The organism is Nocardia sp. NPDC052112 (assembly GCF_040680135.1).
Taxonomy (GTDB): domain Bacteria; phylum Actinomycetota; class Actinomycetes; order Mycobacteriales; family Mycobacteriaceae; genus Nocardia.
The window spans coordinates 56,713-172,055 of the sequence record NZ_JBFAWD010000016.1 but is presented as its reverse complement, the minus strand read 5'-3'; the positions used below and the strand labels follow the sequence as shown (position 1 = coordinate 172,055).

Here is a 115,343-nt window from a genome sequence, read left to right as displayed (position 1 = left end):
GAACCGCGATCTTCCGGTGGCGGCCATTCTGGGCGGCGCGTCGTTGGACGACGTCGTGCGCCTGATGGCCGACAGCAACGTCTAGGCGAGGGATTCTGATGTCGAACAACGAGGCAGCGAGCGTGCTGGACCGCCGGAAGGCGCTGCTGCGCCAGCGTTTGGCCGAAAGCGGTCTGACCGCACCGGCTACCGCGGCCGCACCGGCGCGCAGATCGGAACCCGGTGCACGTCATCCACTTTCGGCCGGGCAGCGGCGCATGTGGTTTCTGCAGACCCGGGATCCGGAGGACACCACCCTCAATATCTGTGTGGCCTATCGGCTGACCGGTGCGCTCGACGAGGTCCGGCTGCGCGATGCGATCGCGGTCGTCGTCGACCAGCACGACATCCTGCGCACCACCTACGGGCTCGACGAGCACGGTGAGCCGTACCAGATCGTGCGCGCCGAGCTCGAACTGTCGTGGCAGGCACACGATCTGACCGACCTACCGGAAGCCGGGCGGTCGCGCCGGCTGGAAGTGCTGGCGCGCCGGGAATTCGGCCGCCCGTTCGATCTCGCGACCGAATCGCCGCTGCGCGTCAGCCTGGTGCGCACCGACGCCGACGAATTCGCCCTGCTGTTGGCCGCACATCACATCAGCTGGGACGACGACTCGTGGGCCGTCTTCTTCACCGAGCTCAATGCCGCCTACCGCGCCGAGCCGGTCCGGACCGACCGTGCGCAATTCGTCGATATCGCGGTCTTCGGCGACAGCACCGCCGACAATGACAGCGCCGATATCGACTACTGGCGCGCGACCCTGCGTCCGCTGCCCGAATCCCTGGAACTCCCCGGACCGGCCCCGGTCGGTACGGTGGCGGCCAAGCAATCCGATCGGTGCACCTTGCCGCTGCCCGCGGAGCTCGTCGGCCGGGTGGCGGCCTTCGCGCGTGCGCACGGCGCCACCCCGTTCATGGTGTGGCTGGCCGCCTACGACGCGGTGATCCACCGCTACACCGCGGCAACGGATTTCCTGGTATCGGTCCCGGTGACCGTGCGCCGCGATGCCGCCGCCGAATCGTTGATCGGCTACTTCGGCAATACGCTGCTGCTGCGCGCCACCATCGGTGCGCAGGACACCTTCGCCCGCTTCACCGAAACCATTCGCGACACCTGTGTCGGTGCCTTCGCGCATCAGCATGTCGGTATCGATCGCGTGGTGCGCGAGGCGAATCCGGATCGGGTCGGCGGCCGAGACGGATTGGAGCAGCTGGTCCGACTCGGCTTCGGGGTGCGCAGCAGCGCACAGGGGTTCGACCTCGCGGGTGTCGAGGCGACGCTGCTGGATCTCGGCAGCGCGGTGGCGCAGGTTCCGCTGGGGCTGACCGTCGTCACCGAGGCCGACGGCGCCTATCTGGAGGCCGAGTACCGGATCGCCGATCTGGACCGCGCCCTGGTGGCACAGCTGCTCGGCCATTACGTGCAGCTATTGGACAGCGCGCTCGCGAATCCCGATCGCAGGCTGGGTGATATCGATATGCTCGGCGCGGCCGATCGCGCCGCGATCCTCGCGCTGTCGCACGGCCCGATTGTCGAGGCCGAGCCGACCACCATGGTCGGGCTTTTCGAAAATCAGGTCGGGGTAACGCCCGACGCGCTCGCCATTGTCGCCCCAGCCGAACGCGGGACGGCCGATACCGAGCTCAGCTACGCCGAATTGAATCGTCGCGCCAATCGCCTGGCGCACTGGCTGATCGGTCAGGGACTCGGTACCGAGGACATTGTCGGGCTGCGGCTGTCGAATTCGGTGGAGTTCGTGGTCGCGGTGCTGGGTGTGCTCAAATCCGGTGCGGCCTATCTGCCCATCGATCCCGCCTACCCGGACGATCGCATCGGCTACCTGGTCGAGGACGCCGCACCACGGCTGGTGCTCGGGCGGGTCGAACTGGACGCCGCCGAATCCGCGGCGGTCGAACTTCCCGACACCGATCCCGGCGATACGGACCGTGTGCGGCCGCTGCTGCCCGGACATCTCGCGTATGTCATCTACACCTCCGGGTCCACCGGAAAGCCCAAGGGCGTACCGGTATCCCATGCCGCGATCGCCGAACATCTCGCGGGCTTCGTCGCCGAGTGGAGTATGACCGCTGAAGATCGGCTGCTGCAGTCCTCTTCGGTGAGCTTCGACGCCTCCCTGCTCGATATCTTCGTGACACTCACCCTCGGTGCCCGGCTGGTCATCCCGAAACCCGACGCCTTCCGCGATATTCCGTATGTCGCCGAGTTGATCACCCGCTGCGGGATCACCGTGCTGCATATGGTGCCGTCGATGCTGAGCACCTTCCTGCTGCTGCCGGAGGTGAGTGAATGGCGTGCGCTGCGGCATGTTCCGGTGGGCGGTGAGGCGCTGCCCGGTGAGGTGGCCGACAAGTTCGCCGGCGTTTTCGATGCCGAACTGCGCAATCACTACGGTCCGACCGAGGCCGTGGTGTGTGCCACGCATATGAATGTGGAAGGGCCGCAGGGCACCCGGATCGTGCCGATCGGTATGCCGAATCAGAACGTCACGGTGTACCTGCTCGACGAAGCGCTGCAGCTGGTGCCATCGGGTGTGGTCGGTGAGATCTATCTGGGTGGTGCGCAATTGGCGCGCGGCTACCTGAATCGGCGCGGATTGACCGCGGAGCGGTTCGTCGCCGATCCGTTCGAGCCGGGCGCTCGGCTGTATCGGACCGGAGATCTCGCACGGCGCAATGCCAATGGCGAGATCGAATTCGTCGGCCGGGCCGACGAGCAGGTCAAGGTGCGCGGCTTCCGAATCGAACTCGGCGAGGTCGAGGCGGCCATCGCGTCCTGTCCTGGCGTCGGACACTGCGTCGTCATCGCGGTCGAGGACGCCGCCGTCGGTGCGATGCTTGCCGCGTATGTGGTCGCGGCCAACGGCCTTTCGGAGTCGACGCTCGATATCGACGAGGTGCGCGGGCACGCCGCCGCCGCGCTGCCGGAGTACATGGTGCCGAGCGCCTTCGCGGTGATCGACGAGATCCCGTTGACCGTGCACGGCAAACTCGACCGGCGCGCACTGCCTGCGCCGGAACGCGCCGCCACCCACCGCTACCGGGAGCCGGGCACCGCCACCGAAATCCGGCTCGCCGGACTGTTCGCGCAGATCTTCGGCCGCGAGCAGATCGGCGCGGACGATTCGTTCTTCGAACTCGGCGGGCACTCGCTGCTGGCCACCCGTCTGGTCGTGCGGATTCGCACCGAATTCGGCGTCGAGATCGATGTGCGCGCACCGTTCGATACCCCGACTGTCGCCGGACTCGCCGCCCTCATCGAGGCGACACCGGCGCGGGCCACGGCCGCCGTGCCCGCATTGCGGAAACATGAACGGCCCGAGCATATTCCGCTGTCCTACTCGCAGCTGGCACTGTGGTTCCAGCGCAAGATGGAGGGGCCGAGTGCGATCGGCAATATTCCATTCGCGGTGCGGGTGGACGGTCCGCTGGATCTCGATGCGCTGACTGCCGCGCTCACCGATGTCGTTGCCCGGCACGAGGTGCTGCGCACCGTCTTCCCCGAGAACGGCGGCGTGCCGTATCAATCGGTGCTGCCCGCCGGGCCGATCGAGGTGCCGGTGACGGAACTGGACGATCCGGATCGGCTGCGCGCCGAACTGGCGGCGGCCGGTGGCCACTGCTTCGCGGTCGATACCGAACTGCTGATTCGGCCGCGGATCTTCGTGCTGGACCACAAGTCCCACGTGTTGTCGCTGCTCGTGCACCATCTGGTGGCCGATCACTGGTCGTTCCGGACGATTCTGGACGATCTCGCCACCGCCTACCGTGCCCGCACCGTGGGTGCCGTGCCGGACTGGACGCCCTTGGACGTGCAGTACGCCGACTATGCGCTGTGGCAGCGCGAGGTGGCCGACTCGCTCGGCGCGCAGGTGGATTACTGGCGCGACGCCCTCGCCGGTATGCCGGACGAGATCAATGTCGCCCTGGACCGTCCACGTCCCGCCGTTCTCGGCAAGAACGGACATGTGGTGCCGTTCACGGTGCCCGCCGCATTGCGCGACAAGCTGAAGGCGCTCGCGGAGGCGAGCGGAGGCAGCGAATTCATGGTCTATCAGGCCGCGGTCGCGACGCTGCTGCACAAACTCGGTGCGGGTGTGGATATTCCGCTCGGCACCCCGATCGCGGGCCGGGTCGATCCGGCGGCCGCCGAGTTGGTCGGCCTGCTGGCCAACATGGTGGTGCTGCGCAATAACCTGTCCGGCAATCCGACGCTGCGGACCGTGCTGGAGCGCTCCCGCGATACCGCACTCGGCGCGTACAGCAATCAGGACATTCCGATGGAACGCCTGGTCGACGCGCTGAACCCGGCTCGCTCCCGGTCCAGGAACCCGCTGTTCCAGGCCATGATGCACTTCCGCGAGGAGAACTGGGACGCTGCTGGTCAGGGTTTGGACGCGGACACCACCCTGACGGTATTGCCGGTGGATTTCGACACCTCGCTGCTGGACCTCAGCATCAATTTCTTCGCGGGCTCCGACGGCGGCTTCGATGCCAGCGTCATCGTCAATACCGATCTCTACCAGCCCGCGACCGGAGAGTTGTTCGCGCAGCGCATGCTTCGCGTACTGACCGCCTTCGCCGAAACCCCCGACAGCACCGTCGGTGCACTCGATGTCATGCCCGTCGCCGAGCGGCAGCGGGTACTCGGCGAATGGGCCACCGGTGTGGAGTTGTCCCGGATGCCCGGGATCGCCGAGCTGATCCGACGTGGCCGCGGTGTTCCGGTCGATCGGATCGCCCTGTGCTGCGGCACCGAGACGTTCACCTATGGCGAGCTGTTCGAACAACTCGATCGCGGGGGCGCGGCAGGTGCTCCCGAGGTGGTGCGACGGCTGGCGGCACTGGACGCGGAAGCGAATGCCGTCGAGGTTTCGCTCGCCGATGGGCGGACCGTCGTGCTCGATCGGGACGCTGTCGCGGCCGCCGTAGCCGATCGACGGGCCATTGCCGCCGATCGACGCGGCGAATCACTGGATCGGGCAACGGGTTCGGCGGATGTGCGACTCGTCGCCGCGCCGTGGTCGGGATCCGAGATCGAGGTCGAGTTGCTGGCCGCGCTGGCCGATGGGGCGACACTGATCCTGACCACCGAACAGCAACGCGAGGATCCGGTCGCACTCGTCGAACTGATCGGTGCGCATTCGGTCACCCACGTGGTCGCCGCGCCCGTCACGCTGTCGCGGTTCGTGCAGACCGGCATCTCCATGCTGCCGTCGGTGCGCAGCTGGGAGGTCATCGGAACCGACTGGCCCGCAGCACTTCCCGATCTGCTACCGGCGCTCGCGGCCGGTTCGGTCGCCACCTTCGACCTCCGGATTCCGGAGTACGCGGGTGCGGTGGCGCGCGGGGCGGTCGATGGCAGCGGCCGTGCGCGTCCCATTCCGGGTGCGCGGGTGTTGGTGCTGGATGAAGCCCTGCGACCGCTCGCACCCGGCGTCGAGGGCGACGTGTATGTCGGCGGCGCCGGACTGGCCGGTGGGTACGTCGAGGATTCGGCGGACGCGTTCGTCGACGATCCGTACCTGCCGGGCGCCCGGTTGTTCCGCACCGACCAGCGGGCTCGCTGGGATACCGCCGGGCGACTCGCATTCGCGACGGTGTCTCGAGCCATCCGCGAAACCGCAACGGGCACCGCGTCGTCCGGTGCCGAGCACACCGAGACCGAACAGCAGCTCATCGCCATCCTCGAGGAACTGCTGGAAATCGAGGATGTCACCGCCGATGACAACTTCTTCGCACTCGGCGGCGACAGCGTGATCTCCATCCAATGGTCGGCTCGCGCCAATCAACTCGGCCTTCCACTGTCCCCTCAGCTGGTCTTCGAGCACCTCACCATCGCCGAACTCGCGGCCGCGGTGGACGAGGCCGTGGCCGCGGGGGTAACCACGACCATCGGCGAAACCTTCGGTACCGGTGTCGCTGTCGATGCGGACAGCGATGGCGCGCAAGCTGATACGGAACAGCCAGCAGAGCCCGACCAGCACCGACATGCCGCGATGAGTGTGTCCGGCCTCAGCTCGGACGCCTTGGCCGTATTGGGTGCCGCGTGGAAGCAGTCGCAATGAGGGGCGGTTTCTTCCGAGTGGCGGGCCGGATGAGCGGCGATGCGATGACCATCGGTCGAAAGGCGTTGCGATGACTATCGACCGGAGTGTCCCGGCCGAAATCGAGGATGTGCTGGCGTTGAGCCCGCTGCAGGAGGGGCTGTTCTCGTTGGCGCGGTTGGCCGCCGACGGGGTCGATCTGTACACGATGCAGTTCGTCATCGATATCGGCGGTCCGATCGACGTGCCGATGCTGCGCCGCAGCGCCGAGGCGATCCTGGAGCGGCATGCCAATCTGCGGGCCGCGTTCTGGGATAAGGATCTACCCAAGCCGGTGCAGATCGTGCCGACCTGGGTGGATCTGCCCTGGTTCGAAATCTCGGCGCTGCCCGCGGAATTCGATGTCATCGCCGAGGCCGACCGGCAGCAGCGGTTCGATCTCGGTCGCGGTCCGGCCCTGCGCATTACGCTGGTCACCCTGCCCGACGCGCGGCACGGGGGGATGGCAGCCGACGGAGCTTGCGGAGTCGGCGGGGTGGGTCGGCACAGGGGGATGGCAGCCGACGGAGCTCGCGGAGTCGGCGGGGTGGGTCGGCACAGGGGGATGGCAGCCGACGGAGCTCGCGGAGTCGGTAAACACAGGATGATCGTGACCGCGCATCACATCCTGATGGACGGCTGGGCGGTCGCGGTGTTCTTCCGCGAGCTGATCTCGGTGTACGAGGCCGGGGGACAGACGGATTCGCTGCCACCGGCCCGGCCGTACCGTGATTACATCGGCTGGCTCGCCGCGCAGGATGCCGCTGCCATTACGCGCAGTTGGACCGAATACCTCGCGCCGCTGAGCGGTCCGCTCATGCTGGCCGGCGGTACGGCCACCGAGGTAGGCGCGGCGATCCCACGCCGCAGCCGATTCAGTTTGGACAACGCCGAAACCGCGCGGTTGGTGCAATGGGCACGGACGAACGGTCTGACGATGAGCACGGTGGTTCAATTCGCTTGGGCCGTCGTACTCGGCAGGCTCACCGACCGACGCGATGTCGTGTTCGGTACCACCATTTCCGGCCGCCCGGATGCGCTGCCCGGCGTCGAGACGATGATCGGGCTGTTCATAAATACGGTGCCCGCGCGCGTCCTCATCGACCGGACCCGCACCATCGCCGAGCAGTGTGCGCAACTGCAGCGCGAATCGGCGGCCATGCGGGATGCGGGATATGTGAGCCTGTCGACCATTCAGCGCGCGGTCGGGTACGGTGCGCTCTTCGATGTGCTGTTCGTCTTCGAGAACGCGCCCATCGGCGCGGCCACCGATCCGATCGTCACCGCGAGCGGCACCCGATTCCTGCCGGTGGCCATGGAAAGTCTGGTGCACTACCCGCTTTCGGTGGTGTCCTATCTGAACGACGACACGCTCGTCGTCATGCTGGAGGCGATTGCCGAAGCACTGCCGCACTTTCCGGTCGGTGATATCGGCCAGCGAATCCTGTCGGTGCTGCGTCAACTGCCCGATCATGGCGACTCGCGTCCGGATGCGTTGGACCTGCTGCTGGCCGATGAGCAGGTTGTCGTTGCGAGGCAGGCCGACGCCTCCGCGAAGGGCACGGCCTATGAGCTCTTCCTGAACCAGGTCGCCCGCACTCCGGACGCGATCGCACTGAGCACCGGTGCACAGTGCTACACCTACCGTGAATTGCGCACAGCCGCAGGACAACTGGCGAGTGAGCTGATCGTCAACGGTATCGGTCCGGAAGCCGTTGTCGCCCTTGCGCTGCCGCGATCGGCCCGGTCGATCATCGCCATCCTCGCCGTGCTGGAAGCAGGCGGAGCCTATGTGCCGGTGGATATCTCGGCACCCGCCGCCCGCATCGATGCCATCCTGCGCCAAGCGGATCCGAAACTGGTGCTGACAGTGGCGAATTCCGCACATCTGCTGGGCGACATAACACGCCCGGTCTTCGTACTCGACGATCCCGCCGTAGCGGAGGGAATCGCACACCAGGTTGTCGCGCCCTATCGCCCGGTCCACTCCCAGACCGCCGCCTACCTCATCTTCACCTCCGGCTCGACCGGCGAACCCAAGGGGGTCATCGGCACCCACGCCGCTCTGACCAGCTACTTCGTCGATCACCGCGACCGGGTGTATGCCCCGGCGGTGGCCAGGCTCGGCCGCCGACTGCGCATCGCCCATGCCTGGTCGCTGAGCTTCGACGCCTCCTGGCAGCCCATGATCGGTCTATTCGACGGTCACGCCGTGCACCTGTTCGACGAGACCGAAATGCGCGATGCGCAGGGCCTCGTCGACGGCATCGTCCGCCACGAGATCGATATGATCGACACCTCGCCGTCCATGTTCACCCAGCTCTGCGCCGCCGGTCTGGTGGACGGTGAGCGGCTGACCGTGCTCGCACTCGGCGGCGAGGCCATCGGCGCGCCCATGTGGGAGCGGCTGCGCGGGCTGCCGGGCACCGCGGTGTACAACTGCTACGGCCCGACCGAGACCACGGTCGAGGCGGTGGTCGCGACGGTGAATACCGGTCGCAACGAGCCGGGCCATGCCCGGCCCACCATCGGTGGACCGGTGGATCGCATGTCCGCCTACGTCCTCGACGCGATGCTGGGGCCGGTGCCGCGTGGCGTCGTGGGTGAGCTGTACCTGTCCGGCGCCCAGGTGACGCGCGGCTACGTCGGCAAGGCCGCCATTACCGCGGATCGTTTTGTCGCCGACGCCTTCCGGCCCGGCGCGCGCATGTATCGCACAGGTGATCTGGTGCGGCAGTTGCCGAACGGCGATCTCGCCTATCTCGGTCGTGCCGACGACCAGGTCAAAATTCGCGGCTACCGGATCGAAATCGGCGATATCGAAACGGCTCTGCTGCAACTGCCGCAGGTGCGTGCGGGTGCGGTCCTGGTCGTGCAACGGTCGAGCGGTCCGAGCCTGGTCGCCTTCGCGGTCAGCGCACAAGCCGATACGGGCGCCTTGCGTGCCGGACTTGCGGAGCGCCTGCCTGCGTATATGGTTCCGGCGCGGGTTATTTCGCTGCCCGAGCTACCGGTCACGCCCAATGGCAAACTCGATGTTAGTGCCCTGCACGTCCTGGGTTCGGCAGCCCTGCGGGGTTCCGGCCAGCGCACCCTGCCCAACACCGAGACCGAGCGGACGCTGTGCCGCGCACTCGCCGAGGCGCTGGGCGGGATGACACCGGGCATCGATGACGACTTCATCGAGCTCGGCATGGACAGCATTGTCGCCATATCCCTGGTGAACGCGGTCCGACGAGCCGGACTTTCGGTCAGCCCGGCCATGGTCATGACCACCCCGACCGTCCGCGATCTGGCCGCCGCCATCGATTCCCGTGCGGCACCACAGGAGCACGCCCCGGCCGAGATCGGCGCGGTACTCCCGACGCCGATCATGTCCTGGATGTACGAGTACGGCAACTTCCGCAGACTCGCACTCTCGACGCTGATAGCGCTGCCCGCCGAGATGGATCGGGCACGGCTGGAAGCGGTGCTGCAGGCCCTCATCGACGGTCACGACATGCTGCGCGGCCGACTGTCGACGACCGGCGACGGGCACAGCTTCGAAACCAGAGCTCCGGGTAGCGTGCGCGCCGCCGACGTCCTACACGAAGTCCGGGTAGCCGATGACTTCGACGCCGTACTCGAGCAGCAGGCGCGAGCGGCGATCGATCGCATCGACCCGAAGACGGGCACCTTGATCCAGGCCGTCCGCTTCGCGGGTCCCGATGTGCTGCTGCTGTCGATCCACCACCTGGCGGTGGACCCCGTCTCCTGGCACATCATCCTTGCCGATCTGGCCGACGCATGGGCCCAACTGACCGAAGGGCAAAACCCCACTGTCGCAGCGGAATTCACCGGGTATCGCAGCTGGGCACAGCTACTGGATCAACGCCGGACCGCACCGGAAGTGCTCGCCCAACGCGACTTCTGGACAGCGCAACTGACCGGTCCCGATCCGGAACTCGGACTGCGCCACCCGGATCCGACCCGCGACACCTGGTCCTCCTACCGCCTCACGCCCTCGTTCACATCGACCGTCACCACCGGCCGCATCCTCGACGGCCTCGGCACCGACTTCGACATGCGCGAATTGCTGCTCACCGCACTGACAATCGCGCTGACGACCTGGCGAGCCGAACGCGACCAGGACGGCTCCACCGGCGCACTGGTCGCCCTCGAGGGCCACGGCCGCGAAGATGACACCGTCGGCGATGCCGATACCTCGCGCACCGTCGGCTGGTTCACGACGGTGTATCCAGTGCGGGTCGGCGCGGGCTCCGCACTCGATGTCATCCGAGCCGAATCCGATCCGGCCGAAGCGGCAAGCCTGCTGAAGACGGTCGCGGCTCAGTTGGACAGCGTTCCCAATAAGGGTTTGGACTACGGCCTGGTCCGTTACGGCAACACCGAGCCGCAGGCCGATCCCCAAGTGATGCTCGACTATCTGGGCCGTATGGACCTCACCGCGGGCACCTCGGGTCCATGGACCCCGATCTCCGATCTCGTCCTGCACCAGCGGCTTCCGGTCGCCCCCGAACCGGATATGCCGCTGCGCTACGCACTCGACCTCGTCGTCGCCGTCTACCCCGGCGCCGACGGACCTCAGCTGGCCACCCTGTTCCGCTGGAGCGAAGCACTTTTCGACAGCACCGAGATCGACCGATTCGCCACCAGCTGGCAGCGCTGCATCACCGCAGTGGCCGCCGCCATACCAAGCGCAACTCCGGGAGAACGATGAACGCGATCGAAAACGCCATCGTGGTCGAGGACGTCCGCAAGTCCTTCGGCGACGTCCACGCCGTGCGCGGCCTGACCTTCTCGGCACCCGCCGGAAGTGTGCTCGGCGTACTCGGCCCGAACGGCGCGGGCAAGACCACCACGGTCTCCATTCTGTCCACGCTCACCAAGCCCGACGCGGGCCGTGCCCTGGTCGCGGGGCACGATGTCGTGCGCGAGGCCGCGGCCGTGCGGGCATCCATCATGCTCACCGGCCAATACGCGGCGCTCGACGAGGTGCTGACCGGCCGGGAGAACCTCGTCCTGTTCGGCCGCCTGATGGGTCTGCGGCCGAAGCAGGCCAAAATCCGCGCCACCGAACTGCTCGAACAGTTCGATCTCACCGAGGCGGCCGATCGCCGCGTCGGCGGCTACTCCGGCGGTATGCGCAGACGCATCGATATCGCCTGCGGCCTGGTGCGCCCGCCCAAGGTCGTCTTCCTCGACGAACCAACCACCGGCTTGGATCCGGTGAGCAGACAGGGCGTCTGGTCGCTGGTGCGTTCACTCAAGGACCGGGGGGTGACGATCCTGCTCACCACGCAGTACCTCGAGGAGGCGGATGCATTGAGCGACAACATCATCGTCATCGATAAGGGCCGCGTGATCGCCGAGGGCTCCGCGGACGAACTCAAGGCCCGATCGGGTTCGAGCTACTGCGAGGTCGTTCCGGTCGATGCGGGTGACGTGCCCGCCGTGGTCACCGCGTTGGACGGCCTCGGCACGGTGACCGTCGCCGAATCCGCGGACCGGGTCGCGCTTCCGGCTCCCGATGGTGCCGCCACACTGGCCGAAGCGCTGCGCCGAATTACCGATGCCGATATCGAACTCATCGATATCGCTCTGCGCAGACCGTCACTCGACGAGGTCTTCATCAAGCTCACCACCGACGGATCCGGCCTGGTGACCACCGCATGACCGAATCAGCCACGGCGACAACGATTCCTGCCGGCATGCAATGGACCGCGCTGAGTGGCCGCACCGTGCGCGCGGCGGTCCGCGAGGGTGATCTGCCCTTCGGCTTCGTCGCGCCGATGATCTTCTTCATCTGTTTCTATGTCCCGCTGCGCAAGTCGATGGAGCAGACCGGAGCCGACTACGCCCAGTATCTGCTGCCGGTCATCGTGCTGCAGGGCATGTTCTTCACCGCCATGTCGGCGGGCGATCGCGCGGCCCGAGACACCTTCAGCGGCATGGGAACCCGCATGCGATCCATGCCGGTCAAATCCTGGGTTCCGCTGGCCGCCCGGATGTCGGCCAATTTGGTCCGCGCGCTGGCTGGACTCGCCGGAGCGTTGGTGATCGGCACGGCCTTCGGGTTCCGATTCCACAGTGGGGCAGCGGCCCTCGCCTTCATCGCACTGTCGCTGGTTTTCGCGGTGGCACTGGTGATCGGCGCCGACACTCTCGGCGTCGCCACCGGAAAGCCGGAAATCGGCGCATCGGCCCTGCTGGCACCGCAACTGCTGCTCATCATGATGTCCACGGGTTTCGTTCCGGCCGAGGGCTTTCCGGGCTGGATCCAGCCCTTCGTCCGCAATCAGCCGGTATCCCAGGTCGCGGCTGCCCTGCGCGCTCTCGCCGATGGGGAATTCACCTCGGCGGTCGCCGTGGCGGTGGTCTGGATTCTCGGTCTGATCGCGGCATTCACCGCGATCTCGGTCTTGGTGGAAAGGCGGCGGCCGTGAGAACACTGATCGACCAGAGCTTGGTCGAAACGGGCCGACTGCTGCGGCGCTGGCCGCGCGAGCAGGAGGTGCTGACCTCCACCCTGATCCTGCCGGTGCTGCTGTTGTTGATGTACCAACTGGTGCTCCACAAATTCCTCAGCGCATCCTCGGGTGTGGACGCCATCTACGGTTTCGTCCCGATGATCGCGGTCACCGGCGCGATGTACGGCGCCATGGGCACCGGCCTTTCGCTCTACGCGGAGCGGGAAAGCGGTCTGCTGCGGCGCATCTGGGTGCTGCCGGTGCACCGCGCGGCCGGACTGATCGGCAGACTCGTCGCCGAATGCGGACGCACACTGATCGCGACGATCATCGTGGTCGCGCTCGGTGTCGCGCTCGGCTTGCGCTTCGAACAGGGCTGGCCGGGGGTGCTCGGCGCGCTTGCCGTTCCGGTGCTGCTGATTCCCGGCTTCGCCACCATGGTGATCACGGTCGGGGTCAGCAAGGCGGGCGACAAGGTCGTGCAGTTGTTTTCGGCACTCGTACTGCTCGGGATGTTCTTCAATTCCGGATTCGTGCCGGTGCAGAACTACCCGGGCTGGCTGCAGCCGGTGGTGCGGGTCCAGCCGATGAGCTGTGCCATCGAGGCAATGCGTGGCTGCACGATCGGTGGTCCGGTCGCCACCCCGCTGCTGCAGACCATCGCCTGGTCCGTTGGACTCGCCCTGGTCTTCGGCGCCTTCGCGGTGCGCGGCTACCGCAAGGCCGCGGAGGGCTGAGAAGTCTACCGAGTGGACCTCGGTTTGATAGTTACATCAGCTAACTATATAGTTTCCTGAGGTAACAATAAGCAAGGGGCTGCCGTGACGATTCCATCCGCCGATCTCGATCTGGGTGATGTTCAGACCATTCGCCGTCGCCTGCGCTACGACCGGGATCACCCGCACTACAAGTGGATCGTCCTGACCAACACCACCCTCGGTGTGCTGCTCAGCGCGGTCAACGCGTCGATCGTGCTGATCTCGCTGCCCGCGATCTTCCGGGGTATCGGACTGAACCCGCTGGAAGCGGGCAATGTCGGCTATCTGCTGTGGATGCTGATGGGCTATCTGCTCGTCACCGCGGTACTCGTGGTGATGTTCGGGCGGCTCGGCGATATCTTCGGCCGCGTCAAGATCTACAACCTGGGATTCGCGGTCTTCGCGGTGACTTCCATCGCGCTGTCCTTCGATCCGTGCCACGGTGGTTCGGGTGCGATGTGGATCATCGTCTGGCGGGTCCTGCAGGGCATCGGCGGCGCCATGCTGACGGCCAATTCGACCGCCATCCTGACCGACGCCTTCCCGGCCAAACAGCGTGGTACCGCCCTCGGCATCAATATGGTCGCCGCGGTCGCGGGCTCCTTCTTCGGCCTGATCATCGGTGGCGTGCTATCCGAATGGGATTGGCGTGCGGTGTTCTGGGTCAGCGTGCCGATCGCCGTGATCGGCTCGATCTGGTCCTACCGCTCGCTACACGAGGTGGGCACGCGCACCAAGGGCAAGGTCGACTGGGTGGGCACCATCACCTTCGGCCTCGGTCTGACCGCACTGCTCACCGGCATCACGTACGGCATTCAGCCCTACGGCGGCCATCCCACCGGCTGGTCCAATCCCTGGGTGCTCGGCGCGGTACTCGGCGGCATCGCCCTGCTCGCGGTGTTCTGCGTGGTGGAGACCAAGGTCGCCGAGCCGATGTTCCATCTGTCGCTGTTCCGCAACCGCGCTTTCGGCCTCGGCAATTTCGCCAATCTGATGGTCTCGATCGGCCGCGGCGGCCTGCAGTTCATGCTGATCATCTGGTTGCAGGGCATCTGGCTGCCGCTGCACGGCTACGACTACGAATCGACGCCGCTGTGGGCCGGTATCTACCTGTTGCCGTTGACCGTGGGATTCCTTGCCGCCGGACCGGTTTCGGGCTGGCTGTCCGACCGCTACGGTTCGCGGCGGTTCACCACCGGTGGCGCGACGCTGGCCGGGCTCACCTTCCTGCTGTTGCTGGTCATCCCGGTCGACTTCAACTACTGGGTGTTCGCCGCGATCGTGCTGCTCAACGGCATCGGCTGTGGCCTGTTCTTCTCGCCGAACACCGCTGCCATCATGTCGAGTGTGCCCGCGTCTCAGCGTGGTGCGGCCTCGGGTATGCGCGGCACCCTGTTCAACGGCGGCAATGCGCTGTCGATGGGGATCTTCTTCTCGCTCATGGTCGTCGGTCTGGCTGCCAGCTTGCCCTCGGCGCTCGACAGCGGTCTGCGGGCCCAGGGTGTGTCCGCGGGCGCGGCGTCGCAGCTTGCCGATCTGCCGCCTGTGGCGAGTATGTTCGCCGCGTTCCTCGGTTACAACCCGATCCAGGAATTGCTCGGCCCCAGTGGTGAATTGGCCAAGCCGGGTGTCAATGCGGATACCCTCACCGGTCAGGAGTTCTTCCCGCATCTGCTCACCGGACCGTTCCATTCGGGTCTGATCGTGGTGTTCGTCTGTGCCGCCCTGATGATGTTCCTGGCGGCCGCGGCTTCGTACTTCGCGGGTGATAAGTACGTCGAGGAGGAACTGGCCGAACTCGCCGAGGCCGACGAACTCGTCGCCGCACGCTGAACCACGGCTGGTGCGTGCGACGCTCGGACTCTACTGTCTGCGGCCGTTTCGCGCGTATCCGAGTCGACCGTTGTCAGGCGCCCGGTTCCTCGACCGCGTCGCTCGGCCGTATCTCGCGTCTTCTCCGCCGTTCTGGGTGTGCCGCCCTACCGAGCGACCACCCCGTCGATCTCGGCTTGCATGCGCGGTTGGCCCGACTGCTGGCGTAGCTCGGTAGCGATGCGCGCCAGCGTATCCAGATCCGCCCGGCTTGCCTCCCGAAGGATCGACTCGACTTCGGCGAGTTGCTGTGAGTTGAGCTTGCTACGCCATGGGAGCCGCTTCATCTCCTCGTTCATGATGTGGCCGCCGACCGGGATGCGCGGTGCAAGCACCCGGCAGCTTCCAGCGTGCTGAGCGCTGCCTGTCGCTGCTTGCATTGGACGGAATCGTTGTGCAAGTGGATCTGCAATAACCGGTGCGCCTGCTCGGCCGTGAGCGAGCGAGGCTCGAATCCGCAGTGGTCGTAGTACGGGTAGTCGTTCGGATCGTCCGAGCCGTTCTCGAAGCGGACGGTCACCCGGACGGTGTCGTAATCGACGTTCATGGCTTCACTCCCGCAGTATTCGGTGCCTCGAAACCAGATGGAATCGCGAACTCCGCGTGCGGGTTCACGCTGAGCCTGTACATCACCCTGTCGCCGGTGAATTCTGTACGTCCGTGCAACCAGCGATGGTTGTGCAGCACATAACCCTGCCCAGGTTCCAACTCGAACTGGATCGTGCGGCGCTCCACGGCATCGGTCAGCGCGGCCAACCATCGCACGATGTCAGGCGAGAACTTCGCTAACTCGTCACTGCGATACCGAATCCGAATCCGTCGGTCCGGCGTGTGCTCGAATATCGAGCTCAGATACCCCGATGCACCGCCGAACAGTACCGTTCTCGGCTGCGAAAGTACCTGTGCAGCTTCGGGATTGGTGAGGATCAGATCGGCGTACACGCGTTGACCGTCGATGGCGATGCACTCGCCGCCCTTGCCCTTGCGGCCGCACACCACTATTAGCAGCGCGGGTGGGTCCGGTGTGCCCGATCGGTCCGTGTGCGGCGGTAGCGGACCATTCCCGAAGCCCTCGAATCCGATACGGCCCGCGAGCCCACCGCGATGCCTCAGCGTGGTCACGCCGTCCGGCTCGCTGTCCCGGTGCGGGACAGTGCGGCCGAGAGACGCCCCCAGGGCGACCAGCTGCGCCCGTTTCATAATTCCGTCGAACCGGGCAAACCCATCCGCAACTAGCTTTGCGGCTACCCCTGCTGCCCACTCCTGCGGTAAGTCCACGAACATGCAACCAACGGTGCGTCTGGCGGTGCGGGTCCGTCCACTGACAGACTGTCACTGTGCAACCGGCCGCCCCGTGCTCATGCCGGTGCTAGCGTCCTGGACATGACGGCCTCCGGTTACGTACCGCACATGTACTCGATATCGATCAAAGGCGTTGTCGTTCGTGACGGTCAGGTGCTCCTGCTGAAGAACGAGCGCGAAGAGTGGGAATTGCCGGGCGGCAGAATCGAACCCACTGAGACCCCCGAGGAATGTGTAGCGCGCGAGATTACGGAGGAAACACAGTGGCCGGTAACCACCGGTCCGATCCTCGACTCGTGGGTCTATTACATCAACGAGGTTGAGCGTCACGTGTTCATCGTGACCTACGGGTGCTACCCGGACACCGACGCCGAGCCGGTGCTGTCACATGAGCACGAGGAAGTCGGATTGTTCCGGGAGAACGAGATCGCCGTTTTGAACATGCCCGATGGCTATAAGCGGTCCATCATGACGTGGTTCGCGCAACTCCGGGCAGCCGAGAGCGTGTAGGAGGACACCGTGGACGGGGGCAGGTGTCAGGCATGCGGCGTCACCATCGGCCGCTACGCGACCGAGCCCGTGTGCCCCACCTGCGCGGCGAATACCCGGCCGAGTCCGCCACCGATCCGCGCTGCGCCGATCGTCTCCGCCATCTGGTTGTGGGCCGCCCCGGAAGCTGCCACCGCGATAGCGACCCGCGATCTACCGATGATTCTCCGCACCTACCGCCGGATAAACGGGCTAAATCAAATCGCACTGGGCGAGCTGCTCGGCTACGACAAGTCCTATGTGTCGATGATCGAAACCGGGCGGCGAGCAATAAGCGATGTCGCATCACGCCGTCATATCGCCGCCCGATTGGGCCTGCCTCCTCATGTCCTCGGCATCACCGGAGTAGATGACGCCGAGTATCGCGCCATGCTCCAATTCGGCGACAGCACAGTCCGACTCGCAGAGATAGCGCGCCAGTCCGGCCATGCCGTCGAAGCCGTCAATGAACTTTGGCCACTGGTAGCCCGATTGGAAGCGAGGGCAGCCGAGGGCCACATGGAGCGAGATAGCTTGATCTTGCTCGCGCAAGCTCGGGTGGCACTCGGCGTCTCGCTCGGGACAGTGCTACCCGAGGAACGCCTGTCGTCGGCCGCCCGATGGACCGGGCAGGCGGTCAAGATAGCCGCACATCTCGACGCCCCTGCGTTCTACGCGCACACGCTCCGAATGCATGGCAACGAGCTTCGCAAGGCTGGCCATGTCGCCGCGGGTGTTGCGCGGCTGGAACAGTCGTTGTCGCTGGCCACCAATCCGGCCGACCAAGGCAGTGCGCTCGCGTTTCTCTGCCGCGCGACAGGCGAGCTCGGTCACGGCGAACAATTCGATATCGCGCTACAGCGATACCGACATCTGCTGGAGCGAAATGCGCACAGTGGCTTACTGTTCCAGCCATTCACGCTGCGTGAAATCGAGATTCGAGGATTACTCGGAACGGGCCGACCAGCCGATGCCGGCCGACTCGCAAAGGTCGCTGTCGGGACCCCTTCCGCGCCACAGTGGAGGATTATCGAGCGCGTGACCTCGGGCGAAGTATTCGCCGCGATCCGTGAGCGCGACACTGCAACGAACGCGTTCAGAACCGCCATCGAATCTGCCGAACACCACCGACTACCGCACCAGATTCAGCGGACCATCAGGGCCACCGTCAAGACAGGTATGCATGAGCTGACGGCCGAGGCACGCGGAGCCCTGCAACGCATCCGTTCCCTGCTGGCACCCCGCCGCAACCTGTAAGTGGGGATCTTCTTCTCGCTCATGGTCGTCGGTCTGGCTGCCAGCTTGCCCTCGGCGCTCGACAGCGGTCTGCGGGCCCAGGGTGTGTCCGCGGGCGCGGCGTCGCAGCTTGCCGATCTGCCGCCGGTGGCGAGTATGTTCGCCGCGTTCCTCGGTTACAACCCGATCCAGGAATTGCTCGGCCCCAGTGGTGAATTGGCCAAGCCGGGTGTCAATGCGGATACCCTCACCGGTCAGGAGTTCTTCCCGCATCTGCTCACCGGACCGTTCCATTCGGGTCTGATCGTGGTGTTCGTCTGTGCCGCCCTGATGATGTTCCTCGCGGCCGCGGCTTCGTACTTCGCGGGTGATAAGTACGTCGAGGAGGAACTGGCCGAACTCGCCGAGGCCGACGAACTCGTCGCCGCGCGCTGAACCACGGCTGGTGCGTGCGACGCTCGGACTCTACTGTCTGGGCCATGAACTCGCTGCCGGTCGTGCCGATGGTGGTGATCCTCGGATTCGTCGCCGCGATCACCATCGGCCGATGGTTTCTGGTCGCCGAAACCCTCGGTGACCGGCTCGTCAATCGCGCGCTGGCCTGGGATCTGGTCGGTCTGGTCTTGTTCGTATGCGTCGGCCGACTGGGTGCCGCCGATCTCGCGTTCGATCTGTTCACGATCTTCGGTGCGTTCGCGGTGGCGAATGTCTTCGGGTTCGCGCGTTCGCTCGACGGCGGCGACCCGCGGACCGCGGTGCGACGGCAGCGCATCTACGACGGAATGGCCGTGGCGGCCGGATGTGTTGTGCTGGTGGGCATTATGGCCGCGCGCACGGATTGGGGGCCGACCGTCTGGTCGCTGACCACGGTGCCGACCGCTTGGTCGGGCCTGCACATAACGCGGGCCTGCCTGCGGGAATTGCGTACCGCCGGGATCGCCGCGAAGGAACGGCTCACCTACGGCGCACTGCTGTTCGTCGGTGGTTATGCCGCGGTATCGACGATGGTCTCGCTGGTGCGCACGGCCAACGGCACCCGACCCGATGAGCCGGGCCTGCCATGGGTGATCGGAGCATACGCGACGTTGGTGCTGCTCACGGCCCTGATCGCGATCCCGCTGTGGTATGCGGTGCTGGCTCGGACGGAGTTGGACCGGGCCGGGCGCTGCTGTCGCCGCCTGCGTCCGCTGTGGCTGGCGCTCACCGATGCCGTACCCGAGGTGGTGCTGGCGCGGCCGAGCGGTGGTTCCGCGTCGCGGCTCTATCGGATGACGGTCGAAATCCGGGATGCCCTGGTGCGATTGCGGCCGTACGTGCCGGATGTCGAGGCGCACACCGATATCCGCGAATACGCGCGCGGTATCGCGCGGGCCGTGCAGGCCAAAGCCGCCGGCGAAGCGCCCGCGATGGCCTCCGGTCGGGCCACCCCGGTCGACCCACGCGACCGGACCGATGAGCTCAGGTACCTGCTGGCCCTGGCCGTGGAATGGCCGAAGGCCCGCGCGCTGGTGCGCGCGGGCTCGAATCTCCGTCGCGCTGAACCTATTTCGCCGCGTTGGCGAAGGCGGGCTCCAGCTTGTTCAGCAGATAGGGCACCGACAGCGCGGTCGGCTGGTTGACGGCGCTGATCTCCTGCACCGTGAGGAAGACCACCGCACCCTTCCGCACCGCGGGCAGATCGGTGTATCCGGGAAGCTGGCGATACTTGTCGTCCATACCGGGGGAGTAGCCCGCGAGCAGCAGATCGGCGGTGAGCTCATCGACCCGCTCGGGCGACAGCGCGAGCCGGCCCTGATTCGACGGCTGATCGGTGAGGTTCTTCGGGATGCTCAGTCCGAGCTGGGTGAAGATCTTGCTCGATCCGTCGTTCGGATCGGTCAGCACCATCAGCTGGGCCGGGCTGGCCAACCAGGTGCTCGCGAAAGTCTTGCCCCGCAGACCCGGATTGGCCCGGCCGATGGACTCCACCTTCTTGTCCACATCGGTGATCACGCGGGTCGCGTCATCTTCCTTGTGCAGCACCTTGCCGAGTGTGGTCACCAGGTCCTGCCAGGGTTGGATCGACGCGGAGGTGAGTGCGGGCAGCGTCGGGGCGACCTTGGACAACTCGTCATAGGTCTTCTGGTCGGCCAGGAATCCGTCCACCAGAATCAGATCCGGCTCGAGCGCCGCGACCTGCTCGGCGATATTGCCGGTGGTATTCAAGGATTTCGCCGATTCGAGCGACTTCGGCTCCCACGCCGGGGTGCTCTTGGATATCGAGGCGACATTGTCGACGTAGCCGACCGGGGTCATGCCGAGCGCCAGTGTCGAATCCAGCCACTGATTCCCCAGCGTGACAATCTTTTTCGGGGTGCCCTGGACGGTTGTCGTGCCGCGCGCGTGGGTGATGGTGACGGGCGCGCCTCCGTCGGATCCCGCATCATCGCTGGACGATCCACAGGCGGTAATACCCAGGGTCAGCGCACCGGCCAGCACGGCAACCGCCGCTCGCTGCCAGCCGTGAGACATCCGAACAGACTGCATCGTCACCCTCTCCTTCATCGAGGAATTCCCCGACCCGGCTCCCTTCGAGCCGCAACAGCATAGGTCAGCCTAACCTACATTGATGCGAGCGCCACCTCCGCTTGCTGCTTGCTGTCATGTCATCTGTTGTGAACCTATTGAACGTACCGCTATATAGCGGTACGTTAAATGACGTCAATAAATGATCCTCTCGTCCGGGAGGCATCGACGTCGAACCCGTGAGCACGCGGGTCTTCGCACGACTGACGCATACCGAATTGAGGTTAGTTCCGATGAATCACAAGAGTTCCGCCGGACGCGTCCGGCCCATGGTTGCCCGCATCGCCATCACCTCCGCGCTGGCCCTGGCCCCGATCGCGGCGGTAGCAAGCCCGGCGCTCGCCGAAACGACCGACACCCAGGGCCCGGCCATCGTGCTGGTGGATCAGGCCGACGACATCCACGGCCACGGCGGCTGGGGCCGTGGTGGCTGGGGCCACCGCGGCGGCTGGGGCGGCCATGGTGGCTGGGGTCACCGCGGCGGACCCGGTTACGGCGGCTGGTTCGGCTCCCCGGGCTGGCCGGGCTATTTCCCCATGCCCGGAACCGGCAGCGCCTTCTGACCCCAGCCGCTCGGCGGCGCAAGCCATTCCCCTCGAAGCGCTTCCCGTATGAATAAGCCCGGCACAGCAGCCGGGCTTATTCACATCCATCCGACGACCCGCACCGGCAGGTAGGTCGACGGTCGATCAGCTGCCGCAGACATGGGCTCTCGATATGGCGAATGGGTAGGCTTCCGTCATGACGATCGAGCCGTCCGGCCATCTGCCGCACGAGATGACCGAGGAGCAATACCGACTCCTGCCCGAGGACACAGCGCGTGAGATCGAGGTTGTCCACGGGCATGTGATCGTCTGTGAGTCGCCGGTACCAGAGCACAATCGGGTGGCACGCAGGCTGGCCGGTGCCATGGAGCAACTGCCGAGCACCGAGCCGTGCATTCGGGTCGAGACCGATATCGACGTAGTGCTCTGGCGAGTGCCTAAATTCACGTTCCGGCGGCCGGATGTCACGGTCTATCGGTGCCTTCCGGAGCGCGGTGCGAAACCCGAGGCCGGTGATGCCCTGATCGTCATCGAGGTTTCCTCGCCGTCCACCGCCGCCGAGGATCTGCTCGACAAGAAGGTGCAGTACGCCCGCGCAGGCATCCCGCTCTATCTGGTCGTAGCTCTCGATATCAAATACGACATCGAAGAGGTCCGTGAGTTCCGACTCGACGCGCACGCCGCCGAATACCGCCTACACCGGTTGCACCGCGACGGATTCGTGCGGCTCGAGCACGTCGTGCTGGGCGAGATCAGCTTCGCTGACCTGGTTCGGTAACGAAAGCAGCCCGGCGTGGGCCGGGCTGCTGCTGGGCGGGGTTCAGAGGGTGATGCGCTGGTTTTCGGGGAGGAAGAGTTTGTCGCCGTCCCGGAGGCCGAAGGTGTTGTAGAACTGGGCGATATTGCGGACGATCTGGTTGCAGCGGAATTCGTTGGGGGCGTGCACGTCCTGGAGCAGGCTGATGGTGGATTCCTCGGTCTGCTTTTCGCGCCAGCTGCGGGCGTAGGAGAAGAACATCTGCTGGAAGTCGGGGTCGATGCCCTCGCGTTTCGCGGCGATGCGGTAGGCCTCGACGGCGATCTGCAGGCCGCGCAGGTCGGCGAGGTTTTCGCCGACGGTGAGTGCGCCGTCGACGTGGTATTCGGGATCGAGGCCCTCGGGGACCAGCACATCGAATTGTTCGATCAGCTGCTTGGTCTTCGCCTCGAATGCGGTCAGGTCCTCGGGTGTCCACCAGTCGCTGCGATTACCGCTGGCGTCGTATTTGCGGCCCTGATCGTCGAAGCCGTGGCCGATTTCGTGGCCGATGGTCGCGCCGACCGCGCCGTAATTGACCGCGGTGGTCGCGTCCTTGTCGAAGAACGGCGGCTGCAGATACGCGGCGGGGAAGGTGATCTGGTTGTTGGTCGATGAGTAGTAGGCATTGACGGTCTGCGGCGACATGCCCCACTCGGACTTGTCGACCGGAGTGCCGAGCCGGTTGAACGCCTTCTTGGACTCGAAAGCGTTGACGGCGCGCAGGGATTCGATCAGCTTGCCCCGGGTGATCGTCAGCGCGGAGTAGTCGTCCCACTTATCCGGATATCCGATCCTGGCCTCGATCTTGTCCAGCTTGACGATCGAGGCATCCCTGGTCGGCTTGGACATCCAGGTCGAATTGGTGAAGTTCTCCCGATAGGCGGCCATGAGGTCGGCCACCATCTCCTTGGCCCGATCCTTGGCGGACGGCGGAAAGTGCTTCTCGACATACAGTTTGCCGAGCTGGTCACCGAGATTGTCGTTGACGACGCCGACACCGGACTTCCAGGTCTCCGGCCGCTCCTCGAGCCCGCTGAGCACCTTTCCGACGAATTCGAACCGCGCGTCGCGGATCGCCTTGGGCAGGAACCGGGCGTACTCCGCGACCACGTTGGCCCGCAGATACTCCCGCCACAGCGCGATATCGGTATCGGCCCACAGCTGCGCGGCCGCGGTCACGAATGACGGCTGCGCGACCACGATCTTGTCGAACAGCGAGCGCGGCCGGTCGGTATTGCCCGCCATCCACGAATCCCAATCGAATTGTGGTCCGAGCGCGACCAGATCGTGCCAGCTCATCACGTTGTAGGTGGCATCGGTATCGCGATTGCGCACGCTGTCCCAATGCGCCGCCGCGATCTTGGTCTCCAGATCGAGCATGCGCTGCGCGATACCCGCCGGATCGGCGAACCCGGCGCCCGCGGACATTTTCTCGAGGTAGGTCTTGTACCCGCCGAGCTGTTTGGCGTATTCCGGCTTGCGGTAGTACTGCTCGCTCAGCCCGATACCCGACTGGCTGATGGTGGGGATGTAGGCATTGGAGTCCTTGCGATCGATACCGATCCCGATAGCGATCAGTCCGGCGATCGGCAGTTGCGCCATCACCTCGGCCAGATCCGGTTTGGTCGCCGCGCCATCGATCTTGGCGAAGAGGTCGGTCAGCGGTGTCAGGCCGAGCGTTTCGAAGGCGGCCTCGTCCAGCCGCGCGTCGTAGAGATCGCGAATCTGCTGTGCCTCCGAACCCGGCTTCGGATCCTCCAGGCCCTCGATGATCTCGCGCAGCTGATCCAGCGTCCGGTCGCTCGCATCGCTGATCGCGCCGACCGCGGCCTTATCCGGCGGCAGTTGGTACTCGCGCAGCCACTTGCCGTTGACGTGCCGGTACAGATCGTCCTGCGGCCGGATCGCCTCGTCCGCGCCGCCCATATCGACCCCGGTGAGCTGCACCGAGCGCGCATCCTTCGAGCAGGAGACCAGGGCGAGGGCCGCGGGCACCACCCCGAGCGCGATCAGGAAGGCACGACGGTCCAGCTGACCGGGACGACCGGTTGATGTCACGAGGGAATCCTCTCCCGATGCGGTCCCGCCGCATCCTCGTCAGGCGCGATAGTGCTGGTCCGAGGCTACCTGTCGCCGGCGTTGCCGGCCCGCCGGATCAGAGCGAGACGCGCTGGTCCTGGGGCAGGAACAGCTTGTCGCCCGGTTCGACGGCGAAGGTGGTGTAGAACTCGTCGATATTGCGGACCACCTGATTGCAACGAAACTCGTTGGGCGCATGCGGATCCATGGCCAGTCGTAATTCCAGGTGCTCCTCGGTCGATTTGTCCCGCCAGATCCGGGCCCAGGACAGGAACATCGTGCGGTGGTCCGGATTGTCCTTGCCGTCGCGTTTGTCGGCTATGCCGAGGGCGGCCAGCGCGATGCCGAGACCACGCAGATCCGCGAGATTCTCCCCGACGGTGAGTGCGCCGTCGACGTGCTTGCTCGGATCCAGACCCGTCGGGACCAGTGCGTTGTATTGCTCGATGAGTTGTTTGGTCTTGACTTCGAATGCGGCTCGGTCCTCGGGCGTCCACCAGTCGCGCAGATTGCCGTCACCGTCGAAGCGCGAACCCTGATCGTCGAATCCATGTCCGATCTCGTGACCGATGATCGCCCCGATCGCGCCGTAATTGACCGCGACCGCGGCATCGGAGTCGAAGAACGGCGGCTGCAGAATGGCGGCCGGAAACGAGATCGAATTGGCCGCCGGGTCGTACATGGCGTTCACCATCTGCGGTGGCATAGCCCATTCGGATTTGTCGACCGGGTTGCCGAGCCGTGCGAGACGGCGCTCGGTCTCGAAAAGTTCGGCGGCACGGACGGATTCGATCAACTTGCCGCGGGTGATCATCAACGCCGAGTAATCGATCCACTTGTCCGGATAGCCGATCTTCGTGACGATCTTGTCGAGTTTGGCGATGGCGGCCTGTCTGGTCGGCGGCGACATCCAGGTCGAATCGGTGAAGTCGGCTCGATAGGCAGACATGAGATCGGCGACCATCGCCAAGGCGCGCTCTTTGGCCGCGGGTGGAAAATGTTTGTCCACATAGAGTTTCCCGAGCTGCTGGCTCAGATTCGCATTGACGGTGGCGATGCCGTCCTTCCACAGCTCCGGACGTTCCCGCTGACCTTGCAGCACCTTGCCGACGAAATCGAATTCGGCATCGGCAATGGCCCTGGGCAGCAGCGATGCGAAATGTTTGACTACCGCCAGGCGTAGATATTCCCGCCAAGCCGCGATATCGACCTCCGCCCACAGCTTTCCGGCCGCCGTCACGAACGACGGCTGGCCGACCACCACGCGGTCGAACAGCGCGTGCGATCGGTCGGTAGTGCCCGCCAGCCACGGCTCCCAGTCGAATTGCGGTGCGAGCGAGGTCAATTGGGTCCAGCTCATCGGGTTGTAGGTGGCATCGGGATTGCGCAGCCGGACGTCGTCCCAATAGGCGGCACCGATCCTGGTCTCCAGTTCGAATACTCGCTGGGCGGTGCCCGCCGGGTCGGGAAATCCCGCGCCCGCGGCGACGCGTTGCAGATAGGTCTGATACGCGGCACGCTGCTCGGCGTATTCGGGCTTGCGGTAATACTGCTCGCCCATATTCGGGTCGATACCGGACTGGGAGATATTCGCGACGTACTCGGCCGAGTTCTTCTGATCGACAGCGACGGACAAACCGATGAGCCCGCCGATCGGCAGCCCGCCCATCACCCTGGCCAGATCCGGTTTGGTCGCCGCGCCCTCGATCGCCGCGAACAGATCCGTCAAGGGGTTCATGCCGAGCCGCTCGATTTCGGCCAGATCGACCCGGGCGTCGTAGAGATCGCGGATCTGTTGTTCGGCGGTCCCGGCCTTCGGCTCGTGGATGCCATCGATGATCTCCCGCAGCTGCTGTTCCACCCGTTCGCCGACCTCGTCGAAGGTGCTGTAGGACGGCTTGTCCGGCGGCAGCTGGAAATCGCGCAGCCAGCCGCCGTTCACGTATCGGAACAAATCGTCCTGCGGCCGGATCGCCGGGTCCTCGCCCCGCATATCGACGCCGGTGAGCTGCACCGACTGTTCCCGACTACAGGAGACCAGCGCTGTGGTGGCCGGAATCAGCCCCAGTGCGATCAGGAAGGCGCGACGACCGAGCCGGGCAGAACGCGCAGACGAACTCAAGGAAACCCCCTATATCAGCGATGATGTGGAATGTGCGCAGTTCATCGGGTGATCTTGCTCGTCCCGAGGGTAGTGACGGGACAGCCCGCGAGCACTGATCCACGCGGGTTTCACAGCGGAAGTTCAGCCTGTGCCGGCGGGGCCCCGATTTGGGACCGACCTGGGCATTCGCCTACACTGAGCCGGTTGCCTGCGGGAGCTGTGCCCGCAATCCGGCCACGAACCCCCAGTGGTTGATCCATCCGATCGAGAAAACCGCTGGTAGGCGCGCGTTCGGGTGGTGACACGACCATGCCCGTCGGGTCGGCAATCCGGCGTGCGTATACATCCAGGTCAAGGAGGCTGAAGTGATTCAGCAGGAGTCGCGACTGCGCGTCGCCGACAACACGGGTGCGAAGGAAATCCTCTGCATCCGCGTTCTCGGTGGTTCGTCGCGTCGCTATGCCGGCATCGGCGACATCATCGTCGCCACCGTCAAGGACGCTGTCCCCGGCGGCAACGTCAAGAAGGGCGAGGTCGTCAAGGCCGTCGTCGTGCGCACCGTCAAGGAGCGTCGTCGCCCGGACGGTTCGTACATCAAGTTCGACGAGAACGCGGCCGTGCTGATCAAGGCGGACAACGACCCGCGTGGCACTCGCATCTTCGGCCCGGTCGGCCGCGAGCTGCGCGAGAAGAAGTTCATGAAGATCGTTTCCCTGGCCCCGGAGGTGCTCTGACATGAAGGTGCACAAGGGCGATACCGTGCTCGTCATCTCGGGTAAGGACAAGGGTGCCAAGGGCAAGGTCATCCAGGCCTACCCGAAGGAGAACCGGGTCCTGGTCGAGGGCGTGAACCGGATCAAGAAGCACGTTGCCAACTCCACCAACCAGCGTGGTGCCTCCTCGGGCGGCATCGTGACCCAGGAAGCTCCGATCCACGTGTCCAACGTGATGGTCGTCGACTCCGACGGCAAGCCGACCCGCGTCGGCTACCGGACGGACGAGGAGAGCGGCAAGCGGGTCCGGATCTCCCGTAAGAACGGGAAGGACATCTGACATGACCACCTCTGAGAAGATTCAGCCCCGCCTGAAGGCGCGCTACCGCGCCGAGATCAAGGACGCGCTGAACAGCGAGTTCGACTACGCCAACGTGATGCAGATTCCGGGCGTGGTCAAGGTCGTCGTGAATATGGGTGTCGGTGACGCCGCGCGCGACGCCAAGCTCATCAACGGCGCGGTCCGGGATCTGGAACTGATCACCGGTCAGAAGCCCGAGATCCGCAAGGCCACCAAGTCGATCGCGCAGTTCAAGCTGCGTGAGGGCATGCCGATCGGCGCGAAGGTGACGCTGCGCGGCGACCGCATGTGGGAGTTCCTGGACCGCCTGGTCTCCATCGCGCTGCCCCGTATCCGCGACTTCCGCGGCCTGTCGCCGAAGCAGTTCGACGGCAACGGCAACTACACGTTCGGCCTGAGCGAGCAGTCGATGTTCCACGAGATCGATGTGGACTCCATCGACCGCCCGCGCGGTATGGACATCACCGTGGTCACCACCGCGACCAACAACGAAGAAGGCCGTGCCCTGCTCAAGCACCTCGGCTTCCCGTTCAAGGAGAACTGAGCACATGGCTAAGAAAGCACTGGTCAACAAGGCCAACAGCAAGCCGAAGTTCGCCGTTCGCGCCTACACCCGCTGCCAGCGCTGCGGTCGGCCGCACGCGGTCTACCGCAAGTTCGGCCTGTGCCGCGTGTGCCTGCGCGAAATGGCGCACCGCGGCGAGTTGCCGGGTGTGCACAAGAGCTCTTGGTGAGCTTGCGCTCTCTTTGAGCGCACCAATCGAATAGCGAACGAGGGCACGGACTCCGACGAGTCCGTGCCCTTTGCTGATCGAATTTCCTTGCGTCCGATCAGAATTCGAGTTCGGACCAGGGGATGTGGATGGGGAATGGGAAGTTCGTGGTGATCGCGTCGGAGTCCTTCGGCGCCCACGAACCGGTCAGCAGGTAGTTGGCGGGGTGGAGCGGGTGTACACCGGCGGGGAGTTCACCGTGGGTGGTTTCCAACACGTAGGCGTGCACCACCGAGATCGCGCTCTTCTCACGTTCCAGGGTGACTTCCCAATACGACGGGATGCCAGCTCGCGCATAGCGAGCTTTCTTGGCTTCCATATCGGTCTGTGTGTTGGACGGAGACAGCACCTCCCCGGCAAGGAGAACGTCCCTGGCTCGGATGTCCTGGTAGGGCGCATCGAGGCACTGGTAGGCGAGGAAATCGGGTGTGACGAAGTCGGACTTGCCGGTCTCACCGAAGAACACGTTGGTTTCGAAGTCCACGCGCCAGCACTCCTGTGGCTGCTGCGTCATCCCCGCCCGCGCGCATCGCTTGAGCGCGCTGGTCAATGCAAACGTGAATGCCTGGTGCTCGGCCGGTCCGCGCCGAAGCCACACGACCCGTCCCTCCCATAGTTCGATTTGCCCAGCGATCCCCTCAGGCAACTGCTCGAGCTCCTCCCATGTCATGTACTCAGGGAGGTCGGGTCGTTCGACGCGCGGAACCGACATGGCCCAATCCTAATATCGCCCGACAACCACTCGGGGCTGTCGCATACCTTCGCTTTCGAGACGCGGCGTTTCGGGTGGCGAGTCGGTCTGCGAGGTGTGCGGAAGGTTTGCGTGACGAGGCGGACCTTTTCAGTGGGGTTGGGGCATGGCGGTGGCGATTTCGCGGCGGGAGCGGAGGTCCAGTTTCGCGAGGATATTCGAGACGTGGGATTGAATTGTGCGGCGGGACAAGAACATTTGGGCTGCGATGTCGGTGTTGGACAAGCCGTCGGCGACCTGGGTGGCGACTTTGCGTTCGGTGTCGGTGAGGGCGGCCCAGCCGGTTTTGGGGCGGTTGCGGGGGCCGCGGACGCCACGGCGGATTCCGTAGGGACGCACGCGTGCCACCGCGCGGGCGGAATCCCAGGAGGCGCCGAGGCCGGAATACAGTTCGACCGCGGCGTCCAATGCAGTGCGGGACTCGGGGATTCGGCCCGCCGCGGCGAGTAGGACGGCGGCGTTTTCGTGCGCCTGGGCCTCGAACAGCGGGCGGCCGGATTGTCGGAAGGCGTGTGCTGCCGCCAGGAGGCCGTCGGGATCGGCGTCGGCGAGGCCGCGGCACAGTTGGGCCGTCCCGGTTCGCGATGCGGTCGGCTGCCGGCTCAGGAGAAGGTCCGCGCTGGCAACCACCGACCGGGCCGCGTGCGCGTCGCCGATATCCGCGGCCAGGCGCGCGATGTCCGGGAAGATGTAATGCAATGTGGCCGAGGCCAATCCGTCGGCAAGTCGGTTGTGCGTGTCGACGAGTAGTTCCAGTGCCTGGTCGGGGCGCCCGCGCGCCTCGGCGGTCAGCGCCTTGACCCATGGCTGGAAATGCGCGTAGCCGATATTGCCCGGTCGATCGTCCGGCGCGGGCAGGCCGTCCGGATCCGGCAGGAAGGTGCCGCGGCGAATTCCGATGAGCGCCGCGACGGTGTGCGCGACGGTCGCATACCCGAGCACATCGGGGGTCTGCATGCTCGCCGCACATTCGGCCAGCGCATCGTCCCAGCGCCCGCCCACCAGATACATCCGCGCCTTGGCGACCAGGTTCGAGGACAGATAGACGCCGCGGAACCGGCGGTTGCGCCCGATGGCCGTCCGCAGAACCTCCTCGGCGTCGTCGAGCCGGTCGAGTTCGATCAAGCAGTGGGCGTAGAGCGCGTACGGATCGAATTGGTCGGATCCGGTCCCGTCTTCGAAGAGGGCCGGGATCCGAGCGCTCAGGTCCAGCGCTTCGTCGAGATGGCCCCGGGTATAGCGCACCGCGCCGACCGCCGTGAGCCCGTATCCGGTGGCCAGCGGATTCCCGATGCTCTCACCGAGCGACACGGCCAGGTGACCGGCCTGCTCGGCCGCCGCGAACCGCTCGAGGAAGAAATTGCCGAGTCCGGACATGCCCAGAAATCGGGCGGCGTTCTCCGCGTCGAGCTCCCTGGTGGACAGCACCTCCTCGGCCACCGCGACCGCATCGGCCAATCGGGCCCCGGCCTGATAGATCTGGGCGAGCAGCCAGCGCAATTCGAGGCCGTCCTCCGACTGGGTGAGCAGCGCCTCACGTACCACCGATTCCGCTTCGGCGGTGTGCCCATCCCAGAGCAGAGCGTGAATTCTCAGTCGGATCAGAATCGAACGCGTTGCCGCATCCAGATCCGGATCGGTGGCGACCTGGCTCAACAACTGTTTCGCCAGTTCGGGCGCGCGAACGATCAGCTTGTCGGCGACACCGATCAGCCAGTCGAGGCTGGTCCTGTCCAATTCGCGATCGGCGACCGACAGGTAATAGGCAACCCGTTCGATCGGCGCATCGGTCGACTGCAGTGCCTGTCCGGCTCGCAGGAGCAGATCCGACCGCAGTGAAGCAGGCAGCCGATCGGCCAGCGCGCGCCGGATCAGGTCGTGCCGAAACGTCAGCTCGGAGTCCACGCGGGTGAGCAGCCCGCTGTCCAGCGCCTCGGTGACGGCGCTCCAAGCGTCCAGAATCGGGATCTTCAGCACTACCGCCAAGTCCGCGACATCGATGGTCGGACCAAGGGCCGCGGCCATCGGCAGCACATCGCGCGTCGGACGGGACAGGAAGTCCAGCCGCTGCGTAATCGCCTCGGCCAATGACGTGGACGTGTTCGCGACAACAGGGCCCGCCGGATCGGCGGTGTCGGCGATCACCCTGATCGCCGAGTCGCGCACCAGGGCCGCCACCAATTCCGAAACATGCAGCGGATTCCCACCGGCCTCGGCCACCTTCGCCAACAACCGCGGTCCCGGTTCGGCACCGACCAGCTCACGCACCAGTTTCGCGGCGTCGGTTGCGGGCAGGGCGTCGAGCCGCAGCACCGGGGCATGCCGTGCCGTCAGTTCGGCCGACAGCGCGGCGAAGGCCGGGGCGCGCGGCAGTGGGCGGGTCGCGAGCACCAGCAGCAGGGGCAGCTCGTCGGCGAGGATGCACAGCCGGCGCAGCAGCGCCACGCTCGACCGATCCGCCCAGTGCACATCGTCCATGACCAGGGCAATCGGGCCCGCCGCGCACCAGGTATCGATCTGGTCCAGAATCGCCTCGGCAATGGCGAGTTCATGGGTCGCCGCCACATCGCCCACCCGATCCCCGCTGCGCAGCGCGTCGAGTGCGGAGGTCGTGCCCGCGTCGTCCAGCCAGGACCACACCCCGGCGAACGGCACGCCCTGCCGCGACTCGGCGGCGGCGCCGACACGGATGTGCAGGCCCGTTGCCGCCAAGGGATTTCGCGCCGCCTCCAGCAGTGCCGATTTGCCGATCCCGGGCTCGCCCTCGACCAGAACGGCGCACCCGTGACCGGCCGCCGCGCGCCGTCCGAGTGCCGCCAGACTCGCTACTTCGGCATCGCGACCAACGAAAGCGGTCGCGCGGGAATGCTGCACGCGGGTGAGTGTAAGGGGCGGACCCCGGATTTTGTCCTGGTAGGGACCTTGCCTACACTAGAGCGGTTGCTTGGGCACCTCTGTGTCCGCATGTCCTTGATGCGCTGTTGCATCGACGTGTGGACGGCCCTCGCACCGAGAGCTCATATGAGAACTCAATCCGGTCGGCAAGTGTCGGCCGGACCGCCGAATTGCTGTAGGCCCACGGCTGGCATGCCCATCGGGGTGCCGGTGTTGCATGGGAACCGCAGCGAGAAAGGTGTCAAGGTCGAACCATGACCATGACTGATCCGATCGCAGACTTCCTGACACGTCTGCGCAACGCCAACTCGGCGTACCACGATCAGGTGAAGGCTCCGCACTCGAAGCTCAAGGCGAATATCGCCGAGATCCTCAAGCGCGAGGGCTACATCGCCGACTACCGGACCGAGGATGCGACCGTGGGCAAGACCCTCGTCGTCGACCTCAAGTACGGCCCCAGCCGTGAGCGCAGCCTGCAGGGCCTGCGTCGCGTGTCGAAGCCGGGTCTGCGTGTGTACGCGAAGTCCACCAATCTGCCCAAGGTCCTGGGCGGCCTCGGCGTGGCGATCATCTCCACGTCGACCGGTCTGCTCACCGATCGTCAGGCGGCCAAGCAGGGCGTGGGCGGCGAAGTCCTCGCCTACGTCTGGTAAGGGAGGTAGGACAAATGTCGCGTATTGGTAAGAAGCCCATCGCCATTCCTGCCGGTGTCGAGGTCGCCATCGACGGCCAGAACGTGTCGGTGAAGGGTCCCAAGGGCACCCTGACCCACATCGTCGCCGAGCCGATCACCGTCACCAAGGGTGAGGACGGCCAGCTCGAGGTTGCCCGCCCGGACGACCAGCGCCAGAACCGTTCGCTGCACGGCCTGACCCGCACCCTGGTCTCGAACATGATCGAGGGCGTGACCAAGGGCTACGAGAAGAAGATGGAAATCTTCGGCGTCGGTTACCGCGTCGCGGCCAAGGGCTCCAACCTGGAGTTCGCCCTCGGCTACTCACACCCGGTGCCGATCGAGGCCCCGGAGGGCATCACCTTCGCGGTGGAATCGCCCACCAAGTTCTCGGTGTCCGGAATCGACAAGCAGAAGGTCGGCCAGATCTCCGCTGTCATCCACGGACTGCGTAAGCCCGATCCCTACAAGGGCAAGGGCATCCGCTACGCCGGCGAGGTCGTTCGCCGCAAGGTCGGAAAGACGGGTAAGTGATCATGGCGCAAACCGAAAATCAGAAGGCCAAGCGCATTCCGCGTGGCAAGGACGTGTCGACGACGCGTCGTCTGTCGAAGACCCGCCGTCACTTCCGTCTGCGCAAGAAGGTCGTCGGCACCACCGAGCGTCCGCGCCTGGTGGTCAACCGCTCCTCGCGTCACCTGCATGCGCAGCTGGTCGACGACTCGATCGGCAAGACCATTGCCGCCGCGTCGTCCATCGAGGCCGATGTGCGTGCGCTGGACGGCGACAAGTCGGCCAAGAGCAAGAAGGTCGGCGAACTGCTGGCCGAGCGCGCCAAGGCCGCGGGCATCGAGGCTGTCGTATTCGACCGTGGTGGCCACGACTACCACGGCCGCATCGCGGCGCTGGCCGATGCCGCTCGCGAAGGTGGGTTGAAGTTCTGATGACTGCAAACATTTACGGAAGGAACGTCTGATGCCGGGACGTCAGAGGCGTGACGGCGGCAGCGGACCCGCCGGACAGCAGAACGGTGCCGCCGGTGGCGGCGACAGCCGCGACAGCCGCGGCGGTGGCCGCGATCGCCGTGGCGGTGGTGACCGTCGTGACCAGCAGACCGACAAGAACCAGCTCGAGCGCGTAGTCGCGATCAACCGTGTCTCCAAGGTCGTGAAGGGTGGTCGTCGCTTCAGCTTCACCGCCCTGGTGATCGTCGGCGACGGCAACGGTCTGGTCGGCGTCGGCTACGGCAAGGCCAAGGAAGTTCCCGCGGCCATCCAGAAGGGTGTCGAGGAGGCTCGCAAGGGCTTCTTCCGCGTCCCGATGATCGGCTCGACCATCACCCACCCGGTCCAGGGTGAGGCGGCGGCCGGTGTGGTCATGTTGCGTCCGGCATCGCCCGGTACCGGTGTGATCGCCGGTGGTGCGGCTCGCGCGGTGCTGGAATGCGCTGGTATCCATGACATTCTGGCGAAGTCGCTCGGTAGCGACAACGCCATCAACGTCGTGCACGCGACCGTTGCGGCGCTCAAGATGCTGCAGCGTCCGGAAGAGGTCGCGGCTCGCCGTGGCCTGCCGCTCGAGGATGTCGCTCCGGCGGGCATGCTGCGTGCGCGCGCTCAGGCAGCGGGAGGTGCCAGGTAATGGCAGATCTCAAGGTGACCCAGATCAAGTCGTCGATCGGCGCCAAGGCGAACCAGCGGGAGAGCCTTCGTACGCTCGGCCTGCGCAAGATCCGCCAGACCGTGGTTCGGGAAGACAATCCGCAGAACCGTGGGCTGATCAACGTCGTGCGCCACCTCGTAACAGTTGAGGAGGTCTGACATGACCATCAAGTTGCATCACCTGCGTCCGGCTCCCGGCGCCAAGACCGAGAAGACCCGCGTGGGTCGCGGTGAAGGCTCCAAGGGCAAGACCGCGGGCCGCGGTACCAAGGGCACCAAGGCACGCAAGAACGTCCCGGCCGCCTTCGAGGGTGGGCAGATGCCGATTCACATGCGGCTGCCCAAGCTCAAGGGCTTCACGAACCCGTTCCGGGTGGAATACCAGGTCGTGAACGTCGGCGCGATCGCCAAGCTCTTCCCCGAGGGCGGCGCGGTCGGCAAGGCGGAGCTGGTGGCAGCCGGTGCGGTTCGCAAGAACCAGCTGGTGAAGGTTCTCGGCGATGGCGAGATCGGCGTCGCGGTCCAGGTGACCGTCGACAAGGTGACCGGCGCCGCCAAGGAGAAGATCACCGCGGCCGGTGGCACCGTCACCGAGCTGGGCTGACGGTACTCTGCAGATAGTGGCATCGGACGAGTGAAGAGCTCGACAGTGTCCGATCGGCGGCGCTCGCGTGCCCTACGTGGTTACGCGAGCTGCCGCCTCCGGGCACTGAGCTCACGCCGCCGGTGCCACTGTTAGAGTTCAATTGTTGTCTGCCAAGCCTCGTCATGGATTTTCTATATCCGTGGCATGACCATGTCGTTCGCCAGGAGGATCTGTGCTTTCCGCCTTCGTATCGGCCTTCCGGACTCCGGACTTACGGCGGAAGATTCTCTTCACGCTGGGGTTGATCGCGCTGTACCGCATGGGTGCCGCGCTGCCGTCCCCTGGTGTCGATTACAAAAGCGTGCAGGAGTGCATCGACCTGGTCTCCGGCGGTGATTCCGCCGGTATCTATCAGCTGATCAACCTGTTCTCCGGTGGTGCGCTGCTGCAGTTGTCGGTCTTCGCGATCGGCATCATGCCCTACATCACCGCGAGCATCATTATCCAGCTGCTCACCGTTGTCATCCCGCGCTTCGAAGAACTGCGTAAAGAAGGCCAGTCCGGCCAGAACAAGATGACGCAGTACACCAGGTACCTCTCGATCGCGCTGGCGATCCTGCAGGCCACCGGTCTGGTCGCGCTCGCGGCCCGCGGTCAGCTGCTGCAGGGCTGCCAGAAGGACATCCTGGCCGACACCAGCATCTTCGGCATGGTCATCATCGTGCTGGTGATGACCGCCGGTGCGGCGCTGGTCATGTGGTTCGGCGAGCAGATCACCGAGCGCGGCATCGGCAACGGCATGTCGCTGCTGATCTTCGCCGGTATCGCCGCCCGAATCCCGTCCGAGGGCAAGGCCATTCTGGACAACCGCGGCGGCCTGGTCTTCGGCTTGGTCTGCGTCGCCGCGCTGGCCATCATCACCGCGGTCATCTTCGTCGAGCAGGGCCAGCGCCGGATTCCGGTGCAGTACGCCAAGCGCGTGGTCGGCCGCAAGATGTACGGCGGATCCTCGACCTACCTGCCACTGAAGGTCAACCAAGCGGGTGTTATCCCGGTGATCTTCGCATCGTCGCTGCTGTATCTGCCGAATCTGGTTGCGCAGCTGACATCGTCGAAGAACAACCCCAACCCGAGTTGGTGGCAGGAGATCATCCAGAAATACCTGGTGAACCCGGGCAACCCGGTCTACATCGCGATCTACTTCGGTCTGATCGTGTTCTTCACCTACTTCTATGTCGCGATCACCTTCAACCCGGAGGAACGCGCTGACGAGATGAAGAAGTTCGGTGGCTTCATTCCGGGATATCGCCCCGGTAAGCCGACCGCCGACTACCTCAACTTCGTATTGGGCCGCATTACCCTCCCCGGCTCGATCTACCTCGGTCTCGTGGCCGTCCTCCCGAATCTGTTCCTCGATATCGGCGCCTCCGGTGGCAACCAGAACCTTCCGTTCGGTGGCACCGCGGTGCTGATCATGGTGAGCGTCGGCTTGGACACCGTGAAGCAGATCGAAAGCCAGCTGATGAATCGAAATTACGAAGGGTTCCTCAAGTGAGACTTGTACTGCTCGGACCGCCGGGAGCCGGCAAGGGCACCCAGGCCGATCTCCTGTCGGACAAGCTGGGTGTCCCGCACATCTCCACCGGGGACCTGTTCCGCACCAATATCTCCGCCCAGACGCCGCTGGGCCGGGAAGCGCAGAAGTACATCGACGCGGGCGATCTGGTGCCGAGCGATGTGACGAACCGCATGGTCGAGGCTCGGGTCGCCGAGCCGGATGCCGCGAATGGCTTTGTGCTGGACGGCTACCCGCGCACGGTCGATCAAGCCGATGCGCTGGAGAAGATCCTCGCGGATATGGATAAGAAGCTCGACGCGGTGCTGTGCTTCGTCGTGCCCGAGGAGACCGTGGTCAGTCGGATGATGGCGCGTGGTCGCGCCGACGACAACGAGGACGTGATCCGCAACCGGCTTCGGGTGTACCGCGAGGAGACCGAGCCGCTGCTCGAGCACTACGACGGTCTTGTCGTCTCGGTCGACGGTGTCGGTGAGATCGACGAGGTCAATGCACGCGCGCTGCGCGCACTGGGACACTGAGGCCGGATGGTCTTCAACCGCAAGAAGAAGGTCGTGCCGTTCCGGACGGCAAGCGAGCTGGATGCGATGGCGGCGGCCGGTGCGATTGTCGGCCGCGCCCTCGTCGCGGTGCGCGCGGCGGCCAAGCCCGGTGTTTCCACCCTGGAGTTGGATGAGATCGCCGAACAGGTGATCCGCGATGCCGGCGCCGTGCCGTCGTTCAAGGGATATCACGGCTTTCCGGGTTCGATCTGCGCGTCGGTCAACGACCGTGTGGTGCACGGGATTCCGACATCGTCGGAGATCCTGGTCGAAGGTGATCTGGTCTCGATCGACTGTGGCGCGATTCTCGAAGGCTGGCACGGTGATTCGGCCTGGACGTTCGGCGTCGGTCCGATCATCGAGGCCGATCAACTGCTCAGCGATGCCACCAAGATGTCGATGGAGGCGGGTATCGCGGCCATGCTGCCCGGTAACCGGCTGACTGATGTCTCGCATGCCATCGAATTGGGCACGCGCGCGGCCGAAAAGGAACACGGCCGGTCCTACGGCATCGTCGACGGTTACGGTGGGCACGCCATCGGGCGGGAGATGCATATGGACCCGTTCCTGGCCAATGAGGGTGCGCCGGGCAAGGGGCCGAAACTGGTGGTGGGATCGGTGCTCGCGATCGAGCCGATGTTGACGTTGGGCACGACGCAGACGAAGGTGCTCGACGATGACTGGACCGTGGTGACGCTGGACGGTAGCCGGGCCGCGCACTGGGAACATTCGGTTGCGGTGACCGAGGATGGGCCGCGGATTCTGACGGTGCGGCCTGAATAGGTACACCGTGCCGTGTGCAGTGGTCGGCCACGCTATCCGACTCCAGGTTCGGTGACGTCGCGCGGCGAGGAGCCGAGCCGCACCGACGCCCGCAGGTCGTAAATGTCTGGTACTCAGCGGCTTCGGACACAATGCGTCCGCCGTTTGCCCTGACGTTACCCAGCTCGCGCTGGATCGGTGACGTCGTTCCTTGCACCCGCGCTCGTGCGTCTTACCGCACCTCGGGGGTCATCCAGGGGATCGACCGCAACCACAGTGGCGATGATTTCTCCTCCGATTCGTACCGAACTGCAACGATGGAAGAAGCGTATGGCCGGGGGAGGGGTGCTCACCCGAGTAGATCGCTACTCGAATTCCGTTGTGGCATTGCGTAGTTCTGCGGGGAACCGTGGTCGGCCGATGGGCGTTGTCGGCCCTGCGATGCGGTCTCCGCACAGTTCAGGGGCCGTGCTGCGGGGTGTGCGGCACTATGCGTAGGTAGCGGCTTCCGCTAGACGGTCGAGCGGCTCAATTCGGCTGCGGTGTCGGGCCATCCGCGAGACGGTGTACGGCGCGGACGATCTCGGTGCGGATGGGGAGATCGAATTCGCCCGTCGCGGTCTCGGGCCTGGAGCGCAGGTAGTCGGAGATCCGTTCGAGCAGTTCGCCGCGTGCCTGTGCGGGGATGACCAGCGTGTGCGAATGCGTGCCGATGGTCGCGGTGAGGGATTCGGCGGTCCGGCGCTGACGGTGCGGAAAGTCGGCTCGCTCGAAGTTCTCGAACAGTGGATGTGCGGGCAGCGGTGCGGGCTGCGGCCGCGGGGGTGGGAAGGACGCGGCCGTGCGCGCTACCTTCTGTAACCCCGCGACCCATTCGACACCGAGGTCGTCCTCATTCCACAGGGCGGCGAAGACGCCGCCGCCGCGCAATACCCGCGCGATCTCCGGAAATGCCCGCGCCTGATCGAACCAGTGGAATGCCTGTCCGACCAGCACGGCATCCACCGAGTCATCGGCCAATGGGATCGCCTCTGCCGCACCGGCGGATGCGGTCACCGCGGGAAATCTGCGGACCAGTTCGGCGCGCATCGCGGCATCGGGTTCGACGGCGATGACGTCCGCGCCGACCGCGAGTAATCCCTCGGTGAGTTTGCCGGTGCCTGCGCCCAGATCGAGGACGACCGGTGCGGCCGACGCACCAACCGGTTCCAGTGCCCACCGAATGCCCGTGGCGGGATAGTCGGGGCGATGCTCGGCGTATGCCGCGGCATGCGCGCCGAACGAGGCGGCACGCGCGGCGCGGAGTTGGGTCGGATTCGTTGTTTCGTCAGTGGATTGCCCGAAGTCCCGCACCTGACGACGGTACCGCGCCCGTCCGCGCCGACGCAGGCCGATCACCATTCACCAGGGCCACTCCAAGTTCGGGCCGCGCGGCATACTCGAACAGTTCATGCTCTGGCGTGACCTGCCCGACGACGGCCGTTACGCATTCGTGCTCGATCACGCCCCCGCGGCCGATGGCGTCCGGGCCGAGCAACTCGCCACGATGCTGGAAACCGCGATCGAGGCTGTGCTCGATCGCACCGAAACCCATTGGGAAGTATCCGGTTAACTGCCGTTGCCGCGGAAGAACAGGACGTTGTCGCCGTAGTCGGCGAGCGGAATGGCCAGTGCCGCTTGCCGGATGCCGCTGGCGGGCAGGTGGGTGAGTTTCGCGAACATATCGGTATTACCGAAGGCGGCCCGGACCTGCGTTTCGGACGCGTAGTCCGCGCCGTAGTCGGCCAGGGCCGCGAAGTCCAACGGCGCCAATGGCGTATCGAGCGGGGCTTGCCCGCTCGGGCGACCCAGCGCGGCGTATTGGGTGGCCACACCGTCGTCGTATCGGCACAGTTCGTAGGACATCTTCTCGTTCGCGGTAACGCTGAACACCGACCAACGCGTGGAAAGGTGTCGTGCCAGTGGGTGTTTGCCGACCGAGGCGATCTCCCACTTCAGGCTCATGACGACAACCGAACCGCCGTACGGCTGTTCGATCAGCACCACATCGTCGCCGAGGGAATCGGCCGAATTCAATTCGGGATCGAAGGTATGCCAGTGCGTTTCGTGTGCGCCGCGCACGGCCGAGCGGTCGACCTGGCGGGCGTTGTCGGCGGCGTAGGCCGCGATGATCGCGGCGCGGACCTGGGCGACGGCGTCGCGTGCGCTGCAGCGGACACTCAACGCACCGAAGGTCGCACCGATTTCCACCGGTCGGGACGGGGGATCGGGTAGGGCACCCGCGGCGAGCGGCTTCAAGCCGACCAGTGCGAGCTTCCAGTTGATCTCCTCGATCGTGGCGAGATCGCCGGAGGTTTGGTACAGAATCTGCTGCTGGGTCAGATGTCCCGCGCGCTGCAAGGTCCGGGCTTCGAGTTTGGTGAGCGCGGTGAAGGTCTTATTCGTGAGATCGATATCCTCGATCCGGGTTTCGCGCAGCCGTGCCGTCATCTCCGGTGAGGTCAGCGCGGCATACCGCTCCCGGTACATCGCGACGGCCTGTTTGCGCTGGCGGCCGACCATGAGGGTGCGCAGCAGCATATTCAGGCTGGCGAGGTACTTTCCGGCTTGATCCGGATTCGCCGCGAACAGCGCGCTGCGGATGCGCACCGCATCCTCGCTGGCGGCGACGGCGGCCTTGGGGTCGAGGCGACACAGCCACACTCCGCACTTCGACAGCCCGTCCGCGCAGACCGCGGCCACCTGCGGATGTGTTCGCGACACCTGGCGATAGGTGTGGCAGGCATTGCGAATGGTGCTCGCCGCGAGCTCCCGGTGACCGATGTGCCGGGTCGCCTGCTCGAAGACGCGCAGCGCATCCTGGACTTCGCCCGCGAATTCGGCCGTGACGCGACCGGCGGCGAGCCAGTGCAGCCGGATACCGACGGACTCCTGCGACGGCGCCAGCGCCTCGGCCGTCCGGTTCCGGCCAGGGCCGTTCTTGGTGGCGGCCAGGGCCTTGGCGAGGTCGCACAGCGACGTAGCCAAACGCAATTCGTTCTCGACCGTCCGGTCGATGGCTGCCCGACGATCCTCGGCTACCCGACGCTCGAGTGCACTCAGATCCATGGCGACCTCAACTCCCGCTTCACCTTCCGCGCGTCACGGTCGTCGAGCGGCCGCATTCTGCTCGACCGAGTTTGCCATAGAAATGGCCGGAATGAGCAGGCAATCCACCGGCGACCGCTGCCGCCACGATCGACCTGTTGACAGTCGTGCCGACCGAGCTCCCGGACGCCGTCGCGGTTTCGCGTGCTTCGCGGGTGTCGGCGCGCAGATCAGCGGTGCGCGAAGCTGTCAGGGGTGGTTGCGCTCGGGTGGATGCCTTCAGCCCTCGAGCAGCAATGTCACCGGACCGTCGTTGACCAGTTCGACCTGCATATGCGCGCCGAACTGTCCGGTGGCGACGGTAGCGCCGAGCTCGCGCAGCGCCCGCGCGAAGGTCTCGACCAGTGGTTCGGCGACGGGGCCGGGTGCGGCGGCGGACCAGGACGGCCGCCGCCCCTTGGCGGTATCGGCGTAGAGGGTGAACTGGCTGACCACGAGAATGGGCGCATGCAGATCCGCGGCGGCACGTTCCCCCTCGAGAATGCGCAACCGCCACACCTTGTCCGCCAGGGCCTGCGCGGTGGCTTCGGTGTCGTCATGCGTCACGCCGACCAGGGTGACCAGGCCCTGCGGATTCGGTTCGATCCGGCCGACGGTCCGTCCGTCGACGGTCACTTGCGCGGCGGATACGCGCTGCACCAGAACTCGCATGCGTCGATCCTCGCACCCGGGTGATCGCGGATCCCGGGTGCACCGGTAGGACCGGCCTCAGTTCTCGTCGGGGTCGTCTGTCGTCTCGACTTCGTCGATCCGGAGTGCCTCTTCGGTATGCGATGACGCCAGGTCGCGCAGGGTCGCCGGGTCGATCGCGAGGTTATCGCGCTCGGATACGAGATCCATCGACGGCATCGGCGTATCACGCACTGCCAGAAAGGTATCGAGGAGTGCGAGTGCGTCGGGCGAGAGATCGGAACCGGCGGAGGACAGTTCGTCCTGCAGGATTTCCAGCCCGGAGGCCGCCTCGATGCCTGGCGAGGTGGGATCGACCGGCCGCCATCGCACCGCGACCGTCCACGACGGGTCGTTGCAGGCCCACGCCCAGATGACATCGCGAACGATCTTGTGTCGCAAGGTGTATACGCGAAAATGTTCCGACGCGGATCCGGCCTGGTGCTCGATTTCGTAGACCCACTCGTGGCGGCGGGTTTGGATGTAGGTGCCGTCCGCGCGTGCGACGACCAGGAACGGGTCGTCCGGGTCGGCGGCGGCGACCACGAAGTCCTCGAGCAATGCGGGCGTGAGGTAGGGCAGTGACCGACCGTCACCGACGGTCACGCGGACCTCGACGTGCCCGCGGGGGTCGTAGAGGTGCCCGGTCTCGACGTCGAGCACGGCGAGGTCGCGGTTCTTGGTGAGCTTCAGTACCGCGAGCAGATGGTGGGCCCGGTTCGGTCCCCACGTGCGCAGTACCGCGCCACGGGAATCCGTGACGGCCGCAATGAATCCGACGGCGCCGCCGTTGCGGTTGATTTCGTCGACGAGGTCGTCGACGGCGGGTGGGGTCGCACTGTGGTCCGGGGCAGTGCACATCCGCTCGTACTGTTCCAGCGCGTCGAGCGCGGTATCGACCTCGTCGGCGGGCAGCACGGCGAACTCGCGGGTCACCGCCAGGCTGGTCAGTAGTGCCTCGAGTTCCGGGGTCGGGCGCACCTCGACATTGTGATCGGGATCGCGCTCGGTAATGGCGGCCAGGCCGATCTCCCCGTCCCGCCACCAGTAGACCGCCGGGCTGATGGGTCGCGGTTCGCTGCGATAGGTGTTGGCGGCCACCTTGCCGAGCAGGATGAGCGCCGTCAGCGCATTCGGCCCGACAATCGGATGTGCGTAGATGTTGCCCTCGTGCGAAATGACGAAAAGCGCTCCATACGTGCCGATTATCGGATACTCGCCGAGCCACTTCGAGTGCGCACTCGCGGAGTCCGCGCCACTCAGAATGGCGAAGTGCGCATCGTTGTAGTTCCGCCATTCGATCTCGAGGCGACCGGCGGCGCGGGTGTTCGCCTCGGCCAGTTCGAAGAGTTCGGTGGTATCGATCTGCCACTGGTCGAGCCGGTCGGGAGTGACGGCCTCGGCGGTGCGAAGTTGCTCGATCACCACTACCTGAATAATTCCCGGCGCGACGTAACGCCCCACTGTGTCGATACCTGTGATGGTGTCTGTCGACGCGAACCGCGTCCGGAGGAGTCCGCGCACCGTAGCGAAATCGTCAGGCAGGTCGGCCACGACATTCTCCTGAAATCGGCATCGCACCAAGACTAGGCGAACCGAGCCGCACCGCTTGTTGCCGGTCGTGGGAGTGATGGGCCGATGCGCGAGCGCGGGTGCCGCGATTGGCGCCGCTCAGGCCATTGCCGACACCACGGACGGAAGACGTCGTCGGCTCGATCTTCGCGGAGATCGGGACGGGGGTGGGGTCAGGGAATTGCCAGGGTACTCCCAGGGGTGGGCATGGTTTGGGGCGGTAGACTCCAGCTTGTCGATAGGGTCGGCTCACGGCGTGGTGAGTAAACGAAAGTTGCAGCACTGCACCAGTTCTCTTAGAAGATGTGGGGATATGACTAAGGGTTACGATGAGAGGCCGGTCACGCTGGCCCCTATTTTCCTAGCCAGCTTCGTACTATGGGTCGGTCGGAGTGTTCGGGACGTGGTGAGTCCGTCGAAGGGCGGGCAACAAGGGTTGGTCGTACCCGATCGGGATTTCCAACTCGAAGCCGTCTTCGATGCGCAGACTCCGGTCGTATTCCGTGGTGTCGCAACAACTTGGCCGGTATTCGAGGAATTTCAGCCGGAAGCACTGCGTGAGAAATACGGCAGCCAGAAAGTGGCCGCGCTGACCAGTACGACCAATGTGTTCACGCAGGAAACATCGCCGGTCGAGGTGCTCGAATACCGCGATGTCATGGAAGCCGTTTTCGACGAGCCGAAGCCGGGCAAGAACTACTACTCGCGTGCCGCCGCCGACCCGCAGCCGCTCGCCGATCAGCTGCCCTCGCGCGTCGGCACCCGGCAGCAGAGCTCGGCGGCGAGCAGTGTGTGGATCGGCCAGCAGGGCAATCTGACACCGCTGCACAATGATCCATGGCACGGCCTGCTGATTCAGTTGCACGGCCGCAAGCGGGTCCGGCTGTTTCCGCCGAACGAGTACCACAATGTGTACGGCCGGATACCGATGAATGTTTCGGCCCCCTACACCGGGCTCCCCGACGAGTTCGACCCGGATGTGCACAGCTTCGCGAAGCTGGGGGAGGCCTCCTACTACGACGTGGTCCTCGAGACCGGTGACATCCTCTACATCCCGATGTTCTGGTGGCACCAGGTCGAATCCGTGGATCCGGCGATCTCGTACGTCGCGCGCTATAACCCGAGCTACCTCGAGTTCATGAAGGCGGCCTTCTTCCCGATGGCGGTGCGTGGCGTGCTGCGCATTGTCGACGGCATCGTGGGCAGGTTCCGCAAGCGGAAGTGACATCCGGGATCGCGAGCTGCCGCGGGCGCATCGGATTCGCTGGTGGTGGGCGATGTTTTCGCCCTGGGCCGAGCTGACCAGGCCATGACTGATACCGAGTTGTCCGCGCCGTGGCGCGAACGCGATGTCAGAACGGTGACGGGAGGATGACCCCGCGTATCGGCGGCTTTCGGCACTCTCATCGAGCTCGGTGTGTGATGGCTCGGGTCAACGCATGAAGTTCCGGGGTGGCGAGCGCGGTGGGCAGGGCGTCGATCGCCGCTTGCATTCTCGCGTCGGCATGTGCCTGGGTCTGGTGCAAACCACCGGAGGTTGTGACGAGTTCGGTGGCGTATGTGATGTCCTCGGTGCTGAAGGGTTTACCGGACGCGTAGAGGTCTGCCAGTTCGGCTGCGGCGCGATGGCCGGTCTGCAGGGCCGCGATTACGGGCAGGGTTCGCTTGCGTCGTGCCAGGTCGTTGCCGACTGGTTTGCCGATTACCGCTGCGTCTCCGGTGATTCCGATGATGTCGTCGGTGAACTGGAATGCCATGCCCAGTTCGCGGCCGAAGGTGTCGTACGCGGAGACCAGGCCGACCCCGGCGCCCGCACAGAGTGCGCCGAGCGCGCAGGCGGCCCCCATCAGCGATCCGGTCTTGCCCATCACCATGTGCAGGTACTCGTCGACGTCGACGTGTTTGCGCGACTCGAAGGCGTAATCCTCGAATTGTCCCCGGCACAGCTCGATGGCGGCGTCCTCGAGCCGGGCCACCGCCTGGCCCACCGCGGGCGCAGGGACATCCAACACCATGCGAATCGCCGACGCGTGCAACGCATCTCCGAGTAGCAGGGCTGCGTCGCGGCCCCATACCTTCCACACGGTGGCGCGTCCGTGGCGGAGTTCGTCGGCGTCCATGACATCGTCGTGGATGAGGGTGAAATTGTGCATCAGCTCGATTGCGGCTGCCGCGGGCGCTGCCGCGGCTCGGTCGCCCCGGCAGGCGGCGGTCACAGCGAACACCAGTGCGGCCCGCAGTCCTTTACCTGATCGTCCGTCGATCGGTCGTTCCTGCGAGTCCCACCAGCCGAAGTGGTATCCGGCCATGAGTCGTATCGGTTGCGGCAGTTCGGATATCACACGCCGCAGCAGCGGGTCACACGCCGCGCGGGCCGTGGCCAGGATGCCGGTGGAGTGGGGGTCCGGGACTGTGGTCAGGGGCACCGTAGTCATCAGTCCGGTCTCGATTCTCGCTGGTGATCGGGAGGCTGCGGCCCATGGCCCGACTGCGGGCCGTGGACAGCCGGCGACCCGTTGTCTCGATCACGGGGAGTGTACTGCGCGCCGGAGTTCCCTGCCTGTTAGCTGATTGGCGACAGCGGTGAATTGGACCCGCCATCGGTTGGACCGGCGGGCCACCACACCGGTTGCGGGGCTTCTCGGCGACGACCTCGACCGGGGCCGGACTCGCACCGCCACGACGATTCGCACAGGTGAGCCCCAACAGCGTTGTGTCCGTGGGGAATGGGCTCTCGCTCGTCGAGCGCGCTACCGTCGAGCGCCCTACTATGTGTGATCACCGGCCGGGGGAGTACCCCGGCGTTCTTGTTACTTGGAGGAGGGCGCGATGCGCTCACCACGCACGGTGACCGGCCACGTCGATAATGTCGTGATCGTCGGCGCCGGCCTCGCCGGTCTGTCCGCCGCAATCCATCTCGCCGGCGCGGGGCGCTCGGTCACCGTCCTCGAGCAGAGTGCGCAACCGGGTGGCAAAGCGGGCGTGTTCACCGTCGGCGGGTACTCGTTCGACAATGGGCCGACCGTGCTCACCATGCCGGACCTCATAGCCGATACCTTCGCGGCTGTCGGCGAGAATATCGACGACCGACTCGAATTGCTCCCGGTACACCCGGCCTACCGGGCCCACTACAGCGACGGGTCGACGCTGGACGCACTCGCCGACCTCGATGCCATGGCCGAGGAGATCACCCGTGTCTGCGGCTCCCGTGAGGCAGAGGGCTATCGGCGATTCGTCTCGTTCCTGCAACGCCTGTATGCCTGTGAATTCACCGATTTCATCGATCGTAATATCGACGGGCCGTTCGACCTGTCGTTGCCGGCACTCGCCCGGCTCGTGGCGATGGGCGCGTTCCGGAACATGGACGCCAAAGTCCGTAAGTATCTTCGTGATCCGCGCACCATTCGCCTGTTCTCGTTCCAGGCGCTGTATGCGGGCGTCGCACCGCATCAAGCGCGCGCGCTCTACTCGATCATTTCCTACCTCGACACCCAAGCCGGGGTATTCCTGCCCAAAGGCGGAATGCACGCTCTGCCCGTCGCACTCGCGGACGCGGCGTCCGACCACGGCGTGCGCTTGCGCTACGACACCACCGTGGAGCGGATCGAGGTATCGCTGCACGGACGGGCGCGTGCGGTGATCACCGAAGGGGGAGAACGCATTCCGGCCGATGCCGTCATCGTGACCGTCGACCCGGCGCTGGCATTTCCCCGGCTTCTCGGCCGGGAGCCCCGCCGCCTGAGACGAATCAAATACTCGCCGTCGTGTTTCCTGCTGCTCGCGGGAGCCGCAGGGGGTGACACCGGCGGGCCGGTACCTGCCCACCACAACATCCATTTCGGTGACTCGTGGCGGCAGTGCTTCGACGAGATCATCCGGGACGGGGAGCTGATGAGCGACCCCGCCTTCCTGGTCAGCGTGCCCTCGGTCACCGACCCCGGGCTGGCGCCGGACGGTTGCCAGAGTTATTACGTGCTGTTCCCCACTCCCAATTCCGATACCGGGCATCAGGATTGGACCCGAGACGGGCCCCGCTATCGCGACCAGGTCATGAAAACACTGAACGAACACGGCTATACCGAGCTCGCGCAGCGTCCCCAATTCGAACACGTGCTCACACCGCACGATTGGCAACAACTCGACTGTCCGGCCGGTACCCCGTTCAGCGCCGCCCACACCATGCGCCAGACCGGCCCCTTCCGCACCGCCAATCTGGTCGGTGAGAACATCGTATTCGCCGGGGCGGGAACGCATCCCGGCGTTGGTGTGCCCATGGCCCTGATCAGCGGTCGGCTCGCGGCCCAGCGGATCACCGGACGGCCGGGGGCGCGGCCTCGGTCGGGAGTGCCTCGATGAACGCCACCGACCGCCGCCTCCTCGACGCTGCCGGAATCACCGACCCCGCGCTCCGCAATGCATATGCCCGCTGCCGCCGCCTGCACGCCCGGTACGGGCGCACGTATTATCTGGCGACCCTGCTGTTGCCGCCGTGGAAGCGGCCGTATGTGCATGCGCTCTATGGATTCGCCCGCTACGCCGACGAAATCGTCGACAGCGGGCCTGCCGACGCACGCGCGGCCGAATTCGAGGTCTGGTCCAAGCAGGTGCTCACCCAGCTCGCCGACGACGTCGAAGCCGACCCGGACGCCCCGGGCGCGGAGGTCACCACCGCGCTACGGCATACCTTGCGCCGCTGGAATATTCCGCTCGACACCGTCGGCGCCTTCCTCGATTCGATGGCCGCAGACCTCACCGTGACGGACTATCCGGCCTACGAGGATCTCGTCGGCTACATGTACGGCTCGGCCGCGGTCATCGGCCTGCAGATGGTGCCCATCCTCGGACCGCTGTGCGATGAGGCCTATCCCCGCGCGAGAGCCCTGGGCGAGGCCTTCCAACTCACCAACTTCATCCGCGATGTCGCCGAAGACCTCGAACGCGGCCGAGTCTATTTGCCGGGCGTGGATCTCGAGCAGTTCGGTGTCACCCGTGACGATCTCGCTCAGCCACGGGTCAACTCGGCAGTGCGCGAACTCCTGCGGTTCGAAATCGACCGCACCCGACGGATTTACGCATATGCCGTCGGCGGCATCCGAATGCTCGACCCCACCAGCCGTCCCTGCATAGAGGTCGCATATCGACTCTACGGCGGGATCCTGGAAGCGGTCGAGGACGCCGGGTACGAGGTGCTCGACCGTCGCGTGTCGGTGAGTCTTCCCACCCGGCTGCGGATCGCCTTGCCGGCGTATGCGCAGGCACGCGGGGCCTGGACCGGCAGCTCATGACCCGCGGGCAGATCGGGGAAGAGGTATGACGTATCTGCAATTCCTGGCGATCTTCGTGCCGCCTCCCCTGATCGGCGTCCTCGCGGTCACGAGATATACGCTGCGGCAATCCGATCGCCACCGCCCTTACCATGTCGGACTGCCGGTTCTCGCCCTGCTCGTGCTGGTGGCGTGGGTGTGGACGACGCCGTGGGACAGCTGGATCATCCACGTCGGAGTCTGGACGTATCCGGCGGGCCGGGTCGTCGCCACCCTCGCCCGGGTCCCCTTCGAGGAGTACCTGTTCATGGCGGGGCAGACCTGCCTTGTCGGGTTGTGGACGCTGTGGCAATCCAGCCGCGTCGACGGACTCGTACCGGCCAAGGATTACGGCGCCCGTCAACGTGTCGCGGCGGCTGTCGCATGGAGCGCGGCCGCCGGTGCCGGAGTTCTTGTCACCGTGACGAATTCGCACGGCCTCTACCTGGGTTCGATGCTGGTGTGGTTCGGTCCGCCGCTGGCTCTCCAGAGTGCGGTGGGAGCGGATCTGCTGCGAACATGGCGGGCCGTTCGGTTGCGGTCCTTGCTGCCGGTCGTCGGCTACCTGTGGGTCGCCGATCGGATCGCCATCGCCGCCGGAATCTGGCATATCTCGGCCGACTACACCGTCGGAATCACCATTCTGGGGCTTCCGGTCGAGGAAGCGGTGTTCTTCGCCGTCACGAGTCTGCTGGTCGTCAACGGTCTTGTGCTCGCCATCCATCCGGCGACGCCTGTGCGGCTGCGCGCGATTGGTCCGAAAAAGATTGTCCGTCAATAGATGTCGAAGCGAGAACAGCACATGACACAGACGAGCCCGTATTACCGGGGAGCGTGGGAGCCGGTGGACAAGGAGACCACCGCGTACGACCTGCCGGTGCGCGGCACGATTCCACCGCAACTCGACGGGCTGTTCGTGCGGATCGGTCCCAATCGGTTACCCGATGCCGGCCCGTCTCGCCAGATACTCGGTTTCCTCGACGACGGAATGTTGCACGGAGTGCGTGTGGCCGACGGCAACGCCGAGTGGTATCGCAGCCGGTGGGTCCGGTCCAAGACCGTGACGAAGTCCCTTGGCGGAGTTCGCCCGCCAGGGCCGCCGCGTCGCGTGTGGAACGATGCGGTGAACACCCATGTGGTCGCCCATGGCGGCAGTCTGCTGGCGCTGGTCGAGGGCGGATGTGTCCCCGCGCGGCTGTCGACCACGCTGGACACCGTCGAGTACACGAACTTCGGCGGGACGCTGCCGCACGGATTCACCGCGCATCCCAAGCGCGATCCGGTCACCGGGGAGTTGTTCGCGATCGCGTACAACCCGATTCTGCCCTACGCCGAATATCTGATCGTCGACACGAACTGCCGGGTCCGCAAGGTGGAGCGCATAGACGTGCCGAAACGGCCGATGATGCACGATTTCGCGCTCACCGAGAACCATATCGTGGTACTCGACCTCCCGGTGGTATTCAAGCCGACGCGGATAATTCTGGGACGGGTGCCCTATTGCTGGGAGCCCAAGCACACCAGCCGTTTCGGTGTATTGCCGCGCGAGGGACGGGGACAGGAGATTCGATGGTTCGAGGTGGCCGCGGGTTTCGTTTTCCACATTGTCAACGCCTACGAGACCGGCCGGAAAGTGACTGTCGAAGCCATGCGGTACGACCGCATGTTCGACGCCGCCCCGCCCAATCCGATCGCGCGGGGAGCCGTCTATTGGCGCTGGGTGCTCGACCTGGACACCGGCACGGTCACCGAATCCCAGCTCGACGACCGCTACGAGGAGTTGCCGTCCCTGGATGACAGGCAGGTGGGCAGGCGGCATCGGTACGTGTACTCCGCCCTGTTCCGCCCCCGGGACCGCTACGACGCGGACGGATTCAGCGTCCCGGTCATGCTCGTGCAGCGTGACCTGGACACCGATGCCGTGCTCACCCACGACTTCGGCGCGGGAATGGTGCCCAGCCAGCCGGTATTCGTGCCCGACGGGCCGCAGGAAGGACAGGGCTGGGTCCTGAGCTACGTCTACGACACAGCGCGTGATGGCAGCGATCTGGTCATCCTCGATGCCCGCGACTTCGCCGGCCCGCCGGTCGCTGTCGTGTCCCTGCCCCATCGGGTGCCATCGGGGTTCCACGGCAGCTGGGTGGCCGCCGCGGACCTCGACGCCATCGACGATCTCACCGGCACAAGGCGCGATACCTGATTCGACCCGTCACCGCCGGCCGAACCGGGGTGTCCGGCCGCGCCGCAGATCACGCAGGACCAGGTTGGCTGCGCTGCGGCCGCTCGCTCCGGACACTCCGCCACCGGGATGGGTGGAGGCGCCGGTGAGGTAAAGTCCGGGCGCGCCGGGAACCCGTTGCCCCGACATCTCCGGCAGTGGCCGCCAGAAGAACATCTGGTCCAGCGACATTTCCACGTGCATCACATTGCCGCCGCGCAATCCCATCTCCCGCTCGAGGTCGGCAGGTGTCTGCACGAACCTCTCCCGCACCGAGGCGGCGAAACCCGGTGCGAGCGCGTCGACTTCGCCGATGATGCGATCACCTTCGCGGTCGGCGTGCGCGGACCAGTCGCTGCCGTCGGCCAGCCGGTACGGATGCCACTGCGCCCACAGCGACAGCTGATGCTGCCCGGCCGGCGCGATCGACGGGTCGAGCGCGCTGAAGCTCATCGCCAGCACCGCCGGTCGCGGCGGCAGGTCGCCGGCCAGCGCGGCGCCGTGCGCCTGCCGCAGTTGCCGCCGGTCGGTTACCAGCAGCTGCAGTCCATGCGCCGACTCCGCGGTCGAGGCGCCGGGATAGGCGGGCAGGGCGTCGGTGGCCGCCCGGACCACCATGCCGATGCCGGGCCCGACCCGGATGCGGCGGCGCCAGCCGTCCAGCGTGCCGGCATCGAATCCGCCGTTTTCCAGCAGGTCCAGCGTGGTGAGGATGTGGGCACCCGCGATTACGATGCGGGCGTGCAGGTTTCGTCCGGACGCCGTGCGCACCTGCCAGCCGTCGCCGTCGCGCCGTAGCTCGGTGACCGCGTCGCCGGCCGAGACAGTCCCGCCATCGGACTTCAGGCGCGCGACCAGCGCCGCGCTGAGCGCGCCGCTGCCGCCCACCGCGCGCCCCGGCGGCAGGGTGTGCATGAGCGCCGCGAACCCGACCATCGGCGCGGTGCCCGGTTCCGACATCGGCGGTCCCGACTGCGCACCGAACCAAGCCAGGGCCGCCTTGAGCCGCTCGTCGTCGAACGTGCTGTCCAGCAATGCATCACCGGTCTGCAGGAAATCTCGCGACATGGCGGCGCCACCGCGAACCGTGCCGTCGGCGCCGCGGATGTCCAGTCGCCAGAATGCGCGCAGGAGCCCACCGGGACCCGGCCGGTTGGAGAATGACCGCATCAGCTGCCGGCTGCGCGGGCCCCATATCCGGACGAATCGGCGATACGCGTCGGCGTCCCGTGCACCGCAGGCGGCTTCGATCGACGCGCAGGTGCGATCCAGATCGCGATAGAACACGATCGGCGGTTGCTCGCTCCCAGCCGGCGCTGGTGCGAAAGCCCAAGGGTCACAGTCGATATAACGTAAGCCGAAGCGAGGCAGGTCCAGGTCCTCGATGATCCCTGTGTGTCGGACCATCAGGTGCGCCGACGAGCCCCGATCGACCAGATGTCCCGGGAACCGCTCCACGGTCGACACCGCGCCGCCCAGCACCTCGTCCCGCTCGAGCACCTCCACCCGCTGCCCGGCCCGAGCGAGATAGCACGCTGCTACCAGTGCGTTGTGGCCGGAGCCGACGATCAGGACGCTCATCGGCCCGGCACCGCCTGCGGCAGCGGCCGGTGGTGCCCCAGCTGCTCGGCGTCGTCTAGGCAGTGGTAAACCGTTGTCGGGGCAATGCCGTCATCGATCGCGAGCATGTCAGGTGGATTCCTCGGGTATTGGGACGAGTCGGCGAACTCGGGAGGCAGTCAGGCTGGATTTCTACCACAAACAGTCGGATATCGATCGGCCCAACGAAATTTGCATTCTGCTCTCCCTCGGCCAGCACCGACGCCGACCCCGCACGCAACCGCGCAACTCCGCGTTCAGCGTCTTCAGCGGGACACCAGAGCCGATGGCCGTCTCCACTTTTCGAACGCTCTACCTTCAGGATCGGTTGAGCTGCGGGCTTTCCGGAATCGGGTATCGCGGCGCTGTGCCAGGATAGGGACGGTAATAGCTCGGGTACGGTGTGTGCGCTTCTATCGGCGTGCGGCGTGCAGATGAGGGAGATTGCGGCGACGTGACGAGACCTGACGGCGAAGTCCCCGGCAACAAGTCGAACGAAGAGCCGACCCCGAATCCCGAGCAGCGCGCGTCCGCACCGGATGGCGACGCGGAGTTCATGGCCGAGTTCATAAAGGCCTTCGAGGCGGCCGACGACCCCACCGAGGACGATATCGAGGACGCCCCCGATATCGGCTTCACCCTCGACGATCCGGTGGACGTCGCCGAGCAGGCCAAACAGCTCATGCACCGCATCGCCCGCGCACTCGCGGCCGCCGGCCCACCGGGCTGGCGTCGCCTGGACGCGGTTTTCGCGATGACCACGAGCACCGAAATCGGGTTGGTGACCTTCGCCGATGACGAGCAGCGCGAGGCACGGGTCCAGCCGGGTGACGATGTGGTCGAGCTGGTCCGCGAACAGCGGCATCTTTCGGCTCAATTGCGCGATGGCCCCTGGTGGCGGCTGTCGATCGAATTGGCGAGCACCGGTGAGATCGAGGTCGACTACGACTACGGTGACGAGCCCTTCCCGGACGATCAGCTATTCCTTCCCGAGGTCTATCTCGCCGATTTGCAGGCGTATCCGCGTGACCGGTTGCCGGTCTGGCTCGCGGCCTATATCGGCCACGGTGACCGGCAATCGCGTCCGGCCGCCGCGGCGGCCGTGCGGGCACGGGCGGACCGGGACGCGGGCGTGCGTCCGGTGCGCTCCGAGCGGGACTTTCCGGCCTTCCCGGTGCTGTCGGCCCGCTGGGCGGTCATCGCATCCGCTTTCGTGGCTGCGGGATCACCGTGGGGGCCAAGGGTTTTGCCTGCTCTCGGTTGGTTCGAAGGCGCGAAACGCAGCGGGTCGACACTGTATGCCCTGCCGGGTGGTCGCGCGGTGCTGTCCGGTGGCGTGTGGAATGCGCCCGAACTCGATGCTGTCTACAACGGTGGGACGCCGATGCCAGGGCTGTATGCCGGTGCCCCGGAGTGGGTCGCCAACCCGGTGTTGAATCCGCGCGCGGCCAGCGGTTTGTTGACGTTCTGCTATTGGTGGGACGGCGGTCGGTGGTATCGCGGCGAGTCGCCGACCGCGGACCGGATCAGCGAGGCGGTCCCCGGTATCTGGACCTCCGATACGGTGGCCGGTGTGGTCGCGGGCCTGGTCGCCGAGCAGCCGACCGATAGGCAGCGCGCTGCGGTGGCGAATCTGGTGACGGCCGCGGAAATCGGTGTGGTCACCGGCGATACGCTCGTCGAGGTCTTCGGCGACGACGGCACCTTCGATATCGACAGCGCCCTCTATCAGCTCACACTGGCCGGGGTGACGATCACCTCGCCGGAGCCGATCTCGCGGGAAGCCGCGATCGCCCAGGTCCGCCAGTTCATTCTGGATCAGAATCTGGACACCACCGGCTATCCGCTGGAAAATCTGGGCGCGGACCGGATCAGCGTCGGCTGGATGGTGTACGTGCCGACCGAACCCGGCGAGATCTCGATCGGGCGCGCGATCTTCTACGTCGCGGATGACGGTGTGCTGGAACAATCTTCGTCATCGGTGGCGCCGTCGGTCTTCGCCGCGGAGTTCGAGCAGCGCTTCCAGCAGCGGCACGGTTCGGTGCAGAGCTAGGATCCGTCGGTGCGCCACCGATAGCCGAAGCCGCGGATGGTGATGATCAAACCGGGCCGGTCGAGTTTCGCGCGCAATCCGGCCATATGCACATCGAGTGCTCGCGATACCGAGGCGGATGAGTCGCCCCAGATGCGATCCATCAGCTCTTGTCTGCTGACGGCGGTATCGGGGCGCTCGGCGAGGATCCGAACCAGCTGAAACTCCTTGTGGGTGAGCATGATCGGCACTCCGGCCACCTCGACCTGCCGAGCCGTCAGATCCACCCGGACATCGTGGGAGACGACGGCTTCCACGGACGAGGTGTGGATCACGACGCGACGGGTCACCGTCTCCAGCCGCGCGACCAGCTCCGCGATGCGCGGCGGTTTCACCAGATAGTCGTCCGCGCCGGAGCGCAGCGCGAGCACCACGCTGCGTTCAGCGGCCCGTGCCGTGAGGATCAGCACCGGAACCGAGCTGACTTCGCGCAGCCGCCGCAACACCTCCAACCCGTCCATATCCGGTAGTCCGAGATCGAGGATTACCGCGTCGTAGTCGCGGTGCGTGCGTAGTAGATCGGCGCCGCGGCGCTTGCGGTCGACGACGTAGCCCCGAGCGGTGAGCGCGACCCGCAGCGCCTCGCCGACGCCGTCATCGTCTTCCACCAGCACAAGCCGCACGCGCCGATCCTTGCAAAGCGAAGGTTCGGCGCGCAGGCGTTTTGCCGATAGCCGTGTTCAGCGCACTGGCACCTCGGCGTCGGCCGCGGGTTCCACCTTCATCGCGGAGTTCTTCGAGGTCTCGCGCATGAAGTAGTAGATCGTCAACGAGATCGCGATACAGATCGCGCCGTACCAGAAGTACAGCGATTCGTGATTCGCCTTCTTCAGCGCCAGCGCGATGGTCTCGGCGGTGCCGCCGAAGGTCGCGACGGTCAACGCATGCGGCAGGCCGATGCCGAGTGCCCTGATCCGGGTCGGGAAGAGTTCGGCCTTCACGATGGCATTGATCGAGGTGTAGCCGGTCAGTAGCTGTGCGGTGGGATCACCCTTGGGGAAGAAGCTGTGCGCGAAGTACACGCTGAATGCCGCGTAGACATACCAGTCGTACCACTCGGCGAGATTGCCGAGCGAGCCACGCAACACGTTGGCGATGACCCTGCGCTCGCCCGCGGGTTGTGTCGCAGTCATTGTGAATCTCCTTCTGGCGCCGCACCAACCGCCGTAAAAGGTGACTGTGCGCGCGGCCGCAACGCATTGCCGGGGGTCCGCCGATGTTCTGACCGTCCCTTCGGAAAAAAGTCCGCACCGAATTCGGCGGTGGAAATTTCGACAAGATGCGCAGGTCGGAGGCGGGATCGAATTCTTAACAGTCTCTTTAGCTAGTCGCCATCGGTAAGGGGATGCGGGTGTCGATCCGCGTGCCAGTATCGGAAATGACACCGATGGCGACCATGTGCCCGGCACTCGAAACAACAGTGCGCGATCGGTGAATCGGCTGTGTTGGAACAGGAACGAGAGCAATGACTCGAACGTCGCGTAGCGATTCCGTCGGGGGTATTGGTCAGGCGACGGGTGGGGGCGACGAACAGATCGGCGGCACTAGTACCGTCGTCGCGCACCCGGCCGACCGGTACGCCGAACCGTTGGTTTCGCGCATCGCGAGCGAGTTGGGTGAACTCGGACCACTCGGCTGGCAGCGTCTGCACGCGGTATTCGCACTGACCGTGACCGTCGAGTCGGCGCGCGTCGAGTTCACCGGTGCGCAGCGGCCGGTACGCCTGGAAGTGCCCGAGTCGGTGGTCGCGCTGGTGCGGCGGTATCGTGCCGACACCGCCGCGTCGGGCACCGAGCCGTGGTGGCGACTGTTGTTGCGGGCCAACGCATATGGTGACGTCGAGGTCGACTACGACTACGGCGACGAGCCGTTCCCGGCCGATCAGCTCTTCCGCCCGGAGGCGTATCGGGCCGATGTGGCGGCGTATCCGCGGCCGCGACTGCCGGTGTGGTTGGCGGCCTACATGGGACACCGCGACCGGCAGTGTCGCCGTCCGCGCCGCGCCGTGGCCGCCGCCCTCGTCGACCGCGCGCACGGGGTGACCGCGCGGCCGGTGGATCCGGAACTGCCGGCCTTCCCGCAGCTGTGGGCGCGTTGGGCGATGATTTCGGCGGCGCACGTCGCCGTTTCGTCGGACCGCGGACCGCGCGTCGTGCCGTCGAACGGCTGGTTCGAGAGCGGCGGGAACGGCAGCAGCGGCTCTACGCTGTACGCCGTGCCGGGCGGTCGCGCCGTCCTGTCCGGCGGAGTGTGGGACGCTCCGGCATTGAACGCGGCCTACAACGGCGGCATCGATCTGCCGAATCTCTATGCGGGAGCACCGGATTGGGTGACCAATGCGGTGCTGAGTCCACGCGCGGCCGTCGGCTTGCTCTCGTTCTGCTACTGGTGGGACGGCCAGCGGTGGTATTGCGGGGAGTCGCCCTCGGTACAGCAGTGCGGTGTGGCGATGCCGGAGATCTGGCAGTCGCACACCGTGATCGAGACGGTGGCCCGGTTACTGTCGGGGGATCCGGGCACCCGATCGCGAAGCGCGGTGGCGCGCTTGCTGACCGCCGCGGAGCACGGTGAGATCGCCGGAGAGCTGCTGGTGGACACCTTCGGCCACGAGGCCGATCTCGAAGCCGCGACGCGTCAGCTGTCGGCGGCCGGATTGTTCACGCCCCGACCGAATCGAATCCATGCTGCGAACCGGTGGCCGGAGCCGGTATGCACGAGCATGCCGGGATTTCACCTTTCGGACGGCAGACGTCCATTCGATGATCGAATTGTGCGCTAGCTCTGGGGCGGCGGAGGGATTCAGATCTTGCTCGGCATATCGAACGCCCGAATCGAAACGCTGCAGAGCTATTCGCGAGGCGTGACCGATCATCGGTGCCGCGCGCTGGGGCGAGATCCGGCCCAATGTGAAGGATCAGATCGGCACCCGCGTCGAGCTGCGCCTCGGCGATCCGACGGATTCCGAAATGGGCAGGCGCACCGCGGTGCTGGTCGGCCGTCCCGGTCGTGGCCTCTTGCTGATCGACGATTACGACATGATACCCGCGGGCATCAATCCGCTGCGGCCACTGCTGGAATACCTGCCGCAGGCCCGGGATATCGGTCTGCACGTGGTCGTCACCCGCCGCACCGGCGGCGTCTCGAGCGCGCTCTACGACAATGTGCTCGGCGGTATGAAGAACCTCTCCGTCGACGCGCTGATCATGAGCGGCCCCAAGGACGAGGGCAAGTTGATCGGTGATGTTCGTCCGATGAAACTGCCGCGCGGCATCCCGGTGTCGCGCAACCGCGGTCAGGAGTTGGTGCAGGTCGCCTATCTGCCGCCGCTGTGAGCCTCCGGTACCGGCTGCGGAATATGGGTCAGCACCGACGTCAGCGCCTCGAAGGTCCAGCTGTCGGAGCGGCGTTGGAAGAGTGCACGGGACGGTCCCGAGGCGGCCGGGCCGGCGATCCTGGCCAGGTGGAAGCCTTCCCCGCGGTAGTAGTCGTGCAGATCGTAATTGGTGGTCCAGGCATCGAGCCGGACCCAATGGCGTTGTCGTTGGCGCGCAAGCGATGCGGCGTGGGCCAGTAGCCGGTGGCCGATGCGCTGACCGGCGAAGCAGAGGTCGACGATCATGAAATGGACGATCACCGCGTCGGCTAGTTCCCATGGCGACCACAGCCCGGGGTCCGAGCGGTCGTTGACGGTGATCGTCCCGGCCGGTTCCCCCGCCACCTCGGCAATCCAGGTTTCGCCCGCGTCCAGCGCTTCGCCGACCGCCTGCGCGAAGATCTCGATGGGCAGGCCGCGGCCCGCGACGGTCCACTGATCGGAGCCGCGCGCGGTGAGCCAGGCGGTGCGCTGGATCCGGAGCCGACATATGGTCCCTAGATCACTCAGGGTTGCCCGGCGGATGATATTCATGACTGCACCGTATTCATGGCGGAACATTCTTCATGGCGACGAGATACCCGGCCCGTAGGAAATGCCGAGCGTGTGTCGGATGATGTTGCTGCCCTTGTCGTCGCCGAGTTCATAGGCCAGCCGATTGCGAGTGGCGATCGACCGATGCCGGGTAGCCCTGGTGATGCGCTCGTGGTTGGCGCCGATGCGTAGGTGGTCCAGCAGAATGGTGCCGGTCGCGACGCCGAGCACGATCGCCTCCTCCGCGCTGGCCGGGCGGGCGACGAGCGTGTCGCGGTGCGCGGTCTCGGCGTGGCCGCGGTCGGCCAGTCGGCGTGTCGTGCCCTCGGGAATATCGTGCGGCGAGTCGATGCCGGTCGCCTCCGCCAGGTCCCGTGGATAGAAGCTGACCTCCCACGACCACGGTTCGTTGTCCAGGAATTGGACGACCGTCCTGGCCAGCACCCAGGAATCCTCCGGCACGCCCAGCCAATGCGCCACCTCCGGATTCGCCGGTTCCATCTTCGCGCTGAACTCCTTGGTCGGTTCGCGATGCGCGGCACGCGCGATCTCTTCGAAGATGTCGTGGGGCGATTGCGGACGATCCGGACGAATATGGTCGGTGACAACCGATTCCAGGACTTCTTGGTTTCGGACGATGGTGCCACGGGAAGTAGCTGTGTAGACCAGATTCTCGGTTACCAATACCTGAATGGCGTTGCGCGCGGTAGTGATCGAAACCTGCATTTGATCGGCCAGCTCGGTGTGGCTTGGCAACCGATCACCCGGATTCCACTTGCCTGCGCGGATCTCCTCGCGGAGGAGGTCTGCGATCCGGAGATACGTCGGACCGTCCGCCATCTTGCTCCTCGGTCAGTCGTGCAGGTAACGAAGTGTACTCTTCGTGACTCCCTACGGCCCGGTAACGCTTGACAGGTGCCTTCAGAGGTTTATTGTAATGAACGTCCTGATCCAGGTGTTGTGCGGCGATGACGGCGAGGCAACGTGGCAGGTTCGGATTCATCAACGGTTGTGATGGCTCTTCCAGGCACACCGCGGTGTGTCGATTCGACGGTGCAGTCCTTGGCTCCCGGGCTGCTTCCCACCTCGGATCTACTTGTTCGGGCGTGTCGCGGTCACCGTGTTGTCGGTGGTCCGCTGCTATGGTTCGCCCGTGACCTTGCGATTCTGCACGAGAGGCGCCTCGTGGGTCGGGGCGGATCGGTATCGACCGATCCGGCGACGATCCTCGAAATCGAGCGTCGCAGAATCGAATTGGTCATGGCGATCGACGACTGGGTGGCGCGTAGTGTGCCGCAGCACCGGCTCGGCGCAACTCTACACACCGAAACCGTCGGTTCGGTCATCGACCGGATCGCGGAGTCCTCGGTCCGTGCCCATCATGCGTTGATGACGCTGGACGCTCACAACGACCAGTTGCACTGCGCATGGCATCATCTGGCCGAATTGGCCGATGCCTACGATGATTTGGTGCGCGACGTGCTAGCGGGACGGCGGCGACTCCCGGAGTGGTGACGACCCGGGTTGACGAGCGGCCGTGGCAACCTCACCGGTTGGCCACGGCCCCTTGCCGATTCGGAAAGCGGTGCGCGTGGTCGGCTCACCGGCGTTTGGTGTTGGGTGAGAGGCACCAGCGCCCGTCCTCGGCCGCGCGGACCAAATCACCATAGGCATTCGACAATTCGGCCAGTCGCGTCCATGCCACGTGCATATGTTCGCCGGTCAGATCGCCGGTCAGCAGCAGGTGGAAGGCGCGGTCGGCGGTGGCCGCGATGCGATCGATGATGTCGCCGAGTTCGGCGTCGCGCCGATTGCCGGTGTGCAGCGTCAGGTGCTCGGTCGCCCAGGTATTGATATTGGCGACCAATTCCATTCGGAGACAGTCGATTACGGCGGCACGCTCGGGATGCTCGCGTCTCATGCGGTGCACGCGGACCAGATCGCGCGACCATCGGCAGACATGTCCGCGGACCTGTTTCCCGCTCAGTGCGCACAGTAGTTCGCTGGTGCTCGGTAGTACCGAGCCGGTATTCGCGCGCACCAGCGTCGGATGCCGACGGAACGTCGGGTTACTACAGTGCGCCGGCGCGTTCACAGCGGTGCGGTGAGCTCGAGATGAATACCGTCGGGATCGCTGAAGGACAGGATCGCGATGCCGAGTCCGTCCAGCGGCGTGACCTCGCCGTGTTCGATTCCGGCCGCGGCCAACCGGGCGGCGGTACGGGTCAGATCGTCGACTGAGGGCACGGTGAAGCTGAGATGGTCCAGGCCGACGCGTTCGGAATCGAATTTGTCGGTCGGTTCGGCCACCGGACGCAGTCCGAACAGCATTCCGTTCGTTTGGAATACGACGCCGCCATAGAACTGGGCCGGATCGGTGCGCACCTGCGGATCCTCGGGCCGTCCCGGCGACTCCACCGCGATCTCGAAACCGAGCACGTCGCGATAGAACTCCTTGGAGCGGTCGATATCGGTTACGGTCAGGCGAATGTGGTGGATACCGCTGGTTTCGACGATCGTCATGGGAACTCCGCAGGGCAGACCGGATAAGTAGTACGAACAGTAGGCCGCTTTATTCATGGTTCCGAGTGTCGGAAACGACACATTCAGTACTGTTTGCGACATGGATGTTGCGGTCTTCGTGCAGGACGGCGTCGCTGATCTCGGGCTCACCGCTGTACTGGAAACCTTCGCCACCGCCAACGGACTGCGCGATGAGCTGGAGACGGCGCCCGAGCCATGGCGGGTGCACATCGTCGCCGACGGTGCACAGGTGTGTACCGCGCACGGTTTCCACACGCAGACGACACCGATGACCGAACTGCCCGATGACGTCGGACTGATCGTCGTGCCCGCGACGCGCGTCCTGGATGCGGATGGGCTGATCGGCTTGGTCTCCGCACCCGCGAATCGGCCGGTGCTGCGAATGATGACGCGGGCCTACGAGTCCGGCGCACACCTCGCCGCGGCCTGCACCGGCACCTTTTACCTGGCCGAGGCGGGCGTGCTGGACGGCGTGGTGGCGACGACGAGTTGGTGGCTCGGCCCGGCCTTTCGGCGCCGATATCCGCGCATCGACCTGGACGAGAGCCGAATCCTGTGCCGGGCGGACCGGCTCACCACCGCGGCGGCGTCGCTGTCGCATATCGACCTCGCGCTAGCGTTGATCGCCACGCAGAGTCCGACCCTGGCGGAGTTGACCGGTCGATATCTGGTGGTCGGCGATCGCCGAACGCAGAGCGACTCCGCGATTCCCGAGGTGGTCGCCCGCAACGATTCCCTGGTCGCCGCATTCGAACGCTGGGTGCGCGACCATATCGCCGACCAGTTCCGCATCGCCGATGCTGCGCATCGGCTCGGCGTCACCGAACGCACCCTGCAGCGCGCCACCCAAGCCGAAATCGGAATGTCGCCAAGGGATTTCGTGCACGAGGTCCGGCTGGAGCGCGCCACCCAACTACTACGCACCACGACCTTGACCATCGAGGCGGTAGCGGTCAAGGTCGGCTACCTGAACGCGGGCACACTGCGCGGACTGTTCCGTCGCCGCCGCGGGCGATCCATCGCGGAGGTACGCGCGTCCCGATTGTCTTGGTAAGAGGCATGATTACGACGTCGGCGACCAGCACGGAGCGAGTCTTACGAGCGAACACGCCGCGCCGCAGGCGCGGCGAATCAAACACTATAGCGGCGGTGGTCGATTCCGAATTCGTCGGCGACGGTCGCGGCGAGTTCGACGTAAGCGCGTTTGGTGGTCTTGTGCAGGCGGTGCAGATCGATCTCGGCGCCCTCGGACAGGTGCGAGTCGTACGGGATGATGTGCACGGCGCGGCAGCGCGACAGGAAGTATTCGCGCAACTGCTGGATGCCGACATTCGGGGAGCCCTCACGCGGCAGATTGATCACCACGACCGCATTGCGGACCAGATGGTCGTGCCCGTGCAGGGACAACCAGTCGAGTGTCGCCGCGGCACTGCGCGCACCATCGATTGCGGCCGAGGAGATCAGTACCAGTGAATGCGCGAGGCCGAGCACGCCGCCCATGGCCGAATGCATCAGGCCGGTACCGCAATCGGTCAGGATGATGTTGTAGAACCGCTGCAGGATGCGGGCGACCGCGCGGTACTCCTCGTCGTTGAATGCCTCCGACGCCGCCGGATCCCGTTCGCTGGCAAGCACTTCCAATCGGCTGGTGCCCTGCGAGGTGTGCCTGCGCACATCCGAATAGCGCTGGATCGCGGAATCCAGCAGGAGATCACGCACGGTCGAGCGAGTCTGCAGTGGCACCCGCTGCGACAGCGTGCCGAAGTCCGGATTGGCGTCGACCGCGATCACCCGGTCACCGCGGATGGAGGCGAAGATCGAACCGAGACCCATTGTCGTGGTGGTTTTTCCGACACCACCCTTGAGCGAGAGCACCGCGATCCGGTAATCACCGCGCACCGGCTGGCGGATCCGTGCGACAAGTTCCTGCAGCCGCAATTCCTCCGCGGACAATCCGGGATTGATCGCGCCACCGGACACATGGTGCACGGCCTTGCGCCACCCACTGCTCGGCGACTTCTTCGCGCGCCGCAACGGCACGTCATCGAGTGAGGGATGCGGTCCGCGCGGATGCTGCGGCTGATACTGCCCCGGCTGATACTGGGCACCCTGCTGATACCCGGACGGCATCCCCTGCCCTGGCCCCTGCGGCCCAGCGGGCGGTTGACCGTACCCGGCCTGCGGATCATCAACGGGCGCTTGCTGTCCCATCGGCCCGTGCCCATGCTGCCATTGATCCGGCTGGTCACCCGTAGGCGACTGCTGCCCCGCGGGCCGCGCTGCCGGATTCTGCCACTGCTCACCTTCCGGCGCCCGCCCGACAAGCGGCTGGCCATATCCGGGCGCGCCTTGCCGTGGTGTGTGATCGCCGCCGGGCGCTCGGCCGGTAGGTCCGGGGCCGCCCTGCCATGGTGCCTGGTCGCCGGGTGCTTGCCCCACGGGGTCTGGCGCGCCGTGCGCTCGGTCGCTGGGAGCGTGGCCCGTTTGTCCGGATGCGTCTTGCTGGGGTGCCTGCATGCCACCGGGCATCTGCCCCGCAGACGCTGGGCCGCCCTGCCACATTGCCTGATCACCGGCAACTGCTTGCCCGGTGGACCCGGGTCGGCCCTGCCATGGTGCCTGGTCGCCGGGTGCTCGGCCGGTATGCGCGGCTCCGCCTTGCCATGGTGCGTAGTCGCCACCGGATGCTTGCCCGGGGCCGGGTCCGCTCTGCCATGAGGCCTGGTCGCCGCCGGGTGCACGCCCTATGGGTCCGCTCTGTGAAGTCTCCTGCTCACCCCTGGACGCGTGGCCCGTGGGTGCGGGTCCGCCTTGCCATGCTGCCGGGGCACCGGGTGCTTGGCCCGTAGGTGCGGAACCGCCTTGCCACGGTGCGTGATTGCCGCCGGGTGCGTGCCCGGCGGGCCCGGGTCCGCTCTGCCATGGTGCTTGCTCGCTGCCGGGTGTGTGTTCGATGGGTCCGCTCTGTGACGGTGCCTGGTCAGTGCCGGTCGCGTGTTCCGTGGGTGCGGGTCCGCCTTGCCACGGTGTCTGATCGCCGGGTGCTCGGCCCGTGGGTGCGGGTCCGTTTTGCCATGATGTCGGGTCGCCGGGGGTTTGGCTCGTGGGTGCGGGTCCGTTTTGCCATGATGTCGGGTCGCCGGGGGTTTGGCTCGTGGGTGCGGGGCCCCCTTGCCATGGTGCGTGTTCGCCGCCGGGTGCGTGCCCGGTGGGGTCGGGTCCGCTTTGCCGCGATGGGCCTGCCTGGTCGCCGACCGGTGCTTGCGCGGTGGACGGTTGTCCGTACCCGGGTCCGCTCGGCCACGGCGCGGCCGGATCGCTGCCGGGCGCTTGGCCGGTGGGTTGCGCATACCCGGTTTCGTTGTGCCACTGACCATTCGGTTGGTCGGTAACCGGGACCTGCGGTCCCGCTGCGGGCTGCGCGAACCCGGGCGTATTGCGGTCGCCGCTCTGCCCGTCGGCTACTGCCGATTGCTCCGCTCCGGTCGCGCTTGCTTGGTCGCCGGGAACCTGCGGTGCCGACTGCTCGCCGGTCGGAACTTGCCGATCGCCAGCAGTATCGATGGCCGGCCCGGCATCGGCGCCGGACTGATTCGCCTCTTGGGCCGGGGCGATCTGGGATGGCACCCGGTGCCGCCCGACGACCGGCATCGACACGCCCGTCGTTCCGGGCACCGGGTGCGCGGACCAACCTGGCGTCGCCAACCCATGCCCCCGTTGCGCCGCACCGGATCCCGGATGCCCCGCGGTCTCGGTCGGCTGCTGGGATTCGATCGTGTTTCCCTGCGATCCCGCGCCGGGACGTCCCAGCTCCTCGCTCGGTGCCTGGAACTCGGAACCCGGACCCGCCGGATTCGGTCCGGTGGCCCATCCGGGCGCAGCCGAACCGCTATCGCGTTGCGGCCGACCGGACTCCGGCTCGCCGATGCCGGTATGCCCTTGGAAATCCGCTGCCTGCGGCGCGAAGGGCGGTCGCTGGAAGTCGCCGCCGGGTGCGTGCGGTACCGACGGGGGGCGTTGGAAGTCGTTGCCCGGCGCCTGAGGTGCTGTCGCCGGGCCCGAGCCGGGTGCCTGTCGCGCGGCGGCCGGATTGTCATCGGCGGTTTGCGGTGAGCCGTACTGGCTGTAGTCGTGCGATGCACGTCCACTCGCGGACGATGTTGTGCCCGAGAACGATCCGCCTGCGGTGGGATCGGAATCCTCGGCGCGATCGCGTGGTGCGGGTCCGTACTCCGAGGAGGTGGTGCCAGGAGCCCGTGCGGAGCCGCTCGGCCGCGTGGTCGGATCGACCGTCGCGGAATCGAATATCGGCGTCGCACCGGGGGATTCCGCGCGATCACTCGTTCCGGCGCCTTCGGCGGAACCCACTGTGTCGTTTACGCCCTGATCGGTACCGAGAGCCCGCGCGGAATCGTCGCGATCCGTGCGGCTTACCGCACCCGGTTCATCCGTCGCCGGCTCGGCACCCGCCGCACCAGCGTCCGAAGGTACGCCGGAATCGGCCGCCGACGACGTATCGAATTCCCACGGTGGCGGCGGCAATTCAGGCCGCTGCCCGGTCCGCGCTGCCCCTTGCTCATCATCGGTCTGTGTCACCGTCGACCGCTGCGGCGTAAGCCAAGCCGGCGGACCTTCGTCGCCTTGCGAGCCCAATGCGCTCGCCTCGTCCAACTGCTCCGCCCGGCCGTCGCCGCCGCGCGAGCCGGCCCGCCTCGACTCATCGAGTTCCGGGCTGTCCGTACGCGAGCCCGGCTGCGGCTCGTCGGGTGGGGAAGACGGGCGGCCGGTTCCCTGTGCGGCATCCGGCGACGATTGGCCTTGTTCGGTCCGTGGCGTATCGAGCCATGCCGGCGGGGCGTCGAAGTCGCCGGTCGGTGGCTGTGGCGGTGCGGTCGGCGAGTGCGATTGCGCGGCGGCTTGGTTCGGCGCAGGCGGCAGGTCGGGGCGCGACGACTGGTAGCGCACCGTTTCCTCGACGGACGCGGGCGGCTCTGCGACTCCAGTCGGTTGGCCCACACCGGCATGGTTGGCCGGAGGTGTTCGGGTAGCGCCCTGCTGGTAGTTGGCAGCGGGCTGCTGAGGGTCGGAAGGGTGTGGCGACACCAGCGGTTGTGACGGTGGCGTCGGCGGCCTGCTACCGAGCGGATCGAAACCGGCGGAGGGCTGGCGCGGGTTGCGGGTCGGCAGCGCGTTGCCACTCTGCCAGCGGTTTTCCGGATGCGGCGAACCCTGCGCAGTTCCATCCGGACGCGCATGTGGATCGGAGTCGTACTGCGGCGGACCCTGTCGGTGTGGATCCCCCGGTTCGGGGCCGCCTTGGGGTTCGGGGCCGCGCTGGGGTTCGGGGCCGCGCTGGGGTTCGGGGCCGCGCTGGGGTTCGGGGCCGCGAAAGGCGTTCGGGCCCTGGAAACCACTCGGCCCGCTGTGCAATTCGAAACCGGGTCCGGACAATTCACGCCCCGCCGAACCGGGGCGGTGGCCCTGCTGCTCGGGCTGCTCGTCCTTGCCTTTGCGGCGGCCGAATCGGCGCTTGTCCCGGCGCGCGGCTTCGGGCCGCTCGGTCTCCAGCGCGCGCTTGGAACGTCCACGCCGCGAAGGCGCTTCATCGATGAGGTCGTCGTGTGGCAGGTTCTGTACGGGCGCTTCGTAGCCGCCGGTGACATCGCTCTCGGATAGCCATGGGGGCAGCATCGGCAGGCCGTCGTTATTACGGCTCACCGCTGCGCCTCGCTGACGCTCGGCTCCGCCGTGCCCGAGGGCGCTGTGCTGATGGTTCGCTCGCTGCGCTCCCTCACGCGTCCCCCTTGATCTGCTCGACCTCTATTCCTGGGCTGAAGTCAGTTTACGCGACGACTCCGCTTCATCACGGGTGGGGAGTAGGCCGAATAAGCCGTTTTCGAACCCCCCTCATCGCGGGATCTGTTGGGCCCCATGCATCTCTCGATTCGCGCGCCCTGAGGTGCCGCGCCGTGACCGCGATCACGCCACGCGACCGATTGCCGCGCGTCTGCTTCGCCGCCGGCGCCCGCCTCGATCCTGATCTCCGGCGGCCGCTATCTCCCGGCGTGGGGGGCTGCTATATCCCGGCGAGGGAACGTCTTTGCCGAAGTTGCGCATCAACCACCCGCCGGAGTGGCAAATGCGCTCGACCGCATCCCGTGTGACCTATTCGCGAGCCATCGCCGTACCCCCGCGCCGTAGCGGTGGATCGCGACGAAACCGCGAAGGCGATCAGACCGGCACAGGCTTCCGGTCTCGTCGAGTGCCTCTCCGCTGCGCGACCGATCACCACACCAACGCGGCTGCGCGCCATAGCCGTCACCGAGCACATTCGGGTTCGAACTCGAGCCCGGTCCCGGGTGATCTCGAGCCCGGTCCCGGGTGATATCGAATCCCGCCGATTCGCGCGGCGCCGAACCCGCACCGAGGCCGAGTTCGAATCTGCCGCCGGATGCCTCCTGCTGGTGCTCGTGCGTGAAGTATCGGCTCGGCGGTAAGGCGGGCGGCGAAGTCGAGGCGCGCGCCGGACCCGAGCAATCGTGCGCGTGGTCGAGCGCATCGCTGGCGGCTGCGGGTCCGCGCACCACCGCACGCGCACCGAATATCGTGCGTGGGGTCGAGCGCATCGCTGGCGGCTGCGGGGGCGCCACACGCGCACCGATTGCGGCACAGGAGGCGCTCGTGCCGCCTGTGACCAGGGCGAATTGGCCTGCCCGCAAATAAACCGGTAAGCTTGATCGGCGGTGCACCTACGCGCCGACTGTTTGCATGCCGCCGATCGGGTCGACCGATGGGTTACATGGAAGCAGATACAAGGCAATCAAACCAGGTTTGAGCGTAAACCGGGATCGCGGAGGACATGGCGAAGAAAGACGGGGCCATCGAGGTCGAGGGTCGAGTTGTCGAGCCGCTGCCCAATGCGATGTTCCGGATCGAGCTCGAGAACGGGCACAAGGTTCTCGCGCACATCAGCGGAAAGATGCGGCAGCACTACATTCGCATCCTTCCCGAGGACCGTGTGGTCGTCGAGCTCTCGCCCTACGACCTGTCGCGCGGCCGCATCGTTTACCGCTACAAGTGATCGCGTCCGCCGCTGCGCTCATCGGTGAGTCGTGCTCACGGAGAGCGTGAACCGGGTTCGCTCTGCTCGAGTTTTGTGGGGGTGCAACCCCCACACCCCGCCAGGCGGGTTCCGCTCACGGACCCCCGGACGGGAACCGCCGCCCAGCTGGGCGGCACAATAGACTTCCCCAGCCGTCGGCTGGGGAAAAACTGTGTTCACACTCGTGTGAACCGAACAAGATTGGACGGACGTGAAGGTTCAGCCGAGCGTCAAGAAGATCTGCGAGAAGTGCAAGGTGATCCGCCGTCACGGTCGGGTCATGGTGATCTGCGAGAACCTGCGCCACAAGCAGCGTCAGGGCTGAGTTCGCGGCACCAGCCGGGCACCGATCACTGATCGGCTTGGCCAACTGAAGAAGACCTCCCAGCGCCAGCGGGCACACACTGTGCCCGCCCACCCCCGGACCGGAGGCCGGGGCCCCACCAAGACGAGGGGACGGACAGGGAGCAGACCTCCGCAACGATTAAGGAACCTGCCACATGGCACGTCTCATGGGCGTTGATCTGCCGCGCGAAAAGCGCATGGAGATCGCGTTGACCTACATCTACGGCATCGGCCGTACCCGCGCCAAGGAGATCCTCGAGGCGACGGGCGTCAGCCCGGACCTGCGGTCGAAGGACCTCAGCGACGAGCAGGTCACGCAGCTGCGTGACTACATCGAGGGTTCGGCCCTCAAGGTCGAGGGTGACCTGCGCCGCGAGGTGCAGGCCGACATTCGGCGCAAGATCGAGATCGGCTGCTACCAGGGTCTGCGCCACCGTCGTGGCCTGCCCGTGCGTGGCCAGCGCACCAAGACCAACGCGCGCACCCGCAAGGGCCCGAAGCGCACCGTCGCAGGCAAGAAGAAGTAGGGGATAAAGGATGCCTCCGAAGAGTCGGGCCTCCGGCCCCAAGAAGACCCAGAAGTCGCGCCGCCGGGAAAAGAAGAACGTCCCGCACGGCCACGCGCACATCAAGAGCACGTTCAACAACACGATCGTGTCGATCACCGACCCGTCCGGCAACGTCATCTCGTGGGCGTCCTCGGGCCACGTCGGCTTCAAGGGTTCGCGCAAGTCGACCCCGTTCGCCGCCCAGCTCGCCGCCGAGAACGCGGCCCGCAAGGCGCAGGAGAACGGCGTCAAGAAGGTCGACGTATTCGTCAAGGGCCCTGGTTCGGGCCGCGAGACCGCGATCCGTTCGCTGCAGGCCGCGGGCCTGGAAGTCGGCACGATCTCCGATGTCACCCCGCAGCCGCACAACGGCTGCCGTCCGCCCAAGCGGCGTCGCGTCTAGCGGGAAAGGAATAACGAAAAATGGCTCGTTACACAGGCCCTATCACCCGCAAGTCGCGTCGTCTGCGGGTCGACCTCGTCGGAGGCGACCAGGCGTTCGAGCGTCGTCCGTACCCGCCGGGCCAGCACGGCCGCGCGCGGATCAAGGAGAGCGAGTACCTGCTCCAGCTGCAGGAGAAGCAGAAGGCGCGCTTCTCCTACGGCGTCATGGAGAAGCAGTTCCGCCGGTACTACGAAGAGGCCAACCGCCTCAAGGGCAAGACCGGTGACAACCTGCTCCGTCTGCTCGAGACCCGCCTCGACAACGTCGTGTACCGCGCCGGTCTGGCGCGCACCCGTCGGCAGGCTCGCCAGCTGGTCAGCCACGGTCACTTCCTGGTGAACAACCGGGCCGTGAACGTCCCCAGCTTCCAGGTGACCCAGTACGACATCATCGATGTCAAGGAGAAGTCGCTCGGCACGCTGCCGTTCCAGGTCGCGCGCGAGACCATCGGCGACCGCCCGGTTCCGGGCTGGCTGCAGGTGATCCCGGGTCGGCTGCGGATCCTGGTGCACCAGCTCCCCGAGCGCGCCCAGATCGATGTGCCGCTGCAGGAACAGCTGATCGTCGAGTACTACTCGAAGTAAACAGCTTTCGCTGCTGGTGCGTGATCACGTCGATCGACGCGATCACGCACAACCCCCAAGACGTGGGCGTCAAATAGTGGGCGCCCCTACAGGAGGATGATCCTAATGCTGATTTCACAGCGTCCGACGCTGACCGAAGAGGTCGTCGCCGAGAACCGCTCGAAGTTCACCATCGAACCGCTCGAGCCGGGCTTCGGTTACACCCTCGGCAACTCGCTGCGGCGTACCCTGCTGTCCTCGATTCCGGGGGCCGCGGTCACCAGCATCCGCATCGACGGCGTCCTGCACGAGTTCACCACCGTTCCCGGTGTGAAGGAGGATGTCACCGACATCATCCTGAACCTCAAGGGTCTGGTCGTGTCCTCGGAGGAGGACGAGCCGGTCACGATGTACGTGCGCAAGCAGGGCCCCGGCACCGTCACCGCCGGTGACATCGTGCCGCCTGCCGGTGTTGTCGTGCACAACCCGGATATGCACATCGCCACCCTGAACGACAAGGGCAAGCTGGAGATCGAGCTCGTCGTCGAGCGCGGTCGCGGTTACGTCCCGGCGGTGCAGAACAAGGCGTCCGGCGCGGAAATCGGCCGGATCCCGGTGGATTCGATCTACTCGCCGGTGCTCAAGGTGACCTACAAGGTGGAGGCCACCCGTGTCGAGCAGCGCACCGACTTCGACCGTCTGATCCTGGACGTGGAGACCAAGAACTCCATCACCGCCCGGGACGCGCTCGCCTCCGCGGGCAAGACCCTGGTCGAGCTCTTCGGCCTGGCCCGTGAGCTCAACGTCGAAGCCGAAGGCATCGAAATCGGCCCCTCGCCGGCCGAGGCGGATCACATCGCCTCGTTCGGTCTGCCGATCGAGGATCTGGACCTCACCGTCCGGTCCTACAACTGCCTCAAGCGCGAGGGCGTGCACACGGTCGGCGAGCTCGTCGCCCGCACCGAATCGGATCTGCTGGACATCCGCAACTTCGGCCAGAAGTCCATCGACGAGGTCAAGGTCAAGCTGCATGCGCTCGGCCTCTCGCTGAAGGACAGCCCGGCCTCGTTCGATCCTTCGTCCGTGGTGGGTTACGACGCGAGCACCGGAACGTGGAGCGACAGCGGCACGTTCAGTGACACCGATGGCGGCGAGCAGGACTACGCCGAGACCGAACAGCTCTAGGTCGGCGGGGTAGGCGCCCCGGTCCCGGCCTCTTCTAAGGAGAACAAACAATGCCCAAGCCCAAGAAGGGTGCCCGCTTCGGCGGGTCGGCGTCACACCAGAAGGCGATCTTCGCCAATCTGGCTACGGCGCTCTTCGAGCACGGTCGGATCACGACCACCGAGGCCAAGGCCAAGGCGCTGCGCCCCTACGCCGAAAAGCTGGTCACCAAGGCGAAGGCCGGCACCCTGGCCGACCGTCGCGAGGTGCTCAAGGTCATCCGCAACAAGGATGTCGTCCACGAGCTCTTCGCCTCGATCGGTCCGTCGTTCGAGGGCCGCGAGGGTGGCTACACCCGCATCACCAAGACGCTGCCCCGCAAGGGTGACAACGCGCCGATGGCGGTCATCGAGCTGGTCCGGGAGAAGACCGTGACCAATGAGGCCGACCGTGCCCGTCGCGTTGCCGCGTCCAAGCAGGCCGAGGCGCCCGTCGCCGAGACCGTGGTCGAGGAGAAGGCCGAAGAGGCCGTCGCCGAGACCGTCGAGGCCGAGGCTCCCGCTGCCGACGAGGCCGCCGAGGACAAGAAGGACGCCTGACGCTCGCGTTGGAGTTGACGAACGAGCCCGCCGCCCCCTGTGGGTCGGCGGGCTCGTTCGTATCCGACCGAGATCGCCGCGCGGACATCGGGTTTCGCCTGCTGAGCGGGTCCGATCGGAGCGCTGCCGTCGTTTGTATCGACTAGGAGATCGCCTGTGACCGAGGAGGATTCGGTGGATTCGACGGCGTCGGGTGAGTCCGCACCGGTGGATTCGCCTGGAGTCGTGCGGGGTCCCGGAGTGGTGCAGGGCTCGGAAGTCGGGCAAGCTCCCGGAGTCGTGCAGGCCCCAGAGGTCGTGGAGGCCCCAGAGGTCGTGGAGGCCGCCCCTGGGGTCGTACAGGCGGCCGATGACCGGCTGGAGCCCGATACCGACGCGGTTCGAGTGCGGCTCGATATCAGTTACGACGGTACGGATTTCATTGGCTGGGCACGTCAACCCGGTCTGCGCACGGTGCAGGGCGTGCTCGAAGAGTCGCTGAGCAAGGTGTTCCGGGAGCCGATCCAATTGACCGTCGCGGGCCGCACCGATGCGGGTGTGCATGCTGAGGGGCAGGTTGCGCATTTCGATACCGGCTCCGAACCGGATGCGGACAAACTCATCCATCGCATGGCGCGGTTCCTCCCGAAAGACGTGCGGATCAAGGATATTCGCGTCGTCCCGCCGGAATTCGATGCGCGCTTCTCGGCGATTCGCCGCCACTATGTCTACCGGCTGACCACCGCGCCCTATGGGGCCGAGCCGCTCCAGGCCCGCAGCGTTGTCGCCTGTCGTCACGACGTCGATCTCGAAGCCATGCGCGAGGCATCGCGAAAGTTATTGGGCCTGCACAACTTCGCCGCATTCTGCCGCCGCCGCGATGGTGCGACCACCGTCCGTGAACTCCAGCGCTTCGATTGGGAGCGCGACGGTGATCTGCTCACCGCCTTTGTCAGCGCAGATGCGTTCTGTTGGTCTATGGTGCGCAGCCTCGTCGGCGCGATACTCGCCGTCGGGGAGGGGCGCCGGACGCCGGATTGGGTCGGCGGCTTGTTGGCGGAAACCGAACGATCCAGCTCCGTCACCGTGGCCCCCGCCCACGGACTCAGCCTCGTCGCCGTCGACTATCCCGCCGACGCAGATCTGGCTGTCCGCAACGTGCAGACGCGTGAAATGCGTACGGTCCCAACTGTTGATGACGGCTGCTGCGGCAGCTGAGGTGAAGACGGCGCTCCCGCACCGCGATTCGGCGGGCGCGGTGCGGTGCGGGAGCATGACCAGCTATTTGCTGGACGAACCCGCCTCGATCGTCCGCGGCTGACTGGAACCGGAGATTTCGATGCGGCGCGGCTTGGCCTTTTCGGCGATCGGAAGCGTCACCGAGAGCACGCCGTTGTTGTAGGTTGCGCTGATCTTGTCGGCATCGACATTGTCGCCGAGGCTGAGCTGGCGCATATAGGTGCCGGCGAAGCGTTCGGACGCAATCCATTGGACGCCTTCGTCGCTCGGCAGGCTGCGCTGTGCGCGCAGGGTGAGGGTGCCGTTGTCGACGCTGACATCCACCGAGCCGGGGTCAACGCCGGGCAGGTCGGCGTTGAGTACGTAATGATCGCCTGCCTTGAACAGATCCATCGGCATGAATCGTGGCACGCGAGACGACCCGACAGATTCGCCGAGCAGTTGGCGGGCGACGGTGTCGATGTCATGGAATGGATCGAACCGGAGCACAGCAATCACCTCCATTTCACTAGCGGCGGCGCCTGCCACGGCGACAGGCGCCGGAAGCTGTGCACCATCCAAGCTAGCACTCAGAGATGGAGAGTGCTAACCCGTTTGTCCGGGTTTCGAACCCGATTCCGAGATCGGAATAGGAACGGTGCCAGCGAGGTTGGCTCGAAGTATGGCGAACGGAGATCTCGGGCGGTTCGGTGTATGGCGCTATTACGGGGGGTTCACCCCGCAGGATGCGCAGGAATTGGAAGGGCTCGGCTACGGCGCCCTGTGGCTGGGCGGGTCCCCGCCCGCCGAATTGCCCGTCATCGAGTCGCTGCTGGAGGCAACCGAGTCGATCACCGTCGCCACCAGCATCGTGAACATCTGGACGGCACCCGCGAAGCAGGTCGCGGAGTCGTTCCACCGCATCGATGCACGTTTTCCCGGCCGGTTCCTGCTCGGCCTCGGCGCGGGCCATCCCGAACACCAGGGCGAGTATCGCAAGCCCTACGACGCGCTGGTCGAATACTTCGACGAATTGGATGCCGCGGGCGTACCCGAGCAGCGCCGCGCTCTCGCCGCGCTCGGTCCGCGCGTACTTCGGCTGGCGGCGGAACGGTCTGCGGGCGCGCTGCCCTACAACGTCACCCCGGAACACACCGCCCGCGCTCGTGCGCTGCTCGGCGACGGTGTGCTGCTGGCCACCGAACACAAGGTGGTCCTCGACGACGACCCGGTCCGGGCCCGCATCACCGCCCGCCCGCGCGTCGAGTTCTACCTCGACCTGCAGAACTACGTCACCAACCTCCGCCGTCTCGGCTTCACCGACGACGACCTCGCCAAACCCGGTAGCGACCGCCTCATCGACGCTCTGGTAGCCCACGGCGACGCGGATTCCGTCGTCGATCGCCTCGAGGCCCATCGGGCCGCGGGTGCCGATCACGTCGTCATCCAAGTCCTCGCCGACGAAGCCGCCACCCTGCGCACCCTCGCACCGCTGCTCGCGAAATAGTCCTGCATCGGCGATCGGCCCGGATGGCGGCCGATCGCCCTGAGCCGTCGAAGCCGGGCGAACAGGTGGATCCGAGCAGGCGCCGCCGCCGCGCTCAGGCGTCGTCGGATCAGTACGGGATGAATATCGTTCCCCCGATTCGTTCGGGAGGCTCCGGGAGACAACCGACGGCAATCGTCCTAAGGCAGCGTTAGAAAGGGCGTCCTCCGCTTCCATCGGTGCTGTGACTACGCACACACTGGTCTCCGACCGACGCAAGGCCGCGTCGAAGAAGGAGATCTTGTGACTACGACACAGCCTGCCGGCGAGCGCCGGGTGGTCGCGAATGTATTGCGTGGTTCCATCGGCAATCTCGTCGAATGGTATGACTGGTATGTCTATGCCGCATTCAGCGTGTATTTCGCGAAGTCGTTCTTCCCGAAGGGGGATTCGACCGCGCAATTGCTTTCCACCGCAGCGGTTTTCGCGGTCGGCTTCCTCATGCGGCCGCTCGGTGGCTGGGCGCTGGGCCGCTACGCCGACAGGTTCGGACGCCGCTCGGCGCTCACCCTGTCGGTGACGGTGATGGCGGCGGGTTCGCTGCTGATCGCGGCCACACCCGGATACCAGACGATCGGAATCGCCGCGCCGGTACTGCTTTTGCTGGCCCGGTTGTTGCAAGGGCTTTCGGTGGGTGGCGAATACGCAACCAGCGCAACGTATTTGTCCGAGGTGGCCTCGACGGGTAAGCGCGGATTCTATTCGAGTTTCCAGTACGTCACGCTGGTCGCGGGCCAGTTGGTGGCCCTCGGTGTGCAGATCATCCTGCAACAGTTCTTGAACAATGCACAGATGAACAACTGGGGCTGGCGCATTCCGTTCGTGATCGGTGCGGCGGCCGCGTTGATCGTGATGTGGCTGCGGCGCAGCATGGACGAATCGGAGCACTTCGAGGCCGAGGTCGAGGCCGAGCGCGCGCCGGCGGCGAGCAGTGCGGGTGCGAAACAGCCCGCCCGCGGTTCGCTGCGAATGCTGCTGCAATACCCGCGGGAATGTCTGCTGGTGATCGGGCTGACACTAGGCGGCACCGTCGCGTTCTACACCTACACGACGTACATGCAGAAGTTCATGATCAATACCTCCGGCATCTCCAAGTCGACGGTCTCGTGGATCAACTTCATCGCGTTGCTGGTCTTCGTGGTGCTGCAGCCGCTGGCCGGTGCGCTGTCCGACCGCGTCGGACGCCGCAAGCTGCTGATCTTCTTCGGCGTGGCGGGCACCCTGCTCACCGTGCCGATCATGACCGTGCTCGCGCACACCAAGAATCCGATCGCCGCCTGGGCGCTGATGATGGGCGCGCTGATCATCATCACCGGTTACACCTCGATCAATGCCATCGTGAAGGCCGAGCTGTTCCCGACCAAGATCCGTGCGCTCGGCGTCGGCCTGCCGTACGCGCTGACCGTCGCGATCTTCGGCGGTACCGCCGAAACCATCGCGCTGTCGCTGAAGCAGGCAAACCATGAATCGCTGTACTTCTGGTACGTCGCCGGATGCATCGGAATCTCGCTGCTGACCTACTGGTTCATGCGGGAGACCTCGAGCGGATCCGCCATCGACGCCGACACCGCTGCCTCGGACGATGTCACGCTGACCAAGGCGGATACCTCGGGCGCCGAGCCGGACCGTGACCTCGCGGCAGTGCGACCCTGACGGCCCGACCGCATACGCCGCTCCGACCCTGTGGGAGGATCGGCGGGTGCGGCTGGCGGTGGTCGAGGACGATGACGGGGTAGGCGACGCGCTGGTAGAGGCGCTCAACGCCCGCGGCTATCAGGCCGAGCGCAAGCGGCGCGGCGCCGATCTGCTCACCGCGCACCGCGGTTACGACGCGGTCATCCTGGATCTCGGACTGCCCGATGGGGACGGTCTGCAGGTGCTGCGCCAGCTGCGCGAGGTGAGCGCCGTGCCGGTATTGATCCTGACCGCGCGCAGCGACGAACGCTCGATCGTGCGCGGATTGCGCGGCGGCGCCGACGACTATCTGGTGAAGCCGCCGCGGATCGCGGAACTGATGGCCCGGTTGGAGAATGTGGTGCGGCGCGCGGCCGCCGGATCGCAGCCGGAGCGGGCCGAGGTGGTCACCGGGGATGTGCGGGTCGATCTGGCGGCTCGGGTCGTCGAGGTGGCCGGGCGGCCGATCGCGTTGACCCAGAAGGAATTCGAATTGGTCGAGGCACTGGTGGAGCGGCCCGGTGCCGCGGTCAGCCGTCAGCAGCTGATGGATCGGATCTGGGGTGACGCATTCGTCGCGGTATCGCGCTCACTGGATGTCCATATGACCGGACTCCGCGCGAAATTGGACCGACCTGGGCTGATCACGACGATTCGCGGCTACGGTTACCGCTGGGGCCAGTGATCCTGCTGGCCCGGATCTGACAGGAGCGGAGCCCGGCATGCGCAGACGACTACTCGTCGCGCTGACGGTATTCGCGGCGATCGCGGTTTTCGCCTTCGCGGTACCGCTCTCACTGACCATCGCGACCAGCCGCACCCAGGAGTTCGTGGCCGACCGCTCCGGCGATGCCGACCGGTTCGCCAGCCTCGCCGATGCCGCGGTGGCCGAGGGCGACAGCCGGGCACTGGCCGACGAGGCCGGGCGCTACCACGATCTCTACGGGGAAAACGTCCTTGTGGTCGATGCCCGCGGTGCGCGAACGGTGAATGCGGGCATGGACGCGTCCGCGGACCCGGTCGAGGCCGCCGTTGCCGCGGCTCGCCGCAACCAGCGGCCGCAGCCGGTCTATCGGCTGACCCCGTGGAGTGGGCCGACGGTGCTGATCGCCCGGCCGGTCGGCACCGGCGTGCAGGTCAACGGCGCGGTGGTGATCGAGGCATCCACTGCCCGCGCCCGGCGCGATATCGCCCGTGGGTGGGCGGTGATCGCGGTCGGCGCGGTGCTGGCAATGGTGGTGTTCACCATGCTGGCGCTGAGCCTGGCGCGCTGGGTGCTGCGCCCACTGGCGGCGCTGTCGCAGGCGGTCGCCGAATTGACCGCGACCCTGCCGAAGCCGCGCGCCCAGGCCGCCGCACACGTCTCGATCGCCCGCCACCACGGCGGGCCGCCGGAGATGCGGGCGGTCGCGGAATCCTTCGATGCCATGGCGTTTGCCGTGGCCGATTCGGCGGATGCGCAACGTCAGCTCGTCGCGGATACTGCGCATGCCATGCGAAATCCGCTTGCCGCCTTGACGATTCGTCTCGACTCCCTGGAGTCCGCCATTCCGGACACGGCCGCGGCCACCTTCCGTGGCGCTGGCGCGGAGGTCGACCGGCTGACCGCGCTGCTCGATGGCCTCTTGAGTTTGGCGGTGGCCGAGACGCCAGCCGCCTTCGAGGCCGCGCGCACTCCGTCCGACAACGAAAACCATTGCGACGCAGTACAGGTGGTCGCGGATCGGGTCGACGCCTGGTACTCCGCCTACGAGAACGCCGGGCAGGAATTGCGGGCGGCACCGCAGGTGACCACGGCCGACACCGCTGTCTCCGCCGATGTGCTCGCCCAGATTCTCGATGTGCCGCTGAGCAATTCGTGCAGCTACGCCGGACCCGGCACCCAGACCGTCATTGTGGTGGATGCCGAACCGGACTGGGTGACGGTGACCGTCCGTGACAATGGCCCCGGTGTGGAGCCCACAGAGATAGACAAGCTGACCACCCGGTTCTTCCGCGGTTCCGGCGCGTCTTCCGGCGGTTCCGGCCTCGGCCTCCCGATCGCGGCGGCATTGGCCCAAGCCCGCGGTGGCACCTTGTCGGTACACCCCGTGCAGCCGCACGGTCTTGCGATCCAGGTTCGGCTGCCGCGGGCGGTGCAATCGTGATGCGGCGGCGCAAGTTCCTGGCGCTCACCGTCTTCGGTGTGGCCGCCGGTGCGGTCGGATGTGGTTCGGACCCGGAGTTGGTGCGGCTGGCCTCGGGCGAGGTCGGTGGCTTCTATCACGCATTCGCCGAACTGCTCGCGGCGGTGGCCCGAGAGGAGGGGACGGTCCGGATCGATCCGGTGACAACAACCGGATCGCAGGAAAATCTGGCGATGTTGGCCAACGGCCAGGTGGATGCCGCGTTGGCGCTGGCGGATTCGGTGCAGAGTGAACGGGCCCCGCTGGTGGCGCTCGGTCGCGTGTACGAGAACTATCTGCAGTTGGCCGTTCGGTCGGAGGCGCCGATTCAGCAGGTCACCGATTTGCGCGGGACGCGAGTCAACCTGGGAGCCGCGGGATCCGGCGCGGCGGTGACCGGTGAGCGGTTGCTCTGGGCGGCGGGGGTGAATCCCGTTTCCGATGTGAATATTTCGCATCGACCGCTGCGCGATGCGGTGGCCGGTGTGGAATCCGGTGAGTTGGACGCGCTGCTGTGGGCCGGTGGCGTACCGACCGACGCACTCGATGTGCCGCAGCGGTTGCGCCTGGTGGAACTCGGTGAATTGGCCGCGCCGATGCGCGAACGCTTCGGACATCTCTACGATCTGGTGGAGATTCCCGCCGATGCCTATGACAGCGGTCGTTCGGTCCGCACCGTCGGTGTCGCGAATCTGCTGCTCGCCGCCCCGACCATGTCCAATGCCGCGGCTGGGGCGATCGTCGATCTGCTGGTTTCCCGCGCGGACCGGCTGGTGCCTGCCGAGGCCGCTGGCACCCAGTTCCTCGACACCCGTTCGCTCATCGGAACCGATTCCGTCCCGTTGCATCCGGGTGCGGCGGCGGTGTACCGACGGCGACACGGTTGAGCGTCAGGAACGCACCAGGCGAGCGATGGCGTCGGTGGCTTCCTTGATCTTGGCATCGGCCTCGGGACCACCGGCGACCGCCGCGTCCACCACACAGTGGCTGATGTGGTCCTCCAGCAGCCCCATCGCAACGGCCTGCAGTGCCTTGGTCATCGCGGAGACCTGGGTCAGGATATCGATGCAGTACTTCTCTTCCTCGACCATGCGCTGCAGGCCGCGGGCCTGGCCCTCGATCCGGCGCAGCCGCTTGAGGTAGTCGTCCTTGGCGGTGATGTAGCCGTGGCCGGAATGGTCGTGGATGGTGCCCGCCGAGTCACTGCCCGGCACGGGAGCGGTGTCATTGTGCGACGGGGTGGGTGTCACCGACTGTCTCCTCGCTGTTCGCCAGCCGGGTTCGCACCGGCCCATGTTAATACCCCCCTAGGGTACAGTGTCGCGCGGGGGTTGTCAGGTAACCGCGTTCTGCGCCGCATCGGCCACCGGCGTGCGGGCCCGGTGTTCGGCGCCGCTGCGGGCCAGCGCGATGCCGCCGACCACCAGCGCGCCGCCGACCCGCGCCGCGCCCGCGACCCCGCGGACATGCGCCACCACCGTGCCGATGGTGACCAGCAATGCCAGCGATAGCCAGACCGGCAGGTGATGCTCGGCGAGGGCGGTGTCGGCCGCACCGAACGGCACCGGTAGCAGGCCGGTCAGGCCGAGTGTCCAGGCCGTCGCGGCCGCCACGGACAGGCCGAACCGAGCACCCACCGTCAACCACACCCCGGCGGGCGTACGCGACGAACCCACCGACACCGCCATCACCCGGCCGGCTCAGGTCATGATGAAGGTCCAGTCGGCCGGATATGGACCCGTCTGGTCGGGCCGCGGGGACGAGCGAGAGAATCGGTGCATGAGTCTGGATGTTCGGCCCGCGCTCGCCGTGATCGGCGGTAGTGGCTTCTACGATTTCTTCGACAACGAGGCGACCACCGTCGAGGTCGAGACGCCCTACGGCAAGCCGAGCGCGCCGATCGCGGTCGGCGAGGTGGAGGGCCGCGCGGTGGCCTTCCTGCCCCGGCACGGCAAACAGCACGAATTCGCGCCGCATACGCTGCCCTACCGGGCCAATATGTGGGCGCTGCGTTCGATCGGGGTGCGGCGGATCTTCGCGCCGTGCGCGGTCGGCAGCCTGCGCGCGGACTGGGGTCCAGGGACCGTGGCGGTGCCGGATCAGCTGGTCGACCGGACCTCGGGGCGTCCGCAGACCTTCTTCGACGGCGGTGGCGTGCACGTCTCCTTCGCCGATCCGTACTGCGACGAACTGCGCTCCGCGGCAACGAAATCCGCGACGGATGCGCTGCCGATGAAATCGACGGGCACCATGGTCGTGGTGCAGGGCCCACGCTTCTCCACTCGGGCCGAGAGCCGCTGGTTCGCCGCACAGGGCTGGGAACTGGTGAATATGACCGGACATCCCGAGGCGGTGCTCGCCCGCGAGCTCGAAATGTGCTACGCCGCAGTCGCTTTGGTGACCGATCTGGATGCCGGTCTGGAGGAGGGCGACGGTGTGCACGCGGTCGATGTCTTCGCCGAATTCAAGAAGAACCTCGGGCCGTTCAAGGAACTGATCCGGCGCTCGGTTTCGGCGGTCACCGGAACCGATACCTGCGACCGGTGCCGGGTCCATGCGGGAGTGTCGCTGCCGTTCGAACTTCCGTGAGTTCGTGCGGCTAGTGGCCGGTAGGTGAGTCGGATCGGATACGGAGCCGGGGTGCGGATGCGATGAGAGTGCTTGTCACCGGGGCGGCCGGTTTCATCGGCGCGCGGTTGGGCCGGGCGTTGGCCGCGGCCGGGCACGAGGTGGTCGGGATCGATCTGCTCGGGCCGGATGTGGCAGTGCCGGATGAGGTTTCGCGGGTGGACGTGCGCGATGCGGATGCGCTCGAACCGTTGCTGCGTGGCATCGATACGGTTTGTCATCTCGCCGCCGTTACCTCCGGGCCCGACTCTGCGGTATTCGCCGCGCACAATGATCTCGGGACGGCGGTGCTGCTCGATGTGATGGGGCGGGCGAAGGTGCGTCATCTGGTGCTCGCCTCGTCCATTGTGGTGTACGGCGAGGGCCGCTATCGCGGAATGAACAGCGGGCCGTTCTATCCCGGATTGCGGCGGCGAGCCGATCTGGATCGCGGCATGTTCGACCACATGGCGCCGCGCACCGGGGAGTTGCTCACCTGGGAGCCGATTCCCGAGGACGCACCGCTGCGTCCGCGCGGCTGCTACGGTGCCAGCAAGATGGCGCAGGAAAACTATGCGCTCGCTTGGGGTTTGGCCACCGGCGCGGCGGTCACGGCATTGCGCTACCACAACGGCTACGGCGCGGGTGCGCGCGGCGGGTTCATCGGAAACTTCCTCACCGCACTGGATCAGGGCCGCCCGCCGTTGGTCGGCGAGGACGGCGGGCAGGTTCGGGATGTGGTGCACGTCGACGACATCGTGGCCGCCACCGTGGCCGCTGTCGACCACCGCCCACCCGGCTTCCTCCCCCTGAATATCGCCTCCGGACACCCCGTCACCATGTGGGAAGTCGCCTCGATCATGGCCAAGGCGCGCGGCGGCCCGGCCCCGGTGGTAACCGGCCGTTACCACCTCGCCGACGCCCGGCACCTCGCCGCCGACCCCGAACGAGCCAGGCGCACACTGGGGTTCACCGCCCAGATCCTGCCTACGCAAGGCCTGGCCGAACTCGCCGCCCCCGCGACGGAAACCACCACACCCCGCCCCGAATCCGCTGCGTCGGTCGCCAGGCCACCCGGGCTCCGCCCCGACACTCCGGTGTCGAACGTCAATGTGTCCCGGCCGGAGCCGCTGACATCAGCGGCCGAGGGCGTCGCCCCGAATGCGCAAACGCCCATGTCCCAACGCGAGCCGATGAAACCGGAGGCCGGGGCAGGCTCGCCGATGTGAGGGCACGGTGGCCCGGCTCAGGTGCGAGATAGCCATTACCTTGTGTTTCGCGCACACCCCATCGTTCGAGGCGCATTGTCGAGCCCGCGCCGTTCGGGTACGCGTTATTCGATGCGGACCGTGTTCAGTTGGGCAGCCGGGTGGCGCGATCGGTCACGCCTTCGGGGGCACGAACGCTTCGGCGTGTTCGTGTGCCCACTGGTCGAAGGTGCGCGGTTCTCGCCCGGTCACCTCCTGCACCGTGGGGTAGACCTGGGATTCGTCCAGAGTGCCGTCGACGAAGAAGCTCCAGAATGCGTCGACGTAGTGCTGTGGCATGGATGCCTCGAGTTCGGCCCGCGTCTCCGCATTCGTCAAGCCCTGGCAGACCAGCGGCCGGTTGAGCACTCCGGCGAGCACCGCGACCTGATCTGCGGGCACGAGCGCGCGCGGGCCGGTCAGCTCGAGGATCCGGCCGGCCAATCCACTGTCGGTCAGGGCGACCGCCGCGACGGCCGCGATATCGGCGGGATCGATGGCGGCGACGGGAACGTCGGGGAACTGGGCGCGGATCACGTCCCCCTGCTCGAGTTGGGGCAACCAGCGCAGCGCGTTCGACATGAAGGAGCGCGGGCGCAGAAAGGTCCATGCCAGACCGGATTCGCGCACGTCGCGCTCGGCCTGTGTCATATACGCGGAGACCGCGTTGTTCATATCCGCCAGCGCCGCCGACCCACCCGAAAGCAACGCAATGTGCGCTACGCCCGCCTTTTTGGCGCGCGCGAGCAGTTCGGGGGCATCGGCGTAGCCCGGCAGCAGGAACATCGCGGTGACTCCGTCCAGGGCTTCGCTCAGGCTCTCCGGTCGATTCAGATCACCCGTCACCGCCTCGACACCGGCGGGCAGCTGCGCTCGCGCGGGATCGCGGACCAAGGCGCGCACTGCAGCGCCGGAGTTGCTCAGTGCCGCAACCAGTTCCGTGCCGATGTTGCCGGTCGCTCCGGTCACCAGGATCATGCCGTCTCCTCCTACAGTCGCACCGGGGTTCGAGCGCCGAAGCCCCGTCCAATCATGCGGATCACGGCGCCGGGCGTCGAGGCGATTGCGCGAATGAATTCGACATCATCGCACCGCCTCGGCCGTACCGTCGGCATCCGGAGTTAGGCTCGCCCAGTGGATACTCCGCTACGGCTAGAGGTCATCGTGGCCAGCACGCGCCCGGAGCGATTCGCTCCGGTGGTCGCCGACTGGTTCCTGCGCACGGTCCGGGCGACCCCCGAATTCGATACCGGCGTCATCGATCTCATCACCACCGCACTGCCGACGGACCTGACCGTCACCGCCGAGGTCGAGGCCTTTCGCCGGCGCCTGGCCGCCGCCGACGCCTTTGTCGCCATTACCTCCGAGTACAACCACGGCTACCCGGCGTCCCTGAAAACCGCCTTCGACAACGCGAAACACGAATGGCGTGCCAAACCCATCGGCTTCGTCTCCTACGGTGGCCTCTCCGGCGGTCTGCGCGCCGTGGAACAGCTCCGCCAGGTGGTCGCCGAAATCCACATGGTCTCCATCCGCGAAACCGTCAGCTTCCACCAGGCCAGAAAGCGGTTCGACGAATCAGGTAACACCCAGGACGGTGCCGCCATAGACGCCGGCGATCGCCTGATCCGCCAATTGGCTTGGTGGGCAAGAACTCTCCGCGCCGCCCGCGCCACCGACCCCTACCCGGGCTGACCAACCGCCTATCGGGCAGCGCGCCCGCCACAAAGGCCTGGTGGTTGCCCGGTCTCTCAGACTCCAGCGCAGCGAAACCAGCCGCTACTGCGGGCTCCCCGCCATAGCCCGGCGCCCCCGCGGGTGCCCGATATAGGTCGCCTCGCGCGGAATCGACACCAGCGTCAGATCGACCTGAGCAGTTCCGGTCCGCAGCACCACATGGTTGCCGATGGCTCCCGGCTGGTGGATCGACAGGTCCGGACGGGTCGCGGGCCAGCCCATCGGATCTCCGGTCACGTAGACGGTCGTGACGCCCGCGTGCGGTGCGGGTGCCAGCACACCGTCGACCACGGTCGCGGTGAACCCGGCATCGGATTGGTGCGTCTCCACCGCGATCTGCAGCCGTTCCGGATTCCCGATGGTGGTCACCAGGTTCTCCCAGGCATGCGCCCGATCGGTACGGATCAGGATGCGTTCGCCGACCGCCAACGCGCGGAACACCAACTGCTGAGCCAGATACAGCTCACCGGCCACGTACACGGTCGAGATACCGGTACCGACAATGCGAACCGCGACACCCTGACCCTCGTCGTCCGACCCGATCAGCTGACCGCACCCCGACGACGGCAAATGCAGTGCGCCGATCACATCGATCGGGTACTCGGTCACCGGGACGGCGGCATCCAGATCCGGAATGGCCAGCGGCAGATGCGCGAGCAGACCATCGCGCTGCCGCCCGTTCATCGAGATCAGACCCTTGAGTTTGGTGCGCTCCGGCAGCTCTCGTGTGGTCAGCCGCCAGGCCGCGCCGATGCTCACCGAATCGGCCGAATTGCCGGGACGCAGCCGCACCGCGACGGTGGTACCGCGCGACGGCGCGACCCACAGTTGCGAGAGCAGATCCGAACCGAGCCGCTTCGGGTCGACAGCGCTACCGATATTCACACTGTTGCCGACTTCGGCGTGGCGCCAGCGATGAGTCAGCGTGCGCGGATCGAAGCCCTGTGTGACCTGCAGGACCGCCTTGCGGATCTCGGGCGCGGTGAGGATGCGGGCGCTGCAGTCGGCGTCCTCCAGGGTGCGCATAATGCGTTGCGTCGCAATGGTTACCGCCCGGGAGGCACCCTCACTACCGCCACCACGCCGGGCAGCGGCCTCCGGACACGCGATCGCGTCGAAGCTGATGGCGAGCCACACATTCCGGTGCGCGGTCGCGGGCAGCGGACCGAGCAGCGATTCGTAGATCGAACCCGCGGGCGTACCGGAGCGGCTGCGGTGACCATGGCTGATGATGTCGATACCGGCGAGCAGAATGTCGTGCTGGTTCAGGCATTTCGCCAATTCCGGCAGCGGCAGCAGATGTGAGGCGTGCACCGTGGTGCGGGCGATCCGGGTCAGCCCGCCCTTGGGTGCCAGCACCTCGACGACCGTGACAACCCGGCTGCCTTCCCAGTACAGACCCAGCGAGCGGCCGTCCGAACCGCGGAAGTCGACGGTATCTCCGAGCTGGTAGTCGCCGCGGGTGACATAGCGCCACCAGGTCACGAGCCAATCCAGGATGGTGCGTTTGGCGAGCGGGATCAGGGGCAACAGTCCGACGACCACCGCGACGCCCAATGCCGGCCAGGCGGCGAGCCCGACCAACAGGGCGAGCAATCCGGCAACGAGCCCGATCACCTGCGCGATCAACAGATTCGGCAATGAGATGCGCCCGAGCAGCGGGCGTGGTCCCGCGCCGGCTTGTTCGGCCATCGTCGTCCCCCAAGTACCCGGTATCGGCCGTATCGCAGCGGCCGAGCTGAACAATAGTCCTCGGGAACTGTACTGTGTTCCGCGAACACGAGCATTGTTCGGGGAGGGAAACATGCCTTCAAAACCCACTACACGGTGGCAGGTGAGCGGTTACCGCTTCCTGGTCCGCCGGATGGAGCACGCACTGGTCCGCCGGGACGTGCGCATGCTGCACGATCCGATGCGCTCCCAGTCCCGCGCCTACGCGGCCGGGTTGATCATGGCCATCGTGGTGCTCGCCGGTTGTGGTGTGCTGGCACTGCTGCGTCCGCAGGACAAGATCGGCAGCAGCAAGATTCTGATCGGCAAGGAATCCGGCGCCGTCTACGTGGTGATCAACGATGTGGTGCATCCGACGCTGAACCTCGCGTCGGCCCGGTTGGCCGCGGGATCGCCGGAAAAGGCCGTCATCGTCAAGGAATCCGAGATCGGCAAGAAGGCACGCGGTCAGCTGATCGGCATTCCGGGCGCACCCTCTTCGCTACATTTCGACAAGGACGGCAAGGGCCGGATCTGGACCGTCTGCGACCAGCTGAAGGTGGACGGCAGCAAGGACCTCACCACCTCGGTGCTCGCCGGAAGTCTCTCGCTCGGCGAGAAGGCCTCGGTGCTGGGTAAGGACCGGGCGCTGCTGGTCCAGGGCAGGGATTCGGCGTATCTGGTCTACGACGGCAAGCGCGCACGCGTCAACCTCAAGGATCGCGCCGTCACCGACGCGTTGAAGATCACCGGTGCTGCCGCCCGGCCGATCGGCGAGGGCCTGCTCAATACGATTCCCGAAGTGCTGCCGATCATTCCGCCCACGATCGACAATCCGGGCGGGTCGGTGAGCTATTCGGTCGGCAACCACCGGATCGGCGACGTTGTGCATGTGCCCGCGCAGCCCAATACGGAATACGTTGTGCTGCAAGACGGTCTGCAGCCGATCTCACCGGTCACCGCCGAGATCATCCGCAACCGATACCGCTCGACGACCGGCAACGATGTCGTCGATCAGACCGACAAGACCTACGCGCCGGTGTCGAGCGCACTGCAGGTCGGCGCGTACCCACAGGCCGTGCCGTCCATCGTCGACTACAAGGACCAGCCGGTCAGCTGCCTGTCCTGGAAGCCACTTGCCGCTGCCGCGGACAATAAAGACGGCGGCAATCGCGCCGAACTTTCGGTGCTCACCGGTGTGGCACTGCCGATTCCGGATAGTGCCAAACTCGTACCGTTGGCCCAGGCCGACGGCTCCGGTGCCAATGCCGACTCGGTCTACATCCCGCCGGGCACCGGTGCCTTCGTCCAGACCACCGGCATCGAACCCGACAGCCGCCGCAAGGACAGCAAGTTCTACATCGCCGACACCGGTGTCCGCTACGGCATCAAGGACTCCGATGCCGAAAAGGCGCTCGGCATGGATTCGGATTCGGGCACCAAGGCCGAACCCGCACCGTGGCCGATCGTCGGCCTGCTCGCGGCAGGTCCGAGCCTGGCCCGTGCGGATGCCATGGTCGCCCACGACGGCGTCGCCGCGGATCCATCACCCTCGAAATCGCCTGTCGCCTCGGCGAATTGAGCTAGTGCTGCGCCATCGAGGCCGCGCGCAACTCGGCGACTTCGCTGCGTAGCGCGCGGATTTCGTCGATCAGCACCGTGATCTCGCCTTCGGTGCGGTCGGTGCTCACCTCGACGGCCTTCAGTTGCTCCATTACCCAGCTGGTCGTGGTACCGATGGCGAAGCTGATCAGGCCGATGCCGAGCGTCATCAGGATCAGCGCGATCAGGCGGCCGTGCACGGTCACCGGATACACATCGCCGTAGCCGACCGTGGTCACCGACACCATGGACCACCACAGCGCGTCGCCGAAATTGTGGATCTTGCTGTCGGGTGCGCCGTATTCGGCGTCGAAGAACGCCAGACTGCACAGCATCAGCGTGAGTGCCGAACTGGTGCCGACGAATATCGCGAGCCGAGCGCGCGTCACCCGGTTGCGGTTGAGCTGGTCGAGCACCAACAGCGCCGCCCGCAACAGCCGTACCGGACGGAACGGCGGCAACAGCACGATCAACAGCTCAAGCGGATGGGTGCGCACGAACCGCCAGCGATCGGTGGACAGCCAGGTCCGGATGCCGAAGTCCACGGCGAACACCGCCCAGATCATGATGTCGACCCGTTCGAGCCAGGCATCGAGTCGCGGTGACGCTCCGGTGTCCAGTACATGCCAGGCGTAGACGCAGATGAAGAGCACGGCGAGCACCAGCATCGGGATACCGGTCGCGCGCTCCCAGGTTTGTCTACGGCTCGGTCTGCTGTCGTCGGATGGTGCTGCGCTCGTCTGGACCATGGGAACTACCTGTATCGATCGGGTGCGACACCCTGTGTACCGCCGTTTGCCACGACGACGCTACATATCGTCCGAGCTGACCCCGAAGCGGCGGCGGATCGGAAACGAGGCGAGGTAGCCGAGCACCAAGGCGGTCCCGATGACTCCGGTGCCGATCAGCGCCACATTGCGGGCTCGATTGTCCGGCGGCGGAGCCGGTTTCGGCACCGCGAGCTGGGTGCTCTCGGCGGGGCTCGGCCGTTTGGGCGGCAGCGGCGCGCCGCCCACCTCATCGGTCAGCGCCGCGATCGGATCGACCGCGCCGTAGCCGATATACGGACTCCACCCCTCGGCGGGCGCGTGCGCGGTGGCCTGTATCCGCTCGACGACGTCCAACGCGCTCATATCCGGAAAGCGGGCTCGTACCAGCGCGACCACACCGGAAACCAGCGGCGTCGCGAAGCTCGTCCCACTCATCGCCTGTTGCTGCCCTTGCTGATTCACGGTGCCGGTAGCGGTGCCGGTTCCGCGCGGGTCGAGCGAAACCATATTCTCGCCCGGCGCGGCCACACTCACCCACGGTCCCGGCACGGTGAACTTCGACGGCGCGCCGTTCGAATCGATCGAGCCCACCGAGAGCACGTAGTCGTCCCAGCGCGCCGGGCTCACATTGACCTTGACATTGCTCCACGGATCGGCGGACGGACGGAGCGGGTCGATGATCTGCTGTTCGGTCTTGCAGGAGCCGTCCTGATTCCCGGCCGCCACGACCACGACCACGTTCCTCTCCAGCGTCGCGTATCGCACTGCCGCGCCGATGGATCCGTCGACGTCATTGGACGAGCCGCACCACACCTCGGAGATATTGATGACGCTCACGCCCGCATCGGCCGCACGCCGGATCGCCGAGGCCATGGTGGCCAGATTGCCGTAGCCCTCGGGCAGGTCGTCGGGATTGCGCTCCCTGGCCCGGCCTTCCTTCTGATACATCTTGCTGGTCTGGCGGATGGTCATGATGCGCGCTTCCGGCGCGACACCGGAGAACCCCTGGCCGTCGACCTTCGAAGCGGCGATCAGACCCGCGACAAAGGTGCCGTGCCCGTCGCAGTCCTCGGTGCCGTCACCGGAATTCGCGACGAAATCGCCGCCCGCGATCAGTCCTGGCAGCCGAGGGTGCCGGGCTACGCCGGTATCGATGACCGCGACGGTCTGGCCTTCGCCTTTGGAGAAGTGCCACGCACTTTCCAGATCGAGCGAACGCTGCGCGGTGGGAATCGTCGCGCCCTCACCGCCCGATACCGTGTTCGAGCAGTCGGAATTGGCTGGCCGCTCGGTCTTTTCGGGTGGTGCGGCCGGATCGCCAGCGGGCAGCAGACCCGGATTCACCGCGGGTGGATGATCCGCGGACGCGGCACCGGCCCCTAGACCCAGCGACGCGCTCAGGCCCAACGCCACGGCCGCCGCCGCGACGCGCACATGCCGGTTCACAGCCCGCGAACGAGCGAGTAGAGCGAGGCCACCCAGAACACCAGCGGCAGTACGGCGGCCACGAACGCGTACTCGAGCAATTCGACGCCGCGGCGCATCGGCGGTGTCGCGGACTGGTTCGGGATGATGATGCCGAGAATCAGCGCCGTGACCAGCACCACCATCGCCGCCCCGAAGACGGCCAGTGGCTGTTCCATGCCGATGGCGACGCCGACCATCATGATCAGCACGATCGCCGCGCCGCCCGCGATCAGCACCACGGCCTGTTCCGCACCCGCGTAGGTCCGGCTGCGGAACATCAGCACCACAGCGGTCACCAGTGCCAGCGCGATGCCCGGCCAGTACGGGTCGTCGGCACCGGGATCGGTGGCCGACAGCGCACCCGCCACCGAGAGCAGCGTGGTCGCCGAGACGAGTCCCGCCAGATACATGCGGGCCCGCTCCGACTTCACCCGCAGCACTTCCATGGTCGGCAGGGCGCGGTGATCGTCCGGATCGTCCTCGGTCGGATCGATCGGGGTGCCGGGGGAGGGCACCGGCGGCAGCGGCAGGCTGGCGAGCAACATCGAAACCCGTGGCGCGAGCGAAAGTCCCGCGAGTCCGAGCGCGGCGCCGACGGCGCCGATGGCCTTCTCCGGCTGCTCGGTCAGCACGCCGACCAGCGCGGCCGGTACCGCGTACACCGCGAGCGTGGCCGCGCCGATGAACAGCGCGAGGCCGACGCCGGTGACGCGCCATGCGAGAACCGCTGTCGCGCCGACCAATACCGAACCGAGCAGCAGATGCGCCCAGCCGTAATCGTTGGGCACATAAAGCATCCCGGCGGTGAACGCGGCCGGCAGCGCACAGCCGCCGAGCACCAGCGCGGTCGAGGTATCGCCGTACATCCGGCTGAGCACCATGCCCGCGACCACGAGCAGAATCGCCACGGTCAACGCGAGCGAACCGCTCACCCAGCCGGGCAGCGCGTCCTTGGACAGCAGCAGGCCGAGACAGCCGACGATCATGGTGAGTGCGGCGAGCACCGAACCGGTGATCCGCGCGACCTTCGGTGTCCAGCTGCGGTAGTGGTCGGCGTCGGCTATCGCGACGTTGTACATGATGTCGTCGAACAGCGGCGTCGGCGCGGTATGCGAGGCGCTCTCCAACATGAGCAGCTCGCCGTCGCGCACGCCGTGCTCACCGAGGCTCAGCGAATTGGAGAAGGGCGGGTGGCCGATTCGGGCCAGCACCCATTCGGCGGGCTCGAAGCGCTCGCCCTCATTGTCGAAATCGTTGGTGCGGCTGTGTTGAGCGACCATGTCGACGACACTCGGAATAACCAGCGCGACCGGCACATCGACCGGAATCGCCATATCCACCTGGGTGTGCTTCGCAAGAATCGTGACCCGGGCAAGGTCGGGTGCACGGACGATGCCGCGCGAGGATTCTTCGTCGATGTGGTCAAGTCGCGCGTGCGTCAAGCTTCCCCCAACTCGGTCTCTACCTCGTATTTCCGCGTCCCGTGCGCGAGGGGGCCGAGCTTGCGAACCCACCGTTCGGGCAGCAGAATGCTGGTCGAACTGTACGACATGTCAGCTGTGCCCTCTACACTGAGGCCGAAAAAGTGCAGCTTGCGAAGAGGGGGATCTCGTCCGATGAGTACCGTCCGGTTCCAGCGGCGTGCGCGTCGCGAGATGCCGCGCACGCCAGGTGGCGAGGTCACGCTCCAGCCGCCGCCCGAAATCCCAAGGGTGACACCGGGCAGCCTGGTATCGAAGCTGATGCCGGTCGTGATGGTGGTCGGCATGGTCGGCATGATGGCGCTGCTGTTCACCCAGGGCGGCAGCATCGCATCGAATCCGATGAGCATGATGTTCCCGATGATGATGGTCGTCTCCATGGTCGGCATGTTCGCCGGTCAGGGCAGCGGTAAGGGACAGAAGGCGGCCGAGGCGAACGAGGACCGCAAGGACTATCTGCGCTACCTCGACCAGGTCCGCAAGGACGTCGACCAGACCGCCACCCAGCAGCGTGCCTCGGTGGAATGGAGCCACCCCGAGCCCGCGTTGATCTGGATGTTGGCCGGTACCAGCCGAATGTGGGAACGCCGCGCCGGGGACAAGGATTTCTGCCACGCCCGCATCGGCATCGGCGGCCAGCGCCTTGCCACCCGTCTGGTCGCGCCGGAGACCGGTCCGGTCGAGGAATTGGAGCCGATCGCGGCGGTTTCGCTGCGCCGCTTCGTGCGCGCGCACTCCACGGTTCCGGATCTGCCGACCGCGATCGCGGTCAAGGGCTTCGCGACCATCGCACTCGACGGCGACCGCGCCGAGGCCCGCGATATGACCCGGGCAATGTTGTTGCAGCTGTGCATGTTCCAGGCGCCGGACCAGGTGCTCATCGCCGTCGTCTGCGGTCCGGACACCGCGCGCGAATGGGAGTGGACCAAGTGGCTGCCGCATACCCAGCATCCGGACGCGCAGGACGGTATCGGCACCCAGCGCATGTTCTACGGCTCGATCCGCGAGGCCACCGCGGGCCTGCATCCGTTGCTGGCCAACCGCGTTCGCTACTCCCGCAACCAGCCCGCCAACGCCAACCTGGTGCATATCGTCATCGTCGTCGACGGCGGCCTGCTGGAGGCCGAAGAGGACCAACTCCGCGAATCCGGCTACGAAGGCGTGACCATTATCGACTTGTGTGGCTACGCACCGCGTTTGGCGGTTTCGCGCGGCATCAAGATGGTCGTCGAGAACGGTGAATGCGTCGGTCGCGGTGCCACCGGCAACCAGGAACGTTTCGCGCTCATCGACCGGATCAGCCCGCAACAGGCCCAGCAGGTCGCGCGTCGACTCGCACCGTATCGTGCCGCGACCCAGCGCAGCAGCGATGTCGAACACGATGACGCCGAAGTGATCTCGACCTGGACCCAGCTGATGAAGCTCGGCGATATCGGCACATTCAATCCCGAACACGCCTGGCGCCCGCGCTACGGCCGCGAGCGGCTGCGCGTGCCCTTCGGTGTCGGCGCCGACGGCGCGCCCATCGAACTCGATATCAAGGAAGCCGCGGAAAGTGGCATGGGCCCGCACGGATTGTGCATCGGCGCAACCGGTTCCGGTAAATCGGAATTCCTGCGCACCCTGGTGCTCAGTCTGCTGGCCACGCATTCGCCGGATCAGCTGAACCTGGTGCTGGTCGACTTCAAGGGTGGTGCGACCTTCCTCGGTTTGGACGGCGTTCCGCACGTCGCGGCGGTCATCACCAACCTGGAAGAGGAAGCCGACCTCGTCGACCGTATGCGCGACGCCCTGGCCGGTGAAATGAACCGCCGCCAGGAAGTGCTGCGCCAAGCGGGCAACTTCGCCAACGTCTCCGAATACGAGAAGGCGCGCGCCGCCGGTGCCGACCTCGACCCGCTGCCCGCACTGTTCGTGGTGCTCGACGAGTTCTCCGAATTGCTCACCCAGCACCCGGATTTCGCCGAGCTTTTCGTGATGATCGGCCGACTCGGCCGCTCGCTGCACGTGCACCTGCTGCTCGCCTCGCAGCGCCTCGAAGAAGGCAAGCTGAAGGGTCTGGAGAGTCACCTCTCCTACCGCATCGGTCTGAAGACCTTCTCCGCCAACGAATCCCGCCAGGTCCTCGGTGTCCCCGACGCCTACAACCTGCCCGGCGTACCCGGCGGTGGTTACCTCAAATCCGACTCCGGTGAGATCCAGCGCTTCCAAGCGGCCTACGTCTCGGGCCCGTACGTCGGTGGCGGTTCACAGCGCGAGGTCACCCAGGCCGGTGTCGCGGGTGGCGAAATCGACATCAAGGCAAGACCGTTCACCGCGACCCACGTCGACTTCCGCGCCATCGACCGGGTTCCGCTGCCGTCCGAGCCGACGCACGATCCCGAACCGCAATCCGAAGACGGCGAACAGATCTCCAATCTCAATATGCTGGCCTCCCGCATCCGCGGCCACGGCCGCCCGGCCCACGAGATCTGGCTCCCGCCGCTGGACGAGGCCCCCACCCTCGACCAACTCATCCCGCGCAGTGTGCTCACCGGCGAATACTCCGCCGTCGCCACCCTGCGCGCGCCCATGGGCATCGTCGACCGCCCCTACGACCAGCGCCGCGACCCCTTCGTCGTGGACCTGTCGGGTTCGCGCGGCAATGTCGCGGTTGTCGGTGGCCCGCAGTCGGGTAAGTCGACGGCCCTGCGCACCATGATCATGGCTCTGTCGCTCACCCACACCGCCGAACAGGTGCAGTTCTACTGCCTCGACTTCGGTGGCGGCACCCTGGCCAGCCTCGAGGGCCTGCCGCACGTGGGTTCGGTGGCCAGCCGCCTCGATGAGGACAAGGTCCGCCGCACCATCGCCGAAATGACCACCATCGTCCGCCAGCGCGAGGCGCGGTTCCGCCAGCTCGGCATCGAATCGATGACCGAATTCCGCCGCCTGCGCGCCATGGACCCGGCCAGCAGTCCGGCCGCGGCCGGCGCGCACGAGGACCCCTTCGGCGATGTCTTCCTGGTGATCGACGGCTTCGGCTCCATCCGCCAGGACTTCGACCCGCTCGAACAGCCCATCATGAACCTCGCGGTCCAGGGCCTGTCCTACGGCGTCCACGTGGTCATCGCCCTCGCCCGCTGGGCCGAGGCCCGCCCCGCACTGAAAGACCAGATCGGCACCCGCATCGAACTCCGCCTCGGTGACCCCATGGACTCCGACCTCGGCCGCAAGTTCGCTTCGCTTGTGCCACAGGGCCGTCCGGGCCGCGGTATGACGCCCGAGTGCCTGCACATGCTGACCGGTCTGCCGCGCATCGATGGCAGCGCGGATCAGGACAACCTCGGCCAAGCCGTCGCCGATGCGGTGGCGACCATTGCCCGTCTGACCCCAGGCCGCCCGGCGCCCGCGGCCAGGATGCTGCCGGAAATGCTGTCGCGTGAGCAGTTGCTGCAGCTCGCGGGCAACTGGCCGTCGCAGGCCACCCCCGAAGCCAAATGCATGCGAATTCCGCTCGGCATCAACGAATCCGAGCTGGCACCGGTCTACCTCGACTTCAACGAGAGCCCGCACTTCATCGTCATCGGTGATACCGAAAGCGGTAAGACGACATTGCTGCGGTCGATCATCGAGGGCATCGCGGCCTCGAATACCCCGGATCAGGCGCGATTCATCCTCGGCGACTACCGACGGACCATGCTGGGACTCGTGCCCGACGGATACCTCGCCGGATACGGCTCCACCGCACCACAGTTCACCCAGAACATGGCCGACCTCGCCGCCTATGTCTCGCAGCGGACCCCGGGATCCGACGTCACGCCGCAGCAGTTGCGCGACCGCTCGTGGTGGCGTGGTCCGGAGCTGTACGTCATCGTCGACGATTACGACCTGGTCGCCTCCTCCAGCGGCAACCCGGTGTCGGCACTGGTCGATCACCTGCCGCATGCGCGTGACCTCGGCTTCCACGTGATCATCGCGCGCCGCTCCGGCGGTGCCAGCCGAGCCATGTATGAAGCGACGGTGGCGCGTATGAAGGATCTCGGTTCGGCCGCTTTGGTCATGAGCTGCAATAAAGACGAAGGCGTGCTCTTCGGTACCACTCGCCCCGGTATCAAACCGCCTGGTCGAGGCACCTACGTCACACGCAATAGTGAGGGCCTGATTCAGCTGGCCTGGATGCCACCGGCCGAGTGATGCCGAACGTCGATCTGGTGGTGACCGACACCCGCATATGGGCGCGCGGTCCGGCGACACATTGGGATGTGCCGCCCTCGGTGGTGCTCGGCAGCAACGGGGATCTCGTTGTCGGCGAACCACTTACGCCGCCGACGCAGGTCAGCTCCGCCGTTCAGTACGTCGCGGCGGATCGAATCGCCTTGCTGCCGCGCGTGCCGACCCTCGCCGAGGCGATGGCGTCGGTGGTCGCGACCGTGATGCGCAATCTCGGCGTCCCCATGCCGTGTGCGCAGATCACCGTCGTATGCCCGACCGAATGGGGTGGCCGTCGGCGAGCGGTATTCGCCGAGGCCGCCCGCCGCTTCGCCGCGGACGTGGTCTTCGAGGACATGGCAATTCGCGCAGTGGTCGCCGATGTCGGCACCGCCCGTAGTCGCCGCACGGTCGTCTTGGAATTCGGCCCGCTCGCGACCACCGTAGCCACCGTGGTGCGCAGCCATCAGGGCATCCACATCGAATCGTGTGAGCACGAACCGAATCTCGCGGTTGCCGATATCGAGCCGGAATCGAGTGCCTTCTACGATCTGTGCGAGCTCATCGATCGCGTGCTCGCTGGTCAGCCCGCAGATATCGTTCAGGCCGTCGGAATTTCCGACCCGGCGAAGCTGGACCTGATCCGGTCGGCGGTGCAACAGATCTGCACGCAGGCGATCGAGGTGCGTCCGATCGCCGGCGCGGATCTGGTCCGTGGACCACAGCAGGAACCGGAATACCACCCCGAAGTCGCGCCGCTGCCGAGCACCGAATGGATGCAGCCGCTGCGGCAGCGCGCCGCGGCCATGCAGCCACCCGGTCGAAATACCAAGGCCTATGCGATCGGCGGTATCGCCGGAGTGCTGGTGCTCGCCGCGGTCGCTGTCGGCGCCGTCTTCGCATTCAACGGCTCGGACGAAACGTCCGCGGTTGCGGCACCGAGCCCATCAGCGGCCATGGGCACGACTTCGCAGTCGCCGGTCACCCAACCATCGACCACTTCGAAGGCATCGTCGGAAACCGTTGGCCGCGTACGCTTTCAGATCCCGGCGGGGTGGCGTCTGACGCAGGCCGTCGACACCACCAAATCGCGAGTCGACCTCGTTCCATCGGATGGCACCCGTGCCCGTATCACCCTGATCCAGACCGTCGTCGCCCCGGGCACCGGATACGAACAAGTCGCCGCCGACCTCGAAACCCAGATGAAGCAACAGCCCAACGGCAAGCTGAGCGACCTGAAGCACGACGTGATCTTCGGTGGCAAGTCCGGTCTCGCCTATACCGAACACCCGGGCGACGGCTCAACTGTGAGCTGGCATGTGCTGGTAGAGCACGGACTTCAGGTCAGCACCGGATGCCAGTATCTCGGCGGCTGGAACTCGATCGCGCAGACCTGTGAACAGTTCGCGGAATCCATTCAGACCACACCGTAAACTAGGTCACACCGTAATCGCTCTTCCGCGTAAATAATTCGTGCCCCCGGCAACTGCCGGGGGCACGAATGGTTCCGAGTCGAATCTCAGAAGAGGCCAGCGAGCGCGGTGTCCGTGCCCTGGAGTTCGGAGTTGCCCTTGTCGACAAGCTGAGCGGCGCCCTGCAGGGTCGTGTTCAGCTGAACGACATGCTGGTTCCAGGTCGTCTGGTACTGGTCGAACGCTTCCTTCGCTTGACCACCCTGGGTGTCGAAGAACGCCTTGACCTTCTTCTCGAAGGCCTCGAGCTCGTTCCGGATGGTCTCGGCACGGTTGATGATCTGACGCGCGCCGTCAGCAACCCCGTCGAAATTGGCGGAGATGGGCTTGCCACTGCTCATTGTTCAGGCTCCTATGCTGCGTGGTTTGGAATTTAGACCGCAGGCAGGTCGAGGCTGGAAACCTGCGCCTGCACCTTGGAGGCAAAGTCGTCGGTCTGATCGGAGAACGAGTTGCTCATCTTCAGCAGCTTCTCGGAGGTCTCCATCAGCTGGTCGTTCATCTTGTCGGCCTGGAAGTAGTAGCGCTCCATGAAGGCGTTGAACGCGTCACGGGCGGCACCCTGCCAGTTGGCGCCGTTCGTGATGTTGTCTTCATCGGTCTTCAACTGCCGGATGGCGAGCATCAGGCTGTTGTGCTGCTCCTGGAACTCCTTCGCCTTCGCATTGATACCCTCGGTATCCGCAGCGAAATTCCCTGGTGAAGTCATCGCTCTGCTCCTGGTTCTGGTTCTGGTCAACGTCCCAAGTGCTAGTTGACCTCTTCATATGGTTGGACGCGTCTTGGGCCCGTTCGGTTCCATCCAGTTCGAAAGAATCTGGTAGGTCCACCGCGTCGCACGGGCGCTGTAGCGTTGTCGACCGGCCACATCACGGTCGGAGGGCCTCGAAGATCCCCCGGCATGTCTCGGACCGCAATGTCGTCGTCTCGGTCGCCACCAGCACACCGATCCCCTCCTTCCCCCTTCGCGGCCACCTGAACTGGCGAGTGGGCTGGCTGCGAACACCCTACCGAACAGCGCTATGTCGCGTCTACAAGACGGATCCCGGTTCGATAAGAGTTGTGGCTCACCGCAGTTGTGCTACTTGACGACCTTGGCGATCGACGGAACCATTTTGTCGACAAGCGTGTCCGGGGACTGTCCGGTCCATACCTGGAAGGCCTGCACTGTCGACGCGTCGTCGACCACAACGATTTTCGCGTTGCTGGACAGAATGCCCCCGGGCAAGCCACGCAGGCCACCGTTCCCGGCTTGGCTGTCGGTCCGCAGCACGATCACGACCTCGGAATCGATATCCGCCGAATAACTTGCGGCCGACAGCGATCGGGGCGACTTCTCGTCGCCGACGGCCTTGTATTTGGTGCTGTAGACAAAGCCGAGATTCTGCAGGAACTTGGACTGCTCGCTGGGATTGAGTACTACCGAGAGTGTCGAATTGCCGAAATTGAATGCGGTGACAGTCTTTCCCGAGAATTGCGGGTTGGCGTTTCGCGCTTCGGCCACCTTGTCGCCACTGCCACCGGGATCGGACCCACCGTTGGTGAGGAAAAATGTTCCGGCCGCGACGGCGGCAATGACGACCACGGCCAGAGCCGCGGGAATCAGGAATCGGCGGATGCCTGATCGAGGGGAGTGATTTCGCTGTGTCGCGACCAGGCTTTGGTCGGTGTTCTCGCGCTGCGCGAATCCGGCAGCGGGAGTTCGGGTTTGCGTGTGGTAGCCGGTGCCGGTGGCGTAGGGATCCCCGGTGACCGGCATGGTCGGGTTGGTCGTATATCCCGCGACAGGTATGCGGTTATCGGTCGAGTACCCGGCCTCCGGCGCACGGAATTGCGTGCCGTAGAGGGCGGCCTCGGCGGCCTGGGTGAACTCGCGACACGTTGCGTAGCGCTGTGCCGGGTCCTTGGCCATCACCTTCTCGATCACCGCGTCCAGCGCGGGCGGCAGACCCGGTCGAACCGCGCTCAGTTTCGGGGGCGGCTCGTGCAGATGGCCCATCATGACCACGGCCGGCATAGTCGACGGATACGGGTTCTGTCCGGTCAGCAGTTTGAAGAACGAGCAGCCGAGGCTGTAGATATCAGCGCGGCTGTCCAGGCTGGTTCCAACCAACTGCTCGGGCGGAGCATAGGCAACGGTGGCCATGAAATTGCCGGTGGCAGTGAGGTCTTGGCCGTCCTCGGACGATTTCGCGACACCGAAGTCGGTGAGCAGTACTCGTTCCTCGTCGCCCTCTTCGGCGGCGGAGAGCAAGAAATTTGCCGGTTTCACATCTCGATGCAGCAGCCCGCGCCGGTGCGCGTAGTCGAGCCCTTTGCCCACCTCGGACACGATCCGCAGGGCCCGCTGCGGGGTCATCACGGCGGGACCCTTCTTGGCCTCGTCCGAGGCATCGACGCCGTCGACGTACTGCATGGCGATCCACAGCTGGCCGTTCTCCTCGCCACGGTTGTACACCGCGACGATGTTCGGATGATCGAGCCCGGCGGCCAGATTCGCTTCGCGCTCGAAGCGGGCGCGGAACTCGTCATCGGTGGACAGATCGGCGCTGAGAACCTTCAGTGCGTCACGACGGGGGAGGATCGGGTTCTGGGCCAGGTACACCGTGCCCATACCGCCGCTGCCGAGAACTTGAAGTACCCGGTAGCCGCCTACGATTGCGCCGGGCCGCAACGCCATTCGGTCCTCCTCGATGATGTCGAACGCCCGGACACGCGAGCCTCCGTCAGAAATCTAGCAAGTCGTCGGTGGGTATTCGAGTCGCATCCGAACCGTCCTCAACGGCTCTGCAGCAGGACATACTGCGCGGAGACCTTCTGATGCAGATCCTGCAGCTGCTTCCCGAACGCCTGCACGACGTATCGATCGACCTGGAACTTACACAGATTCATCGAGCCGGTCGGATTTTTCTCGGTTACCCCATCCGCGAAACATTGCACATGTTCGCCGAGCCCGGCCGGTGCGCCGATCATCTTCTGATCGGACTTCAATGGCTGCCACTTCGCCCACAGGGCCTCGGCATCCGTCGATGTTCTGGTTCGGAAGACGACGGCATCACCGAACGCCACCAGATCCACGCCGTGCTGCTGCAGTTCGGGCAGTGTGGTTTGGTCGGCATTCATCAACGACACCGTCCCGCGGCCGCTGAATACACCGTCGGGCTCGGCACGGTTCGGTCTTTCCGGATTGCTGGGAATGGTGCGGCCGAGCAAACCCTGCGGGTCGAGCGGGATCCGTGCGAGGTCACCCGCCGGAGTCGGCTGGAATTTGTCGAGCAGCGGGAGTTGCACGCCGAGCATCTTCTCGACCTGCGATGTCAACGCGGGCAGATCGGGTGCGGAGATGTCGTCCACCACTTTGATGTAGACGATGTACCGGTCGTGCACCGTCCACGAGCCGACGGAGGAGATGCCCGGCCGCCAATGCGCGTAGGTATTCGGCTGTGCGATCTGAACAGGCTGATTGTCGGGGTTGTAGGTGAAGTCGTCGTGTTCGAGGGTCGGCCCGACCGCCGCCGCGGTTTGCGCATCCGGGAACATCAGCACCGCGACATTCAGCGTCCGTCGCTTGTCCGCCTGCGCGCCCCCGGTGCTCCATGCGTTGACCCAGCCCGCGACCAAATCCTTCGCGACATCATCGAAGGTGTCGTTGATGACGAGGCTGCCGAGGGTTTTCCGGTTGAGGACGATATGCGTCGCGATGCCCCAGGCATCCTCGACATAGGCGGGATCGGCTTCGTACGGCAGCGCCACGTAGTCGGCCAGTCGTTGTGCCTCGCGCGCCCGAGCTTGTTTGTCACTCTTGGCATTACCCACCTGGCGGGGCTTGGTCTGATAGTTGCCGACGTCGAGCTTCGACACGTCCGGCTCGACACGAACCGGCTGTCCGGTCACCTGCGCGCCACAGCCCGCCGATACGGTGGCCAACGCCGCGGCCGTGCACAGCGCCACCACGATTCGAACCGCCGTCGGCTTCGTAGTGAGCTTCATGCCCTCCCCTAACGCCCGAAAGCAAGTAACTTATATTGCGCAGCGGCCTTTTGATATGCCTCTTGCACATTGGTTCCCTCGACCTTCGCGACGTATCTGTCGTACGCGAGATAGCACGCCGGCGGAAAAGTGAGTGACGAGGTCTTTTTGTCCTTGGTGTCGAAACACTTCACGCCGGGCATATTGGGTGGTGCATCGATCGAACGGTATCCATCGGCCTTCTGATCGATCAGCGCGGCGATCAGGCGGACGGTGCTGTCGACATCACGAGTGCGAAACACCTTCTCGCCGGAGTATGCGACCAGATCGACGCCCGCATCGTCGAATGCGGCTTTGCTGAGTGCCGGGAAGCTCTCCGCGGGCAGTGCGCTGCGTGCGGTCATCAGCCTTGTCCGATCGATCCCGGAGATGCTCAGCTGCCGCTGTTCGAGCGGGAGGGTCCGGCCGAGGAGGCCGTCTACATCGAGCGGCAGGGACCCGAGCTGATCGATCGGCGTCGGCGAGTAGTTCTTCAGTGCCTCGATACTTTTGGTGAATGCCGTCTGGGTGAACGCGATCAGCGGTGCGGTGTCGACAGGTTCGCTGACCGGATCGGTGATGTACACGTAGAGCAGCATGGTGTCGTGTACCAGGAATGAATCCAGGGTCCGCTTGCTGGGCGACCATTTCGCACGGGCGGTCGGGTGCTCCGGAATCGTCACGCTGTCGCCGGGAACCACCTCTGCCTGACGGTCCGCAAGACGACGGGCCGCGGTCTCGGCCTTGGCCGCGTCGGAGAATCGAAGGGTATCAATGATCACCGAGCTACCGACCCACGGGTTATTGCGGCGCTCACCAGATGATTCCCATCCGGCGACGAGTCCTTGTGCGAGGTCGGGGAACTCCTTGCTCGCGATCGACGTCATGGTCGCCGGGGATTTCAGGGTGGTCCGCCCATCGACCGATGCCAGGCGCTGGAAAGTGAACTTCCCGTCCATTTCGAAAGGTAGCGGTACCGAGTTCCCGATACGCACCGACTCCAGATCGGCGCCCGAGTCCGGCGTGCGTGTGGATTCCATATCGCGCGGCGTTATCGGATAGTTCCCGGAGTCCAGTTCGGCTACGTCGATGGCCGGGGTGGTGGTGTCCTCGCTGTCGCCGCAGGCGGCAGTCGCCGTGAGGGCCACCGCGATGACGGCGTACAGGCTGTGTCGGAATCGCATAGTCGGACTCACTCGCTCTTGGCCAGGATTGCGTACTGAGCGGCGGCGCGCTGATACAGCACCGGGTCCAGGTTTCCGGTGAATGTGCTGCCGATGACGACCGCGGTGTACCTCCCATAGACCACGACGCAGTATTGGTCGTAATTCCTTGTGTCGTCTCTGGTATCGAGCTTGCGGCAGACGGTATCGGGCAGACCCGGTGGCGATGCGATGATCTCGTCGTTCTTACCGGTCTTGGCCAGGACGGATTGCAGGTGGAAGGCGCCGGACAGGTCACGGGCACGGTAGATGATCGCAGCACGGCGTCCGACGAGATCGACTCCGCTCTCGTCGAATGCCTTCTGTACCTCGACCGGATTGCGTTCGAAGTGCAGTTCGCCGGATGGTTCGAAGTAGCCGAAATCATCCTTACCGATGAACGGGTCGCTGAAGTCCGGGGCCTCGGGCAGGGCACGGCGCATGATGTTGTCCGGATCCGTCGGCAGGTCGAGCAGGTCGTCCAGTGGTACGGGCTTCTGCTGGTCCAATCTAGCGATCTGCAGGTCGACGGCCTTACCGATATTGCTCGCGACCACGGCCTGATTCGGCTGGGGGAGAGCGGCATTCGCCACGATCACATACGGGCCGTGTGCGATGAACGAGGTCACCGTCTTGTCGTCGGCAGAGGAGGCCCGTGCATCCGGATGACCCGGGATGGCCACCGGATGACGGCCCGGATTGCTGTTGGTGAGCTGATCGAACTGGTCGGCAGCGGCCCGCCCGGCCGTATCGGTCGGGAAGCGCAGTATCGAGATGATCAGCTTCTTACGAGTGCGGAGATTTCCGTTGGTGCCGGAAATATACACTCCCGCAAGGAGATTGTTGTCCGTCGCGACGGGGCGATAAAGCTCGGGAAAGGATTTCTCGCCGATCATCGAATCGGCATCGGTCATAAACGTCTGATTCGAGGTCTCGCTGATTTCGCTGTCGATCTCGAACGGATGAACCAGGTAGTTGAGCATCCGGCGTGCTTCGATCAACCGCAATTCGGGAATGGTGGTGATATCGGGGGCATAGGCGGTCGGCTCGGGGGTATACGCCCCGGTCTTCAATGCCGCCACATCGACGGGTGCCAGCCCCGGTCCCGGTTGTCCGGTCACGGTCGTCGAACAACTCACGCTCGCTGCGGTTGCCGCGGCGAGCAGCACGACGAACCCGCCTCGATACCTCATACTTCCCCCGTTCCGGATGTGCATTCTCCCCGTTTGCGGACTCCTCGCCGGATCCTACTTCACACCGGTCGACAGCGGCGGGGCCGTTTTGGGAAGGGTCGTGACTTGCACGAGCCTATTTCACCTCTGCTTCGAGTACCGGGAACCGGCTTTACCCGTAGGACTGCTTCCGGCCCCGCGGTCCAGTCACATACCGCACGAAGGGTTTACGGGGCATTGAACGCGAGCCAGCGGCCGCCGTCCTTCGGTAGGACGCTCAGGTGGTGCGGGGTCGGGTTACAGGCTATTGGCGAACAGTGCGTATTGCGCGGTCACCTTCTGCCGGACGTCGGGCTCCTTATCGCTGGTGACCACGCCGACGTACCGCTTGAACGGGACATAGCAGCGGTATTTGTACTGTCGCTCCGGATCGCCTTTGCTGTTGAGCTGCAGGCACTTCGCGCCCGGCACATCCTTGGGTGCGTCGATCGGGTCGAAGGTGTTGCGCACCTCGTCGATCAATCCGTCGATGAACTTCTGCGCGGCCGGATAGTCCCGGACGCGGGTGACCGAGCCGTTGTCGACGATGGCGAATCGCTCGACCCCGACCTCGTCCACCAGCTTCTGGGTCTTGGCCTCGTCCTCCGCCGACTGGACGAAGTAGCTCGGCCCGTAGATCGCGAAATTATCGGCATTCGGGGTGTGCCCGCGACGATCCGCGACCACCACGCGCCCGAGCATGCCCTCCGGGTCGACCTTCAGGCTGCTGAACTTGTCCTGCGGTGTCGCCTGGAATTTGTCCAACGCACGGACCTCGGCATCCAGCGTTTTCTCGACCCAGCTCAGCAGGTCGGGACCGTCCGCGCGGGGTCGCCCGACGAACAGCGAGACCACGAACTCCTTGTGCGCCATGAAGGTTCCGATATTCGGAATGCCCGGTCGCCAGTGGATGTAGGCGTCCGGATACTTGCTCGACGGCAGTTTGCGGTTGTCGGGGGAGATATTGATATCGGCGTCCTCGAGTTCGCGGGCGGCGATCTTCGCGGTGGCCTCGTCCGGGAACCGGAATACGACATCGGTGACCGCGGTGGTATCGGCCGACGGCCGGGTCTGGCCGGGCGGATCCGGTTTATCCGAACCGCTGGTGGCGTATCCGGTGAGGTAGTTGCGGTTCAGCAGCACCGGCTTGGATGCGGATGCGACATGTTCGACGGCGTCGTCGATGTTGCTGAGCACCTTGCCTTCGCGTCCGTAGGTGAGCGACGGATCGATCTGCGAACTGGCGACCACGGCCTCCGACATCCGCATGCCCTCGACCAGCGCCCCGTTCGAGCCCGCCTCCTGGTCGTATCTGTGTCGATCGACCGGATAGGTGCCGACCTCGAGTTTGCGCACATCTTGTTCGGCCGCCAGCGGCGTACCCTGCACGCCGCTGCATCCGGCCAGCGCTCCGGCCACCGCAATACAAGCCACGGCGAACGCGATGCGCGAAGTCCTAACCATGACAGGCCCCTCGTTCCTCCCGATGTGCATCTGAAGTTACCGGACGGACCCGGGGGACGGGGACCCCTCAGGGCTTGGATTGCAATACCCTTGTCGGTGTGGCGACGACCCCGCAATGCGCACCGCTGGAAGGCCGATACCGTTGAAGGATCGGCAAGTTGAGGTCGTTGTCGGAGGTCACGCCGTCGCCCGGGTTGCGGGTGCGGTGGTGGTCGTCGCGCATCGTGGGCATGCGCGCCTGAGTCCTGAAGCCCCCGCGGTCGTCGCGCTGGAATCGCTGGCCGAACTCGTGCGGGAGGCCGCCGAACAGCATCCGGAGGGGCCGGGTGCACTGCTCGCGCGCGCGGCAACCCGCTGGCTGATGACGCATGCCGAGCAGATCAGTCCCGGTGTGCCAATCGATTTCGGCATCCTGTCCGCGGCCGAAACCGGCGGAATCGCGATCTTTCTGCACGGTGCCGTCACCGCCGTGCTCGCCGGTGACGGCACGCTCGAGCGCTATCGGGGCAGCGATGCGGCGTTCACGGTGGACCGGGTCGCGACGGTGCCCGCGCGGGCGATCGCGCTCTTCGTCGACGACCCCAAGGGCCGCATTCCGGATCTGCCCGCCGAGCGGGGGATCGGTTGGTTGGTCGAGGGGATCGCACAGGCGGGCGGCGCGATCGTCTGGTCCGATGCGGTGCGTGGCCGGTCCGAACCGGTGCGCCCCGAGGGCGCGCATCGACCGCCGCCCCCGCCGACCGCGCGCATCGACTCCGGCCCGACCCAGCGTCCCGAGCCCGAACCGGAGTCGGAGGCCGAACCACAGCTGACCGAGACCCGCGCCTCGACCGCGCTGCTCGATTCGGTCCAGGAGCAGGAACCGGTCGACCCGCATCATGCGCCGACCCAAGTGGGTGGCACCAATCCGGCTCCGCGCCCGGATCCGGATCTGCAGCGCAGGCTGGAGGCCACCGCGAAGGCCACCGCCCTCACCGTCAAGGTGATGGGATTCAAGTGCGCGCGTGCGCATCCCAGCGATCCGCGCTCGGCGTTCTGCACGGTCTGCGGAATGCCGGTGGATCAGACACAGCAGCTGATCGAGGTGGTCCGCCCGCCGCTCGGCATGCTGGTCCTCGACGACGGCATGACCTACATGCTGGCCGCGGACGCGGTCCTCGGCCGCGATCCGGAACATTCCGAACAGGCCCGCCGCGGCATGGTGCCGTTGAAGGTCGAGGACTCCTCGGGCGGCATGTCCCGCGCACACGCCGAGGTGCTGCTGGTGAATTGGGATGTGTCCCTGGTGGATCGGGGTTCCACCAACGGCACGCGCACCCGGCTCCCCGGTTACCGCGACTGGATCCGCATCCCACCCGACCAACCGATGATCCTGATACCCGGCACCGAAATCATGATCGGCAACCGGGTCCTGCGATACGAGCCAGCGGCACCCCCACCGTTCGGCTGAGTATTCGCATCAACCCCGCCCGAACGTGACATCTCGATGTAGATTGAACGTGGTCGGACGGTGGTGAAAACCAAGCTGCCAGTCGGTTATTCGTTACATCGTCTAGGCGAGTTGCGTCGGACGTAAAAAGCTTGCTGGAAACCGTGTAAGACCAGGCTGAGGCCAGGCGGTGGTACTGCCACGAGCAGACCTGCGACTCCGGTCGCAGGCCAACCCTGCGGAGTAATCCGTCAAGTCTCTGGAATGTTTGACGTGTTTCAGGGAACGGGAGCTCAGGAATACCGTGAGGTGCAGGTGTGCTCGCCGTTGAGCACACCGGCGCGGAAGGCGTCGACCCGGGAGAATCCACTCGGCACGGTCTTGCCTTCGATATCGCTGGCCGCGAGCCCGTCGGCCAGCAGCCCGGAGACCGCCTCGTCGAGATCGCCTGCGGCCAGGACGATATCGCCCTGAGCCTGGGTACGTCCCGGCTGCGCGAGCTTGCCGGTGACCACACCCGACAGACAGGCCGCGCGCAATCCGGTCTTGGCGCCGACCAGCTGCTGACCGTTGCTCTGCTGCACGGCGAGGGTATAGCGCGAAATGAAGACGATGTAGCCGTTGTAGTCGCCCGTCACCTTGAGCGGTAGCGGGTCGTTGTCATCGGCATTGGAGGCGCCACGCTGCGCGAGCGCGGGCACATCGGTCGCGATGGTGTTCTTGGCCGGACAATACGAAACCGGCGGTGTGGCAACGCCGTTCTTGCAGTCGATCTTCGCACCGGAGTAGTCGTAGGTCGGCGCCTGCTTCAGCGGCAGGATCACCGCGAGTGCCTTGCCGAGCTCGATCAGACTGTCCTTGTCGATCGGATTCTCACCGTGGCCGGGATCGTCCTTGAAGGTCTGCGGCAAATTGCCGCGGCGGCGCTCGATCTCGTGCATATCAATGGCCTTGCACGCCTTCGGGCCATCGGTGAAGCCGATCTGCACGGCCGTGACCCGCTCGAAAGCCGAACCGTGCACGCTCTCCGGATCATCCGGATTGGAGTCCCGAATGGCGACGGTCGCGGCCAGCACCGAGTTCAGCCCATCGGAGGTATTGATGGTGAAGTGCTTGGATTTGCCTTCGGCCACATGGCGAATGAACGCACCCGAGAAGCAGTCGGCCTGTTGCTCCTTGACGATCACCGGATCCTTCGTCTGCACGATTTTCGCCAACGTCTGGATGGCGTGTCCGTATTCATGGGCGAGCACCATGATCACGGCCATCTTGCCGAAGGTGTCCTCGATTGTCGGCAACAGCACCGAGCGGTCCCAGCCGATCGAGTTGTCGAGTCGGCAGTAGGCGGCGTTCACCAGGTGATAGGTGGACTCCTTACAGAATTCGAGCGACTGGTTGCGCGGCGCCTTCGCGCTCCAGGAGATCAGCTTGTCGACCGGCTTGAATTCGCCGTCGAAGTCCTTGCTGTATTCGGCGCGCCAGTATGTCTGAATATCGTCGATCGCGTTGAGCGCCAAGGCGTCCACTTCACCGCTGTCCCCGTTGATCGCGGTGAGCGAGGTATCGGGGACGCCGGCGCGCGGTCCGCTCGGACCGCTCGTGGTGGGCAGTCCGGCAACCTTGAACGGATCGTCGTAGACCGAAACCGCTCGACCGTGCACCGCGCGAGTACAGCCCGCCAGCATTGCGATTACGCATAGTGCTACCGCAATGACCGCGGTCGATCGGAGTTTCGGCAAGGCTCCCCCTAGTCGGCCGGTCGCACGTTCATAACGGTCTCCGGATCGGGGCAAAAGGCGCATCGGGGGCACCGCCGAAGTCCGGGTGATGGAATAGTATCCGCTGCATGTCTTTACCGGGGGCGCAGACCATCACCGTGCGCCATGATGGAACCGAACGGGTCTTCGATTCGAATCAACAGGTCACGATGGGCCGCGCACCGGAAGTGACTCTGTTCGTGGACAGCCCACTGGTCTCGCGGGTGCACGCGACGCTCGCCTGGCAGGGGAACAGCTGGGTACTCACCGACAATGGCAGCACCAACGGCGTTTTCGTGGATGCGCGGCGGTTGAGTCAGCCGGTGCCGATCAATCGGCCGACGCAGGTGCGGCTCGGCGATGCGATCAGTGGTCCGCTACTGCATCTGCTGCCCGCGACGCCGTCGGCCCGGCCGCAGCGGCCGTCGGGCGCGCAACCGCAGGTGTCGCAGCCGCAGTCGTCGGTGCCGCCGGGATATCAACATCCGCGGCGAACACCGCAGGCACCGCCGCCATCCCAGCAGCGTCCCGAACAGCACCTCGCACAGCAGCGTCCGGAACAGCCGCCTTCGCAGCCGCAGCACCGAGAGCAGGCGCCCGGACAACCTCAGCTTCACCAGCCACCGCCCGCCCAGCCGCAGCAGCCGAACGTCAACATGACCTTCAAGGCCGACTCTTCGATGCTGCCGCCGGTCCGCTCCCGCCCGTCCACCTCGCCGATCGCCAGGGCCGACCGGCTGCCGCCCGGCGGGCTGAATATCGGCCGTACCTCCGACAATCAGATCGTCGTCAACGATCCGCTTGCCTCGCGCAAGCACGCGCGCCTGGTCGCGTCCGCCGAGGGCCTGACCATCGAGGATCTCGGCTCGGCCAACGGCACCTTCGTCAACGGCCATCGCGAGCAGCGCACGGTGCTGCGTGAGCGCGACATCATCACCATCGGCAATATCGACTTCGTCGTCCAGCAGGGCACGCTGGTGCACCGGCAGAAACCGGTCGCCGAGCAGGGCCTGCACGTGCACGGCGTCGGCTTCACCGTCGAGGGCAACAAGCAGCTGCTCGTCGATGTGAATATGCAGGCGGGGCGGGGCACTCTGACCGCACTCATCGGCCCCTCCGGTGCGGGCAAATCGACGCTGTCGAAATTGATCGCGGGCACCACGCACCCCTCCGGTGGTGTGGTCACCTTCGAGGGCCGCAATCTGCACGCCGAATACGAGGCGCTGCGTTCCCGTATCGGCATGGTGCCGCAGGACGATGTGTTGCACCGGCAGCTGACCGTGCGTCAGGCCCTCGGTTACGCCGCCGAACTTCGACTGCCGCCGGACAACTCGAGGGCCGACCGCCAGCAGGTGATCGACGGTGTGCTGAAAGAACTTTCGCTCACCGAACATGCCGACACCAGGGTGGATCGGCTCTCCGGTGGTCAACGCAAGCGCGCGTCGGTGGCGCTGGAACTGCTCACCGGTCCGTCGCTGCTGATCCTGGACGAACCGACCTCGGGTCTGGATCCGGCGCTCGACCGTCAGGTGATGGTGATGCTGCGCGAACTGGCCGATGCCGGGCGCACCGTTATCGTGGTCACCCACTCGGTGGCCTGCCTGGACATGTGTGATCAGGTGCTGTTGCTCGCGCCCGGTGGCAAGACCGCCTTCTGCGGCCATCCGGCCAGCGTCGGCGCGGCCATGGGCACCAGCGACTGGGCGGAGATCTTCGGGCGGGTCGCCGCGAATCCGGATCAGGCATTCGCCGCGTATCGGTCCCGGCTGGCCTTCGCGCCACCGCCGCCACCGCCAGCACCGCCGCGGCAGGGATCGGCGGGCAGTCCGCCGCAATCCGGGCGCGCCAAACAGTTCTCCACCTTGGCGCGACGGCAGGTGCGGTTGATCTTCGCCGACCGCGGCTATCTGGCGTTCCTGGTGATTCTGCCCTTCATCCTCGGTGCGCTGTCCCTGGTGGTGCCGGGCAGCAACGGTTTCCGCAGCGGTCCGCTGGAGCAGGTGCAGAGCGGCAATGAGACGCTCTTCGTCCCGTCCGGCGGCAGCGAGACCCAGCAGTTGCTCGTCGTATTGATTCTGGGCGCCTGCTTCATGGGATCGACGCTGACGGTGCGTGATCTGGTCGGTGAGCGCACCATCTTCTATCGCGAGCGCGCGGTCGGGCTGCTGCCATCGGCCTATCTGCTCGCCAAGATCGCGGTGTTCAGCGTCACCGCGTTCCTGCAGGCGGCCGTGCTTGTCGGCATCACGCTGGTCGGTAAGAAGCCGCCACTGGAGGGGTCGGTGATCCCGAACGGGCCCGCCGAGCTCTATCTCGATATCGCGTTGACCGCGGTGTGCTGTGTGGTCTTCGGCTTGCTGCTGTCCAGCCTGGCGAGGTCCAACGAGCAGGTCATGCCCATGCTCGTGGTGATGATCATGGTCCAGCTGGTCATGGCGGGCGGTCTGATTCCGGTGACCCATCGGGTGGTGCTCGAGCAGATCTCATGGCTGTTTCCGTCCCGCTGGGGCTATGCGGCCGGAGCGTCGACGGTGGATATTCGGACACTGTTCGCCAATGCGCAACCCGACACCTTGTGGAAGCACGAGCCGAATATCTGGTATCTCGATATCGGCCTGCTCGTCGCGATAACGGTGGTGCTGGCGATCGTCACCTGGCGCCGGCTGCGGTTGCGGAAGTCGAACGCGTGATGACCTGCTCAGGCGGGCTCGCACCGGATGCGGTAAGCATGTCGTTCGCACAACAGGCACACTTATGCCTGTGACGGTGCGAGTTGGGGCAGTACATCTCGGGTGGGATGTGGTGTCCGTTGCCGCGGGCGGCGGCGGGACACCGATCCGCCCCGTGCAGGTAGAAGGTACATACACGCCGCCGGCGTATCTGCTGGCGGATTCGTCGGGCGGGCTGCATACCGCCGGAATGGAACGCCAGCGGCCGGATCTGGGGATGGCGATCGCCGATGTGCGCGACATCCTCGGCCATCCGCAGATCGTGGTGGCCGGTGCGACCTGGCCCGCCGAACTGGTCTTCCGTGCCCGCATGTACAACCCGCTCGCGGCCGTCGGCAAATATCTGCGCGGTAAACCGGATCTGATCGCGCTGCCCTTCCCGGACGGTTGGCCCGATGCGAAGGTCGATGTGTACGTCGACCTGGTGGAACGGCTGGATGTCACGGTCGAACCGCTGCCGGAAAGTGTCGCGCTGTCCGGATATGTGCGCGCGCTGGGGCTGGTGCGGTCGCCGGACGATCGCAATCCGCGCGGCATCGGTGCGACGGGGGTGTACTCCGACGGTCGGACCATGCTGGTCGTCGCGGTGCACGGCGACGATGAGCAGCCGACCGAATCGGTCGACGTGCCGGTCACCGTGGAGGCCATGCGCAATGCGCGTTCGGCAGACAATGTGGTGATCGAGGTGATGGCCGCGGCCCGCTCGATCGGCGCGGACACCTCGACGGTGCTGCTGTCCGGCAATGTCTGCTTCAACGATGCGCTGCGGTTGGCATTCCAGAACCACCTCGGGCATCGGTTGCATGTGGCCGATCACCCGATGCACGCGCTGGTGCTCGGGGCCTCGCACCTGCTGGTCACCGATAACGAGAACGGAGAGCCGGAGTCGGCGGGCCGACATGCCGAGCCGGCACCGCCGCCGCGGGCGCGGCAGGTGGAGTCGGCGCAGTATCAGGCCGAATCGGCACAGCAACAGGCGCATTCGGCGCAGCGACAGGCCGAGGCCGCGCAGGTGTCATCGGCGCAGCGGCAGGTGGAGGCGGTGCAGGGGCGCTCGGATGTGCCGTCTCGTCCGGACCAGGTCGGTCGGCCGGAACCGGGTCAGGTACGTCCCGAGCAGGGCCAGGTCCGCCGCGAGGCTCGGCAGTCGCATCCGCCGGTGGTGCAGTACGGGCCCGGATATCCGACCGTGCAGCCGTCGACCGAGCCGACGGGTGAGGAGCCGACCACACGGGTCGGCCGGGAGTCCTTGCCGCCGAACCTCGCCGAGTTGGGTAGCCGGTTCACCCGCCCACCAGGGCAGTATCCGGACGAGCAGCGGCCCACCGTTATCGGTCGTCCGCCGACGTCCCCCGCCCCGTCGGGGCAGGTGCCGCCGCCGCGCGGTCCTTATCATCCGCAGCAGGAGCAACCGCCGCAGAGCGGTTCGGGGTGGCAGCCGCACGAATCGGACGAGGACGCGGACAAACCACGTAAGGGGGGCAAGCGCTGGGGCAAGTTGTTCGGCGCGCAGGCGGTGGCCGGTGCCGCCGCATTGGCCGCGATGGCGGTGCCGTCCGGCGGGGACCAGGTCGAATCGGCCGCGTCGGTCGCCGAGACGCCGGTCTCCTGCCCATTGACCCCGTACGTCACCAATGAGCAGCGTGCGGGCATCGCGGCGGCGCGCGGATACGACCCTGGCCTGGTGTCGGAACAGGGCGAATCCGGATTCGATGCCGCGGGCGCGGAGTGCGCACAGCCGAGTATCGATGTCCCCCGCTACGTGGTCCCTGGCCCACCCGGCGCCATCGACCACGGCCCGCCGATCGAGATCTGACCGGTTTCATACCGCTGGGGCATGGCTGGTATTGTTGCCCGTTGGCGTGTGGAAGTACGTCGAGCCCCGGGTCTCCACCGGCCGCCGGAAACCGCTCGATTGCACGCCGTGGCTGGCAACACCGACTACAGACAGGGAACCACTGTGCCTACGTACAGCCCCAAGGCGGGTGACGTGACCCGTAAGTGGTACGTCATCGACGCCACTGACGTAGTGCTCGGCCGTCTCGCCGTCCAGGCAGCGAATCTGCTGCGCGGCAAGACCAAGCCGACCTACGCGCCGAACTTCGATGGTGGTGACTTCGTCATCATCATCAACGCCGACAAGGTCGCCATCTCCGGCAACAAGAAGGCGGACAAGCTGATCCACCACCACAGCGGACACCCTGGCGGCCTCAAGTCGCGCACTGTCGGTCAGGTGTTGGAGTCGCGTCCCGACCGTCTCGTGGAGAAGGCCGTCAAGGGCATGATCCCGAAGAACAAGCTCGGCAACGCGATCGCGGGCAAGCTGAAGGTCTACGCGGGCCCGACGCATCCGCACGCCGCTCAGCAGCCCATTCCGTTCGAGATCAAGCAGGTGGCCCAGTGACCGCTCCTGAGGAATTCAACGAGGACTACGCCGAGGACGCCAACGTCGAGGTCGTCGAGGAGGACTACGGCTACGAGGCCGAGCCCGCCGCCTACGCCCCGATCGTGATCGACCGTCCGGTGCAGACCGTCGGTCGTCGCAAGGAGGCCGTCGTCCGCGTGCGTCTGCTGCCCGGCAACGGCAACTTCGTGCTGAACGGCCGCACCATCGAGGACTACTTCCCGAACAAGGTGCACCAGCAGTTGGTGAAGTCGCCGCTGGTGACCGTCGAGCGGACCGAGTCCTTCGACATCCACGCGCGTCTCGTCGGCGGTGGCCCCTCGGGCCAGGCCGGTGCGCTGCGTCTGGCCATCGCCCGCGCGCTCATCGAGGTCACCCCGGATGACCGCCCCGCCCTCAAGCGGGCCGGCTTCCTCACTCGTGACCCGCGTGCCACCGAGCGTAAGAAGTACGGCCTCAAGAAGGCCCGCAAGGCGCCTCAGTACTCGAAGCGCTGATTTTGGCTGCGTCGGCCGCCGACTTCCGTCACCCTGGAGGTGTCGGAGACGGTACGGTCGGCGGGGCACCTGCACGAGAGCAGGCTCCCAGTACCGCTGGGCGCCTGCTCTCGTGCTGTATGAACTCGAGGCATTCGCGGGGCACTTCTCGGTCGCACAGGCGGCCGCCTTCGGGCATGCCGCGGATCCACCGATGATGGGCGAGGGTATGGGACGTTTGTTCGGCACCGACGGAGTCCGCGGGCTTGCCAATGGCTCACTGAGTCCGGAACTGGCATTACAGGTTTCCGGGGCGGCGGCGCAGATCTTGAGCCGCAAGGGCAAGCGAAGCGACGGGAAATCCTATACAGGGGAGCGCGCACTCGCCGTGGTCGGTCGCGATCCACGCGCCAGCGGTGAGATGCTGGAGGCCGCGGTCACCGCCGGCCTGACCGCCGCGGGCGTGGATGTGCTTTCGGTAGGGGTACTGCCGACACCCGCCGTGGCATATCTGACCGGTCTGTACGACGCCTGCCTCGGTGTAATGATCTCGGCCTCACACAATCCCATGCCGGACAACGGGATCAAGATCTTCGCGGCGGGCGGGCACAAGCTAGAGGACGCGGTCGAGGACCGGATCGAGGCGTTGATCGCCGAGGGTGCGCCGCTGCGTCCGGTCGGCGCGGGGATCGGCCGGGTACTGAACGCCTCCGGTGCCAGGGACCACGGACTGGTCATCCCTGATCAGTACAGCCTGGCCGGAACGCACGAGCGCTACGTCCAGCATCTGGTCGAGGCGACCGGACGGGATCTGTCCGGGCTGACCGTCGTGGTCGACTGTGCGCACGGCGCGGCCGCTGAGGTCGGTCCGGCCGCGTACCGCGCGGCGGGGGCCACGGTGATCGCGATCAATGCCGAGCCGGACGGCCTGAACATCAACGACGGTTGCGGATCGACGCATCTCGAGCAGATCCAGCGCGCGGTGGGTGAGCACGGCGCGGACCTCGGCATCGCACACGACGGCGACGCCGACCGCACCCTGGCCGTGGATGCCAACGGTGCGATCGTGGACGGTGACGCGATCCTGGCCATCCTCGCGCTGGCCATGCACGAGACCGGCGCGCTGGTCCAGAACACCTTGGTAGCCACCGTCATGAGCAATCTCGGCCTGCACATCGCGATGCGCGAAGCCGGGATCGCCTTGCGCACCACCGCCGTCGGCGACCGGTACGTCCTCGAGGAGTTGCGCCGGGGCGGTTACAACCTCGGCGGCGAACAGTCCGGCCACGTGGTGTTCCCCGACTACGGCACCACCGGCGACGGGATCCTCACCGGATTGAAACTGATGGCTCGCATGGCGCAGACCCGCCGCTCACTGGCCGATCTGGCTTCGGTGCTGCAGACCGTGCCGCAGGTACTGGTGAACGTCTCGGTGACCGACAAGGCAACGGTCGCCGCAGCTCCCGAAATCCGCGAGGCGGTGCAGGAAGCCGAGCGAATCCTTGGCGACTCCGGACGAATCCTGTTGCGCCCCAGTGGAACCGAGCAACTGGTCCGGGTGATGGTCGAAGCGACCGATCCCGTGCAGGCGCAGCAACTGGCCGACGATCTGGCCAAACGCGTCGCCGCGGTGTAAGCACTGCTCGACCACAACCCCGCGCCAGAAGCGCTCAGGAATCGGGATGTCTGCTCGTTGAACTGGGCCGAATATCGCTCCGGTGCGGCGAGTTGTCCACAGGCAGCCGGTTATCCACAGACTTTCTGTTTGCGCTGGTCGCTCACCGAGGCCGCGGTGCTGTTTCGCCGATAGTTGGCACATGCGACCAGGCCTGGAAGAAGTACGCGACAAGCAATTCGGGGTGTTCACCTCATGGCAGGTGCTATGTGAGTACACCCGCGTGGAGCTGCGCGCCCTGCTCGACCGAGGCGAATGGGTGCGGGTCTTCCGCGGCGTCTTCCGCGAGGCCGGCACCGCACCGTCGGCCCGACTACGCGTGGAGGCGGCCCGCCTATCCATGGGTGTGCTCTCCCTCGCCGCCGCCTATGACACCGCTGCCGAACTCCACGGCTTCGCGGTACGACACAACCGCCCCACCCATGTACTCGGCTCACAGGATTCCCGCACGGGACGCCTCGTCGTCCACCACGACCAGGTGGACCGAGCCGAACTCGAGCTGATCCAGGGCATCGTCACCACCAACGCCGCCCGAACCACAATCGACGTAGCACGAACAGTCAGCCGACCGGACGCCTTGGCAACTTTGAACGCCGCTCTGCGCCATGGTG

At 66.0% G+C, this 115,343-nt stretch carries 97 protein-coding genes and 4 pseudogenes (2 of these 101 only partly in view); 64 read left to right on the top strand and 37 right to left on the bottom strand.

The window, feature by feature from the left end; genetic code table 11:
* The 7 genes from nbtC to AB0L58_RS28315 all read left to right on the top strand — a co-directional run.
* Nucleotides 1–85, top strand: the 3' end of a protein-coding gene (nbtC, locus tag AB0L58_RS28345) for a nocobactin polyketide synthase NbtC (protein ID WP_364391011.1). The gene continues 3,014 nt to the left of window position 1, outside the view; the window shows 85 of its 3,099 coding nt (coding positions 3,015–3,099); its start codon lies off the left edge, out of view; the stop codon is at nt 83–85.
* A gap of 13 nt (nt 86–98) precedes the next feature.
* A complete protein-coding gene (locus tag AB0L58_RS28340; RefSeq protein ID WP_364391009.1) occupies nt 99–6,125 on the top strand; it encodes an amino acid adenylation domain-containing protein in 6,027 nt (2,008 codons plus the stop codon).
* Between the two features lie 70 nt (nt 6,126–6,195).
* Nucleotides 6,196–10,863 (top strand): amino acid adenylation domain-containing protein, encoded by a 4,668-nt coding sequence (locus AB0L58_RS28335; RefSeq protein ID WP_364391007.1) that lies wholly within the window; start codon nt 6,196–6,198, stop codon nt 10,861–10,863.
* A complete protein-coding gene (locus tag AB0L58_RS28330; RefSeq protein ID WP_364391005.1) occupies nt 10,860–11,819 on the top strand; it encodes an ATP-binding cassette domain-containing protein in 960 nt (319 codons plus the stop codon). Before AB0L58_RS28335 ends, AB0L58_RS28330 begins: the two co-directional genes overlap by 4 nt.
* Nucleotides 11,816–12,589 carry an ABC transporter permease gene (locus AB0L58_RS28325; protein WP_364391003.1) on the top strand — a complete coding sequence of 258 codons (774 nt, stop codon included), beginning with the start codon at nt 11,816–11,818 and terminating at the stop codon, nt 12,587–12,589. Before AB0L58_RS28330 ends, AB0L58_RS28325 begins: the two co-directional genes overlap by 4 nt.
* Nucleotides 12,586–13,350, top strand: a complete 765-nt coding sequence (locus AB0L58_RS28320; RefSeq protein WP_364391001.1) for an ABC transporter permease — start codon at nt 12,586–12,588, stop codon at nt 13,348–13,350. Before AB0L58_RS28325 ends, AB0L58_RS28320 begins: the two co-directional genes overlap by 4 nt.
* Before the next feature lie 84 nt (nt 13,351–13,434).
* Nucleotides 13,435–15,204, top strand: a complete 1,770-nt coding sequence (locus AB0L58_RS28315) for an MFS transporter (RefSeq protein WP_364390999.1) — start codon at nt 13,435–13,437, stop codon at nt 15,202–15,204.
* Between the two features lie 146 nt (nt 15,205–15,350).
* Here the strand turns inward: AB0L58_RS28315 and AB0L58_RS28310 are convergent, their stop codons facing one another.
* The 3 genes from AB0L58_RS28310 to AB0L58_RS28300 are packed head-to-tail and all read right to left on the bottom strand — an operon-like array spanning nt 15,351 to nt 16,527.
* A complete protein-coding gene (locus AB0L58_RS28310) occupies nt 15,351–15,542 on the bottom strand; it encodes a hypothetical protein (RefSeq protein WP_364390997.1) in 192 nt (63 codons plus the stop codon).
* A complete protein-coding gene (locus tag AB0L58_RS28305) occupies nt 15,539–15,790 on the bottom strand; it encodes a hypothetical protein (RefSeq protein ID WP_364390995.1) in 252 nt (83 codons plus the stop codon). Before AB0L58_RS28305 ends, AB0L58_RS28310 begins: the two co-directional genes overlap by 4 nt.
* Nucleotides 15,787–16,527 carry a TauD/TfdA family dioxygenase gene (locus tag AB0L58_RS28300; protein ID WP_364390993.1) on the bottom strand — a complete coding sequence of 247 codons (741 nt, stop codon included), beginning with the start codon at nt 16,525–16,527 and terminating at the stop codon, nt 15,787–15,789. The genes AB0L58_RS28305 and AB0L58_RS28300 overlap by 4 nt, the downstream gene beginning before the upstream one ends.
* Before the next feature lie 99 nt (nt 16,528–16,626).
* Between AB0L58_RS28300 and AB0L58_RS28295 the strand changes: the two genes are divergently transcribed.
* From AB0L58_RS28295 to AB0L58_RS28280, 4 genes and pseudogenes are all read left to right on the top strand, one after another.
* Nucleotides 16,627–17,055 (top strand): NUDIX hydrolase, encoded by a 429-nt coding sequence (locus AB0L58_RS28295; RefSeq protein ID WP_364390991.1) that lies wholly within the window; start codon nt 16,627–16,629, stop codon nt 17,053–17,055.
* A gap of 198 nt (nt 17,056–17,253) precedes the next feature.
* Nucleotides 17,254–17,406: pseudogene (locus AB0L58_RS28290) on the top strand (helix-turn-helix transcriptional regulator); the annotation flags it as partial.
* Between the two features lie 915 nt (nt 17,407–18,321).
* Nucleotides 18,322–18,744, top strand: a pseudogene (locus tag AB0L58_RS28285) (MFS transporter); the annotation flags it as partial.
* Nucleotides 18,745–18,788: 44 nt separating this feature from the next.
* Nucleotides 18,789–19,928: an MAB_1171c family putative transporter gene (locus AB0L58_RS28280; RefSeq protein WP_364390989.1), complete on the top strand. Its 1,140-nt coding sequence runs from the start codon at nt 18,789–18,791 to the stop codon at nt 19,926–19,928.
* Here AB0L58_RS28280 and AB0L58_RS28275 read toward each other — a convergent pair.
* Entirely contained in the window at nt 19,852–20,835 is a 984-nt protein-coding gene (locus tag AB0L58_RS28275; RefSeq protein ID WP_364390987.1) for an ABC transporter substrate-binding protein, read from the bottom strand. The genes AB0L58_RS28280 and AB0L58_RS28275 overlap by 77 nt on opposite strands.
* 272 nt (nt 20,836–21,107) lie before the next feature.
* Between AB0L58_RS28275 and AB0L58_RS28270 the strand changes: the two genes are divergently transcribed.
* Both AB0L58_RS28270 and AB0L58_RS28265 read left to right on the top strand, forming a co-directional pair.
* Nucleotides 21,108–21,437: a hypothetical protein gene (locus tag AB0L58_RS28270; protein WP_364390985.1), complete on the top strand. Its 330-nt coding sequence runs from the start codon at nt 21,108–21,110 to the stop codon at nt 21,435–21,437.
* Between the two features lie 178 nt (nt 21,438–21,615).
* Nucleotides 21,616–22,197 carry a Uma2 family endonuclease gene (locus AB0L58_RS28265; RefSeq protein WP_364390983.1) on the top strand — a complete coding sequence of 194 codons (582 nt, stop codon included), beginning with the start codon at nt 21,616–21,618 and terminating at the stop codon, nt 22,195–22,197.
* 42 nt (nt 22,198–22,239) lie between these two features.
* On the opposite strand, the gene AB0L58_RS28260 is transcribed toward AB0L58_RS28265, so the two are convergent.
* Together AB0L58_RS28260 and AB0L58_RS28255 are read right to left on the bottom strand one after the other, a co-directional pair.
* Complete coding sequence (locus AB0L58_RS28260) at nt 22,240–24,276, bottom strand: M13 family metallopeptidase (protein ID WP_364390981.1); 2,037 nt, start codon at nt 24,274–24,276, stop codon at nt 22,240–22,242.
* Nucleotides 24,277–24,373: 97 nt separating this feature from the next.
* On the bottom strand, nt 24,374–26,419 hold the full coding sequence (locus AB0L58_RS28255; protein ID WP_364390979.1) for a M13 family metallopeptidase: 2,046 nt from the start codon (nt 26,417–26,419) through the stop codon (nt 24,374–24,376).
* A gap of 347 nt (nt 26,420–26,766) precedes the next feature.
* On the opposite strand from AB0L58_RS28255, the gene rplN reads away from it, so the two are divergent.
* The 4 genes from rplN to AB0L58_RS28235 are packed head-to-tail and all read left to right on the top strand — an operon-like array spanning nt 26,767 to nt 28,209.
* Nucleotides 26,767–27,135 carry a 50S ribosomal protein L14 gene (rplN, locus tag AB0L58_RS28250; RefSeq protein ID WP_040686591.1) on the top strand — a complete coding sequence of 123 codons (369 nt, stop codon included), beginning with the start codon at nt 26,767–26,769 and terminating at the stop codon, nt 27,133–27,135.
* 1 nt (nt 27,136) lies between these two features.
* The gene (gene rplX, locus AB0L58_RS28245; RefSeq protein WP_062983172.1) at nt 27,137–27,454 is read left to right on the top strand and encodes a 50S ribosomal protein L24; all 318 of its coding nucleotides are present in this window, start codon (nt 27,137–27,139) and stop codon (nt 27,452–27,454) included.
* 1 nt (nt 27,455) lies between these two features.
* The gene (gene rplE, locus AB0L58_RS28240) at nt 27,456–28,019 is read left to right on the top strand and encodes a 50S ribosomal protein L5 (RefSeq protein ID WP_364390977.1); all 564 of its coding nucleotides are present in this window, start codon (nt 27,456–27,458) and stop codon (nt 28,017–28,019) included.
* Between the two features lie 4 nt (nt 28,020–28,023).
* A complete protein-coding gene (locus AB0L58_RS28235) occupies nt 28,024–28,209 on the top strand; it encodes a type Z 30S ribosomal protein S14 (RefSeq protein WP_062983162.1) in 186 nt (61 codons plus the stop codon).
* Between the two features lie 97 nt (nt 28,210–28,306).
* Here the strand turns inward: AB0L58_RS28235 and AB0L58_RS28230 are convergent, their stop codons facing one another.
* Both AB0L58_RS28230 and AB0L58_RS28225 read right to left on the bottom strand, forming a co-directional pair.
* Nucleotides 28,307–28,960 carry a Uma2 family endonuclease gene (locus tag AB0L58_RS28230; protein WP_364390974.1) on the bottom strand — a complete coding sequence of 218 codons (654 nt, stop codon included), beginning with the start codon at nt 28,958–28,960 and terminating at the stop codon, nt 28,307–28,309.
* A 129-nt stretch (nt 28,961–29,089) separates the two neighbouring features.
* A complete protein-coding gene (locus tag AB0L58_RS28225) occupies nt 29,090–31,873 on the bottom strand; it encodes an AAA family ATPase (protein WP_364390972.1) in 2,784 nt (927 codons plus the stop codon).
* Between the two features lie 275 nt (nt 31,874–32,148).
* Between AB0L58_RS28225 and rpsH the strand changes: the two genes are divergently transcribed.
* The 9 genes from rpsH (at nt 32,149) to map (ending at nt 37,715) form a co-directional block, all read left to right on the top strand.
* Nucleotides 32,149–32,547 carry a 30S ribosomal protein S8 gene (gene rpsH, locus AB0L58_RS28220; RefSeq protein ID WP_062983150.1) on the top strand — a complete coding sequence of 133 codons (399 nt, stop codon included), beginning with the start codon at nt 32,149–32,151 and terminating at the stop codon, nt 32,545–32,547.
* 14 nt (nt 32,548–32,561) lie between these two features.
* On the top strand, nt 32,562–33,101 hold the full coding sequence (gene rplF, locus AB0L58_RS28215; RefSeq protein ID WP_364390969.1) for a 50S ribosomal protein L6: 540 nt from the start codon (nt 32,562–32,564) through the stop codon (nt 33,099–33,101).
* A gap of 2 nt (nt 33,102–33,103) precedes the next feature.
* A complete protein-coding gene (rplR, locus tag AB0L58_RS28210) occupies nt 33,104–33,511 on the top strand; it encodes a 50S ribosomal protein L18 (RefSeq protein ID WP_364390967.1) in 408 nt (135 codons plus the stop codon).
* 31 nt (nt 33,512–33,542) lie between these two features.
* A complete protein-coding gene (rpsE, locus tag AB0L58_RS28205) occupies nt 33,543–34,208 on the top strand; it encodes a 30S ribosomal protein S5 (protein WP_364390965.1) in 666 nt (221 codons plus the stop codon).
* Complete coding sequence (rpmD, locus tag AB0L58_RS28200) at nt 34,208–34,387, top strand: 50S ribosomal protein L30 (protein ID WP_062983142.1); 180 nt, start codon at nt 34,208–34,210, stop codon at nt 34,385–34,387. Before rpsE ends, rpmD begins: the two co-directional genes overlap by 1 nt.
* A gap of 1 nt (nt 34,388) precedes the next feature.
* Nucleotides 34,389–34,832, top strand: a complete 444-nt coding sequence (gene rplO, locus AB0L58_RS28195; RefSeq protein WP_364390963.1) for a 50S ribosomal protein L15 — start codon at nt 34,389–34,391, stop codon at nt 34,830–34,832.
* A gap of 214 nt (nt 34,833–35,046) precedes the next feature.
* Nucleotides 35,047–36,369, top strand: a complete 1,323-nt coding sequence (gene secY / locus AB0L58_RS28190; protein ID WP_364390961.1) for a preprotein translocase subunit SecY — start codon at nt 35,047–35,049, stop codon at nt 36,367–36,369.
* Nucleotides 36,366–36,911, top strand: a complete 546-nt coding sequence (locus tag AB0L58_RS28185; protein ID WP_364390958.1) for an adenylate kinase — start codon at nt 36,366–36,368, stop codon at nt 36,909–36,911. The genes secY and AB0L58_RS28185 overlap by 4 nt, the downstream gene beginning before the upstream one ends.
* Nucleotides 36,912–36,917: 6 nt before the next feature.
* Nucleotides 36,918–37,715 carry a type I methionyl aminopeptidase gene (gene map, locus AB0L58_RS28180; protein ID WP_364390955.1) on the top strand — a complete coding sequence of 266 codons (798 nt, stop codon included), beginning with the start codon at nt 36,918–36,920 and terminating at the stop codon, nt 37,713–37,715.
* A gap of 507 nt (nt 37,716–38,222) precedes the next feature.
* Here map and AB0L58_RS28175 read toward each other — a convergent pair.
* Nucleotides 38,223–39,047, bottom strand: coding sequence for a class I SAM-dependent methyltransferase (locus AB0L58_RS28175; protein WP_364390953.1), 825 nt, complete (start codon nt 39,045–39,047; stop codon nt 38,223–38,225).
* A 97-nt stretch (nt 39,048–39,144) separates the two neighbouring features.
* On the opposite strand from AB0L58_RS28175, the gene AB0L58_RS28170 reads away from it, so the two are divergent.
* Nucleotides 39,145–39,306, top strand: coding sequence for a hypothetical protein (locus AB0L58_RS28170; RefSeq protein ID WP_364390951.1), 162 nt, complete (start codon nt 39,145–39,147; stop codon nt 39,304–39,306).
* On the opposite strand, the gene AB0L58_RS28165 is transcribed toward AB0L58_RS28170, so the two are convergent.
* From AB0L58_RS28165 to AB0L58_RS28155, 3 genes are all read right to left on the bottom strand, one after another.
* Nucleotides 39,303–40,802, bottom strand: coding sequence for a hypothetical protein (locus AB0L58_RS28165; protein WP_364390949.1), 1,500 nt, complete (start codon nt 40,800–40,802; stop codon nt 39,303–39,305). The two genes, AB0L58_RS28170 and AB0L58_RS28165, sit on opposite strands and share 4 nt — an antisense overlap.
* Nucleotides 40,803–41,060: 258 nt before the next feature.
* Nucleotides 41,061–41,492, bottom strand: a complete 432-nt coding sequence (gene dtd, locus AB0L58_RS28160; RefSeq protein ID WP_364390947.1) for a D-aminoacyl-tRNA deacylase — start codon at nt 41,490–41,492, stop codon at nt 41,061–41,063.
* 57 nt (nt 41,493–41,549) lie between these two features.
* Nucleotides 41,550–43,064 carry a hypothetical protein gene (locus tag AB0L58_RS28155; RefSeq protein WP_364390945.1) on the bottom strand — a complete coding sequence of 505 codons (1,515 nt, stop codon included), beginning with the start codon at nt 43,062–43,064 and terminating at the stop codon, nt 41,550–41,552.
* A 421-nt stretch (nt 43,065–43,485) separates the two neighbouring features.
* On the opposite strand from AB0L58_RS28155, the gene AB0L58_RS28150 reads away from it, so the two are divergent.
* Nucleotides 43,486–44,307: a cupin-like domain-containing protein gene (locus tag AB0L58_RS28150; protein ID WP_364390943.1), complete on the top strand. Its 822-nt coding sequence runs from the start codon at nt 43,486–43,488 to the stop codon at nt 44,305–44,307.
* Nucleotides 44,308–44,485: 178 nt separating this feature from the next.
* On the opposite strand, the gene AB0L58_RS28145 is transcribed toward AB0L58_RS28150, so the two are convergent.
* Complete coding sequence (locus tag AB0L58_RS28145; RefSeq protein ID WP_364390941.1) at nt 44,486–45,517, bottom strand: polyprenyl synthetase family protein; 1,032 nt, start codon at nt 45,515–45,517, stop codon at nt 44,486–44,488.
* Between the two features lie 394 nt (nt 45,518–45,911).
* Here AB0L58_RS28145 and crtI point away from each other — a divergent pair, with 394 nt between their 5' ends.
* Genes crtI through AB0L58_RS28125 form a run of 4 tightly spaced genes read left to right on the top strand, consistent with a single transcriptional unit; the run spans nt 45,912 to nt 50,585 of the window.
* A complete protein-coding gene (gene crtI, locus AB0L58_RS28140) occupies nt 45,912–47,438 on the top strand; it encodes a phytoene desaturase family protein (protein WP_364390939.1) in 1,527 nt (508 codons plus the stop codon).
* Nucleotides 47,435–48,367, top strand: a complete 933-nt coding sequence (locus AB0L58_RS28135; protein ID WP_364390937.1) for a phytoene/squalene synthase family protein — start codon at nt 47,435–47,437, stop codon at nt 48,365–48,367. The genes crtI and AB0L58_RS28135 overlap by 4 nt, the downstream gene beginning before the upstream one ends.
* A gap of 25 nt (nt 48,368–48,392) precedes the next feature.
* The gene (locus AB0L58_RS28130; protein ID WP_364390935.1) at nt 48,393–49,166 is read left to right on the top strand and encodes a lycopene cyclase domain-containing protein; all 774 of its coding nucleotides are present in this window, start codon (nt 48,393–48,395) and stop codon (nt 49,164–49,166) included.
* Nucleotides 49,167–49,187: 21 nt separating this feature from the next.
* Complete coding sequence (locus tag AB0L58_RS28125) at nt 49,188–50,585, top strand: carotenoid oxygenase family protein (RefSeq protein ID WP_364390933.1); 1,398 nt, start codon at nt 49,188–49,190, stop codon at nt 50,583–50,585.
* Between the two features lie 9 nt (nt 50,586–50,594).
* On the opposite strand, the gene AB0L58_RS28120 is transcribed toward AB0L58_RS28125, so the two are convergent.
* Nucleotides 50,595–52,184: an NAD(P)/FAD-dependent oxidoreductase gene (locus AB0L58_RS28120; RefSeq protein WP_364390931.1), complete on the bottom strand. Its 1,590-nt coding sequence runs from the start codon at nt 52,182–52,184 to the stop codon at nt 50,595–50,597.
* A gap of 472 nt (nt 52,185–52,656) precedes the next feature.
* Here AB0L58_RS28120 and AB0L58_RS28115 point away from each other — a divergent pair, with 472 nt between their 5' ends.
* Complete coding sequence (locus AB0L58_RS28115) at nt 52,657–54,255, top strand: hypothetical protein (RefSeq protein WP_364390929.1); 1,599 nt, start codon at nt 52,657–52,659, stop codon at nt 54,253–54,255.
* Here the strand turns inward: AB0L58_RS28115 and AB0L58_RS28110 are convergent.
* Both AB0L58_RS28110 and AB0L58_RS28105 read right to left on the bottom strand, forming a co-directional pair.
* On the bottom strand, nt 54,252–54,917 hold the full coding sequence (locus tag AB0L58_RS28110; RefSeq protein WP_364390927.1) for a response regulator transcription factor: 666 nt from the start codon (nt 54,915–54,917) through the stop codon (nt 54,252–54,254). The genes AB0L58_RS28115 and AB0L58_RS28110 overlap by 4 nt on opposite strands.
* Nucleotides 54,918–54,974: 57 nt before the next feature.
* Nucleotides 54,975–55,265: pseudogene (locus AB0L58_RS28105) on the bottom strand (alpha-ketoglutarate transporter); the annotation flags it as partial.
* 494 nt (nt 55,266–55,759) lie between these two features.
* Between AB0L58_RS28105 and AB0L58_RS28100 the strand changes: the two are divergent.
* Both AB0L58_RS28100 and AB0L58_RS28095 read left to right on the top strand, forming a co-directional pair.
* Complete coding sequence (locus tag AB0L58_RS28100) at nt 55,760–57,073, top strand: hypothetical protein (protein ID WP_364390925.1); 1,314 nt, start codon at nt 55,760–55,762, stop codon at nt 57,071–57,073.
* Between the two features lie 127 nt (nt 57,074–57,200).
* Complete coding sequence (locus tag AB0L58_RS28095; RefSeq protein ID WP_364390923.1) at nt 57,201–57,626, top strand: hypothetical protein; 426 nt, start codon at nt 57,201–57,203, stop codon at nt 57,624–57,626.
* Here AB0L58_RS28095 and AB0L58_RS28090 read toward each other — a convergent pair.
* Entirely contained in the window at nt 57,608–58,201 is a 594-nt protein-coding gene (locus AB0L58_RS28090; RefSeq protein WP_364390921.1) for a GNAT family N-acetyltransferase, read from the bottom strand. The two genes, AB0L58_RS28095 and AB0L58_RS28090, sit on opposite strands and share 19 nt — an antisense overlap.
* Before the next feature lie 30 nt (nt 58,202–58,231).
* Nucleotides 58,232–59,041 (bottom strand): GntR family transcriptional regulator, encoded by an 810-nt coding sequence (locus tag AB0L58_RS28085; RefSeq protein ID WP_364390919.1) that lies wholly within the window; start codon nt 59,039–59,041, stop codon nt 58,232–58,234.
* A gap of 345 nt (nt 59,042–59,386) precedes the next feature.
* On the opposite strand from AB0L58_RS28085, the gene AB0L58_RS28080 reads away from it, so the two are divergent.
* Nucleotides 59,387–59,716 (top strand): DUF4254 domain-containing protein, encoded by a 330-nt coding sequence (locus AB0L58_RS28080; RefSeq protein WP_364390917.1) that lies wholly within the window; start codon nt 59,387–59,389, stop codon nt 59,714–59,716.
* A gap of 85 nt (nt 59,717–59,801) precedes the next feature.
* Here AB0L58_RS28080 and AB0L58_RS28075 read toward each other — a convergent pair whose 3' ends face one another.
* The gene (locus AB0L58_RS28075) at nt 59,802–60,074 is read right to left on the bottom strand and encodes a hypothetical protein (protein WP_364390915.1); all 273 of its coding nucleotides are present in this window, start codon (nt 60,072–60,074) and stop codon (nt 59,802–59,804) included.
* A 218-nt stretch (nt 60,075–60,292) separates the two neighbouring features.
* On the bottom strand, nt 60,293–60,724 hold the full coding sequence (locus AB0L58_RS28070) for a VOC family protein (protein ID WP_364390913.1): 432 nt from the start codon (nt 60,722–60,724) through the stop codon (nt 60,293–60,295).
* A gap of 100 nt (nt 60,725–60,824) precedes the next feature.
* Between AB0L58_RS28070 and AB0L58_RS28065 the strand changes: the two genes are divergently transcribed.
* Entirely contained in the window at nt 60,825–61,799 is a 975-nt protein-coding gene (locus AB0L58_RS28065; RefSeq protein WP_364390910.1) for a helix-turn-helix domain-containing protein, read from the top strand.
* Nucleotides 61,800–61,876: 77 nt separating this feature from the next.
* Here AB0L58_RS28065 and AB0L58_RS28060 read toward each other — a convergent pair whose 3' ends face one another.
* On the bottom strand, nt 61,877–66,463 hold the full coding sequence (locus AB0L58_RS28060) for an AAA family ATPase (protein WP_364390908.1): 4,587 nt from the start codon (nt 66,461–66,463) through the stop codon (nt 61,877–61,879).
* A 756-nt stretch (nt 66,464–67,219) separates the two neighbouring features.
* On the opposite strand from AB0L58_RS28060, the gene AB0L58_RS28055 reads away from it, so the two are divergent.
* The 9 genes from AB0L58_RS28055 (at nt 67,220) to truA (ending at nt 72,708) form a co-directional block, all read left to right on the top strand.
* A complete protein-coding gene (locus AB0L58_RS28055; protein WP_364390906.1) occupies nt 67,220–67,468 on the top strand; it encodes a hypothetical protein in 249 nt (82 codons plus the stop codon).
* Nucleotides 67,469–67,604: 136 nt separating this feature from the next.
* Nucleotides 67,605–67,826 (top strand): translation initiation factor IF-1, encoded by a 222-nt coding sequence (infA, locus tag AB0L58_RS28050; protein ID WP_003418601.1) that lies wholly within the window; start codon nt 67,605–67,607, stop codon nt 67,824–67,826.
* Nucleotides 67,827–68,058: 232 nt separating this feature from the next.
* Entirely contained in the window at nt 68,059–68,172 is a 114-nt protein-coding gene (rpmJ, locus tag AB0L58_RS28045) for a 50S ribosomal protein L36 (protein ID WP_040686659.1), read from the top strand.
* Between the two features lie 175 nt (nt 68,173–68,347).
* The gene (gene rpsM / locus AB0L58_RS28040; RefSeq protein WP_364390903.1) at nt 68,348–68,719 is read left to right on the top strand and encodes a 30S ribosomal protein S13; all 372 of its coding nucleotides are present in this window, start codon (nt 68,348–68,350) and stop codon (nt 68,717–68,719) included.
* A 10-nt stretch (nt 68,720–68,729) separates the two neighbouring features.
* Complete coding sequence (rpsK, locus tag AB0L58_RS28035) at nt 68,730–69,143, top strand: 30S ribosomal protein S11 (RefSeq protein WP_014349147.1); 414 nt, start codon at nt 68,730–68,732, stop codon at nt 69,141–69,143.
* Between the two features lie 20 nt (nt 69,144–69,163).
* The gene (gene rpsD, locus AB0L58_RS28030; protein ID WP_364390901.1) at nt 69,164–69,769 is read left to right on the top strand and encodes a 30S ribosomal protein S4; all 606 of its coding nucleotides are present in this window, start codon (nt 69,164–69,166) and stop codon (nt 69,767–69,769) included.
* Nucleotides 69,770–69,874: 105 nt separating this feature from the next.
* Nucleotides 69,875–70,933: a DNA-directed RNA polymerase subunit alpha gene (locus tag AB0L58_RS28025; protein WP_040686662.1), complete on the top strand. Its 1,059-nt coding sequence runs from the start codon at nt 69,875–69,877 to the stop codon at nt 70,931–70,933.
* A gap of 50 nt (nt 70,934–70,983) precedes the next feature.
* Nucleotides 70,984–71,511, top strand: coding sequence for a 50S ribosomal protein L17 (rplQ, locus tag AB0L58_RS28020; protein ID WP_364390898.1), 528 nt, complete (start codon nt 70,984–70,986; stop codon nt 71,509–71,511).
* 384 nt (nt 71,512–71,895) lie between these two features.
* A complete protein-coding gene (gene truA / locus AB0L58_RS28015; protein ID WP_364391102.1) occupies nt 71,896–72,708 on the top strand; it encodes a tRNA pseudouridine(38-40) synthase TruA in 813 nt (270 codons plus the stop codon).
* A 63-nt stretch (nt 72,709–72,771) separates the two neighbouring features.
* On the opposite strand, the gene AB0L58_RS28010 is transcribed toward truA, so the two are convergent.
* A complete protein-coding gene (locus AB0L58_RS28010; protein ID WP_364391099.1) occupies nt 72,772–73,218 on the bottom strand; it encodes an Hsp20/alpha crystallin family protein in 447 nt (148 codons plus the stop codon).
* Nucleotides 73,219–73,390: 172 nt separating this feature from the next.
* On the opposite strand from AB0L58_RS28010, the gene AB0L58_RS28005 reads away from it, so the two are divergent.
* The 5 genes from AB0L58_RS28005 (at nt 73,391) to AB0L58_RS27985 (ending at nt 78,980) form a co-directional block, all read left to right on the top strand.
* Nucleotides 73,391–74,215, top strand: a complete 825-nt coding sequence (locus tag AB0L58_RS28005) for an LLM class F420-dependent oxidoreductase (RefSeq protein ID WP_364390895.1) — start codon at nt 73,391–73,393, stop codon at nt 74,213–74,215.
* A gap of 282 nt (nt 74,216–74,497) precedes the next feature.
* Nucleotides 74,498–75,907 (top strand): MFS transporter, encoded by a 1,410-nt coding sequence (locus AB0L58_RS28000; protein ID WP_364390893.1) that lies wholly within the window; start codon nt 74,498–74,500, stop codon nt 75,905–75,907.
* Between the two features lie 46 nt (nt 75,908–75,953).
* The gene (locus AB0L58_RS27995; protein ID WP_364391096.1) at nt 75,954–76,613 is read left to right on the top strand and encodes a response regulator transcription factor; all 660 of its coding nucleotides are present in this window, start codon (nt 75,954–75,956) and stop codon (nt 76,611–76,613) included.
* A gap of 37 nt (nt 76,614–76,650) precedes the next feature.
* Complete coding sequence (locus AB0L58_RS27990) at nt 76,651–78,075, top strand: HAMP domain-containing sensor histidine kinase (protein WP_364390891.1); 1,425 nt, start codon at nt 76,651–76,653, stop codon at nt 78,073–78,075.
* Nucleotides 78,075–78,980 carry a TAXI family TRAP transporter solute-binding subunit gene (locus AB0L58_RS27985; RefSeq protein ID WP_364390889.1) on the top strand — a complete coding sequence of 302 codons (906 nt, stop codon included), beginning with the start codon at nt 78,075–78,077 and terminating at the stop codon, nt 78,978–78,980. The genes AB0L58_RS27990 and AB0L58_RS27985 overlap by 1 nt, the downstream gene beginning before the upstream one ends.
* A 3-nt stretch (nt 78,981–78,983) precedes the next feature.
* On the opposite strand, the gene AB0L58_RS27980 is transcribed toward AB0L58_RS27985, so the two are convergent.
* Together AB0L58_RS27980 and AB0L58_RS27975 are read right to left on the bottom strand one after the other, a co-directional pair.
* Entirely contained in the window at nt 78,984–79,388 is a 405-nt protein-coding gene (locus tag AB0L58_RS27980) for a metal-sensitive transcriptional regulator (protein WP_364390886.1), read from the bottom strand.
* Nucleotides 79,389–79,427: 39 nt separating this feature from the next.
* Nucleotides 79,428–79,769, bottom strand: a complete 342-nt coding sequence (locus AB0L58_RS27975) for a hypothetical protein (RefSeq protein ID WP_364390884.1) — start codon at nt 79,767–79,769, stop codon at nt 79,428–79,430.
* A 103-nt stretch (nt 79,770–79,872) separates the two neighbouring features.
* Between AB0L58_RS27975 and AB0L58_RS27970 the strand changes: the two genes are divergently transcribed.
* Together AB0L58_RS27970 and AB0L58_RS27965 are read left to right on the top strand one after the other, a co-directional pair.
* Entirely contained in the window at nt 79,873–80,682 is an 810-nt protein-coding gene (locus AB0L58_RS27970) for an S-methyl-5'-thioadenosine phosphorylase (protein WP_364390882.1), read from the top strand.
* A gap of 62 nt (nt 80,683–80,744) precedes the next feature.
* Nucleotides 80,745–81,719: pseudogene (locus tag AB0L58_RS27965) on the top strand (NAD-dependent epimerase/dehydratase family protein); the annotation flags it as partial.
* A 363-nt stretch (nt 81,720–82,082) separates the two neighbouring features.
* Here the strand turns inward: AB0L58_RS27965 and AB0L58_RS27960 are convergent.
* On the bottom strand, nt 82,083–82,925 hold the full coding sequence (locus AB0L58_RS27960; RefSeq protein ID WP_364390880.1) for an NAD(P)H-binding protein: 843 nt from the start codon (nt 82,923–82,925) through the stop codon (nt 82,083–82,085).
* Between the two features lie 156 nt (nt 82,926–83,081).
* On the opposite strand from AB0L58_RS27960, the gene AB0L58_RS27955 reads away from it, so the two are divergent.
* Nucleotides 83,082–83,642, top strand: coding sequence for an NAD(P)H-dependent oxidoreductase (locus tag AB0L58_RS27955; protein WP_364390877.1), 561 nt, complete (start codon nt 83,082–83,084; stop codon nt 83,640–83,642).
* Between the two features lie 84 nt (nt 83,643–83,726).
* Here AB0L58_RS27955 and eccE read toward each other — a convergent pair whose 3' ends face one another.
* The gene (gene eccE / locus AB0L58_RS27950; protein WP_364390874.1) at nt 83,727–85,376 is read right to left on the bottom strand and encodes a type VII secretion protein EccE; all 1,650 of its coding nucleotides are present in this window, start codon (nt 85,374–85,376) and stop codon (nt 83,727–83,729) included.
* A gap of 112 nt (nt 85,377–85,488) precedes the next feature.
* Here eccE and eccB point away from each other — a divergent pair, with 112 nt between their 5' ends.
* A complete protein-coding gene (eccB, locus tag AB0L58_RS27945; RefSeq protein ID WP_364390871.1) occupies nt 85,489–86,976 on the top strand; it encodes a type VII secretion protein EccB in 1,488 nt (495 codons plus the stop codon).
* A gap of 1 nt (nt 86,977) precedes the next feature.
* On the opposite strand, the gene AB0L58_RS27940 is transcribed toward eccB, so the two are convergent.
* From AB0L58_RS27940 to eccD, 3 genes are read right to left on the bottom strand one after another with little or no spacing between them, the layout of a single operon-like run.
* The gene (locus tag AB0L58_RS27940) at nt 86,978–87,745 is read right to left on the bottom strand and encodes an ion channel (protein WP_364390868.1); all 768 of its coding nucleotides are present in this window, start codon (nt 87,743–87,745) and stop codon (nt 86,978–86,980) included.
* 60 nt (nt 87,746–87,805) lie between these two features.
* On the bottom strand, nt 87,806–89,212 hold the full coding sequence (gene mycP / locus AB0L58_RS27935) for a type VII secretion-associated serine protease mycosin (RefSeq protein WP_364390866.1): 1,407 nt from the start codon (nt 89,210–89,212) through the stop codon (nt 87,806–87,808).
* Nucleotides 89,209–90,675, bottom strand: coding sequence for a type VII secretion integral membrane protein EccD (gene eccD / locus AB0L58_RS27930; protein WP_364390864.1), 1,467 nt, complete (start codon nt 90,673–90,675; stop codon nt 89,209–89,211). The genes mycP and eccD overlap by 4 nt, the downstream gene beginning before the upstream one ends.
* A gap of 174 nt (nt 90,676–90,849) precedes the next feature.
* Here eccD and eccCa point away from each other — a divergent pair, with 174 nt between their 5' ends.
* Together eccCa and AB0L58_RS27920 are read left to right on the top strand one after the other, a co-directional pair.
* A complete protein-coding gene (eccCa, locus tag AB0L58_RS27925; RefSeq protein ID WP_364390862.1) occupies nt 90,850–94,890 on the top strand; it encodes a type VII secretion protein EccCa in 4,041 nt (1,346 codons plus the stop codon).
* Complete coding sequence (locus AB0L58_RS27920; protein ID WP_364390860.1) at nt 94,890–96,338, top strand: type VII secretion-associated protein; 1,449 nt, start codon at nt 94,890–94,892, stop codon at nt 96,336–96,338. Before eccCa ends, AB0L58_RS27920 begins: the two co-directional genes overlap by 1 nt.
* A gap of 86 nt (nt 96,339–96,424) precedes the next feature.
* Here AB0L58_RS27920 and AB0L58_RS27915 read toward each other — a convergent pair whose 3' ends face one another.
* From AB0L58_RS27915 to AB0L58_RS27885, 7 genes are all read right to left on the bottom strand, one after another.
* Nucleotides 96,425–96,718, bottom strand: coding sequence for a WXG100 family type VII secretion target (locus tag AB0L58_RS27915; protein ID WP_364390858.1), 294 nt, complete (start codon nt 96,716–96,718; stop codon nt 96,425–96,427).
* Between the two features lie 32 nt (nt 96,719–96,750).
* Nucleotides 96,751–97,086 carry a WXG100 family type VII secretion target gene (locus AB0L58_RS27910; RefSeq protein WP_364390856.1) on the bottom strand — a complete coding sequence of 112 codons (336 nt, stop codon included), beginning with the start codon at nt 97,084–97,086 and terminating at the stop codon, nt 96,751–96,753.
* 372 nt (nt 97,087–97,458) lie between these two features.
* Nucleotides 97,459–99,057: a serine/threonine-protein kinase gene (locus AB0L58_RS27905; RefSeq protein ID WP_364390853.1), complete on the bottom strand. Its 1,599-nt coding sequence runs from the start codon at nt 99,055–99,057 to the stop codon at nt 97,459–97,461.
* 98 nt (nt 99,058–99,155) lie between these two features.
* Nucleotides 99,156–100,367 (bottom strand): hypothetical protein, encoded by a 1,212-nt coding sequence (locus AB0L58_RS27900; protein WP_364390851.1) that lies wholly within the window; start codon nt 100,365–100,367, stop codon nt 99,156–99,158.
* 8 nt (nt 100,368–100,375) lie between these two features.
* Nucleotides 100,376–101,569, bottom strand: a complete 1,194-nt coding sequence (locus AB0L58_RS27895; protein ID WP_364390848.1) for a hypothetical protein — start codon at nt 101,567–101,569, stop codon at nt 100,376–100,378.
* Nucleotides 101,570–101,577: 8 nt separating this feature from the next.
* Nucleotides 101,578–102,780 (bottom strand): hypothetical protein, encoded by a 1,203-nt coding sequence (locus tag AB0L58_RS27890; RefSeq protein WP_364390845.1) that lies wholly within the window; start codon nt 102,778–102,780, stop codon nt 101,578–101,580.
* 276 nt (nt 102,781–103,056) lie between these two features.
* Complete coding sequence (locus AB0L58_RS27885; protein WP_364390843.1) at nt 103,057–104,262, bottom strand: hypothetical protein; 1,206 nt, start codon at nt 104,260–104,262, stop codon at nt 103,057–103,059.
* Between the two features lie 142 nt (nt 104,263–104,404).
* Here AB0L58_RS27885 and AB0L58_RS27880 point away from each other — a divergent pair, with 142 nt between their 5' ends.
* Entirely contained in the window at nt 104,405–105,712 is a 1,308-nt protein-coding gene (locus AB0L58_RS27880; RefSeq protein WP_364390841.1) for an FHA domain-containing protein, read from the top strand.
* A gap of 272 nt (nt 105,713–105,984) precedes the next feature.
* Here the strand turns inward: AB0L58_RS27880 and AB0L58_RS27875 are convergent, their stop codons facing one another.
* Nucleotides 105,985–107,430: a metallopeptidase gene (locus tag AB0L58_RS27875; protein WP_364390839.1), complete on the bottom strand. Its 1,446-nt coding sequence runs from the start codon at nt 107,428–107,430 to the stop codon at nt 105,985–105,987.
* Between the two features lie 107 nt (nt 107,431–107,537).
* Between AB0L58_RS27875 and AB0L58_RS27870 the strand changes: the two genes are divergently transcribed.
* The 6 genes from AB0L58_RS27870 to AB0L58_RS27845 form a co-directional block, all read left to right on the top strand.
* Complete coding sequence (locus AB0L58_RS27870) at nt 107,538–110,138, top strand: FHA domain-containing protein (RefSeq protein WP_364390837.1); 2,601 nt, start codon at nt 107,538–107,540, stop codon at nt 110,136–110,138.
* A 70-nt stretch (nt 110,139–110,208) separates the two neighbouring features.
* Nucleotides 110,209–111,993: a hypothetical protein gene (locus AB0L58_RS27865; protein ID WP_364390834.1), complete on the top strand. Its 1,785-nt coding sequence runs from the start codon at nt 110,209–110,211 to the stop codon at nt 111,991–111,993.
* A gap of 144 nt (nt 111,994–112,137) precedes the next feature.
* Nucleotides 112,138–112,581 (top strand): 50S ribosomal protein L13, encoded by a 444-nt coding sequence (rplM, locus tag AB0L58_RS27860; protein WP_040686710.1) that lies wholly within the window; start codon nt 112,138–112,140, stop codon nt 112,579–112,581.
* Nucleotides 112,578–113,078, top strand: coding sequence for a 30S ribosomal protein S9 (gene rpsI, locus AB0L58_RS27855; protein WP_364390830.1), 501 nt, complete (start codon nt 112,578–112,580; stop codon nt 113,076–113,078). Before rplM ends, rpsI begins: the two co-directional genes overlap by 4 nt.
* Nucleotides 113,079–113,286: 208 nt before the next feature.
* The gene (gene glmM, locus AB0L58_RS27850) at nt 113,287–114,693 is read left to right on the top strand and encodes a phosphoglucosamine mutase (RefSeq protein WP_364391094.1); all 1,407 of its coding nucleotides are present in this window, start codon (nt 113,287–113,289) and stop codon (nt 114,691–114,693) included.
* A gap of 181 nt (nt 114,694–114,874) precedes the next feature.
* Nucleotides 114,875–115,343, top strand: the 5' portion of a protein-coding gene (locus AB0L58_RS27845; protein WP_364390827.1) for a hypothetical protein. Its footprint extends 161 nt past the window's final position; only the first 469 of its 630 coding nucleotides appear in the window; it begins with the start codon at nt 114,875–114,877; the stop codon falls past the right edge of the window.

Bases quoted from the DNA above. Each gene is read 5' to 3' on its own strand.
- AB0L58_RS28340 (WP_364391009.1), top strand. From the start codon at position 99: ATGTCGAACAACGAGGCAGCGAGCGTGCTGGACCGCCGGAAGGCGCTG.
- AB0L58_RS28335 (WP_364391007.1), top strand. From the start codon at position 6,196: ATGACTATCGACCGGAGTGTCCCGGCCGAAATCGAGGATGTGCTGGCG.
- AB0L58_RS28330 (WP_364391005.1), top strand. From the start codon at position 10,860: ATGAACGCGATCGAAAACGCCATCGTGGTCGAGGACGTCCGCAAGTCC.
- AB0L58_RS28325 (WP_364391003.1), top strand. From the start codon at position 11,816: ATGACCGAATCAGCCACGGCGACAACGATTCCTGCCGGCATGCAATGG.
- AB0L58_RS28310 (WP_364390997.1), bottom strand. From the start codon at position 15,542: ATGAACGAGGAGATGAAGCGGCTCCCATGGCGTAGCAAGCTCAACTCA.
- AB0L58_RS28305 (WP_364390995.1), bottom strand. From the start codon at position 15,790: ATGAACGTCGATTACGACACCGTCCGGGTGACCGTCCGCTTCGAGAAC.
- AB0L58_RS28300 (WP_364390993.1), bottom strand. From the start codon at position 16,527: ATGTTCGTGGACTTACCGCAGGAGTGGGCAGCAGGGGTAGCCGCAAAG.
- AB0L58_RS28295 (WP_364390991.1), top strand. From the start codon at position 16,627: ATGACGGCCTCCGGTTACGTACCGCACATGTACTCGATATCGATCAAA.
- AB0L58_RS28280 (WP_364390989.1), top strand. From the start codon at position 18,789: ATGAACTCGCTGCCGGTCGTGCCGATGGTGGTGATCCTCGGATTCGTC.
- AB0L58_RS28275 (WP_364390987.1), bottom strand. From the start codon at position 20,835: ATGCAGTCTGTTCGGATGTCTCACGGCTGGCAGCGAGCGGCGGTTGCC.
- AB0L58_RS28270 (WP_364390985.1), top strand. From the start codon at position 21,108: ATGAATCACAAGAGTTCCGCCGGACGCGTCCGGCCCATGGTTGCCCGC.
- AB0L58_RS28265 (WP_364390983.1), top strand. From the start codon at position 21,616: ATGACGATCGAGCCGTCCGGCCATCTGCCGCACGAGATGACCGAGGAG.
- rplX (WP_062983172.1), top strand. From the start codon at position 27,137: ATGAAGGTGCACAAGGGCGATACCGTGCTCGTCATCTCGGGTAAGGAC.
- rplE (WP_364390977.1), top strand. From the start codon at position 27,456: ATGACCACCTCTGAGAAGATTCAGCCCCGCCTGAAGGCGCGCTACCGC.
- AB0L58_RS28235 (WP_062983162.1), top strand. From the start codon at position 28,024: ATGGCTAAGAAAGCACTGGTCAACAAGGCCAACAGCAAGCCGAAGTTC.
- AB0L58_RS28230 (WP_364390974.1), bottom strand. From the start codon at position 28,960: ATGTCGGTTCCGCGCGTCGAACGACCCGACCTCCCTGAGTACATGACA.
- rpsH (WP_062983150.1), top strand. From the start codon at position 32,149: ATGACCATGACTGATCCGATCGCAGACTTCCTGACACGTCTGCGCAAC.
- rplF (WP_364390969.1), top strand. From the start codon at position 32,562: ATGTCGCGTATTGGTAAGAAGCCCATCGCCATTCCTGCCGGTGTCGAG.
- rplR (WP_364390967.1), top strand. From the start codon at position 33,104: ATGGCGCAAACCGAAAATCAGAAGGCCAAGCGCATTCCGCGTGGCAAG.
- rpsE (WP_364390965.1), top strand. From the start codon at position 33,543: ATGCCGGGACGTCAGAGGCGTGACGGCGGCAGCGGACCCGCCGGACAG.
- rpmD (WP_062983142.1), top strand. From the start codon at position 34,208: ATGGCAGATCTCAAGGTGACCCAGATCAAGTCGTCGATCGGCGCCAAG.
- rplO (WP_364390963.1), top strand. From the start codon at position 34,389: ATGACCATCAAGTTGCATCACCTGCGTCCGGCTCCCGGCGCCAAGACC.
- map (WP_364390955.1), top strand. From the start codon at position 36,918: ATGGTCTTCAACCGCAAGAAGAAGGTCGTGCCGTTCCGGACGGCAAGC.
- AB0L58_RS28170 (WP_364390951.1), top strand. From the start codon at position 39,145: ATGCTCTGGCGTGACCTGCCCGACGACGGCCGTTACGCATTCGTGCTC.
- AB0L58_RS28165 (WP_364390949.1), bottom strand. From the start codon at position 40,802: ATGGATCTGAGTGCACTCGAGCGTCGGGTAGCCGAGGATCGTCGGGCA.
- dtd (WP_364390947.1), bottom strand. From the start codon at position 41,492: ATGCGAGTTCTGGTGCAGCGCGTATCCGCCGCGCAAGTGACCGTCGAC.
- AB0L58_RS28145 (WP_364390941.1), bottom strand. From the start codon at position 45,517: ATGACTACGGTGCCCCTGACCACAGTCCCGGACCCCCACTCCACCGGC.
- crtI (WP_364390939.1), top strand. From the start codon at position 45,912: ATGCGCTCACCACGCACGGTGACCGGCCACGTCGATAATGTCGTGATC.
- AB0L58_RS28135 (WP_364390937.1), top strand. From the start codon at position 47,435: ATGAACGCCACCGACCGCCGCCTCCTCGACGCTGCCGGAATCACCGAC.
- AB0L58_RS28130 (WP_364390935.1), top strand. From the start codon at position 48,393: ATGACGTATCTGCAATTCCTGGCGATCTTCGTGCCGCCTCCCCTGATC.
- AB0L58_RS28125 (WP_364390933.1), top strand. From the start codon at position 49,188: ATGACACAGACGAGCCCGTATTACCGGGGAGCGTGGGAGCCGGTGGAC.
- AB0L58_RS28120 (WP_364390931.1), bottom strand. From the start codon at position 52,184: ATGAGCGTCCTGATCGTCGGCTCCGGCCACAACGCACTGGTAGCAGCG.
- AB0L58_RS28100 (WP_364390925.1), top strand. From the start codon at position 55,760: ATGACTCGAACGTCGCGTAGCGATTCCGTCGGGGGTATTGGTCAGGCG.
- AB0L58_RS28090 (WP_364390921.1), bottom strand. From the start codon at position 58,201: ATGAATATCATCCGCCGGGCAACCCTGAGTGATCTAGGGACCATATGT.
- AB0L58_RS28085 (WP_364390919.1), bottom strand. From the start codon at position 59,041: ATGGCGGACGGTCCGACGTATCTCCGGATCGCAGACCTCCTCCGCGAG.
- AB0L58_RS28075 (WP_364390915.1), bottom strand. From the start codon at position 60,074: ATGGAATTGGTCGCCAATATCAATACCTGGGCGACCGAGCACCTGACG.
- AB0L58_RS28070 (WP_364390913.1), bottom strand. From the start codon at position 60,724: ATGACGATCGTCGAAACCAGCGGTATCCACCACATTCGCCTGACCGTA.
- AB0L58_RS28065 (WP_364390910.1), top strand. From the start codon at position 60,825: ATGGATGTTGCGGTCTTCGTGCAGGACGGCGTCGCTGATCTCGGGCTC.
- infA (WP_003418601.1), top strand. From the start codon at position 67,605: ATGGCGAAGAAAGACGGGGCCATCGAGGTCGAGGGTCGAGTTGTCGAG.
- rpsM (WP_364390903.1), top strand. From the start codon at position 68,348: ATGGCACGTCTCATGGGCGTTGATCTGCCGCGCGAAAAGCGCATGGAG.
- rpsK (WP_014349147.1), top strand. From the start codon at position 68,730: ATGCCTCCGAAGAGTCGGGCCTCCGGCCCCAAGAAGACCCAGAAGTCG.
- rpsD (WP_364390901.1), top strand. From the start codon at position 69,164: ATGGCTCGTTACACAGGCCCTATCACCCGCAAGTCGCGTCGTCTGCGG.
- AB0L58_RS28025 (WP_040686662.1), top strand. From the start codon at position 69,875: ATGCTGATTTCACAGCGTCCGACGCTGACCGAAGAGGTCGTCGCCGAG.
- rplQ (WP_364390898.1), top strand. From the start codon at position 70,984: ATGCCCAAGCCCAAGAAGGGTGCCCGCTTCGGCGGGTCGGCGTCACAC.
- AB0L58_RS28005 (WP_364390895.1), top strand. From the start codon at position 73,391: ATGGCGAACGGAGATCTCGGGCGGTTCGGTGTATGGCGCTATTACGGG.
- AB0L58_RS27990 (WP_364390891.1), top strand. From the start codon at position 76,651: ATGCGCAGACGACTACTCGTCGCGCTGACGGTATTCGCGGCGATCGCG.
- AB0L58_RS27985 (WP_364390889.1), top strand. From the start codon at position 78,075: ATGCGGCGGCGCAAGTTCCTGGCGCTCACCGTCTTCGGTGTGGCCGCC.
- AB0L58_RS27980 (WP_364390886.1), bottom strand. From the start codon at position 79,388: ATGGGCCGGTGCGAACCCGGCTGGCGAACAGCGAGGAGACAGTCGGTG.
- AB0L58_RS27970 (WP_364390882.1), top strand. From the start codon at position 79,873: ATGAGTCTGGATGTTCGGCCCGCGCTCGCCGTGATCGGCGGTAGTGGC.
- AB0L58_RS27960 (WP_364390880.1), bottom strand. From the start codon at position 82,925: ATGATCCTGGTGACCGGAGCGACCGGCAACATCGGCACGGAACTGGTT.
- eccE (WP_364390874.1), bottom strand. From the start codon at position 85,376: ATGGCCGAACAAGCCGGCGCGGGACCACGCCCGCTGCTCGGGCGCATC.
- eccB (WP_364390871.1), top strand. From the start codon at position 85,489: ATGCCTTCAAAACCCACTACACGGTGGCAGGTGAGCGGTTACCGCTTC.
- AB0L58_RS27940 (WP_364390868.1), bottom strand. From the start codon at position 87,745: ATGGTCCAGACGAGCGCAGCACCATCCGACGACAGCAGACCGAGCCGT.
- eccCa (WP_364390862.1), top strand. From the start codon at position 90,850: ATGAGTACCGTCCGGTTCCAGCGGCGTGCGCGTCGCGAGATGCCGCGC.
- AB0L58_RS27920 (WP_364390860.1), top strand. From the start codon at position 94,890: ATGCCGAACGTCGATCTGGTGGTGACCGACACCCGCATATGGGCGCGC.
- AB0L58_RS27915 (WP_364390858.1), bottom strand. From the start codon at position 96,718: ATGAGCAGTGGCAAGCCCATCTCCGCCAATTTCGACGGGGTTGCTGAC.
- AB0L58_RS27910 (WP_364390856.1), bottom strand. From the start codon at position 97,086: ATGACTTCACCAGGGAATTTCGCTGCGGATACCGAGGGTATCAATGCG.
- AB0L58_RS27905 (WP_364390853.1), bottom strand. From the start codon at position 99,057: ATGGCGTTGCGGCCCGGCGCAATCGTAGGCGGCTACCGGGTACTTCAA.
- AB0L58_RS27900 (WP_364390851.1), bottom strand. From the start codon at position 100,367: ATGAAGCTCACTACGAAGCCGACGGCGGTTCGAATCGTGGTGGCGCTG.
- AB0L58_RS27895 (WP_364390848.1), bottom strand. From the start codon at position 101,569: ATGCGATTCCGACACAGCCTGTACGCCGTCATCGCGGTGGCCCTCACG.
- AB0L58_RS27890 (WP_364390845.1), bottom strand. From the start codon at position 102,780: ATGAGGTATCGAGGCGGGTTCGTCGTGCTGCTCGCCGCGGCAACCGCA.
- AB0L58_RS27885 (WP_364390843.1), bottom strand. From the start codon at position 104,262: ATGGTTAGGACTTCGCGCATCGCGTTCGCCGTGGCTTGTATTGCGGTG.
- AB0L58_RS27870 (WP_364390837.1), top strand. From the start codon at position 107,538: ATGTCTTTACCGGGGGCGCAGACCATCACCGTGCGCCATGATGGAACC.
- glmM (WP_364391094.1), top strand. From the start codon at position 113,287: ATGGGACGTTTGTTCGGCACCGACGGAGTCCGCGGGCTTGCCAATGGC.